We start from the raw sequence: 112,434 nt of genomic DNA on the forward strand, positions 1-112,434 counted from the left end.
CTCCGCGGTACGCGTCACCGTCACATTCGGACCGGTCTTCGAACCATCAGGCAGCGGGATGAAAGTATCCGCGCTCGCCGCACCAGTGGACATCAAACCGAGTGCAACAGCCGCAGCAGCACCCAGGCCTGCAATACGGGCGCCACGGCGCAGGCCGGACTTGCGGTTCTCGCTCATTCGTTCCCCTCATCAGGATTCATGCAGGTTCCCAGCCCCGACGATCGAAGCTGAGGAGTGGTCCATTTCGGGCCCAGCGCAGTATTCGGAGCAAAGGTGTCCGCAGCGTTAACTGCAGAAGTCCAGTTGCTCGAATTTCGGCACTAGAGACACACCTCACAAGGAGGCCGTCCGGGCGACGACGTGGCACCACGCCCCGCCCTCCATCTTCGTACTGACTCGTCAGGGACATTAACCTGAGCTAAGAACCTGAGCAACGTGATCAGCTCGTGACGCAATTGTGATGTGCCTCACAAAGTTGAAAACGAAACGTTACCTACGGGTAGCCCCGCTTCGGAGGCATGCGAATGAAATCGGTTTCACCAGTGGTTTTCCGAACGCGCGTTTTTCCGTTACCGATGACAACACTTAGATTCATTCAGATTTCAATCGAGTGGTCAGCCGTGATGAGGGGGAACCTGCCGCCGAATCCACTCCTCCGACTCGTTTCGCCCGTCCACATACTGAGATGCCTGATCCTGTCCGCGTTCGTCCGCGGTGGTATCGGGGAGGACGTCGCCGAAGATGCGCTCGAGCCGGGCCCTGTCGATCGGGGCCCGGCTCGGAACTACCTGCTCATCCGGCTCGCTGTGCGAGCCCGGTTCGTCGGAACGAGAAATCGTCTCAACCTTCCAGACCGGACAGTTCGGAGATCACGTGAGACGCGAGGGGCGTCAGGGTGGCCATGCCGTCGCGCACCGCCGCGCGCGACGAGGCGAGATTGACCACGAGGGTGCTGCCGGACACTCCGGCGAGGCCACGGGACAGCCCCGCGTCCAGCGACCCCGCGGCGAGCCCGGACGACCGCAGGGCCTCCGAGATTCCGGGAATCTCGCGGTCGAGGACCTCGGCGGTGACATCGGGGGTGACGTCGCGGGGCGACACGCCGGTGCCGCCGACCGAGACGACGAGGTCGACGCCGCCGATGACGGCGGTGTTGAGCGCGTTCCGGATCTCCACCTCGTCGGCCGCCACCGCGACGATGGCGTCGACGATGAAACCTGCCTCGTTCAGCAACTCTGTCACCAGGGGCCCGATGGAGTCCTTGCCGTCACCGTGTGCGGTGCGGTCGTCGACGATTACCACCAGCGCGCGGCCGGCCAGCGAGGCTTCGATGTCCATGGTCCCTACCGTAGTGGCCCCGTTCAGAACGGACTCGACCTGCCCGAGAATCCCGGCGTTCATCAGCGGCCACCCTGTTCGGCGGTGCCGAGCGTGACGTCGACGGTCTTGGAGTTGGAACCGTTCCCGTCGGTGTAGGTGATGGACACGTTGTCTCCCGGCGCATGGGAACGGATAGCGGCGATGAGCGCGTCACCACTGGTGATGACCCGGTCGTCCACCTTGGTGATCACCGACCCCTTCGGGATTCCCGCCTTCTCCGCCGGACTGCCCGACGTGACCTCGACGACGGTGGCACCGTTGGCGGCGTCCTGCGACGGGACCTGGATCCCGATGACGGCCTGGGTGGCCTTGCCGGTCTTGACCAGTTCGTCCGCGATGCGCCGGGCCTGATCCACCGGGATCGCGAATCCGAGTCCGATGGAGCCGCTCTGCTCGCCTGCACCGGAACCACCGATGCTCGCGATGGCCGTGTTGATGCCGATCAGCTGGCCGTCCATGTTGACCAGGGCGCCGCCGGAGTTGCCGGGGTTGATCGCCGCGTCGGTCTGGAGGGCGTCGATGACGGTGTTCTGATTACCCGACTCACCGCTGGTGGAGACCGGACGGTTGAGGGCCGAGATGATGCCCTCGGTGACGGTGCCCGCCAGGCCGAGGGGCGAACCGATGGCGACGACCTGCTGCCCCACCTGGACGTTGCCGGACGTTCCCAGCTCGATCGGAGTGAGGTTGGTCTTGCCGTCCACCTTGATGACCGCGAGATCGGACACCGGGTCGGCACCGACGAGCTTGGCGTCCGCCGTGCTGCCGTCGGAGAACGCGACCGTCAGCTTTCCGCCCTTCGCTGCCGCGCCCGCCACGTGATTGTTGGTGAGGATCATGCCGTCGGACGAGATGACGATGCCGGATCCCTCTCCTCCGGACCCGCCCGCAGTGGCCACCTCGATCTGGACGACGCTGGGGACGACCTTGTTCGCGACCGCCTGCACCGATCCTGCCGGTGCGTTCGCGGCCGGGGTCGCGGTGTTGTTCTTGGGCGCGTCGAGGGAATTGGTCACCGCGGCACCGCTGCCGTTCCGGTCCGTGGCGAGCGAACCCACCACCCCACCGATGCCGCCGCTCACCAGGGCGAGCGCTACCGCGCCCACGACGATGGCGGTCCGGGCGGGTCGCTTGGTCGCGGTCGCCGTCGAACCCTCCCCGACCTGTCCGGGACCCTGCAGACCGGGGTACGGGCCCTGAGGCGCACCGTGCTGCCCGGCCACGTGCTGCGGGCCGGGATGTCCAGGACCGCCGTGCTGGGGCTGTCCGTACTGCTGTGTGGGCTGCTGTGTGGGCTGCTGTGTGGGCTGCTGTGTGGGCTGCTGGGGCGCACCGTACGGGTTGCCCTGGGGGTAGCCGCCCACGCCGTACGGCTGCTGCTGCCCCATCGGGCCGGCCGGGTTGTGCGGAGTGGTCGGAAACGCCTCGGTCGGCTGGTGGCCCGGCTGGTCCGGGCGTGCGCCCTGGTCGCCGCCGGCGTTGTCACGGCTGCCGCCGTCGTGACTGTTTCGATCTTCGGTCATCGCACCACTTCCATCTCCCGCGACCGCCCGCAGGGGCAGTCGCACCGTCTCTGTCTACGAGAGTGCCCGGTGGGACTGAGAAGGTCCTGAGACCGGCCTTTGAGTTGGCCGAGACCTCGAGACTAGTCCGCTTCGGGTTCACCCGGTAGGACGATGCGGAGGAGAGCACCGCCGCGTTCGGAGACGTCCACGGCGATCGTGCCGCCGTGTTTGACCACCACCTGCCGGACGATCGCGAGCCCGAGCCCCGAACCCGGCATCGACCGTGACGCCGTCGACCGGTAGAAGCGGTCGAACACCAGCTCGCGGTCCTCCTCGGGAATGCCCGGGCCCGCGTCGTCGACGGTCAGTTCGAGGAGGCCGTCGCCTGCCGGTGTCATCGCCACCCGCACCTGCGCACCGGTGGGACTCCACTTCGCGGCGTTGTCGAGCACGTTGAGCACCGCGCGCGACAGTCCTGCGTGGTCGCCGTAGACGAACCACGGAACGGTGACGGCGGTGAAATCGATCTCGTTACGCCGGCGGCGCGCCCGCTCCAGGCTCCGGTCCACCACTTCGCTGAGATCGACTCTCTCGAAGACGGTTTCCGGTGCGTCCTCGCGGGCGAGGTCCACGAGGTCGCCCACCAACTGCGACAGCTCCTCGATCTGCGCCACCACGTCGGTGCGCAGCTCTGCCATGTCCTCGTCCGGAATGTGCGGCGCCCCAGGGCGACTCGACGCGATCAGCAACTCCATGTTGGTACGCAACGACGTCAGCGGCGTCCGCAGTTCGTGTCCGGCGTCCGCGACGAGCCGGCTCTGCCGCTCCCGCGATTCCGCGAGCGCCCTCAGCATGGTGTTGAAACTCTCGGTGAGCCGGGCGAGTTCGTCGTTGCCCGTCACCGGCATCGGCGTCAGGTCGTCGGTCCGGGCCACGCGTTCGGTGGCGGCGGTGAGCCGCGCGATGGGGCGCAGACCGGTGCGTCCCACCGTCGTTCCGGCCGCGGCGGCGAGGACCACACCGCACCCGCCGACGATGAACAGCACCCAAGCCAGGCGGTCGAGCACGGCCCCGGTCGGCGCCAGCCGCTGCGCGATCACCAGCGTGCTGCCGTCCTGGGTGCGCTGAGCGAGCACCCGTTGGTTCTCCGCGGTCCGCAGCGACGTGTCGCGCTCGCCGCGTGCCACGGACAGTTCGGGATCGCCGATGGGCACGCTCGACCCCGGCGGGGTGTACGTGTCGAGGTCCGGGAAGATCAGCGCCACACTGATGTCCGTCGTGTACAGCGTCGCGCCCGCGATGTAGCGGGGATCGAACGTGACGAGATTGCTGTCGATCAGCGCCGACGCGCGCGTGCGCAACTGGTTGTCGACATCGGCATACAGGGCGCGCGACACCACGGCGTACGCCGCGATCGCCATCACGGCCACCGCGATCGCCACCACCGACGCAGCGAGCAGCGTGACCCGCCACCGCAACGACACCGACCGGGTCAGCGGCATCGGGGGCCGCATCTCGGGAGGCAGCGGAATCGGGCCTGTGGAATGCCGGGAGGGGTGATGAGCGTCGAACTTCGCCGATCCCGACTTGCCGGCGGTCTTGTGGAACGGAACTGCCATCACGGAGGAGTCTCCCGCAGCACGTAGCCGACTCCGCGAACCGTGTGCAGCAGACGCGTCTCCCCGTCCGCCTCGGTCTTGCGTCGCAGGTAACCGACATAGACCTCCAGCGCGTTGCCGGACGTCGGGAAGTCGTAACCCCAGACCTCCTCGAGGATGCGGCCGCGGGTGAGCACCCGGCGCGGGTTGGCCATCAGCATCTCGAGGAGCGAGAACTCGGTACGCGTCAGACTGATGGACCGCTCACCCCGCGTCACCTCCCGGGTGACCGGATCGAGCGTGAGGTCCTCGAACGTCATCTTCTCCGAGTCGATGCCCGGCTCGGGCGCGGCGCGGCGCAACAGCGCGCGCAGCCGGGCCAGCAACTCCTCGAGGGCGAACGGTTTCGGCAGGTAGTCGTCGGCACCGGCGTCCAGGCCCGACACCCGCTCCGACACGGAGTCGCGTGCCGTGAGAACCAGAATCGGCAGGTCGTCGCCGGTGCTCCGCAGCCGGCGGCACACCTCGAGACCGTCGAGTCGCGGCATCATCACGTCGAGTACCAGCGCGTCGGGACGCGAGGTGGCCACCTTCTCCAGAGCATCGATACCGTCGACAGCCAGTTCCACCGAGTACCCGTTGAAGCTCAGAGAGCGCCGTAAGGACTCCCTCACGGCGCGATCGTCGTCGACCACCAAAATGCGCATACCCGACAGTTTGGCCTGATCAACTGAGATATGTCTGAGAAGGGGGTCATCCGGCGAGTGCCGGCGCAGGTCACTCGAAGACCCGCGGACCGGGCAGGCTCCAGTTCCGCCACAACGCGAGCAATCGGAGCAGGGACGCGAACACCGTGCCCACCACCATCGCGACGTCGGTCCCGGCACCCACCTCGCTCACCGCGACCACCAGGGCCGAACCGAGCAGCGCCGGCACCGCGTAGAGGTCCCGCTGCAGCAGCAACGGGACCTCGTTCACCAGCACGTCGCGCAGGATCCCACCGCCGATGGCCGCCGTGCCGCCGATGAAACACGACGCCAGCGGACTCGCCCCGTGATCGAGTGCGATCACCGCGCCCGTGCTCGCGAACAGGCCCATGCCCAGGGCGTCGAGCGCCAGGATCTCCCTGCGGAGTCGCCCGACCGCCGAATGCAGGAAGAACACCAGCAGCGACATGCCGAACGACGTGCCGAGGTTCGGCCAACTTCCCAGTGACGTCGGTGGGTGGATACCCAGGAGGACGTCGCGGACGATGCCGCCGCCGAGCGCGGTGAACACACCGACCACGCACACACCGAAGATGTCGAGGCGCTTCGTCACCCCCACCAGGGCGCCCGACGCCGCGAACACCGCGATGCCCACCAATTCCAGGATGTACAGCAACACCCGCCAAGGTTCGCACGCGATGCGTCCCGCCCGTGAGTACTTGTCAACCGCGGGCGGTTGACAAGTACTCACGGGCGGGCCTCATTCGTTTGCCTCTCTCGATTCGGTTTCCGCATAGGGTGATTCACTGCTCTCGCAGGGGTCGTGGTGAAACTGCCCGAACGGGTCGGGCCACGACTGCCAGCTGCCTTCGTCCGCGAGTTCGCCGTCGGTGACGAGCGCCCACTGCAGCGTGCGGTCGATCTCGGTGGGGTCGGCGGCATGCACCAGCACCACCATCGACGTGTGCCGGTCGCCGAAGTGCTCGTCCCAGCACAACGCGGCCATCGCCCGCCGCCCGACCGCGACCTGTTCCTGTTCTTCCGGGGTCATCGCGGCCAGCCAGCGGTCGGCGCTCGCCACCCGCAGTCCCCCACCGGCGGATTCGAGCCACAGCGCCTCGTCCGGCTGGGTCGCCAGCCATATTCGTCCGCGAGCCGTGACGACGCCCTCGAGCAGCACGTCGATCGCCTCGTGGAATCGCTCGGGGTGGAACGGCCGGGTGGCGGTGAACTCGACCAGCATCACCCCGCAGTCGGGGGACAGAGGCGGCTGCCCGCGCAGCAGTGGCGAGTGGGTGTGCACCGGTTCGCCGCGCCGCGCGTCGACGGGAATGCGCAGCAGCAGCCGCTCGATGTCGATCCGGTCGGCGTCCCAGACGATCGGCGCGCCGGGCGCGAGCCGGGCCAGGACGGCGTGGAGGCGGGCCTGCTGCCAGCCGTCGCCGGCGCTACCCGACACCACCAGTGCGTCGGCGAAGCAGACCTGCCCGACCGCGACCTGAGCGACGGTGCGGTCGTCGTCGAGCGCGTCGTCTCCGGTGGCGTCGGCCAGCCACGACTGCGCGTCGAGGCAGGTGACGACGCCGTCGATACGGACGTCCCGCGACGCCGGACCGTCGAGCTGCCCCACGACGCCGGACACCGACACGTGTTCGACGGCCCAGCAGACGGCCTCCGGTTCGAGCCTGCGGTCGAGGTGCAGCACGATGCGCTGCACCGAACTGCGGGCGTGCAGGCGACGCAGCAGCGGAAGGAGGTCCTCGCGCAGCGTGCACGAGATGCAGCCGTGCGCCAGTTCGCGGATCCCGAGCTGCTCGCGCGGCGCCCCGGACTCCAGCGTGGTGACGGTGCGGCGCACGACGCCTTCGTGGACGAGGTCGAGGTCGTGATGCACGACGACGGTGCCGTCGCGGAGCAGCGACCGCGCCGCGTCCTCGGTGCGGCCGTTCCACCCGGAGACCAGGATCAGCGGCGTCCGGCCGTCGGCTATCTCACTCACGAGCACCCTTTCGATAATGATTGTCATTAAGTTTGAAGAACGCTACAGTGAAATCGCACCGTTGTCGAAAATGATTATCATCTCCTCTTGTGGTGGTTCTGCGAGAGGGACGGAGAGGAACACCCATGTCGGCGCACTGCCAGGTGACCGGACGCCAGCCAGGATTCGGCAAGTCCGTGTCGCACTCCCACACACGCACCACCCGGCGCTGGGACCCGAACATCCAGAAGAAGACCTACCTCCTGCCGAGCGAGGGCAGGCGAATCACCCTGACGCTCTCCGCCAAGGGCATCAAGACCGTCGACCGGGACGGCATCGAGGCCGTGGTCGCCCGGATCCGCGCCCGCGGAGAGAAGATCTGATGGCCGCCCGCAACGAGATCCGCCCGATCGTGAAACTGAAGTCGACCGCGGGCACCGGGTACACGTACGTGACCCGCAAGAACCGCCGCAACGACCCCGACCGTCTGGTGACGAGGAAGTACGACCCGGTCGTGCGGAAGCACGTCGATTTCCGAGAAGAGAAGTAGAAGACACCGCACATGGCAAAGAAGTCGAAGATCGCGAAGAACGAGCAGCGCAAGATCGTCGTGGCCCGCTGGGCCGAGCGTCGCGCAGAGCTGAAGGAGACCCTCCGCCGCCCGTCGAGCAGCGAAGAGGCGCGCGCGGAGGCCCGGGCGGCACTGCAGCGTCTGCCCCGCGACGCGAGTCCGGTACGATTGCGCAATCGAGACGCTGCGGATGGACGTCCGCGCGGCCACCTGAGGAAGTTCGGGCTCTCTCGCGTGCGTGTTCGCGAGATGGCGCACCGCGGGGAGCTGCCAGGCGTCCACAAGTCGAGCTGGTAAAGGAAGAAGATGGCAGTCAAGAGAGCACCGTCGAAGAAGCCGCGTCCCGTCGAGGGCCGCAAGCCCAAGAAGAACCCGTTGTTCGCGGCCAAGATCGAGTACGTCGATTACAAGGACATCAACCTGCTCCGCACGTTCATCTCGGACCGCGGCAAGATCCGTAGCCGCCGCGTCACGGGCCTGACCCCGCAGCAGCAGCGTCAGGTTGCGGTCGCCGTCAAGAACGCTCGCGAGATGGCTCTGCTGCCCTTCACGAGCCGGTAACTCACGTAGGCACCGAAAAGGCCGCGTAATCCTCGGATTACGCGGCCTTTGCCGTATCGGTCAGCCGAGCAGGGCCTGCATCTCGGTGATCTCCTTCTGCTGGGCCGTCACGATGTCGGAGGCCATCTGCCTGGCCTCCGGATTCTCACCGTCGGCCAGTTCGGTGTTCGCCATGTCGATCGCGCCCCCGTGGTGCTCGATCATCATGGTCAGCCAATGCCGGTCGAACTCCGTGCCCGACAGCGCCGTCAAGGTGTCCATCTGGTCGGCCGACATCATCCCGTCGCCGCCGTGATGCATGCCGGACATGTCGGACACCGGAACCGGTTGCCCCAACTGCTGGAGCCAGGCGGTCATCCGGTCCATCTCCGGTTGCTGCGCCGCCTCGATCGCGGCGGCGAGAGCGACGACGTCGGCGTTGCCGGTGCGGCCTGCGACCATGCCGGCCATCTCGACGGCCTGGGCGTGATGGGGATACATGCCGTCCAGGAACGCGATGTCGGCGTCGTTGAACTGCACCTGGGATGCGGCCGCGGACGTGGAGACGCCGGACGGCGACGAGGTGTCCGCCGAGTCGGTGCCGCAGCCGGTCAGGACGAGCGCCGCGCCTGTCGCGGCGGCGATCAGGGCGGTCGTGGTGATGCGCATGAGGAACTCCTCGAAATCGACATTCGGAAAGTGACAGTCGGATCCGCCGGGGCACGCGGCCCCGGGCTCCCTGTCACACCCGCAGAATCGAGAGTTCCGCCAGCGTCAGCACCGTCCACGACGGTGGTCCGCGCCCCGACTGCACGCGGTGGGCGCTCACGCGTGACCGTCGAGCCGGGGGATCCATGGAATGCCACCACAGCGCCATCACCGCGGTCAGGGCGGCGATCACCACGATCACGCCGGCGCATTGGTGTCCGGTGAGGTGTGGTTGTTCGCAGTCGTCCCCGCCGCAACCGTGCCGGTGTTCGGCGTGGGAGGCGGTGCTCGACGACTGCTCGTGCGTCGCGGCGCTCGCGGTCGGCGCGATCAGGCTGTGCATGAGGAGCACACCGGCGGCGAGGGCGATCAGCAGCGCTGCGCGCGCGACCGGTGCGTGCCTCCGCCCTGCCGTCTCCACGCGACCACTGTAGCCGGACATACCCAGTGGGGGTACCACAGGTGAGTGGAAATGCGTGCCCGAGGACACTTTGTCACTCACCTGGAGGACGCCGGGCAGGTGAGTGGCAAAGTGTCCCGGGGCACGCTTTCGCACTCACATGGGGGTGTGGGCGAGGATCTCCAGACCCTGCTGCTCGAGTCCGCCGATGGTGTCGGTGAGGATGACGAGCCCGCGGTCGTTGGCGCGGTCGAGGACGACGGTGCACTGGAAACCGCCCGTCGCGCCACCGTGCAGCGTGTAGTCCCGACCTTCGAACGGGACGATCGACCACGTGAGGGCCCGGTAGTTGTCGCCGATCCACCGCGGGTCCATGGCCGTGCTGCCGGGGACCGTGCCGTCGAGGAGATCGCGGACGTACGTCGACATGTCGTTCGCCGTGGACCGCAACCCGCCGGCCGGGGCGTAGGCGTCCAGCGGCCACGGGTCCTGCGACCGGTGCAGGACGTCGAATCCGCGGGTCACGTTCGCGGGCAGGTCGGCAGCGGTGAGCGGCATCCACGACTGCGACAGTCCGAGCGGGACGAGCATGCGCTCGCGGAGCAGCGTCGGATAGTCGGTGTGCGCGGCCGCGGCCAGCGCCTGGCCGAGCAACGCGAAGCCGACGGTCGAGTACGAGTACGTGCCTCGGGTGGTGAGCGGCGCCGACTGCAGTTGCTGCAGCAGGGTGTCCTTGTCGTAGGTGAACGGGTTGGACGCGACCACCCAGTTCCCCACGGCCACCACGGTGTCGGCGCTCATCGGGAACTGCGCCAGCCCGGACGTGTGGGATGCCAGTTCGAGCAGCGTCACGTCGCCGACCGGTGCGCCCTGCAACGGCAGCAGGTCCCCGACCTTCGTGTCTTCCCGCACCTCGCCCCGCGCGACGGCGTCGGCGAAGAGTTCGGCGGTGAACGTCTTGGTGACGGAACCGATCTCGAAGTCGGTGTCCTCGGTGGCGCCGAAGTTCGCGAACCGGGTGCCGGATGCGTCGATGTACGCGACGCTCGCGTGCTCGCGGTAACTACGGCCGAGGACCTGCCCCGCGAGGGCGATCAGCGCCGGGTCTCCACTCGACGGCGGCGCCAGCGCCGACGCGACGGGCGCGGCTCCCCAGGCGAGGGTCCAGGCGCAGACCAGCGCGCAGAGAACGGTCGTTCGACGCGGCATTACGACTCCTCGAGCGCGACGGAACGCGCGTACAGACGATCTCCCCGACCGGAGGCAATTGTGACCCACCAGGACGCCGAGCACTAGACTTCGGAGGGTTTGCCGACACGAGGCATCCCTGTCGAGGAGGTGCCCCGCAGCGTGTCGGGAGTGGTTGCGGGTTTCACCGTCATTTTCGTGATCATCGCGATCGGCTACATTCTCGGCCGGCGCGGGACGCTGGGCGCGGAGGGCGAATCCGTTCTGGGCAGGCTGGTGTTCTTCGTCGCCACACCGGCGCTGCTGTTCGAGTCGCTCGCATCGTCCGACCTCTCCGTGATCTTCTCGCCCACTCTGGCCGTCGCCTCGGCCACAGCTTTGACGGTCGGCGCACTGTATATGGTGATCGCGAAGGTGTGGTTACGCAGGTCTCTTCCGGAGCTCACGATCGGCGCGCTGTCGTCGTCGTACGTGAACTCCGCGAACCTCGGTATTCCCATCGCCGTCTTCGTGCTCGGCGACGCGTCGTTCGTCGCACCGCTGCTGCTGTTCCAGATCATCGCCTACTCCCCCATCGCCCTCACCATCCTCGACGTCACGACGCTCCGGCGCGGCGCCTCGCGGCTCGAGACGGTGACCGCGCCGTTCAAGAACCCGATCGTGGTGGCGGGCGCCGCGGGACTGCTGATCGCGCTCGTCGGCTGGACGCCGCCCGAGGCGCTGATGCAGCCGTTCCGGCTCATGGGCGGCGCGTCGGTGCCGGGTGCGCTGCTGGCGTTCGGCATCTCCCTGTACGGGGTCCGGGTGCTGGAGAAGGGGACCAGTCCGCGGCGGGACGTCGCGCTGGCGTCGGTGCTCAAGATCGTCGTGCAGCCGGTGCTGGCCTACCTGATGGCGCGGTACCTGCTCGGCCTGGACGGACACGAGCTGTTCGCCATCGTGGTGGTGGCGACGCTGCCGACGGCACAGAACGTCTTCGTCTACGCCAGCCGGTACGGGGCGGGGGCGGTGCTGGCCCGCGACACGGCTTTCGTCACGACGTTGGCGGCGATTCCGGGGATTGCGCTGGTCTCCGGCCTGCTCGCCGGATGAGGTTACCGTGGCTTATGCGCGTACTCGCCCTCGCTGTGCTGGCCTGCCTCGCCCTCGCCGGATGCGGGTCCGGTTCGAGCACCGACGAACCGACGATTCCCCCCGAGATCGCGTCCGCAGTGGATCCCAGCCCCACCAATCCGTCGTCGGGGATGCCTATTCCATCCGAGGTGCCCGGCGACGAGTTCGGCACCGTCTTCGAATCGCGGCCCGACATCGTCCGGGCCAATCCGACGCCGTTCGAATCGTGGTCGCGCGCGGACGGCAACACGGTGGCGATCCACTTCGTCACCGGAACCCCGGAGTGTTACGGCGCCGACGCCACGGTCGCCGAGACGGACACCACCGTGACGATCTCGCTGCGCACCGGCAGCCTGCCGGAGGCGGCCGACAAGATGTGCATCCTCGTCGCCGTGTTCGGCACCCTCGACGTCCCGCTGCAGGCGCCGCTCGGCAATCGCCAGGTGATCAACGGATGACCTGGTGAAGCGCTGGTTCCTCAACCTCTGCATCGCCACCGCTCTCCTCCAGGCCGTCTATCACGCTGTCCGCGTTCTCGTTTCCTACCGCGTCCTCGCGCTCGGCGGCGACGCGGTCACGATCGGCATCGTCACCGCCTTGTTCTCGCTGGCGCCGCTCCTCGTCGCCGTCCGGATCGGGCGTGCCGTCGACCGGCGGCACGCCGCCGCGGTTCTGCGGGCCGGTGTGCTGCTGACCGCGGTGGGTGTCCTGGTGATCGCGGCGAGCGGCGACCTGATCGTCCTCGCGCTCGGGAACGTCGTCCTCGGATTCGGGCAGATCCTCGTGACCGTCGCCGGGCAGGGATTCATCACACTCCTCTCGCCGCCGGGTGAACTGGACCGCGGGTTCGCCGGATTGACGCTCGGCGTCTCGATCGGCCAGGCTGTCGGCGTCCCGCTGGTCGGGGTGATCGCGGCGGGCAACTCGGACGGCGGCGTCGTCCGGACCACCCTCGCTCTCACCGTGATGGGTGTGGTGTCGCTGGCCGCGATCCCGTTCGCCTGGCCGATTCGCGAACGCCCGCAGACCGCGGAGTCGCCGCCGCCCGGCGACCGGCAGTCCGTGTTCAGCATGATCTCGACGACCGGGATGCGGCCCGCGGTGTTCAGCAGCCTGATCGTGCTCGCCTCGATCGACGTCGTCGTCGCGTATCTCCCGGTACTCGGGCACGAGTTCGGTTTCAGCGTCCTCCTGGTGACGTTGCTGCTGACCGCGCGCACCGCGGCGTCGATCGTGTCGCGCGCGTTCCTGCCGTGGCTGCTCACCCTGGTGCCACGGAACCGACTGCTGATCTCCGCCACGCTGTGCTCGGCGCTGCCCACCGCCCTGCTGCCGTTCGTACCGAACCCGGTCGTGATGGCACTGCTCCTCGTCGTGGCCGGATTCTTCTGGGGCATCGGCCAACCACTGACCATGACGTGGGTGGCCGGGCTCGTCACCGCCGCGAACCGGGCCGCGGCACTGTCGCTGCGGTTGACCGGCAACCGGCTCGGGCAGGTCCTGATTCCGCTGGCCGCGGGCGCCGCGGCGGGGGTCGCGGGCACGTCGTCGATCTTCGTGATCACCGGCGGACTGCTGGGCACCGCAGCGGTGTCGACGTGGCGAGCTGTGAGTACTTGTTAACCGCCCGCGGTTAACAAGTACTCACAGCTCCGAAACGTCGCGTCCGCCGCCGGACGACGCTCCACTTCGTCGGATGTGGCGTGCGTCTCTCCTCGACACACTGGTCTCCAGTCACAGTTCGTCAGATCAGGGGTCAGGAGCCACACGATGAGCTTTACCGGTGTCATTCCGAGCACGACCGACACGCCCCGTCCACGCCCGGACGAGGACGCCGTGTCGAGCGCGGTCCTGGCGTCCGGAGGTACCACCCCGCGGTTGCGCTTCGTCGACTCCGCGGATGCACTGCCCGAGCCGGCCGCGGTCATGGTGTGGCCGGAGGACACCCCGCTGCTCGCCGAATTGGTCGCGCTGTTCGCCGACCTGGGGTTGCGGGTGGCGTCCCACGAGCAGCTGCCCGCCGGGGATCCCGGCACCCCGACCGTCCACCGGTTCGACTTCAGCACCGGCGACTTCGCCTGGGACGCCGAGACTCCGGGTCTGCTGTCCGACGCGTTCGAGGCCGCGGCCGCCGGACATCTGGAGGTCGACGGGTTCACCCGCCTCGTGGCCGCGGCGAACCTGCCGTGGACGGACACCGTCCTGGTGCGGGCCGCGTGCCGCTACCTCCGGCAGGTGGGGCTGGGACTGTCGGAACCCAACATCGTGGCGATCCTGCTGCAGCACAGCGACTTCGTGCGCGGGTTCCGCGACCTGTTCACCGCCCGCTTCGATCCTGCCGTCGGATCCGACCGCGAGGTCGCCGTCGCCGACGCCGAACGCGTGCTGCTCGCGGCGATCGACCGCACCGCGACCATGGACGAGGACCGTCTGCTCCGCGGCCTGCTGTCGTTCACATCGGCTGTGCTGCGCACCAACTGGTTTCGCCACGACCGCACGATCAGCCCCGCCCCGGCGGCGTTCAAGATCGACCCGTCGCTGTTGTCGCTGTCCGCGGCCGTGACCCCCTACCGGGAGATCTTCGTGCACTCGCCGATCGTCGAGGGCAGCCACGTCCGTAGCGGCCCGGTGTCGCGCGGCGGCCTGCGCTGGTCGGACCGCAAGGACGATTTCCGCACCGAGGTTCTGGGTCTGATGAAGACGCAGCACGTGAAGAATTCGCTGATCGTCCCGATGGGCGCGAAGGGCGCGTTCGTGGTGCGGACCGAGACGACGCCGGACGCGGCCCGGGCGGCGTACACGAGTTTCATCGACGGACTGCTCGACGTCACCGACGACATCGTCGACGGCGAGGTGGTCCACCCCCGCGACACGGTGATCCACGACGACGCCGACCCGTACCTGGTGGTGGCCGCGGACAAGGGCACCGCCCGCTTCTCGGATCTGGCCAACAGCATCGCGACGCGACGCGGGTTCTGGCTCGGCGACGCGTTCGCGTCCGGCGGTTCCGCCGGCTACGACCACAAGGCGATGGGCATCACGGCGCGCGGCGGATGGGTCTCCGTCCGCAGGCATTTCGCCGAGATGGGCAAGAACGTCGACACGGACGCGTTCACGGTGGTCGGCATCGGCGACATGTCGGGAGACGTGTTCGGCAACGGCATGCTGCTCAGCCGGGCGATCCGGCTGGTCGGCGCGTTCGACCACCGGCACATCTTCCTCGATCCCGAACCGGATTCCGAGGCCTCCTACCGCGAGCGCGAGCGCCTCGCGACCGTCCCGGGCAGCAGTTGGGACGATTACGACCGGGACCTCGTCTCGGTCGGCGGCGGCGTGTGGCCGCGGACGGCGAAGAAGATCCCGCTGTCCCCGCAGGTGCGGGAACGGCTCGGCGTCACCGCCGCCGAACTGCCCCCGCACGAGGTGGTGAAGGCGCTGCTGACCGCGGACGTCGACCTGCTGTGGAACGGGGGAATCGGCACGTACGTCAAGGCGTCGACGGAGGTGCACGCCGACGCCGCCGACCCAGCCAACGACGCCGTCCGGGTCGAGGCGGCCGACGTGCGCGCCGCCGTGATCGGCGAGGGCGGCAACCTCGGGCTCACGCAACGCGCCCGCATCGAGTACGCGCTGCACGGCGGCCGGATCAACGCCGACTTCATCGACAATGCCACCGGCGTCGCCACGTCGGACCGCGAGGTGAACCTGAAGGTCGCGCTGGACGCGGCCGTCGCGTCGGGTGAACTCCCGGCCGCGGAACGGAACACGCTGCTCGCCCGGGTCCAGGACGAGATCGGCGAATCGGTACTCGCCGACGCCGCCTCCCAGACTCTCGCCATCAGCCTCGCCGAGGTCCATGCACCGTTCCTCCTCGGCCGCCACCAGCGACTGATCGAGAACCTCGAGCGCGACGCCGGCATCAGCCGGGCCGCGGAGGTCCTGCCCTCGGCCGCGGAACTGTCGGCGCGGCACCGCGCCGGCCAGGGACTCGTCCGGCCGGAGATCGCGGTTCTGCTGGCGCAGTCGAAGAACCTCGTCGTCACCGAACTGCTCGCCTCCCCGGTGCTCGACTTCGCCGTGTTCGACGGGGTGCTCGCCGACTACTTCCCGGCGTCCATTCGCAATCGCATCCCCCAGCAGATCAGTGGCCACCGGCTCGCCCGGGAGATCGTCGCCGTGATCGTCGCCGGCGACATGATCGACCGGGTCGGACCGGGCCTGATCCACCGGCTCGAGGAGCGCCTCGGCGTCGGCACCCCCGAGATCACCGTCGCGTACGCGGTGGTGCGGCAGGTGTTCGACATCGACCGCCTGTGGAACGAGGTCCTCACCCTGCCCGGGGCGTCCCACCGGACCCGGCTGAACCTGCACTTCGGCATCCAGGATCTGATCGAGCGCACCACGTCGTGGCTGCTGCGGCACCGCGCCGCCGGCACCGATGCGCAGGCGCTCATCGAGCGTTTCGCGAAGCCGGTCCAGGAACTGGCCGCCGCCCTGCCCCACCTCACCGGTGCGCCGGCCCAGGACCTCGGGACACTGCGGATCCTCGCGCAGGCCTTCGCCCTGGAGACCACCGCGCAGTCGCTCGGCCTGCCGATCACGCAGGTGGCCGAGACGTACCGCGAATTCGGCCGCGTCGTCGGGCTCGACTGGCTGTCGGAACGGTTCTCGGTCGGCGAGACCGGGACCGCCTACTGGGAGGCGATGGCCGGCGCGGTCCTCGTCGACAACCTGCAGGAGCACTGGCACGGCCTGATCGGACTGGTGCTGCGCGACGCGTCGCCCACGACCTCCGCGGCCGACGCCGTCGCCGGCTGGCTGACCGATCACGGCACCGCCGCCGACCGCTTGGCCCGGATGCTGGGCGAACTGCGCAGCCACGACCGCGTGGACAATTCGAGTATCTGCGTGATCGACGCCGAGCTGTCTCTCGCACTCACCCGCCACTGAACCAGATCCACCGTTCATTCATCTCAAGCACTTCAACCAAAGGAGCTCGAAAGTGCCTACTCTCCAACGTGATGTCGCCATCGTCGGTGCCGGACCGTCCGGTCTGGCCGCGGCCACCGCGCTGCGCAAGGCGGGGCTGTCCGTCGCGGTCCTGGAGGCACGCGACCGCGTCGGGGGACGCACCTGGACCGACACCGTCGACGGCGCGGTCCTGGAGATCGGCGGCCAGTGGGTCTCCCCCGATCAGACGGCGCTGATCTCGCTGCTCGACGAACTGGGACTCGAGACGTTCGACCGGTACCGTGACGGCGAATCCGTCTACATCTCCGCCGCCGGTGAGCGCACCCGCTACACGGGCGAGTCCTTCCCCGTCGACGAGACGACCCGCAAGGAGATGGACCGGCTGGTCCAGATCCTCGACGACCTGGCCGCGCAGGTCGGGGCGGAGGAGCCGTGGGCGCATCCCCTGGCTCGCGAACTGGACACCATCTCGTTCAAGCACTGGCTGATCGAGCAGTCCGACGACGCCGAGGCCCGCGACAACATCGGCCTGTTCATCGCCGGCGGCATGCTGACCAAGCCGGCGCACTCGTTCTCGGCACTGCAGGCCGTCCTCATGGCCGCGTCCGCCGGATCGTTCTCGCACCTGGTGGACGAGGACTTCATCCTCGACAAGCGCGTCATCGGCGGCATGCAGCAGGTGTCGATCCGGATGGCGGCAGCCCTCGGCGACGACGTGTTCCTGAACGCCCCCGTCCGCACCGTCCGGTGGAGCGAGGAGGGCGCAGTCGTGTTCGCGGACGGCGACATCCGCGTGGAGGCGTCTCGCGTCGTGCTGGCCGTCCCGCCGAACCTGTACTCCCGCATCTCCTACGACCCGCCGCTGCCGCGCCGACAGCACCAGATGCACCAGCACCAGTCGCTGGGACTCGTGATCAAGGTGCACGCCGTGTACGAGACCCCGTTCTGGCGTGAAGACGGACTGTCCGGCACCGGATTCGGTGCCTCCGAGGTCGTCCAGGAGGTGTACGACAACACCAATCACGAGGACACCCGCGGCACCCTCGTCGCGTTCGTCTCGGACGAGAAGGCCGACGCGATGTTCGCGCTGAGCGAGGAGGAGCGTCGCGCCACCATTCTCGGCTCGCTCGCCCGCTACCTCGGACCGGAGGCCGCCGAACCGGTGGTGTACTACGAGTCCGACTGGGGCTCCGAGGAATGGACCCGGGGCGCGTACGCCGCGAGCTTCGACCTCGGTGGTCTGCACCGCTACGGCGCGGACACCCGCACGCCGGTCGGACCGTTCCACTTCTCCTGCTCGGACATCGCGGCCGAGGGTTACCAGCACGTGGACGGTGCCGTGCGGATGGGTCAGCGCACCGCAGCCGACATCGCCGCCCGCCTCGGAAAGTAGTTCCGTCCCATCATCGCCCGGCAGTCACGACTGCCGGGCGATGATGGCGAGCAGCAGTTCCGCGCGCACCCGCGCCACGTCCAGCCGGCAGTCGATCAGCGATTCGATCCGCGCCATGCGGCTGCGCAGGGTGTGCCGGTGCACGCCCATCGCCGCGGCGGCCGACTCCCAGTGGCCGTTCGCCTCCAGGAACGCCCGCAACGACCCCAGCAGTTCCGTCCCGTTGGTCCGGTCGTAGTCGTCGATCGGCGCGATCATCGTGTCCGCCAACGAGTTCAGCACCTCTCGCGTGGAGCTGAACGCGAGCAGCGCGCTTCCGGTGAGCGCCGCGAACTCGAGCGGATCGGCCCCCGACTCGGCGGCCGACGCGGCGAGCTGGGACTGCTCGATGGCCGCGACGAGTCCGGCCACCTCCCGCCGCCCGCTCAGCCCGGCACGAATCCCCTTCCGCGCCGGCGCTGGCAGTCCGCGCAGCATCGCCCGCGCGAAGTCGACGTCGTCGGTTCCCCGCAGCAGGACGGTGACCCGCGCATCCTGACGCCGGGCGAACAATTGCCGCCCTGCCTTGTTCATGGCCACCGCGACCGCGGTCTCCACCCGCTCCGCGAGCGCCGGCGTCTCGGCCACCACCGTGAGTCCGCGCACCATCCCGTCCGTGTCCGCGGCGTGCCGGATCTGCGACCAGGCGGGCGCGAGGTCGCGATCCTCCGTGAGCAACAGTCCGAGCGCATGCGAATTGAGCCGGTTCTGCGCGGTCCTGAGGCGAACCGGCTTCTCGAAATCCAACGCGAGCAACGAGTTCGCGTGACCGAGAAGGATCTGGTCGACGTGACTGAGCGCGCTGGGACTGATCACGGCGAGGTGGCCGTGCGGCGTGCTTCCGACGCTGATCTGCTGCACCGTGATCGACGCGCCCGACCGTGCGAGCGACACGCTGCTCGACGCTCCGCCGGTGCCTGCCGCGAGTACCTCGCGCAGTTCCCCGAGCACGTCGTCGGCGGGCTGCGCCGGATGCGACTCCAGCACCCGCCCCGACAGGTCGAGCAGCAAAACGGTGGCCGACGTGGCGACGGCCAGTTCGCGCACGGTGGCGCCGGTGCCGCCCTGGACGACGGCGCGCGTCATGCGCGGTTGCGCCCGCGATGCCCGCAGCACCGCCTCGTACTCCTGCTCCGCGAGTCGGTTCATGACCCTCTTGACCACGGCGGCGAAAGGGGTCGGCAGCGGCACCTCGAGGAGCGGCAGCCCGATCTCGTCGGCGACGGCCACCAGGTCGGCGGGTACCTCGGGATGGGAGAGCCCGGTGCCGAACCCGACCGCGGCCACACCGGCCTCGCCGAGTCCGCGCAGGTACCGGCCCCGGTCGGCGGCCGTCAGAGGAAGCCGGATACCGGTGGTGAGGAGCAGTTCTCCGCCGGAGAGCCAGCGGAACGGCTCCGGGAGTTCGGTGGTGTGGGCGAACGTGATCTCGTTGCCGAGACCGGCGGCGCCGCCCTTCAGTTCGAGAGCCAGGTCCGGCTGGGACAACATCCAGCGAACGGGGACGGTCATGTCGGCTCCTGCGCAGTTGCGGTCGGGTTCGTGTCACCCTGACCGGTCGAAATCGGAATGGCGCTGGACAAGTTGGCCAGCTGAACACGAACGACTACTCCATTGTGTCAGACGGCAACCTCCAGCAACGCCGAAATCCAACATTAACGAATTGAGTTCGTTTGCCCCCTTGCGTACGGGAGGACCCCTCCGCATACTTAACGAATCCTATTCGCTAAGTGACCCACGTCTCACGCGGGCCGCCACCCGAGACACGGAGTTGTCCTCGTGCCACCGCAGGAACCCCACGTGACCGCCGCCGTCCGCGTCCCCCTGACGCTCCGCCGCGGAATCGCGACGTTCAGCATCTTCGTCGTCGGCTACATCACGGCCAACCTCATCCCGCTCATGATCATCGCGATGGTCGACGATCTCGGCGTCACCCAGACCGTCGCAGGCGCCGTCCTCACCGGTTCCCTGCTGGCCACCGCACTCGTCTGCCTGGCGACCACCCGGTGGGCAGCCGGACGCTCCCGCCACCTGCTCGGCCGGATCAGCCTCGTCGTGATGGCGGCCGGGTTCGCCGTCGCCGGCACGATCCACTCGGCGCCGGTCGCGTGTGTCGCCATCATCGTCGGCGGGATCGGCGCCGGCGGCGCGGTGGCGGTCGGCGGCGCGGCACTGGCCGCGCTGACCAACCCGAACCGGGTGTCCGGGATCAACGGACTCGTCAACCGCACCGCCGTCACCGGCGTCCTCGCCCTGATTCCGATCCTCGGCACGCACATGACCAACGCCTTCGGAATCGTCGCGGTGCTCGCGCTGGCCACGGCGTTCACCATTCCCTGGTTGCCGGTCGCTCCGGCCGTCCACGACCACCGGCCGAGCACGGCGCACACCCGAAACCCGTTGCCCGAGGGCGTCACCGAGAAGAAGGTGGCCGTCGCCGGCGCCTCGCTCCTCGTGCTCTTCGCGATCTGGGCGATCGGCGAGGACTCGCTGTGGGCCGTGTCGGGCATCATGGGCGCCGAGCACGCCTCGCTGACCGAACAGCAGATGGGGCTCGCCCTCAGCCTGTCCACGGCAGGCGGCATCGGCGCCGCCCTCGTCCTCACCGCACTCGGTTCGCGGCTCGGGCGCACCGCCCCCACCGCCGTCCTCCTCGCCCTCGGAGCCGCCCTCAAGCTGGGCTCGTGCCTGGCCACCGACCCGACGGCGTACCTGGTGCTCATCATCGCGTGGAACACGGTGTACGCCGCGGCCTTCATCTACGTCGTGGCCATCGCGGCCGCACTCGATTCGTCCGGCCGCTGGTCGGCCCCGCTGCTCGGCACGTATCTGGTCGGATCGGCGTTCGCCCCGCTGTTCGGAACCCTCGTGACCGGCGCGGTCGGCTACGTCGCGTTCGGCTTCGTCCTGGCCGGCATCAGTCTCGTCCTGCTCGTGCCGATCGTCGCGATCGCCCGGCTGTCGACGCGTACCGAGCAGGCCTCCGCATCGCCCGGGCAGGATCCCGCTGCCCGGTACACCACCTCGACCGTCGCCTGAGGAAAGAGAGAACAGCATGAACACCGAGACGACCCACTACCGGGGCGGCCGGATCTTCACCGCGGCCGAACCCGCCTGGGCCGAGTCGATGATCGTCCGGGACGAGCGCCTGACGTTCGTCGGCGACACCGCGACGGCCGATTCGCTCGCGGGCGACGCCCGCGTCGTCGACCTCCGCGGGGCCTTCGTCCTGCCCGGTTTCATCGACGCGCACACACACCTGCTGATGATGGGGCAGGCCCTCCAGAAGGTGGACCTGCAGAGTGCCGCCGACCTCGGCGACATCCAGGATCGCATCCGGCGGTTCGCCGCCGGCAATCCGGACGCGCCGCGAATCCTGGGACGCAGCTGGCTGTTTCCCGCACTGGGCGGCCATGCGCCGACGCGGCAGATGATCGACGCGGCGGAATCAGAGCGCCCGGTGTACCTCGATTCCAACGACGTGCACTCGGCGTGGGTGAATACCGCCGCGCTGCGCGAACTCGGCATCGACGCGAACACGCCCGATCCGATCGGGGGCCGGATCGAGCGTGATCCCGTCACCGGCGAGGCCACCGGAATGCTGTTCGAGACGGCGGTGACCCAGATCCTATGGCCCACGCTCGCGAAGCTGATCAGCGACTCCGAACGGGACGTCGCCCTCGCGGCGGCGTTCGAGCAGTATCTCGCCGACGGCGTCACCGGCGCGGTCGACATGGCGCTCGGCGCCGACGAGGTAGAGGCGCTCGAACGCGCACTGGCCGCCGGCGAGGGCACGCTGCCGCTCCGGGTGGCCGGGCACTGGCTGATCGAACGAACCGACTCCGAGGAGGAGAACGTCCGTCAGGTGCACGAGGCGGTGGAGCACCAGCGGCGTCTGCAGGGCCCGTGGCTGCGGATGGCCGGGATCAAGATCATCATCGACGGGGTCATCGACAGCTGTACCGCCGCGATGAAGGAGCCGTACGCGGACGGCACCAACGCCGAACCGATCTGGGATCTCGCGTCGCTCGCACCGGTGGTCGCCGCGGCGGATGCCGCCGGCCTGCAGGTGGCCATGCACGCCATCGGTGACGAGGCGTCGGAGATCGCGCTCACCGCGCTCGAACAGGCCATCGACGCCAACGGGATTCGCCCGCGCCGGCACCGGATGGAGCACCTGGAGACGATCACGACGGACAACGTGCAGCGCCTCGCGCGCCTCGGTGTCGTCGCGTCGATGCAGCCGGTCCACGCCGACCCCGCGATCCAGGACAACTGGCGTGCCATGCTGGGCGACCATCGGGTCGAGCGGGCCTTCCCGTGGCCCGAGATGACGGCGGCGGGCGCCGTCCTCGCACTGGGGTCCGACGCCCCGACCGCGCCGCATCCCCCACTGCCCAACATGTACATCGCGACGACGCGTAAGTCCGCGATCGATCCGGCGCTCGCGCCCAACCTGCCCGAGTACGCGCTGCCGATGGCCGACGCGCTCGCGCACGCCACCCGCGACGCCGCCTACTCGTGCCACTGGGACGACCTCACAGGACAACTCGTCGCGGGCAAGGCCGCCGACTTCGTGGTCCTCGACGGCGATCCGTTCACGGCGGGCGCCGATTCGCTGCTCACCGCGCGGGTCCAGCTGACCGTGGTGGCCGGCTCGGTGCGGCACCAGGCGGAAGTGGCGGGCAGCTACCCCGCGTAACCGAATCGGTCAGTTCCGTTCGGCTGCGGCGTCTTTCGCGACACCGCAGCCGATCTGCTCGCAGAATCCCAGCATGGCCGCGCGCGCGACATCGACGGTGATGAGGCTGTTGCCTCCGACGATGTGCAGCCCGTAGGCATCCTCCAGGGCCACCAGGTTCATCGCCGCCTGGTCGATGTCGCCGCGCACGGCGAACTCCCCCGAACCGTGACCGTCGCCGAGGATGGCGCGGTACGTCGCGAGCTGTCGCAGATACATCTTCTGGACCAGTTCGTCATGCAGCGCCGAAGTGCCTGTCATGAAGTCGAATTCGTAGAGCAGCCGCATCAGGGTGTCGTCGGGGCCGCTCGGCAGCCCGGCATCGATCGCCGTGCGCAGCTTGGCGGCGTACGACGACTGTGCCGCCACCGCCTCGTCCCGCAGATCGCAGTAGCGCTCGGTGCCCGCCCGGTGCGCCTCGACGAGAAGCGAATCCAGATCGTCGAAATAGTAGAGCAGCGCGCCCCGCGTCAGACCCGCCCGTTTCGCGACGTCGGTCAGCGACAGCGACCTGAGCCCGTGCGCGGATCCCGCCTGCAGCGTGGCCTCGATGAGTTCGGAACGCCGCTGCTTCTGAGTGTTCGGTCGCGCCATGCCGTTGACACTAGCCGACGTGATCTGTGACACTCGGCCCAGTTGTTTGACGGACACGTCAAAAAACTCTTCGCTCCTCGTCCCCTCCCCGAACGGACACCCCATGGACCAGACCGCCCGGCCTCCCACCGTCGCTCCCACCACCCCGCCCGGCACCTACGAGGCCTCGCTCTCCCGCAGCATCGGCGTCGGCGGCAACATCCTCATCACCCTGTCGTCGATCTCGCCGGCGTCGAGTGTCTTCATCCTCGGCGGCTCGGCGCTCGCCCTGTTCGGCACCGGAGTGTTCTGGGCGTTCCTCGTCGCCGGCGTCGTCAGCATCCTCATCGCCTTCTGCTACGCCGAACTCGCCTCCGCGTATCCCGTTGCCGGCGGCGACTACTCGCTCGTGTCGCGGGCTCTCGGTCCGGCCTTCGGCGTCGCGACATTTTTCATCAGCCTCATCTCGCTGCCGCTGATCATCGCGGTTTTCGCCCTCGGGGTCGCCGACTACCTGGGCGTCGCGATCCACGGCCTGTCCCCGCAGCAGACCGCACTCGTCGTGGTCGTGATCACCACCGTGACCGCGTGTTTCGACATCCGGACGAACGCCTGGCTCACCGGGGTCTTCCTCGGCGTCGAGATGGCAGCGCTGGCCCTGCTCACCGTCCTCGGTTTCGTCCACATGGAACGTCCGCTGACCAGCCTCCTCAGCCCCGAGGTGCTCGACGCCGGCACCGGCCAACTCGCACCGCTGGCGATCTCCGGACTGATGCTGGCCATCACCCAGGGCATCTTCGCGTTCAACGGGTACGGCGGCGCCGTCTACTTCGCCGAAGAAACCAAGAATGCGGCTCGCTCGATCGCGAAGGCCGTCATCTGGAGCGCCGTCATCACCGTCGCCACCGAACTCGTCCCGCTGATCGCGATCCTGGTGGGCGCCCGCTCGCAGACCGAGCTGTTCGGTTCCAGCCTTCCCGTGGAGGCGTTCCTCACCGAACGCGCCGGCCACGCCGTCGCGATGGTGGTCCTGCTCTCGATCGCGCTCGCCGTGATCAACGCGATCATCGCCATCACGCTGCAAGCGGGACGGCTGCTCTACGCCGCCGCCCGCGACCGTGCCCTCCCCGAGACCGTCGCGGCGCCGCTGCAGACCGTCAGCCTCAAGGGCCGCGTCCCCGTGCTCGCGACCGTCGTGATGGGTGCCATCGCGTTCGCCGCGTGCTTCGTCCCGCTGGACGTCCTGCTCACCGCCACCGGGTCGACACTCACCTTCACCTATCTGTTCATCGCGCTGGCCGCGATCAACCACCGCCGCGGTGCGACCGTGCGCACGGGTTACCGCATGCCGCTGTGGCCCCTCGCGCCCGGCATCTGCATCGCGGCGCTCGGCCTGGTCTTCGTCGTCACCCTGCTCGATCCGGAGCAGTGGCTGAGCCTCGGCATCTCCGTCGGACTCGTCGCCGCCGGTTTCGTCTACTACGCCCGGTACCTGCGCCCGCGCAAGGACACCCACCTGCTGCTGCTGAACGCCGCGGAAGAGGAGACCTGCTGATGCTCGACCTGCTGCTGACCAACGGGGTCGTGCGCACGTTCGACGTCCCCGGCCGGGCCGAGGCGGTCGGCGTCGCGGACGGCCGGATCCGATACGTCGGGTCCGCCGAGGACGCTCCCGCCGCCCGGCGGACCATCGACCTGCGCGGCCGGCTGGTCACCCCCGGCATCATCGACAGCCACAACCATCTGCTCCTCGGTTTCGACCCCGACGCGGTGAGCCTCGAAGGGGCACAGGACCTCACGGAGGTCCGGCAGCGGATCGGCGCGCACGCGGCGGCCCGCCCCGACCTGGACTGGATCTGCGCCGAGAACGCCGTCTACTCCGTGGTGACCGGGCGCCGCCCGAACGCCGACGACCTCCGCGGACTCACCGACCGTCCGGTGTTCATCACCACCTACGACCAGCACTCGGTGTGGCTCAACGACGCCGCCCTCCGGGTCCTCGGCATCGACCGCGGCACCCGGATTCCCTGGGGACGTCCGGAATTCGACGCCCACTGCGCACCCACCGGCTGGGTCACCGACTTCTACACCAGCGCGATGACGCGCGCCGGTCTGGCCGGGCTGCAAAAAGACATCCCGATGTACTCCCCCGACCGCCGCTATCGGCGCATCACGTCCAGTCTCGAGATGGCGACGGCGTGCGGTATCACCACCGTCGTCGAACCGCAGGTCCCGTTGGCCGAGCTCGACCTGATGTACCGGGCACGCGCCGAGGGGCGAATGCAGTCGCGGGTGATCACCGCCCTGTTCCATCCCGTCGGCGCCGACGCAGCGTTCCGCAGGGACCTCCGCGAGGCCGTCGACGGCGCGCCCACCGACGACATGCTCCGGCTCGGGCCGGTCAAGTTGTACGCCGACGACGTCATCGAACCGCACACCGCCGCCATGCTGTCCGAGTACGCGAACCGGCCGGGCCACCGCGGCACCCCGAGCCTGCCCCCGCAGGAGTTCACGGCGATGCTCACCGAACTCGATCGACTCGGATTCCAGACGCACACCCATGCGACCGGCGACTGGGGTATCCGCCTGGCCCTCGACTCCATCGAGCACGCCGCCCGGGTCAACGGGACGGTCGACCGCAGGCACGGCGTCGTCCACGTCGAATGCCTCCACCCGGACGACCTTCCCCGGTTCCGGGACCTCGGCGTCGTCGCGGCGATGCAGCCGCGGCACTGCTCCCCCGACCTCGTCGCCGGAACGTGGATGGAGAACGTCGGGGAGGACCGCTGGGACCGGGCGTGGCGTTTCCGTTCGCTCGCCGAGTCGGGTGCGGCGCTGGCGTTCTCCAGCGACTGGCAGGTCGGGGAGATGGACCCGCTCGTCGGCCTGTACTCGGCTCTCACCCGCTCGGGTCTGGACGGCGGGACCGACTGGACTCCGCACGAGCGGATGGACCTCGATTCGGCGCTGCGCGCGTACACCCGCGGTGGCGCGTGGGCGTGGCACGCCGAGGACGAGCTCGGCGTGATCCGCCCGGGCGCCCGGGCCGATCTGGTCGTCTGGTCGTCGAACCTCTACGCGATCGAACCCACCCAGCTCCTCGGCGAACGGGCCGATCTCACCCTCGTCGGCGGGGTCGTCGTGCACGACGCCGACTCCGGGCACGGAACCGTCGGCGCGGACGTGCCGTTCGCCGGTTCCGGCGCGGCTGGACACACCTGCTCCCACGGGTGACTCCGGAGTGGACAACTCGGCGTGGCAGGGGCCGCGTCTTTCACCATTTTGTCAGCTGCCTCCAGCTTGTGAGACAGCGCACACTTGTTTTCAGATGTTTTACCCCCACGAGAGGAACCGGTACCGATGTCGATCGACGTACTCGAGAACTACATCAACGGTGAGTTCGTCGCCTCATCCGCGACGGAGACGCTGGACTTGATCAACCCCGTGGACGAGAGCGTCGTCGGACGGGCACCCGTCTCCACGAAGGCCGACGTGGACGCCGCCGTCGAGGCAGCCGAGCGGGCCTTCGTCTCGTGGGGCAAGACCACTCCGAGCGTGCGTCAGACCGCGTTGCTCAAGCTCGCCGACGCGATCGAGGCGCACAGCGACGAACTGGTCGAGGCCGAGTGCCGCAACACCGGGCAGCCGAAGCAGGTCATCGCCGACGAAGAGATCAAGGTGGGCGCCGATCAGCTCCGGTTCTTCGCCGGCGCGGCCCGCATGCTCGAAGGCAAGGCCGCCGGTGAGTACATGGACGGCTTCACGTCCTACGTGCGCCGCGAGCCGATCGGCGTCGTCGGCCAGGTCACCCCGTGGAACTACCCGTTCATGATGGCGCTGTGGAAGATCGGCCCCGCGCTCGCCGCCGGCAACACGATCGTCCTCAAGCCCAGCGACACCACCCCGAACAGCACCCTCGTGCTGGCCCGGCTGACCAAGGGCATCCTGCCGGACGGCGTCTTCAACGTCGTCCTCGGCAACGGCGAGACCGGTGCCACCCTCGTCGAGAACCCGGCGCTCGGACTCGTGTCGATCACCGGCTCGGTGCGGGCCGGCATCGCCGTGGCCGTCTCCGCCGCCCGCCAGCTCAAGCGCGCCCACCTCGAACTGGGCGGCAAGGCTCCGGCGATCGTGTTCGACGACGTCGACATCGAGAAGACCGCGAGCGGCATCGCCGAGGCCGCCTTCTTCAACGGCGGCCAGGACTGCACAGCCGCCACCCGCGTCCTCGTCCACGAGTCCGTCCACGACCAGCTCGTCGACGCGCTCGTCCGCAAGGCCGAGACCCTCAAGCCCGGTCTGCCGGACGACCCGGACACGTTCTACGGTCCGCTCAACAACATCAACCACTTCAACGCGGTCAGCTCCAAGATCGCCGCGCTCCCCGCCTCGGCGAAGATCGTCACCGGCGGAAAGCGTTCCGGTGAGCAGGGATTCTTCTTCGAACCCACCGTGATCACCGGGGTCGACCAGCGCGACGACATCGTGCAGGAGGAGACGTTCGGTCCCATCCTCACCGTGCAGAGCTTCTCCGACGAGAAGGAGGCCGTGACGCTGGCCAACGACGTCCGGTACGGTCTCGCGTCGAGCGTGTGGACCAACGATCACGGGGTCACGCAACGACTGTCGGCCGCACTCGATTTCGGTGCCGTCTGGATCAACTGCCACATCCCGCTGGTCGCCGAGATGCCGCACGGCGGATTCAAGTACTCCGGCTACGGCAAGGACCTCTCCGGCTACGGCGTCGAGGACTACACCCGCATCAAGCACGTCATGAGCTCCAACGACTGACGTCGCACCACCCCATATCCATCCACGTCACGACCCTGAGGACTGCACCAACATGAACGACATCCAGTACCGGCTGCCGCAGAAGCGCGCCCTGGTCACCGAGCTCCCCGGCCCGAAGTCGGCGGCCCTCACCGCTCGCCGCCGCGCCACCGTGGCCGCGGGCGTCGGCTCCAGCGTCCCCGTGTACGCGGCGGATGCCGACGGTGGTGTGGTCGTCGACGTCGACGGCAACTCCCTGATCGACCTCGGCGCAGGCATCGCCGTCACCAGCGTCGGCGCGTCCGATCCGGCTGTCGCCGAGGCGGTCCGGGAGCAGGTCGGGCACTTCACCCACACCTGTTTCATGGTCACCCCGTACGAGGGCTACGTCCGCGTCGCCGAAGAACTGGCCGCGCTCACCCCCGGCGACCACGAGAAGCGCACCGTGCTGTTCAACTCGGGCGCCGAGGCCGTCGAGAACGCGATCAAGGTGGCCCGCCTCGCCACCGGCCGCGACGCCGTCGTCGCGTTCGACCACGCCTACCACGGTCGCACCAACCTGACGATGGCCCTCACCGCCAAGTCGATGCCCTACAAGGCCCACTTCGGCCCGTTCGCGCCCGAGGTGTACCGGCTCCCGATGTCCTACCCGTACCGGGACCAGGACGGACTGACCGGCGAGCAGGCCGCGCAGCGCGCCATCACCCAGATGGAGAAGCAGATCGGCGCCGACTCGCTCGCGGCGATCATCATCGAGCCGATCCAGGGCGAGGGTGGATTCATCGTTCCCGCCGAGGGATTCCTGCCCACACTGGTGAAGTGGGCCCGCGCCAACGGTGTCGTCTTCATCGCCGACGAGGTGCAGACCGGGTTCTCCCGCACCGGCGCCTGGTTCGCGTGCGAGCACGAGGAGATCGTCCCGGACATCATCACGATGGCCAAGGGCATGGCGGGCGGCATGCCGCTGTCCGCGATCACGGGCCGCGCGGAACTCCTCGACAAGGTGCACCCCGGCGGACTGGGCGGCACGTACGGCGGCAATCCCGTCGCGTGCGCCGCTGCACTCGCCGCGATCGACAGCATGCGCAAGTTCGACCTGCCCGCCCGCGCACAGCGCATCGGCGAGCTCGTCCTGCCGCGGCTCGAGGCCCTGGCCGCGGACGTCGGCGTCATCGGTGACGTCCGCGGACGCGGCGCGATGCTCGCGATGGAGTTCGTCAAGCCCGGCACGAACGAGCCGGACGCCGAACTGACGAAGGCCATTGCGGCCCGCGCGCTCGAACAAGGTGTCATTCTGCTGACGTGCGGTACGTACGGAAACGTCATCCGGCTGCTTCCGCCGCTGGTCATCGGCGACGACCTGCTGGACGACGCCCTGACCGTCATCGAGCAGATCGTGCGCTCGCTCGTCTGACCCGTGCGCCTTTTCGGTAGCTACCACTACCGAAAAGGCGCACGAGCACGAAGTGCCCGCCCATCGACCAGAGGAGAGACACCATGACCCGGACCACCACCGGCACGTTCCATCCTCTGGACCCGTTGGGGGCGGACGAATTCACGCAGGCCGCGGCCGTCCTCGCCCGTGAACACGGTGTCGGCGACGGCTGGCGGTTCGCGTCGATCGAACTCGCCGAGCCGGCCAAGGCCGACGTGGCCGCCTTCGACACGTCCGGCACCGTCCCGGACCGCCGGGCGATCGTCGTGTGCTTCGACCGCCGCAAGAACGAAACCTACAAGGCGCTCGTCTCGCTCACCGGAGACAACGTGGTCTCCTGGCAGCACATCCCGGACGTCCAGGCGAACTTCACGGTGGACGAATGGGAGGAGGCGGACGCCTTCCTCCGAGGGCACCCGGACGTGATCGCGGCGCTCGCGAAGCGCGGCATCACCGACATGAGCTTGGTCTTCATGGACGTGTGGACGTACGGCGACGCGGTCACCCCGGACAAGTACAAGGGACGCCGGCTCGGCTGGTCGGACACCTGGGTCCGCGCGACCGCGGGCGCGAACCCGTACGCGGGACCGGTCAACGGTTTCCACTGCGTCATCGACGTGAACAGCATGGAACTGCTCGAGATCGAGGACACGTTCAGCGTCGAACGTCCCGAGGTCATGGGCGAGTACGTGCCCCGGCACATCCCGGAACGGATCCGGGCCTCCAGCACCCGGCCCCCGCTGAAGCCCCTGGACATCGTCCAGTCGGAGGGGCCGTCGTTCACTCTCGACGGCAACAAGCTCGAATGGCAGAACTGGTCGCTGCGGGTGGGGTTCAACTACCGCGAGGGCATGACCCTGCACGCCGTGACCTACAACGACCACGGCCGGGTACGGTCGATCGCGCACCGGATGTCGTTCGCGGAGATGGCGGTGCCGTACCGCGACACCAGTCCGGACCACTACCGCCGCACCGCCTTCGACATCGGTGAGTGGGGCATCGGGTTCATGACCACGTCGCTGACCCTGGGATGCGATTGCCTCGGCGAGATCCGGTATCTCGACGCGGTCCTCCACGACAGCAAGGGCGAGCCGTTCACGATCGAGAACGCGATCTGCATCCACGAGGAGGACAACGCCGTCCTCTGGAAGCACGTCGACCACGACGCCGGCGCCGAGGTGCGGCGCATGCGGCGGCTGACGGTGTCGACGCACGTGACGGTCGCGAATTACGAGTATCTCGTCTACTGGCGGTTCTACCAGGACGGCAACATCGAGTGCGAGGTCCGCGCCACCGGGATCATGGTGGTCAGCCACTTCCCCGAGGGCGGTGAGCACCCGAGTGGGACGCTGATCGACAACCGGACGTACGCGCCGTTCCACCAGCACTTCCTCGTGGCCCGCCTCGATCTCGACGTCGACGGCACCGACAACACGGTCTACGCGACCGAGACGGAGATCGTGCCGACCGGTCCGGACAACCCGTACGGGCTTGCGCTGCGGCAGAAGAACACTCCGCTGCGCACCGAACTGGAGGGCCGGCAGGACTTCGACTGGCAGAGCCAGCGCGCATGGAAGGTGGTCAACGACAACACGACCACCGGACTCGGCACCGCCCCCGCCTACAAACTCGTTCCCGGCGGCGCGATCCCGTCGATGTTCGACCCGGGGTCGCCGATCTTCCAGCGCACCGGCGCCATCGGGCACACCGTCTGGGTGACCCCGAACTCCCCCGACGAACGCTGGCCCGCCGGGGAATTCGTGAACCAGAGCAAGGTCGATCACGGACTGCCCGAGTGGACCGCGGCCGACCGGCCGATCGAGAACACCGACGTGGTGCTCTGGTACACATTCGGAATCCACCACATTCCCCGGCCGGAGGACTGGCCGATCATGCCCGCCGACACCGTGTCGTTCTGGCTGAAACCCGCCGGATTCTTCGACCGCAACCCCGCCCTCGACGTCGCCCCCACCCCGGAGGCGTGCGATCACCACCATTCCCACCACGAGGACTCCCATGACTGATTTCGAACGGCTCCGCGCCACCCTGCCCACCGGTCTGTGGATCGACGGCGCCCAGACCGACCCGATCGACGGCGGCACCTTCCCGGTCTACGACCCCGCCACGGGAACCCTCCTCGCAAACGTCGCGGACGCGGGCGGCAAGGACGCGATGCGCGCACTCGACTCCGCCGCCGCCGTCCAGGACGAATGGGCGGCCACCGCCCCGCGGCAGCGGTCGATCATCCTGCGGTCGGCGTGGGAGAAGGTCATCGAGCGCACCGACGACCTCGCACTGCTGATGACGATGGAGATGGGCAAGGCACTGCCGGAGAGCCGCGGCGAGGTGAACTACGGCGCCGAGTTCCTGCGCTGGTTCAGCGAGGAAGCCGTCCGCATCCAGGGCCGCTACACCACGTCACCGTCGGGCAACGGCCGGATCGTGGTGACCAAGGTCCCCGTCGGACCCACCCTGGCCGTCACGCCGTGGAACTTCCCGCTCGCGATGGGCACCCGCAAGATCGGACCCGCGCTCGCCGCCGGCTGCACGATCATCGTCAAGCCCGCCGAGGACACCCCGCTCACCATGCTGCTGCTCGCCGAAATCTTCGCCGAGGCCGGCCTGCCCGCCGGTGTGCTGTCGGTGCTGCCCGCGTCGAACGCCGCCGCCGTCACCGAACCGCTGCTCGCCGATCCGCGACTGCGGAAGGTGACGTTCACCGGATCCACCCGCGTCGGCAAGATCCTCATCGAGCAGTCCGCCCAGCAGGTTCTGCGCACGTCGATGGAACTCGGCGGCAACGCGCCGTTCGTGGTGTTCGACGACGCCGACATCGACGCCGCGGTCGAGGGCGCGATGGCCGCGAAGATGCGCAACGGCGGCGAGGCCTGCACCGCCGCCAACCGCCTGATCGTCGCCAACTCGGTGCGCGAGGAGTTCACCACCAAGCTCACCGAGCGGATCGCCGCGCTCCGGGTCGGACCCGGCAGCGAGGACGGCACCAACGTCGGTCCCCTCGTCAACGAGAAGCAGCGCCGCAACGTGGCGTCCCTCGTCGACGACGCCGTCGCCGCGGGCGCCCGGGTCCGCACCGGCGGCAAGTCCGTCGACGGTCCCGGCTACTTCTTCCAGCCCACCGTCCTCGACGAGGTGCCCGCGAACGCGCGCATCGTCCGCGAGGAAATCTTCGGACCCGTCGCCGCGATCACCGGATTCGACACCGAGGCCGAGGGCGTCGCCGCCGCCAACGACACCGAATACGGTCTCGCCGCGTACATCTACACGCAGAACGTGGATCGCGCGTTCCGCGTCGCCGACAGGCTCGAGAGCGGCATGGTCGGCGTCAACCGCGGTGTGATCTCCGACGTCGCCGCCCCGTTCGGCGGAGTCAAGCAGTCCGGCCTCGGCAGCGAGGGCGGCACCGAAGGCATCGAGGAGTACCTCGAGACCAAGTACGTCGGCTTCGCGTAAACCGCCCGCCCCGAGACAGAACGGAACCGTCACCATGCGTTTGGTCGTTGGATATCTCGCCACCCCCAGTGGGGAGGACGGTCTGGCCCTCGGGGCGCAGCTCGCCCGCAGTCTCGGCGCACAGCTCGACATCTGCATGGTTCTCCCGCCGGACCGGACGGTCCCGGCGCGAGTTCCGGCAGAGACCGGCTACGACGACATCCTCGCCTCCCGCGCCCGGCGCTGGCTGGACGACGCGAAGTCCTCGGTGCCCAGCGACATCGACGTCGAGGTGCACCTGAGTTTCCACGAATCGTTCGCGCAGGGCCTCCTCGACGAGGTGTCCCGGCTGGGGGCGCAGGCGATCGTCGTCGGCGCCGCCGGCGACGGCCTGCTGGGGCGGCACTCCGTCGGGTCGGTGTCGACGGAACTGCTGCACTCCGCGCACGTCCCGCTGGCCCTCGCGCCTCGCGGGGCGCGGCACTCGACCGCGAAGAAGATCCGCGAGGTGACTTGCGCGCTCGGCACCCGGACGGGAGCGGACGTGCTGCTGCGGACCGCCGTGCGCACGTGCGAGCGGATGCAGACCCCGCTCCGCCTCGTGTCCCTCGTCGAACTGGACCCTCACCACCACCTCCGCGACCATCGGGACACCTCCGAGAGCGTGCGCGAGAGCGCGGTCGCGCATGCACAGTCCACCCTCGACGAGGCGAAATCCGCCCTTCCCGAAGACTTTCCCGTGTCCGTCATGATCGCCGACGGATCGTCCGTGGAATCGGCCGTCCGCAAGCTCGAGTGGCAGGACGGCGACCTCATCATGGTCGGCTCCAGCCGACTCGCCCAACCCCGTCGACTGTTCCTGGGATCCACCGCGGCCAAGATGCTCCGCGTCCTGCCGGTGCCCATGGTCGTCGTCCCCAAGCAGGAGTTCCAGAACAGTGAGTAAACCGTCCGCGACACCCGCCCCGGATCCACGATTGTCCCCGACCGGAGGTTCAGACATGACGAACAGCGAAGGCGCGCCGGCGTCGGCCGACGTTGCCGTGAGCTCCAAGGGGCTGGCCACCGGTGCGGTCGGCACCTTCGCCGGGGCGATCCTCGGGATCTCCTCCGTGGCACCGGGTTACACGCTGACGGCCAGCATCGGACTGATCGTCGCGGCCGTCGGGTTGAAGATGCCCGCCATCTTCATCGCCGGCTTCATCCCCATGTTCCTCACGGCGTACGCCTACCGTGAGCTCAACTCCGAATCCCCCGACTGCGGTGCGTCCTTCACATGGTCGACGAAGGCGTTCGGACCGCACGTCGGCTGGATGTGCGGCTGGGGCATGGTGATCGCCACGATCATCGTGCTCTCGAACCTCGCGGCGATCGCGGTCCAGTTCTTCTATCTGTTCATCGCGAAACTGTTCGACGCCCCGAGCATCGCCGACCTCCCCGGCAACAAATTCGTGAATGTGGGCACCACCCTGCTCTTCATCGCGCTCGCCACGTGGATCGCCAGTCGCGGCATCACCACCAGCGAGAAGCTGCAGTTCGCGCTCGTCGGCTTCCAGATGGTCCTGCTCATCGCCTTCGCGGTGGTGGCACTGGTCCACGTCGGAAACGGGGACGCCCCCGCCGGGCTGTCGTTCGATCTGAGCTGGTTCAACCCGTTCACGGGACTGGCCATCGGCGCGTTCGTGATCGGCCTGACCGGTTCGATCTTCGCGTTCTGGGGCTGGGACACGTGCCTGACCCTGGGCGAGGAGTCGAAGAACCCGAAGAAGACCCCAGGTCGCGCCGGACTGCTGTGCGTGATCACGATTCTGCTGACCTACCTGCTCGTGTCGGTCGCCGCGATGATGTACGCCGGCGTCGGCGAGGACGGTCTCGGACTGGGCAACCCGGACAACTCGGAGAACGTCTTCGGCGCCCTCGCCGATCCGGTGCTCGGCAAGTGGGGAGGCATGCTGCTGTTCCTCGCGGTGTTCGTCTCCTCGGTCGCGAGCCTGCAGACCACGTTCCTGCCGGCCGCCCGGACCATGCTCGCCATGGGCGCGTACGGAGCCTTCCCCAAGAAACTCGCTGACGTGAGCCCCCGGTTCCTGGTCCCGTCGTATGCCACGGTCGTCGCCGGTGTCATCACCGCGGTGTTCTACACGGTGGTCACGTTCCTGTCCGAGCGCACGCTGCTCGACACGATCGCCGCTCTGGGAATCATGATCTGCTGGTACTACGGCATCACGGCGTTCGCGTGTGTGTGGTACTTCCGGGACAGCCTGTTCACGAGCTTCCGCAACATCGTCTTCCGGTTCGCGTTCCCGCTGCTCGGCGGGCTCATGCTGCTCGCCGTGTTCGTGATCTCGATCGACGAGAGCATGGATCCGGAGAACGCGAGCGGCGCGTCGATCGGCGGCATCGGGCTCGTCTTCTTCCTCGGCTTCGGCATCCTCCTGCTCGGCGCCGTGCTGATGATGATCATGCGCTTCCGCAGTCCTGCCTTCTTCCGCGGCGAGACCCTCAACCGCGACACGTCCGCGCTGCGGGACGAGGGCGATCTCACGGCTCGATCGGAGCCTGCGCCACCAAGCCCGCGATAAGGGTCCGCAGCCCGAACTCGAATGCTGCATCCGCCCGTCCGGGATTCGGCCCGGACGTGGCCAGGGCGGCCCGCATGGACTCGTTCGCCTCCGGCGCGGTCGCCCAGACCACCTCGGGGGCGGCGAGGTCCAGCGCCGATCCCAGCACGAAGCTGTCGACCGTCGTGATCGCGTGGAGAATCTCCTCGGGCGTGAAGCCACCGTCCGAGAATGCCTGCGCCAGAGCGTTGTACAGCGCGAAAGCCACACCGGACTGCACTGTGTGCGCGGTGAACAGAGGAATCAGCCGGGGATGCTCGGCGTAGTTGCGCCGATACTCGCGCGCCAGGCCGGCCACCGTCTCGCTCCACTTGCCGTCGGGGTCCGCCACCACGATGCCCGCCATCACGCGGGCACGCATCAATTCGATGATCTCCGCCCTCCCGGACACATGGTTGTACAGCGAGGAGGGCCGTACCTTCAGCCGTTCGGCGAGACCTGGCATCGTGAAATCACCGGTGAGGTCCACCATGCGAACGGCGGCTTCGGTGATGATCTCCGGCGACAGCAGTCGCTGCGATGGCCGTGGCATGGGTGCCCTCCTGGTCGGTGTCCGTCCTCGGCGACCAGGGCGGATACCGAAGGAATCGAAATCTTTCCCCTCGCACCCCTTGATCGCCGAGCATTCACCCACCATACTTAACGAATCCAATTCGTTTTAGGCGCTCGCCGAACCGAACATCCGAGGAACCACAATGTTGACGATTACCGCACTCACCCCTCCCGAGTCCCTGGCGCGGACCCGCGAGACGGGACGCACCCCGCTCCGCGTCGGACTCGTCCAGCATCGCTGGCACGAGAACGAGCAGGACCTGCGGGCCGAACTCGACGAGGGCATCGCAGAGGCCGCCGGTCTCGGCGCGCGCGTGGTGTTCCTTCCCGAGCTCACGCTGAGCCGGTACCCCGCCTTCGTCGAGGGCGGTGACAACCCCGGCCGGCAGGCCGAAGACCTGCTCACGGGGCCGACGTTCACATTCGCCGCGAAGGCCGCCGCGGAACACGGCGTCCTCGTCCACGCCTCGCTGTACGAGCGGAACGACTCCGAGAACGGCGAACACTACGAGGACGGGCTCGGGTTCAACACCGCCATCCTCGTCGCGCCGTCCGGCGAACTGCTGGCACGCACCCGCAAGCTGCACATCCCGGTCACCGCCGGCTACTACGAGGACACCTATTTCCGGGGCGGTCCCGCGGCCGACCCGTACCCCGTCCACGCCCCCGAAGCGCTCGGCGGCGTCAAGCTCGGGCTGCCGACGTGCTGGGACGAATGGTTCCCCGAGGTCGCCCGCGCCTACTCGCTCGGCGGCGCCGACATCCTGGTGTACCCCACCGCGATCGGTTCGGAGCCCGACCACCCGCAGTTCGACACCCAGCCGCTGTGGCAGCAGGTGATCGTCGGCAACGGCATCGCGAACGGCACGTTCATGGTGGTGCCCAACCGCCACGGCGGCGAGGGCCTCATCACGTTCTACGGCTCGTCGTTCATCTCCGACCCCTACGGCCGCATCCTCGCCCAGGCCCCGCGCGACGAGTCCGCCGTGCTCGTCGCGGATCTCGACCTCCAGCAGCGCGAGGACTGGCTGGCGTTGTTCCCGTTCCTGGCCACCCGCCGCCCCGACACCTACGGCGTCCTCACCGAGCCTGTCGATCACGCCGCCCCGTTCGGGAGGAACTGATGACCTGGCGCATGCCCGCGGAAGGCGAACCGCACGAACGCACCTGGATGGCCTACCCCAGTCAGGGCTACTCCCTGGGCGACACCCCCGAGGAGCACCACGAGGCCCGCACCACCTGGGCCGCGGTGGCACACGCGGTCGCCCGATTCGAACCCGTCACCGTCGTCGTCGACCCCGGCCAGGTGCCGGCGGCTCGGGAGTACCTCTCCGCCGACATCGACATCGTCGAGGCGCCGCTGAACGACGCCTGGATGCGCGACATCGGACCCACGTTCGTGCTGTCCGAGGACGGACGGCTCGGCGGCGTCGACTGGATCTTCAACGGCTGGGGCGGCCAGGACTGGGCGCAGTGGGACAAGGACTCGAAGATCGGTGCACTCGTGGTCGAGCGGTCGGGAGCCGAACTCGTCGATTCGCCGATCGTCAACGAAGGCGGCGGAATTCAGGTCGACGGACTCGGCACCGTCCTGGTGACCGAGACCGTGCAACTCGACCCCGGCCGCAACCCGGGACTGTCGAAGGCCGACGTGGAGGCGGAACTCGCCCGGACGATCGGCGCCACGAAGGTCATCTGGCTGCCGCGCGGACTGACCCGGGACCAGGACACGTACGGCACCCGCGGACACGTCGACATCGTGGCGGCCATCCCGTCGCCGGGTGTGGTCCTGGTGCACGACCAGCGCAACCCCGAGCACCCCGACTTCGAGGTCAGCAAGGCCGTCATCGACCTGCTGAAGCAGACCACGGACGCCCGCGGCGAGTCGTGGGAGATCGTCACCGTCCCCGCACCGCAGGTCCTGCGCGACGACGAGGGCTTCGTCGACTACAGCTACATCAACCATTTCGTCGTCAACGGCGGCGTCATCGCGTGCAGCTTCGACGATCCCGCGGACGAGGAGGCCGTCGCGATCCTGTCGGCGGCCTACCCCGGACGCACGGTCGTGCCGGTCGACGCCCGTCCGCTCTTCGCCCGCGGCGGCGGCATCCACTGCATCACCCAGCACCAGCCGTCGTGTGCTTCGCACCCGTGAGTACTTGTTAACCGCGGGCGGTTAACAAGTACTCACGGGCTTAGCGCCTGCGCCGCATGTAGTCGCTCACGACCGCGGCACCGAGACCGTCCAGCCCGGGCGCGACGACGCGTCCGCCGACCCGTTCGGCCATCCGGTCCACCACCCGCGCGAGACCGGGGTCGTCACCGAGTCGGAAGAACGTGACGTGGGCGCCGAGCCGGGCGAGGGTGTCGAGTTCCCGGACCGTCAGTCCCAGGGTCCGGGCGCTCGGCGGGTAGTCGAAATACGCGAAGCCGTCCGGCTCCAGGTGCGCGGTCGGCTCGCCGTCGGTCACGATCAGGACTACCGGTTGTGCGTTGGGGTGGCGGCGCAGGTGCCGGGCCGCCAGCAGCAGCGCGTGGTGCAGGTTGGTGCCCTGATCCCAGGCGCCGTCCAGTCCGGCGAGCTCCGACGGTGTCAGCACCTGAGCGTGCCTGCCGAACGAGATGAGCTGCAGTTCGTCACTGCGGAATCGGGTGCTCACCAAGTGGTTCAGCGCGAGGGCGGTGCGTTTCATCGGCACCCACCGACCCTCCATCACCATCGAGAACGACGTGTCGACCAGCAGCGCGACCGCCGCCTGCGACCGCTGCTCGGTTTCCATCACCTCCACGTCCGCCACGGACAACCGGACCGGGACGCGACCGCGTTCGGCCGGGTCGGACGCCGCCCGCAGCACGGCGTTGGTGATGGTGCGCGTGACGTCCCACGGCTCGGTGTCGCCGAACGCCCACTCGCGGGACGCCCCGGTCGGCTCCCCCATCGCCCCGGCGCGGCGCGTCTCCCGTTGCCCGCCACGCGAAGACAGTTGCTGCGCCACGTCCCGCAGGGCCGTCTGGCCGAGTTGACGCATCGCCTTGGGCGACAGGCGCCACTGACCGTCCGCCCCGCGGTCGAAGAATCCCTGGTCCCGCAGGGCCTTTTCGAGTTCGGCGAGCGTCCGCGCATCCGCGGCGGCCTCGTTGCCGAGCTGCCGGGCCAGGGCCTCGGCGTCGATGTCGTCGAGTTGCGCACCCGCATACTGCTGCGACAGTTGCTCGGCGAGCGACTCGAGTTCCGCGATGTCCTGCAACGCGCCGGTGCCTTCCCCCAGCCCCATGCCGTCATCGCCGCGGAACCGCTGCGCGCCCTGCCAGTCCTCGCCCGGACGCGCAGACTGCAGATGCTGGTCCAGACGGTCGAGCTGTCCGATCAGGGACGGATCGCCGAACGCCTGCTGTGCCAGCGCATCGAGTTCGTCGCGCTGCTCCTGCGACAGCGAGTTCCGCAGGCGCTGCGCCGCCGCCGCCCGTTGTGCCAGCGAGTCGAGGAGTTCCTCGACGTTGCGGGGGTTCTCGGGAAAGTACTCCCCGTGTTTGTCCATGAACTCGTCGAACTGCTCCTGGGTGTCCTCGCCGCGGGAGTGTTTGTCCAGCAGGTCGTTGAGGTCCTCCAGCATCTCGCGGATGGCCTGACGGTCCGCCTCGGTCGCACCCTCGAGGGCCTGCTTCATCCCGGCGAACCGCTGGTCCAGCATTTCGCGGCCCAGCAGGTCCCGGATCTTCTCGTAGTCCTCGCGCGCTTCGGAACTGCGCCAGTCGTAGTCGGCGAGTTCCTGGACGGCCTGCGCGGTGGACGGGGACAGTTCCTCGAGGCGCATCTCAGAGAAGCGGGCGTCGTCGTCGAGCGCGCGAGCCAGCGTCTTCCGTTCCTCGAGGACCGCGCGGTCGAGGAGTTCCCGGACCTCTTCGAGCGTGCCGTTCAGGTTGTTCCGCTTCAGCAGCTCACGTCGACGCCGATTGGCTTCGGCTGCAAGCTCGTCGAGGCCGCGCATGTCCCGGTTGCCGCGCCGGAGCATCTCGCGCAGCGCCTGCCGCGGCGAGCTTCCCGCGAACACGTCGTCGCCGATGGCGGCCAGGGCTTCGCGCAGGTCCACCGGCGGCGCCAGCGGATCACCGCCCTCGTATGGCCCGTACCGCGCGTTGTGCGATCCGCGCTCCGCCTTGCGGGACATTACGAATACACCGTCTGCCCGTTGATGTCCGGGTTCTTCGAGATCCGCCGGGCCAGGTACAGCCCTTCGAGGGCGAACTCGGCGGCCGCGGCCCGCTCGCCGTCGGATTCGGCACCGAGCCGCTCGGCGAGCACGTCGAGGACCTCGAGTTCGGGCAACTCGTTGAGCAGCGCCTTCGCCGTGATCCGTTCACCGGTCACCACCGGGTCGCCCTGTTCGACGGCCTCCACGAGTTCCGCCAGGTCGATGCCGCCGAGCCGGGTGCGGACCGTGTCGGCCGTGGCCCGGCGCAGCAGGTGCTCGAGAACCTCGATCTCGCGGCCCTCCTCACCGGATTCGAATTCCACCTTGCCCCGCAGGACGTCGACGACGGTCTCGAGGTCCACCGGCCGCGCGACCGGGTCGGCCTCGCCGAGGACCGCGCCGCGATGCACCGCCGCGGCACTGACGGTTTCGGCGCCGGCCACCGCGAAGCGGGCGGACACCCCCGACCGCTGATCGACCGATGTCGATTCGCGGAGCAGGCGGGTGAACCGGGCCAGGATCTCGAGGAGGTAGTCCGGCACCTCGGCGGTGAGGTGCGCCTCCTGCAGGATGACGGCGACCTCGTCGTCGAGCCGGGTCGGGTAGTGCGTCCGGATCTCGGCGCCGAACCGGTCCTTGAGCGGGGTGATGATGCGACCGCGGTTGGTGTAGTCCTCCGGGTTCGCGCTGGCCACCATCAGGACGTCCAGCGGGAGCCGGAGGGTGTACCCGCGGACCTGGATGTCGCGTTCCTCCATCACGTTGAGCAGCGACACCTGGATGCGCTCGGCGAGGTCGGGCAGCTCGTTGATGGCGACGATGCCCCGGTGGGCGCGGGGAACGAGCCCGAAGTGGATGGTTTCGGGGTCGCCGAGACTGCGGCCCTCGGCGACCTTGACGGGATCCACGTCGCCGACGAGATCCGCCACCGAGGTGTCCGGGGTCGCGAGCTTCTCCGAGTACCGCTCGCTGCGGTGCCGCCACGCGACGGGCAGGCTGTCGCCCAGTTCCTGCGATCGGCGGATCGACGCCGGCGTGATGGGCTCATAGGGATGCTCCCCGAGTTCGGAACCGGCGATCACCGGGGTCCATTCGTCGAGGAGCAGATTGAGGGTGCGGAGCAGGCGCGTTTTACCTTGACCACGTTCGCCGAGCAACACCACGTCGTGCCCCGCGATGAGTGCCCGTTCGAGCTGTGGTGACACCGTCTCCTCGAAACCGACGATGCCGGGCCACGGATCACGACCGTCGCGTAGGGCCGCGAGCAGGTTCTCGCGGATCTCTTCCTTGACGGTGCGTTGAACGTGGCCCGACTCGCGGAGCTCGCCGACGGTGGAAGGTCTGTGTTCCGATGACGTCACCACTCCACGCTACGAGGGTTCGAGCGAATCGGCACGCGGTTAATCGCGCGCCGATCCGACCGGGTCAGTCCTCACGGCGCAGCGGGAGCAGTTCGCGTACCCTCCGGTCGCGCAGGTACAGGCCCGCCCAGACCGCGATTCCGACGTACACCGCGAACAACACGGTGCTGAACAACGGCTTCTCGACGCGCCAGTTGGTGAGGACGGCCCCACCGAGGTAACCGGTCAGCAGCACCGCGCCCAGCGGGGCCGTTCGCGGCACCAGGTAGAGAACGGTGCAGAGGAGCAGCACTACTCCGATCGGCACGATGATGTGCAGCGGCAGGCCCAGTTCGGCCGCCGAATCCTCTACAGGTCCGAGCTTCAGGAGTTTGCCGACCGCGTCGAACAGGAGGAACGCGCCGACGAGGCCGCTGAGGACCCAGCCCACCTTGCGTGCGGTTCCCGACTCCGCCGCGACGGGAGTGACCGTGGCGCTCACGACTGGTGTCCCTGCGCCGCTGCGGGATCCATCCACACGACCTCCCACAGGTGACCGTCGGGGTCCTGGAAGCTGCGGCCGTACATGAATCCTTCGTCCATCGGTTCGTTGGAGAACGATCCGCCCGACGCGAGGGCCTTGTCGGCGAGCGCGTCGACGGCTTCGCGGCTCTCCGCGGAGAGCGCGACGATGGCTTCGGTGGTCGTGGTGGCGTCCGCGATGGCCTTCTTGGTGAAGGTGGAGAAGAACTTCTCCGTCAGCAGCATGACGTGAATCTGCTCGCTGATGACGATCGACGACGCGTTCTCGTCCGAGAACTGCGGGTTCCGCTGGTAACCGAGCGCCTCGTAGAAGGCCGTCGACTTGCCGAGGTCCTTCACGGGGAGGTTCACGAAGATCATGGTGGGCATCGAATTCTCTTTCCGTCGGTGATGTGGAGCCGATTCGGGTGAGGAGCCGTGCGACCTTGTGGATCAGATCACGTACTAATGTTGCAAAAAGAAACCTATTGCTGTCAATAGGCAACTCCGGTCTATAGTTGAAACCATGGCACGGCAGGCTTACGGGCAATATTGCGGACTCGCGCACGCCCTGGACATCGTGGGACAACGCTGGGCGATGCTCATCGTCCGGGATCTGCTGGTCGGGCCCAGGCGGTACACCGATCTCAAACACGGTTTGCCCGGCATACCGTCCAACATCCTGTCGGCCCGCCTGAAGGAACTCGAGGAAGCCGACGTGATCGCGCGCCGAGCCCTGCCCCGGCCGTCGAACGCCGTCGTCTACGAACTCACCGACTACGGCAACGCCCTGGAGGACGCCGTGACGTCGCTGGGGCGGTGGGGTGCGCGCACTCTCGGCGAACCCGGCCCCGACGACGTCGTGACCGTCGACTCGATGGTGATGGCCCTGCGGTCGACGTTCCACCCCGACGCCGCACGGGACGTCACCGTCACCTACGAATTGCGCCTCGGGCCGATCGTGCTGTCCGCCCACATAGAGCGCGGCGAACTCGAGGTCGTCGAGGGCGCAGCCGAGCGGCCCGATCTCGTGATCGAGACCGGGCCGGCGATCAAGGCGCTGATGGCGCGCGAGATCACCCCGGACGACGCCGTCGCCGCCGGCAGTGTGGCGGTCACCGGCGACCCGGAATTACTCGCCACGTTCGCCGACATCTTCGGCATTCCCTGAGGTCCGACTCAGGCGGCGACACCGCAGGAGACCGGCGCGTCCAGCTCGCACCAGGCGGCGTGGTAGCGCTCGAGGGTCGCCGGGTCAGCTTCCACCAGAAGGGAATCGAGAAGGAGCCGCGGCTCGGCACGCCACGCCCGGACCACGTCCGCGACCGCACGGTTGGCGAACAGACCCGACCCGGTGAGCGCCGACACCCACTCGTCGATCACTCCCCGGTGAATCCGCTCGACGGCCTCCCGGCGGAATCCGCCGTCGACGAAGTCGAGGGAGAACATGGCGGCGACGAAGTCACCGGTGGTCAATTGTACGACGTTCATGATGCGGCACCTTCCTGGAGTCGGGGGTTCGTCTCGGACGTAATCCGTTGGAACAACTGGTGATGCAGACGCTAATCACCGATTGTGTGAGTTCTGTGTTGCTTCTCTGAGATCTCGGCCGCGACGACCCGACCACGGGCGCGGCGACTTCGCACGTCGTGAACTGGTAGACAGGCTCCATGCCTGACACCGAGATCACGTTCGACAGCGGTGCCGTCACCTACTACGGCAGCCTCCGCACTCCCGACCACGCGAACAGTGCGGCGCCCGCCGCGCTCCTGCTCGCCGGCAGCGGTCCCACCGATCGCAACGGCGACAGTGCGCTGCTCCCCGGTGACATCGGAACCCTCCGCCACCTCGCCGACGTGCTCGAACAGCACGGCATCGCGAGCCTGCGCTACGACAAGATCGGTAGCGGCGAGACCGCCCTCGGCCCGTACGAGGTGGAGGAGGTCGGGGGTCTCGGCTTCACCACCTTCGTCGACGCCGCGTCCGCGGGCCTCGATTACCTGGCCGCCCAACCCGGAGTCGACCCGTCCCAGCTGATTGTCATCGGGCACAGCGACGGCGGTCTCGTCGCCCTCGCGCTCGCCACCGCGGAGAACGAGTCTCGCGTGCGCGCCGTCGGACTGCTCGAACCGCTCAGCGTCCGGCTCCTCGACCTGCTCACCACGCAGATCCACGGCCAGCTCGACGCCGTCGTCGGCGCCGGACAGCTGCCGGTGGAGCTGGCCGACGAACTGCGGCTCGCGCTGGCGGACACCGTCGAATCGCTCCGCACGTCGGGCACGATTCCCGACGACCTTCCGGAGCCCCTGCAGAACGCGGGGCTCGTCCACGCCAACGCCAAAGCGCTCGCCGAGGAGGACGCCCTCGACCCCCGCGCGCTGGCCGGCCGGCTGCCCGCGGGTTTCCCCGTCCTCACCAGCGGCTCCGCCAAGGACATCCAGGTGCAACTCGCGGACGTGGACGGCCTGAACGACGCCCTCGCGCACACCGCACTGACGTCGGTGCGGATGACGAATGCCAATCACGTCCTGAAGGACGTCGGCGATCGCCCCTCCACCGGTCCGGATTATGTGGAACCGCTGCCCTTTTCGGCAGAGTTCACCGAACCGTTCAGCCGATGGGTCGCCGGGCTCTGATCAGTTCCCGCCGCCGGCCCCGGTGAGTACGGCCATCAGCGTGCTCGCCAGATCCGACACCAACCCGAGGTTCTTGTCGTTGACGAGGTCCTGCAGTCCGTCGAGACCGTTCACCTCGAGCAGCGGCTCGAGCATCTTCATCAGCTCGGTGAACTGAGCCGAGTCCGGCGTCGTGGATTTCGGGTCGGTCGACTTCGGGCTCGCCTTCGGGGTTGTCGCCTTCGGCGTCGTGGTCGTCGCCGACGACGCGCTGTCCTCGCTCACCTCGGTGGTCGCGGTGTCGGCGGGGGCCGCGGCCAAGTCCTCCGACGGCGTCGATCCCGACCCGGTCAGCAGGTAGGTGACGATGCCCGTGGTGATGGTGATCGCGTGCTTTAGCTGGCCGTCGGAGCTCTCCAGCTGGGCGGCGTCCTCCTTGTTGGAACCGTTCCCCATCTCGACGAACACCAGCGGAACCTGCGTGAGCGCCGGCCCGGCCACGTCGGCGCGGGTCTGCAGGCCGTCGTTGACGCCGGCGTAGTTGGCGGGAACGAAGCCGTCGGACTTGTAGGCGTCGCGCATCATCTTCGACGCCTCGAGGCCGCCGCCGGACTGCGCCGCGTCCGCCTTCGCGTCCGGGATGGGCAGCGACGGGATGATCATGTGGAAACCGTGCTTGCTCGCGTCCTCGCCTTGCGCGGTCGAGTCCGCGTGGATGCTCACCGCCAGATCTGCGTTCGATTCACTTGCCGCACGGGCTCTCTCGTCGATGCACCCGCCCCAGCCGGTGTCGTCCTGACGGCTCTGGACGACCTTCGCGCCCAGACTCTCGAGGCTGCTCTTCACCAGCTGGGAGACGTTCCAGTTGATGGTGTGCTCGGGCACCCCGCCCAGCGACGTCATGCCGCTGGTCTGGCAGTCCTTGGTGTTGCCGCGGCCGTCGTTCACCTGCTGTGCGAGGTCGTGGCCCTCGCTCGAACCCTGGTGGCCGGGGTCGAGGAACACCGTCATCCCGGACAGCTCGTTGCCGGTGGCCGTTGCCGCGGGCTCCGCCGCAACCTGGGCAGGGAGGAGGACGGACGCACCGAGAACGCAGGCGCCGAGGCCGGCCGTGATCGCAAATCGGTTCATAACGGGGATGGGCGCACCGTCGCAGTCCGGGCGCCACTCTCCTTCCACAGGTGCCACTCGAGTCACATCAGCCCCGAGTGAATCAGCTGCACCGCACGTGCGTGCTGCTCGAGGCCAGATCGAGAGCAACCTGTGACCAAAGTGTGGGATTCGACAGACGCGGACCGATTGGTGAGATTCCCGGCGCAATTCCCGTGCATCCGACGAATCCCTACGCGGACGTGAACGGGGCGGCAACTCTGAGCCAAGAGTCGCTGCTCAACCCGGCATTCCCGGGCCGCGGCCGGATAATGGAGGTGCAAACCCTCAACCGGTGCTGTACGGTCATCTACCAACCAGCAACGACACGCAGAAAGGTACGGCCATGATGCAGCTTCACGCGCTCTTCGCGTCCGTACCCGCATGGCGTCGCTGCTCCGCCGGCAAGCACATCACCAAGTTCGGCCCACCCCGAGAATGTTGAGACTCAACCAAGTCGTTCTCGGGCACCCAGGGCAAACCCCTCGGGTGCCTTTTCTTTTACCTTTCACTTCCAGGAGCACCACATGAAACTTCGCATCAACCAACTGTCCACGTCTCCCCCGTATATCGATCTGCCGGACGACCTCACCGGGTACGCGGTCACCCTCGACCTCTCGCACTGCGATGCCGCCCACGAGGCGTCCCTCGGCGCGCTGATCAGTGAGGTCCGGAGCCGCGGCGCCGCCCGCGTGGTCATCACGGGTTCGCCCCGCGAGCTCGAAGGCACCGGCCGCACCCACGGGGCCGCAGCAGCCTGACCACGCAGAACGGGCCCCGGCAGCTGCCGAGACCCGTTCGTGCGGTACCGAGTTCTAGTGCGCGAAGTGCCGCGCGCCCGTCAGGTACATGGTGATCCCGGCCTCCTTGGCCGCATCGATCACCTCGTTGTCGCGGACGGAACCACCCGGCTGCACGACGGCCTTGACGCCGGCGTTGGCGAGCACCTGCAGTCCGTCGGGGAACGGGAAGAACGCGTCCGACGCGCCCACCGACCCGACCACCCGGTCACCGGCACGCTGCACCGCGAGGTGCGCGGAGTCGACGCGGTTGACCTGGCCCATGCCGACGCCCACCGACGCACCGTCGGCAGCGAGCAGGATGGCGTTGGATTTGACGGAACGGCACGCCCGCCACGCGAACTCGAGATCCTTCAGGGTCTGCTCGTCGGCGGCGTCGCCGACGGCCAGGGTCCAGTTGGCCGGGTCGTCGCCCTCGGCGTCGAGCACGTCCCGTTCCTGGAGAAGCGCCCCACCGGACACGGGACGCAGTTCGATCCCCGTCGCGGTGGGAGCCTCGGCGAGGAGGACGCGAACGTTCTTCTTGCGCTGCAGCACACCGAGCGCACCGTCTGCGTAGGACGGGGCGATGATCACCTCGGTGAAGATTTCGGCGACCTGCTCCGCCATCTCCACGGTGATCTCGCGGTTCGCGGCGATCACTCCGCCGTACGCGCTGACCGGGTCGCAGGCGTGGGCCTTGCGGTGCGCCTCCGCGATGTCGGATCCGACCGCGATGCCGCACGGGTTCGCGTGCTTGATGATCGCGACGGCCGGCTCGCTGAAGTCGAACGCCGCACGCCAGGCCGCGTCGCCGTCGGTGTAGTTGTTGTACGACATTTCCTTGCCGTGCAGCTGCTGCGCCTGGGCCAGACCCGCCGGGGCGGCGGGGTTCACGTACAGCGCGGCGGCCTGGTGCGGGTTCTCGCCGTACCGCAGGACGGCCGACCGATCCCAGGTGGCGCCTGCCCACTCGGGGAACTGCGAGTCACCGGGTTCGACGAGAGTGGACGTCATCCAGCTGGCGACCGCGACGTCGTACGACGCGGTGTGCTGGAACGCCTGCGCGGCGAGGGCGGTGCGCTCGGGCAGCGTGAAACCGCCGCCGGTGACCGCGGTGAGCACGTCGTCGTAGCGGGCGGGATCCACCACCACGGCCACCGACGGGTGGTTCTTCGCGGCGGCGCGCACCATGGACGGACCGCCGATGTCGATCTGCTCGACACACTCGTCGGGGGTCGCACCCGAGGCAACCGTCTGCGTGAATGGGTACAGGTTCACGACCACGAGCTGGAACGCCTCGATGCCGAGTTCCTCGAGCTGCGCGAGGTGCTCCGGCTTCCGGGTGTCCGCGAGGACGCCGGCGTGCACCCGCGGATGCAGGGTCTTGACCCGGCCCTCGAGGCATTCGGGGAAGCCGGTCAGCGCCTCGACGGGGGTGACCGGGATGCCGGCGTCGGCGATCTTCGCTGCCGTCGATCCTGTCGACACGAGCTCGACGCCTGCCTTGTGCAGGCCCGTAGCCAGTTCGACCAGACCGGTCTTGTCGTAGACGCTGACGAGCGCTCGGCGTACTGCCTTGCGTTCACTCACTGGGGATCACGGCCTTTCGTCCATCGGAAACAACTCCACGGGTGGCGACAGCGGCGATGACATCCGCCAACAACCGTCGCTCCACAGTCTTGATGCGCTCGTGCAGGGTCGACTCGTCGTCGCCGTCGAGCACCGGTACGGGTTCCTGCGCCAGGATCGGGCCGGTGTCCACACCCGCGTCCACGAGGTGGACGGTCGAACCCGACACCTTCACGCCGTACGCCAGCGCGTCGGGGACCGCGTGCGCGCCGGGAAAGGCGGGCAGCAACGCCGGATGCGTGTTGATGATGCGACCGCCGAAGCGGTCCAGGAAGGCGGGCCCGAGGATCTTCATGAACCCAGCGGACACGACGAGCGACGGCTGGTGCGCCGCCACGGCCTCGGTCAGGGCGACATCCCAGGCGGCGCGGTCGGCGTAGTCGCGGAGCCCGATCCGGAAATGGGTGATGCCTGCGGATTCGGCGTGCCGGATGGCGTCACAGTCGCGGTCGACGCCCACGGCGACGATCTCGGCGGGATACCCGTCGGCGTGACTTGCCTCGATCAGCGATCTCAGGAGAGTTCCCGCGCCGGATGCGAGTACGACGATCCGCGCGGGCTCGGACGTCACCGGCGAACCGGTCGTGGGCCTCAGGTGGTCACGCGGGGAAGTCAGCGCTCTACTCCTGAACAATCGAAAGGCCGGGTTGGATCGAAAGACGGGCGAAAACGGGGGCGGTCGCATCGTGGACCGACCAAGAGCCTAGTCGCTGGGGGTTGCGGGCCTTCGGGGCAGGTCTGATTCGGGCGACTCGCCGGCGTCGGCGGGACTGTCCGGCTCCTCCGTCGGCGCGTCTTCCTCGACCTCCGCGTCCACCACGACCTCCGCTTCGACGCCGGCGTCCTGCGGTGCGACGGGCGTTGCCGGCGCTGCGGTGTCGTCGACGAGCTCGGCCTCGATCACCCGACTCGGTGAGGCACCGGCGGGCGCCTCCGGCTCCTCGGCGGCCGGGGCGGCGATCGCCGGGACCTCCTCCGCGCCGGGGAGATGCGGCTCCTCGTCTTCCGCGTCGTCCTCGACCTCGTCCTCGGCGCCCCTGCTCCGGATCCAGGCCACGATCACGGCCGTCACCGCGCCGGCGAGCCCGAGCCACGCGAACGTGACCAGCCCGAACGCCCACCAGTTCAGCTCGACCGCCCCGAAGGCGCCGAGCCGGCCGCCGGACACGAAACCGAGCACCGCCGTCACGACTCCGGCACCCGCCGCGGCGGTCAGCACGGTGAACAGGGCTTCCTGCCCGGCAACCCGGCGCCCGCAGTCGCGTCCGAGCATCACCCCGATCAGCAGCGGAATCACCAGCAGGGCAGGCCACGCGCCACCCGCCACCCCATCCGGGACGGCGCCGAGCAGCGGCAACGGCGGCAGCGAACCACCGACGTTCCCGAAGACACTGACCGAGACGTCCCCGATCTGCGCGGTCCCTCCCATCACCGCGGCCGCGGCACCCACCACGACATTCGGCAGGTACAGCACCGACAGGATCGTCAGTCCGAGCGTTCCGACGACGCCGTCGCCGCGTTCGAGCAGCAGACCGACCGTCGACCACTCCATCACCAGCGAGATCGTGACCATGAGCGCGCCGGCCCCGAGAATCGCCGCCATCGCCCGCAGTCCCGGCCGCACCGCATCCCTGACCCACGACGGAACCGCCGCACCGAGCGTCGGCCACATCGCGACCGTCACGCCTATCGCCGCTGCGAGGAGATGCACGAACAGCACCCAGCCGAACGCGGCGAGGGTGTTCGGCGACGACAACGGGATCACCGCCGACGCATCCGCGATCACGGCGAGGGCAATGGCCGTCACGACCAGCGGACCCGCCACCGCGGCACCGATCACCCGGAGGGCGTGCCGCCGCGACGACGCCGGATCCACCACCGCAGCGCATCCGCGGGCCACCGCCCACATCATGCCCGCGGTCGGGATCAGCGGAAGGACACCGAGAGTCGTGCCGTCGATGGTCACCGGCACCTGGTGGATCGCCAGCCACGACGCGGCGATGGCACCGAACGTTCCGGTGAGGTCGCTGTTCGCCACCACCAGGGTGACGACGATCAGAGCGGACAGCAGGACGACGGTGACCCCCGCCGGCCGGAACGCCACCGCGAGGAGCGCACGCGCCTCGTCGGCGTCGGGCACGGGTCGCTGACGTGGAGCGCGCCGCTCGTCGCCACGGCCCGCCCGGCGCCCGTGGACACCGTCGCCGCGCCGCTCGTCGACACCGCCCGCCCGGCGGCGCGCACCACCCTGTGCGACGCGCTGCACACGATCAACCAAAGAACTCATCCCCTCGAGAGTGGCACTCCGACGCCGCGACAGCGGTCAGGCGCGCCGCACAGAAGTGGCCTCCGACCACGCTCGGTCGGAGGCCACCCGCTGGTTGGGCCGCTACTTGTCGTCCCTGTCGGCACGCGTGTCGAATGCCTGGGTCGGCGCGCTGTGCCCCTCCGATTCGGACTTCTCCGCCGATTCCGCCGGCTGCGCCTCGGTGGACGGCTGCTCGCCGTATTCCAGCGTGCGCTCCACCGGCGAGGACTCCGGCTGCGAGCCGTACGCCGGCGCCGCATGCTGCGCGGAGCCGTAGCTCGTCCCGGCCGGATACTGCGAGCCGGGGGTTCCCGTGGTCTGCGACGGTGTCGACGGCTGCGAGGGGGTCGACTGCTGCGAGTACCCCGGGTACTGCGGCTGCTGGTATGCGGTGGTCGGGGCGTCGTACGACGTGGACCCGGCGCTCGCGCCGGCCCCGTAACCCTGCTGGGGCTGCGACGGCTGGCCGTAACCCTGACCGTAACCCTGCTGGCCCTGCGACGGCTGCCCCTGCGGAGCCTGGCCGTAACCCTGCTGGCCGTACGGCTGATTCGGCTGACCGTAGCCGGGCTGCGCCTGACCCTGCTGCTGACCGTATCCCTGCGGAGCCTGACCGTAGCCGCCCTGCGGCTGCTGCCCGTACGACTGCGGCGGAGCCTGACCGTAACCCTGCGAGGCACTCTGCCCGTACCCCTGCGGAGCCTGTCCCGGCTGACCGAAGCCCGCGGTCGCGGCGGGCCGGGGCGCAGGCTGCTTGAGCACGCCGAGGTCGAACAGCACGGCCGCGACCGCCACCGCCGACTGGATGAACCCGAGAACGAGGATCGCGATTGCGCCCCAACCGGAATCCGCGTCGACGTTGAGGTAGACGAACAACGCGAGCACCCACCCCGCGACGGACGCCGCGGCTGCCGCGCCCGCGTAGGACTGCTTCGGAAGGAGGGACACCGCGGCGAGCAGACCGCCGAGGAACAGCAGTCCGAGACCGTCCGTGTTGGCTTCGAACGAGTTCACGGACTCGCGCGCCAAGGTGGCGTACGGCGCGAACCCGAGCAGCAGGTTGAGGACACCGAGGGCGGCGACACCGATCAGAAGGAAGAAGCCCAGGCCTTTCGAATCTCCCCCTGCAGTCGGTTGCGCGGGCGGCCCGTAATTCGGCCCTCCGGGCGTGAACGTCATGACTTCTCCTAGTCGACAAGTGGTCGTCTGCGTGCGCGCTTTCGACGCTAGCCTACGGATACCCGTCGGTCACTGCCCTGCGCCGCGGCCCGCGGCGCCGTGAACAGCGCAGGAGAGAATGGTCCGGTGCCGTTCACCCTCGCTCCCCGCACCGCCGATCTCACCCTCGAGACGGAGGTGAAGCACTCACGGTTCATCGCCGCCCTGCGTCGGGTCGAGAACACGGACGCGGCGCAGGCGTTCGTCGACGATCAGCGGCGCGCGTATCCCGATGCGCGACATCACTGTTCGGCGTACATCGTCGGCAACGGACCCAGCGATCGGGTCGAGCGCGCGAGCGATGACGGCGAACCCGGTGGTACCGCGGGCATTCCGATGCTGCAGGTGCTCAAGGCCCGGGACCTCGTCGACGTCGCGGTGGTCGTGACGCGGTATTTCGGGGGAATCAAACTGGGGGCGGGCGGTTTGGTGCGCGCCTACTCGGGCGCGGTGGCCGCAGCCCTGGATGCGGCTCCGCTCGTGCGTAGAGAGCGTCGCCACCTGCACACCCTCGCGGTGGGGCACGCGGACGCGGGGCGCGTCGAGGCGGAACTGCGTGGGCGGGGCGTCGTCGTGGTGGACACGGCGTACGGGGAATCCGCGGTCCTCACGCTCGCCGCGCGGGACTCGGCGGAACTGGCCGATCTGGTCGCTGCCGTCACGTCGGGGACGGGGACACTCGATCCGGCCGGGGAGATGTGGGTCGACGCCTGAACGACCCGTGCGCCTTTCTGGTAGCGGGAGCTACCAGAAAGGCGCACGGGCCCGAAGGGCCTAAGCCTGGACGGACAGGCTCTGCAGGATCTCGCGAGCGAGCGCAGCGGTCTCGGACGGCGTCTTGCCGACCTTCACGCCGGCAGCCTCGAGGGCGTCCTTCTTGGCCTGCGCGGTGCCCGAGGAGCCGGAGACGATGGCGCCTGCGTGGCCCATGGTCTTGCCCTCGGGGGCGGTGAAGCCCGCGACGTAGCCGACAACCGGCTTCGTGACGTTGGCCTTGATGTAGTCGGCGGCACGCTCTTCGGCGTCGCCGCCGATCTCGCCGATCATCACGATGACCTTGGTCTCGGGGTCCTTCTCGAACGCCTCGATGGCGTCGATGTGGGTGGTGCCGATAACCGGGTCGCCGCCGATGCCGATGGCGGTGGAGAAGCCGAAGTCACGCAGCTCGAACATCATCTGGTAGGTCAGCGTGCCCGACTTGGAGACGAGACCGATCGGGCCGGTGCCGGCGATGTTGGCCGGGGTGATGCCGACCAGCGACTCGCCCGGGGTGATGATGCCGGGGCAGTTGGGTCCGATGATGCGGGTCTTGTTGCCCTTGGAGACGTTGTACGCCCAGGCGTACGCCGAGTCCTGCACCGGGATGCCCTCGGTGATGACCACGAGCAGCGGGATCTCCGCGTCGATGGCCTCGACGATGGCGTCCTTCGCGAAGGCCGGGGGAACGAACGCGATGGAGACGTCCGCGCCGGTCTTCTCGATGGCCTCGGCGACGGTGCCGAAGACGGGCAGCTCGACGCCGCCGTCGTGGGTCACGGTGGTGCCGGCCTTACGGGCGTTGACACCGCCGACGACCTGGGTGCCGGCCTTGAGCATCAGCGCGGTGTGCTTCGTGCCCTCGCCGCCGGTGATGCCCTGGACGATGACCTTGGAGTCCTTGGTCAGGAAGATAGCCATGTTTTTTGAGTCCCTTTACTTTGCGGCGAAGGCCAGCTCGGCAGCCTTGTCGGCAGCCTCGTCCATGGTTCCGACGACCGTGACCAGCGGGTGGGCGGCCTCGGCGAGGATACGACGACCCTCTTCGACGTTGTTGCCGTCCAGGCGGACGACCAGCGGCTTGTTGGCCTCGTCACCCAGCGTCTTCAGGGCGCCGACGATGCCGTTGGCGACCGCGTCACACGCGGTGATGCCACCGAAAACGTTCACGAACACGCTCTTGACCTGCGCGTCGTTCAGGATGACGTCCAGGCCGTTCGCCATGACCTCTGCGGAGGCGCCGCCACCGATGTCGAGGAAGTTGGCCGGCTTCACGCCACCGTGCTTCTCACCTGCGTAGGCGACGACGTCCAGGGTGGACATGACCAGGCCGGCGCCGTTACCGATGATGCCGACCTCACCGTCGAGCTTGACGTAGTTGAGGTCGTTTTCCTTGGCCTTGAGCTCGAGCGGGTCGGTGGCGTCCCTGTCCTCGAACGCCTCGTGGCCGGGCTGACGGAACGCGGCGTTCTCGTCCAGCGTGACCTTGCCGTCGAGCGCGAGGATCTCGTCACCGGGCGTGCGGACGAGCGGGTTGACCTCGACGAGGAGAGCGTCTTCGTTGATGAAGACCTCCCACAGCTTCTGGATCGTCACGGCCGCTGCGTCGAGCACCTCGGCGGGCAGCTTTCCTGCCTCGGCGATGCTGCGCGCGAACGCGAGGTCGACGCCCTTGACGGCGTCCACGGGGATCTTCGCGAGTGCGTCGGGGTTCTCCTCGGCGGTGACCTCGATCTCGACGCCACCCTCGACCGAGCACATGGCCAGGTAGGTACGGTTGGTGCGGTCGAGCAGGAAGGAGATGTAGTACTCCTCGGCGATGTCACTCGCCTCTGCGACCAGCAGCTTCTTGACGACGTGACCCTTGATGTCGAGGCCCAGGATCGCCTCGGCGTTGGCCTGCGCTGCATCGACGTCGGCGGAGTACTTGACGCCACCGGCCTTGCCGCGGCCGCCGACCTTGACCTGCGCCTTGACCATCACGGGCTTGCCGATTTCTTCGGCAATCTCGCGTGCACCGGCGACCGTGTCGGTAACACGTCCAGCCGAAGTCGGCACCTCGTGCTTGGCGAAGAGTTCCTTCGCCTGGTATTCGAAGAGATCCATCTGCTCACCGTCTCGTCTGCGTTGACACCCGCTCGAGGGGTAGGAGCGGGTCTGTTTTGGACTTTAACCAGTTGCCGGGCCCGGTCTGCGCCCGCGTGTCTGCTATGTGGTCCACATCACGCGATATCACGCACTGAGGCGGGCCTCACCGCTGCACACGGGGCGGACCTCACCGATTTCTGCGGCGTGTCGTGAGGGCCGCGGCAGCCGCAATCAACACTATGCCCACCGTTGCCGGGACGACACCGGCCCCCATTGCGGGATTGGTCACCCTCGCGGCGGTGAGCGGCCACGACAGCAGGTATACCGCCAAGGCGACGGCCGAACCGAGCAGCAGGGCGACCGCCCGGGCGGGCCGCGACCGTGAGGCGACGATCACGGCGGCGACCACCGCGATGCCCAGCAGGACGCGCCCCCACACGTCGAGGTTCCAGGGGAACTCCGCGAACGACGCGGGGGCGTACTCGTCGCCGCGCGCGTCGGTCCCGTGGAAGAGCGGCAGTCCCAGTCCGACGACTGCGGCGACCGCGCCGAGACCGCCGACGGCGAGGACCGCGATCGACGTGGACGGTTCTTCGGAGGTGTCGATCTCCTCGCGTTCCGCCGAACCGGCGAACCACGTCAGCACCCCGGTGATCCCGGCCGTGACCGCCGCGCACCACAGCAGGACGGCGCCCACTCCGGCACCGATTCCCGGCACGTCGGTGGCGAGCACCACGGACTGCGACACCGCGGCGACGGAGAACGGGATCGTCACCCACAGCACCCCGACCGCGGGTCGGACGGCGGAGGCGAATTCCGACAGCAGCAGCCACACGCAGCCGACCACGAGGACGAGCGCGGCGACGAGCACGACCCGGGTGGCGTAGACGTCGGGGCGGGCGATGCCCGCGGGGGTGTCGAGGACGGGCAGCAGCGCGCCGGCAGCGGCGAGCGCGGCGGTGACGATTCCTGCGATGCCTGCGGCGACGTGCCATCGGGCGATGCGGGCGCGCGCCGCGGCGGCTTCGGCCCGCAGCGCCGCCTTGACGACGCCCTTTGCGGACGGCGTGACGGCGCCGGCCTTCCCCGGCGCGCCCTGTGCCGGAGCGGAGGGTGACGTGGCGGCGAGCGTCTTCGCGATCCTGCCGTCGCGAGCCCGGTCGATCATCGGGAGGCACAATCCGACCAGTACGAGGACGGCGGCGGCGGCGGTCCCCCACACCGCGCCGGGCCCGGGTTGGATCCGCTCACCGCCGGCCAGACCGGCGACCAGGCGGGTGCCGACCACACCGAGCGCGCACAGTCCTGCCCCGACGAGGGCGCCGGACGCGACGGGCGGCGAGATGGACGCCAACGCGGAGGCGACGACGATCAGGACGGCCGCCGCCAGGATTCCGGCGCCGGCGGACGCGGCGAGGTCCGATTCGACGACCGTCGGGACGAGGATGACGGGATCCTCGGACACGAAGGCGGGAGCGAACAGCGCACCGACGAGCACGACGGCCGCGGCCACCGCGACTGCGGACGGCAGGAAACCCACGCGGGCGCCCGTGGCCCGCCCCACCTGTTCGGAACTGCGGGCGTCGCCGTACCCGTCCGTCAGGGACATCCGGTGCACCGTGACCATGCCGAGCAGACCGGCGACGACGATCAGGACGTGCCCGGCGAGTGCCGCGTACGCACCCGACCCGGCGGCGAGTTCGGCCGCCGTCGACGGCCGGAAGAGCTCGAGCCGATTGGCGTCGATGGCGTCGGTCCACAGCTGTGTGTCGAGCACGGCGGCGCCGACGGAGACCGCACCGGCACCGGCCAGCACCGCGCCCGCCGCCGCGGTGCGCCGGGCGATTACGGCCAGGACGGCGACGACGGGCGCGGCGACGGCGAAGACGGCGGCGCACAGTGCGGCCGAGGCGATCCCGGACGGGGCGGCCGTTCCGTCCACGGATCGGACGGCCTGCAGAACGGGCGCCGACGCCACTTCCAGACCCCCGACGAGACCCAGGACGACCGCGACGACGCATCCCCGCCGAGCGCGTGCGGGATCGGGTTCCTCCAGAACCGCCGAGCCGGTGCCGCCGGACGAGGGAATGCGTTCGGGCTCGGCTCTACGCCCGTCCGGGGATCGAGTAGATGACGCCACAGAGCGACGCTAGCGCTTTTCCACCACCTCCCCCGCGATGTGACACGCGCTCGCGGCGTGCGAGATTGAACCGAGACGAAAGGCGGGTCCGACGTTTCCCCAGCTCAGTTTGTGATGCCCGTCACATGTAGCCGTTCCTCCGCGTTACAGGTTGCGCGCATCGCAACCGTTTCGTTACCGTCGCCAAGGTCTTAGTCACAGGCAGGTCACGAGCAGGAGGACGGACGGGCGTATGCACCATCGCAGCCAGTTCACGGCCAGCCGTTTTGTGAGTCACCACGATGACGAGTTGCGGGGTCACAAGGACGAAGTCACGCCCACGTATCCCCCAAGGTCGGTCGAGCGTTCTCCCGAGACCGACAGTTCTGAGATCTCGAGCATGTTCTTCCGCAATTCGCAGTCCCCCCGCTCCACCCCCGACAGCGTCGACGCCCCCAACGGCTTCGAGACCGTCGACACCGAGTCCGAGATCCCCGGCTTCACCCCCCGCAGCGGTTCCGAGTCCTTCGAGGGCGCACCCTCCCACTCCCGCCGCGGAGCCCACCGCATCCCGACTCCCCCCTCCGCTCTCAAAGGCCGTGCCGCAGTCCTCGCTGTCGCCGCGGGCGCCGTAGTCGCCGCCGGCCAGGCCGCATTCACCAACGGATCCTCCGGCTCCTCCGATCACTCCGAGGTCGCCCTCGCCAGTGACGAGTCGAGCGCCATCGGAACCACCGCCGAGCCGCAGGCCGCGCAGTTCTCCACGGTCGCCGACACCGCCGCGGCCGACTCCAGCGCGCCGCAGGTCCTCAACATCGCGAACCCGACCGACCTGTCGCAGTTCAGCAACCTCCTCGCCAAGGGACAGCGTTTCAGCGAAGAGCGCGCCGCCCGCGAAGCCGCTGCCCGTCGTCCGCTGTTCGTCCTTCCCGCGGTCGGAACGTTCACCTCCAACTTCGGAACCCGCTGGGGCACCCTGCACGCGGGCGTCGACATCGCCGCCCCCATCGGTACCCCCATCGTGGCCGTCGCCGACGGCGAGGTCATCGACTCGGGTCCGGCGTCCGGATTCGGCATGTGGGTCCGCCTCAAGCACGCCGACGGCACCATCACCGTCTACGGCCACATCAACACCTCCACCGTCACCGTCGGCCAGAAGGTCATGGCGGGCGACCAGATCGCGACCGTCGGCAACCGCGGCTTCTCCACCGGACCGCATCTGCATTTCGAGGTTCACCTCGCAGGCGAGAACAAGATCGATCCCCTGCCCTGGCTGGCCTCCCGCGGCATCAGCCTCGGCCCCGAGATGGACTGACCGGAACTCTCCCGGCATCACCCGGACAAATACGACTGCGGCGCATGCCATTGCATGCGCCGCAGTCGTTTTCGTGTCTCTACAGCTTGACCATCGGGACGCCACCGATCAGCATCAGCCGGACCTTGCCCGCGCTGCCGAAGTCGATCGTGACCGTCGCCGTCGGGCCTGCGCCCTTGGTCTCGAGAACCGTGCCGAGGCCGTACTTGTCGTGGCTGACCCGGTCGCCGACCGCGAGGACCAGGTTGTTGTTGCGGGAGCGCGCGGCACCGAAACTCGGGGTGCCGGCCGAACCGCCGCCGTACCCGGAGCCGCCGCCGAAGCCTTGACCGCCGTACCCCGATCCCCGCGCCCGGCCGCCGCCGATCGCGCCGCCCGAACCGATACGCGGTCCCGGGTCCTCACGACGCCAGTGCAGGAGGTCCGACGGAATCTCCTGCAGGAAACGCGACTCGGGGTTCTGGATGGGCTGCCCCCACGCCGACCGCATGACCGCGCGCGTCAGGTACAGCCGCTGCCGGGCGCGAGTGATGCCCACGTACGCGAGCCGCCGCTCCTCCGACAGCTCGGCGGGGTCGCCGAGCGCCCGCATGTGCGGGAACTGGCCGTCTTCCCACCCGGTGACGAAGACGACGGGAAACTCGAGCCCCTTTGCGGTGTGCAGGGTCATCAGGGTGACGACGCCCTCGTCGTTGTCCGGCAGCTGATCGGAGTCGGCGACCAGGGAGACCCGTTCGAGGAAGGCGGCGAGGGAACCGGGGTCGGGCTCGCCGTCGCGGGCGTCGACGTCGCCGTCCTCGGGCGGTTCGACGAGTCCGGCCGCATTCCGCGCATCGGAGCTGAACTCACGGGCCACGCTGACGAGTTCGTTGAGGTTGTCGAGTCGCGCCCCGTCCTGCGGGTCGCTGCTCGCCGCGAGCTCGGCGCGGTAGCCCGTCCGATCCAGGACGGCCTCGACGACGTCACCGATGTCGCCGAGCTGATCGGGCACGACGTCGTCGGCGGTCGTCTCGGGTGGCAGTAGGACCCGCAGTCCGTCCATGAGCTCGAGGAAGGCCGCGATGGCCTTCTGGGAGCGGGTGTTCAGCAGCGGCACCCGGCCCTCCCCACCGTCGCGCAGCGCCTCGGCGAAGCTGATGCCCCGCTGTTCGGAGTGCACGGCCACGCATGCCTCGGCGCGGTCTCCGATGCCGCGGCGCGGGGTGTTGAGGATCCGGCGGAGGCTGACGGTGTCGTCCTCGTTGGCGAGGACCCGGAGGTACGCGACGACGTCGCGTACCTCCTTGCGCTCGTAGAACCGCACGCCGCCGACGACCTTGTACGGCACGCCGAGCCGGATGAAGATCTCCTCCAGGGCGCGGGACGAGTTGTTGGTGCGGTAGAACACTGCGACGTCGGCGAACTTGGTGTCGCCGGAGTCGACGAGCTTGTCGATCTCGGATGCCACGAACGACGCCTCGTCGTGCTCGTTGTCCGCGACGTAGCCGGTGATGAGTTCGCCCTCGCCGGAGTCGGTCCACAGCCGCTTCTCGCGACGACCGGTGTTCTTCGAGATCACCGAGTTGGCCGCCGACAGGATGTTCTGGGTGGAGCGGTAGTTCTGCTCCAGCAGGATGGTCCGGGCGTCCGGGTAGTCGCGCTCGAACTCCTCGATGTTGCGGATCGTGGCACCGCGGAACGCGTAGATCGACTGATCCGCGTCGCCCACCACGCACAGCTCGGCGGGGGCGACCCGATGGTCCGCGTCCTCACCGTCCGCGGTTCCGCCGACCAGCTCACGTACCAGCATGTACTGGGCGTGGTTCGTGTCCTGGTACTCGTCGACGAGCACGTGGCGGAACCGGCGGCGGTAGTACTCGGCCACCTGCGGGAACGCCTGCAGCATCGCGACCGTCTCGCCGATCAGGTCGTCGAAGTCCAGTGCGTTCGCCGAACGCAGCCGCTGCTGGTAGTGCCCGTACACCTTGGCGATCAGTCTCGGCAGTTCCGCCGGATCCTTGTCGGCGTCGGCGCTCGCCTGCTCCGGATCGACGAGTTCGTTCTTGAGATTGGAGATGTGGGTGGCGAGCAGTCGCGCCGAGTAGCGCTTGGTGTCGATGTCCAGATCCTTGGCGATCATCGTCAGCAGGCGCCGCGAATCGTCCGCGTCGTAGATGGAGAAGTTCGAGTTGAGACCGGGCAGCAGCGCCGCCTGCGCCCGCAGGATCCGCACGCAGCTCGAGTGGAACGTGGACACCCACATGCTGTTGGCGCGCGGCCCGACGAGGTGGGCGACCCGCTCCCGCATCTCCGCCGCGGCCTTGTTGGTGAACGTGATGGCCAGGATCTGACCGGGCATCACCCCCCGCTCTGCCAGCAGATAGGCGATGCGCCGGGTGAGCACCGCCGTCTTGCCCGAGCCTGCACCCGCGACGATCAGCAGCGGAGAACCGGCGTGCACGACCGCTTCCCGCTGCTGTGGGTTGAGGCCCTGGAGGAGGTCGTCGGACCCTGCGCGGGCGGGAGTGGCGGCGCGCGGAGTGGTCTCGACGCTCGTGGGAGAAGCCGTGCCGGAGATAGTGTTCATCGCCTATCAAACTTACCGGCGTGTACCGACAGCGTCACAGTCGCTTGGCCTGCGCGGTACCGCCATGGCAAACTGGTACACATGTTCAGACCGTCGTCGCGCCCCCTGTGGCGATTTCTTTACGGGTACCGGCCTCCGGTGCCCGTGATCTGAACAGCTCACGAGCCCCGAGGTCCGCACCGGATCCGGGGCTTTTTTCGTCAAACGAGCCTGGATCGGTAACGACTCGAGCCTTAACAACGATCCAAGTATCTGACAAGAGGGAGACGAACCAATGAGCACTCAGACCGTCGCATCAGCCGCCAAGGACACCGCTGTTCCCACCAGCGAGGCCGAGATCGAGGTACTCCGCCAGGAGATCGACAAGCTCGACGCCGAGATTCTCGCCGCCATCAAGCGCCGCGCGGAGGTCTCACAGCTCATCGGCCGCACCCGGATGGCGTCCGGCGGTCCCCGCCTCGTCCACAGCCGTGAGATGAAGGTGCTCGAGCGGTTCAACGAGCTCGGCCAGGAAGGCCACACGCTCGCCATGCTGCTGCTGCGCCTCGGGCGCGGCCGCCTCGGTCACTGAGTTCGTCCTCGTTCACCGAGTTCGTCCTCGGGTCACCGAGTTGGCCCGCCCGTTCACCGACGGCGGTCGTTACGGCTCGAGTGCCACGTATTTGGTGTCCAGGTACTCCTCGATGCCTTCACTGCCCCCTTCGCGCCCGAAGCCTGATGCTTTGACGCCGCCGAAGGGGGCAGCGGTGTCAGAGATGACCCCGCGGTTGACGCCGACCATCCCCGACTCGATGGCGTCGGCGACGCGGAGGGCACGATCCAGATCTCTTGTGAAGATGTACGACGCCAGACCGAACTCGGTGTCGTTGGCCGCGGCGATTCCCTCCTCCTCGGTGTCGAAGCCGGCGATCGCGACCACCGGTCCGAACACTTCCTCTTTCAGGATCCGGGCCTGGGCGGGGATCTCGTCCAGCACCGTCGCCGGGTAGAAGTAGCCCGGACCTTCCGGTGCGACGCCGCCGAGCCGCACCCGGGCGCCCGCGCCGACGGCGTCCTGCACGAGTTCCCCGACCTTCTCGAGTTGATCCGCGTTGATCAGCGGGCCGAGCGTCGTGTCGGGGTCCGTGCCGGGGCCGAGTGTGTACGACGACAGCTTGTCGACGAGCTTGGCGGTGAATTCCTCGCGCACGCTGTTCGCGACGTGGAAACGGTTGGCCGCGGTGCAGGCCTCGCCGCCGTTGCGCATCTTCGCGAGGACGGCGCCCGCCACCGCCTTGTCGACGTCCGCGTCGTCGAACACGACGAAGGGCGCGTTTCCGCCGAGTTCCATGGAGGTGCGCAGCAGCCCCTTCGCCGACTTCTCGACGAGCATCCGTCCGACGCCGGTCGAGCCGGTGAACGTGAGCTTCCGCAGTCGCGGGTCGTCGAGGAGCGGACCGGTCACCTCCCCCGACTTCGACGTCGGCAGCACCGACAGCACGCCCTTCGGCAGTCCCGCGTCCGCCATGACGTCGGCGAGCAGCAGCATCGTCAGCGGGGTCTCGGAGGCGGGTTTGACGATCATCGTGCAGCCGGCAGCCAGAGCGGGCCCGATCTTGCGGGTGCCCATCGCGAGCGGGAAGTTCCACGGCGTGATCGCCAGACATGGCCCGACGGGTTGCTTGGTGACGAGAATGCGTCCGTTGCCCGCGGGAGCCGGTGTGTAGCGGCCGGCGATACGCACGGCTTCCTCGCTGAACCACCGGAAGAATTCGGCGCCGTATTTCACCTCCGCCGCGCTCTCCGGCAGCGCCTTGCCCATCTCCAGCGTCATCAGCAGGGCGAAGTCGTCGGCCCGCGCGGTGAGCTTCTCGAACACCGCGCGCAGCAGTTCGCCCCGCTCCCGCGCCGGAGTCGCCGCCCACTCGCCCGCTGCCGCGACCGCGGCGTCGAGCGCTTTCATCGCGTCGGCAGGGCTTGCGTCGGAGACCTCGGTGAGGGCGTCACCGGTGGCCGGGTCGAAAACGGTGAACGTGGCGCCGTTCTCGGCCTCGCACTTCTCGCCGCCGAGGAAGAGGGTGGTGGGGACGGTTCGTATGAGTTCGACAGCATCCATGACGTCCATCATGCGCCGCACCGAAGTTCACACGGAAGTTTCGACGCGCGGGCATTAAGCTCAAATCTCGTGAGCTCAGACATCACCGGAACCGCTGCCTGGCAGAAATTGCGTGATCATCACGCTCAAATTCAGTCGGTCCATCTTCGAGAACTCTTCGAGAAGGACCCGGCGCGCGGCCAGGAACTCACCGTCTCCGCCGGCGATCTGTACATCGACTACAGCAAGCACCGCCTCGACCGCGACGCCCTCGGATTGCTCCTCGAACTGGCGCGCACCGCGGACGTGGAGGCACGCCGCGACGCGATGTTCGCGGGCGAGCACATCAACACGTCGGAAGACCGCGCTGTCCTCCACACCGCGCTGAGGCTGCCCGCCGACGCGTCCCTGGTGGTCGACGGGCAGGGCGTGGTGGCGGACGTCCACGACGTCCTCGATCGCATGGGCGACTTCACTGATCGCGTGCGTTCCGGCGAATGGCGCGGCGCCACGGGCGAGCGAATCAAGACCGTCGTCAACATCGGCATCGGCGGCTCGGACCTGGGACCGGTCATGGTGTACCGCGCGCTGCGGCACTACGCCGACGCCGGTATCAGCGTCCGGTTCATCTCCAACGTCGACCCCTCCGACCTGGTGCGCAGCTTGCAGGGCCTCGACCCGGCCACCACCCTGTTCATCGTGGCGTCCAAGACGTTCTCGACGCTCGAGACGCTCACCAACGCGACCGCCGCGCGGCGGTGGCTGCTCGCCGGTCTCGGCCTCGGAAACGAAGCCGTCGCAAAGCATTTCGTCGCCGTCTCGACGCACGCGGATCGGGTGGCGGAGTTCGGCATCGACACCGCCAACATGTTCGGGTTCTGGGATTGGGTGGGCGGCCGGTACTCGGTCGATTCCGCCATCGGACTGTCGGTGATGGCGGCCATCGGCCGGGAGCGGTTCGCGGAGTTCCTCGCCGGGTTCCATGCCGTGGACGAGCATTTCCGGACCGCGCCGCTCGAGGAGAACGCGCCGGTCCTGCTCGGGCTGATCGGGCTGTGGTACTCGAACTTCTTCGGCGCCGAATCCCGTGCGGTACTACCGTATTCCAACGACCTGGTGCGATTCCCGGCATACCTGCAGCAGCTGACGATGGAGTCGAACGGAAAGTCGGTACGCGCCGACGGCTCCCCCGTCCCCACGTCCACGGGTGAGATCTTCTGGGGCGAACCGGGAACCAACGGCCAGCACGCCTTCTACCAACTCCTGCACCAGGGCACCCGGCTCGTCCCCTCCGACTTCATCGGTTTCGGCGAGCCCACCGACGACCTGCCCACCGCCGACGGCACGGGCAGCATGCACGATCTGCTGATGAGCAACTTCTTCGCCCAGACGAAGGTCCTGGCGTTCGGGAAGACGGCCGAGGAGATCGCCGCCGAGGGCACACCCGAGCATCTGGTGCCGCACAAGGTGATGCCCGGCAACCGGCCGTCCACCACGATCCTCGCGCCCAAGCTCACGCCGTCGGTGATCGGACAGCTGATCGCCCTGTACGAGCACCAGGTGTTCGTCGAGGGCGTGGTGTGGGGCATCGACTCGTTCGACCAGTGGGGCGTGGAGCTCGGCAAGACCCAGGCCGTCGAGCTGCAGCCGGTACTGACCGCAGCGGATGAACCCGCCGCGCAGAGCGATTCGTCGACGGACAGTCTGGTGCGCTGGTACCGCCGTCAGCGCGGACGGGCCTGATTCACCAGCTCTCGGTGGTGTAGACCCGGCCCGAACGATCCACCAGCCGGGCACGCAGTTCGTGCTGCTCGATCCACCGGATCGCACCGATCCCCCGGGACAGGGCGGCGATGCTGGCCGCGTACGCCCAGAGCGCGTCGTCGGCGATCACCGTCACCGTCTCCCATTCGGTGACGGTGGGCGGTTCGGTGAGCGGCGGCCCGAACGCCGTCGCCATCGCGGTCCCGTTCACCAACTCCACCTCGCCGTCGCCGGGCACCGGGATCTGCCAACCGCCCGCCGGGCAGTGGCCTGCCGTCGCGACGACGTCGCCGATACGCACGGCGGCCCCGCACTCGAGTTGCCGGGCCACCAGTTCCGCCGCCCGATCCACGGTGTCGGCCTTCGCGGTGTCGGTGATGTCGAACGACGCACCCCACGGCGCGAACACGACGTCGTCGTCGATCTGGACGTCGAGGAAACTGGGCGCCGGATGCACGGTGGGGATCAGGTCCTCGTCGGCGGATTCGGTGGCGAGCGGATTCACCACACCGTCCGTCATCCGCGCGGCCCACAGTGCCGAACGCAGCAGTGCCGACATTCGCCTGCTGACCTTCACCGGGGCGCCCTGCGAAAGGTTGACCGCATGGATCTCGGCGTCGCCGCGGTGGATGTCGCAGACCGATTCGGCCTCGTCGATGACGGCCGCGATCAACGCCGCGGCCTCCGGAAGGGCGGCGCCCTCGGTGACGTCGACCTCCACGACGGAACCCCACACCTTCCATTTCTCGACGCTAACCATGGTGTTCTCCGTGTGCGGTCCGAACAGCGCTGCAGTTCCAGTATGCGCTGGTTGTCCAGAGGCCGGCGTGCCGCGACGGTCCCGCCCGGTCGTACACTTCGCTGGTGAGCGCCCGATTGAGCGTCGTCGACGAGATGTTCCTGCGCACCCACCGGGGGTTCGGAACGCCGATCGTGATGCAGGGACTGTGGCGCACCGACGGCCGGGTGGCGGCCGCGGCCCTCGACGAGCTGACCGCGGAACTCGCCCGTGGGCCACTGGGCCGGCGGGTGGTGCGTCCGCGGATCCCCGGCGCGCGGCCCAGGTTCGAGCCCAGTTCCGACGCCTTTCCCGTCGAATATTCCGAGATCGAGGGCCGGGCGGTTCTCGCATGGGCGGACGAGCAGGGTGCGCTGCGGGTGGACCCCGAGCGTGGTCCCGGCTGGCGTCTGGCCTGCGCACGACCGGCGGACGGCGGCACGGTGCTGTCGCTGGTGTGTTCGCATGTGATCGCGGACGCGCGGGGTCTGGCGGCGGCCATCGAAGCTGCGCTGCAGGGCGGGCAACCGCCGGATCCCGGAGGTGGCGCCGGAACCGTCGCGGACATGTGGGACGCGACCCGGCTCGCCCGCCGCGTGACGGAGGGGACGGCGCGTGCGGTCGCCGGTCTCGCGGTGAGCGGGAGCCGCCGCGCCGAACTGCGCCGCTTCCTGCACGTGAGTGGGAATGCGTCCCCCGGCACACATTGCCACTCACCTGTGTCGGCGGTGCTGGACGTGGACGCAGACCGGTGGGACGCCGCCGCCGATCGGGCAGGCGGCACCCCCAACAGCCTGTTCCTGGCCGTGGTGGCCGAGGTGGCGCGGCGAGACGGCGAATCCCGGCCGCTCACCATCAGCGTGCCGATGGATCTCCGCGGCCGCGACCACGCGCCGGGCACCGCCAACTCCGTCGCGATGGTCGAGGTGGACGTGTCCCCGCGGGACACGGTCGCCGACGTGCGGGCGGCGAGCCGGGCGGCGTTCGCCGCACCCACGATGACCAGTCCCGCCGGCTTCCCGGAGGAAATGCTGCAACTGGTCCCCGACCGGGTGGCGCACGCTCTGACCGGCAACCCCGGCGAGCGCGACGTGTTGTGTTCCAACGTCGGGCCGCTCCCCGAAGCGCTCGCGTCGGTGGGCGGTCACCGGGCCACCGGAATCGTCACCCGCGCCGTGCACCCGGGTGTCGTGACCAGCCGCACCCGGCTGTCCGCCTACCTCAGTGTCTTCGGAGGCCGCTACACGCTCGCGCTGGAGTCCCTGGACAGTCCGGGACGCGCGGCGCTCCGCGAGCGGGCGGAGAACGTCCTCGCCGGGTACGGGCTCACCGCGCGGGGCTGGTGAGGGCTACGACCCTGACGTGAGATCGGTGTACGGCTGCCGCGCCGACTCCGGATCCCCGTAGGTGATGGCCCGCTCCCGGCGAGTCTTCGACGCCAGCGTGACGCCCCAGTTGAGCAGGGTGCCGAACCGGTTGCGGTACCCGGCGAGGAACGCGATGTGGATAGCACCCCAGAACACCCAGCCCAGGAACCCGGACATCCGGATCGGACCGGCCTGGAGCAGCGCATGCCTGCGGGCGATGTAGGCCGCGCTCCCCAGGTCGCGGTATTTGAAGGGTTTGCGGTCGGTCATCCCACCGGTGACGATGCGGGCGATGCACCCTGCGGCGTGCCTGCCGCCCTGCATCGCGACCTCGGCCACGCCGGGGAGCTCGTTCAGCGACATCAGGTCGCCGACCACCCACACATTGGGGTGACCGGGCACGGTCAGATCGGCTTCGACGGCGATGCGCCCACTCTGAACCTGCTTCACGCCCAACGCATCCGCGAGAACCGCGGCGAACGGCACGGCCTCGACGCCCGCGGTCCACAGGATCGTGCGGGCCCCGTACCGCTTCTTGGTGTGGGCCGCGTTCTTGGCCGTCGTCTCGATGCTGGTCTCGCAGACGTCGGTGACGTGCACACCGAGGTGCGTTTCGACGCCGACCTTGTCGAGGGTGCGCTGCGCGGCCGCCGACAGCTTCCGGTTGAACGACGGAAGGACGCGATCGCCGCCGTGGAACAGCAGCACCCGCGCCTCGCAGGGGTCGATGGACTGGAATTCGTTGGCGAGGGCGTGCATCGCGAGTTCCCGGATCTGGCCCGCCAATTCGACTCCGGTCGGCCCGCCGCCGGCAACGGCGAACGTCAGCCACGGTCGGCGCTCCTCCGCGGTGGGCAGCGATTCGGCCATCTCGAAGGCGGAGATCAGTTTTCGCCGGATGGCGAGCGCGTCGTCGAGGGTCTTCATTCCCGGCGCCCACTGGATGTACTCGTCGTGCCCGTGGTACGACTGCCGCATGCCCGCCGCGACGATCAGGTAGTCGTAGGGGAGGTCGAACGTGGACCCGTCGAATCGGCTGGCGGTCAGGACCCGACGGTGGGCGTCGATCGCGCGCGCCTCGCCGAGGGCGACGTGGACATTGTGGTTGCCGCGGAGCAGGTGGCGCAGCGGACTGCTGATCTCCCCCTCGGACAGCAAACCCGTCGCGCATTGGTAGAGCAGCGGCTGGAAGACGTGGCTGGTACCCCGATCGAGCAGGGTGACGTCGACGTCCGTGTCGCGAAACCGCCGGGCCGCGTAGATACCACCGAATCCTCCGCCGATGATGACGACGCGTGGTCGTGAACGCTGCAGGCCGAGGGACGAGGATTCCTGGGCGGTCGTCATAGGTCAGTCCTACACGAAGCGGGAGGTCCATGCATGAGGAAGGAACCGCAATGCGAGGTCGATTCCTCGCCACCGGATGCCTGGGAGCGCGGCGCGGTTCGTCTCCTTCTCGATGGCCGCGACCATCGCGTCGACGCCCTCGTCCAGGGTTGCCGTCAACGTGGCGCTGTCGCCGGCCCGGCCCGACATGTCGGTGGCGATGTACCCGGGCAGCAGGGTGGTCACCGCGACCGGACTCTTCACGAGTTCCGCGGTCAGCGCCTCGCCGAGGGCCGACACTCCCGCCTTGCTCGCGGAATACGCCGCCTTCGGTCCGGGCAGTCCCCGATCGGCGCTGATCGAGGACACCAGCACGAGGTGGCCGGAGTTCTGTTCGCGGAAGATCGCGAGGGCGGCCTCGCACTGGGACAGCGCACCGACGAAGTTGGTGCGCGCGGTGGCGAGATTGGCGTCGGCCCGGCCCGTACCGATCTTGGCGCCCTTGCCGAGTCCGGCGTTGACGATCACGCGGTCGAGTCCGTTCAGTTCGTCGCGCAGTGCACCGAAGACCCGGACGACGGCGTCGTGGTCGGTGACGTCGAGTTCGCGGACGGCGACGACGATTCCAGGGTGCGCCGCCTGCAATTCGTCTCTCAGCGATTCGAGCCGGTCGAGGCGCCGCGCACACAGCGCGAGGTCCCGTCCCTGGGCCGCGAACCGACGCGCCATCTCCTCACCGAGCCCCGAGCTGGCGCCGGTGATCAGGATCTTCCGACGTGTCATTCCGCCACAGTATCTACCCGCGGGTAACAACGCGAGGGGCACGCCGGAAGCTCTGACATCCGGCACCCGACCGGCTTACCGTTACAGGCATGACTGACTCGGGGAGCAGCGCGGAAGAGTTCGATGTCATCGTGATCGGGGGCGGCCCTGCGGGTGAGAACGCGGCGAGTTACGCGATCGCCGGCAGCGACCGGACCGTGGCGCTGATCGAACACGAACTCGTCGGCGGCGAATGCTCCTACTGGGCCTGCATGCCCAGCAAGGCGCTGCTGCGACCCGGCGAGGTCCTCGGTGCGGCGCGCAACATGCCCGGGGTGTCCGCCGGCGCACTCGACGTCGATGCCGTGCTGGCACGGCGCGACTCGTTCACCAACAACCACGACGACTCGTCTCAGGTGATGTGGGCCGACTCCCAGGGCATCGACGTCATCCGCGGTTCCGCGCGCATCACCGGCGAGCGCTCGGTGACGGTCGGCGGAACCCGGGAACTGCATGCCCGGCACGCGGTCGTCGTCGCGACCGGAACGACAGCGGCGGTCCCCGGCACCCCCGGCCTGCGCGCGGCGTTGCCGTGGATCTCGCGGGACGCCACCAATCTGAGGGAGATCCCGCGCCGTGCCGTGGTGATCGGCGGCGGCGTGGTGGCGTGCGAGAGCGCGACGTGGCTGCTGGACCTCGGCGTGGAGGAACTGACGATGGTGGTGCGCGGCCGCGCGCTGCTCCCGAAGAATGAACCGTTCGCCGGCGAACTGGTGGCCCGGTCACTGGAGAAGAAGGGTGCGCGGATCCTGTTCGGGGCGGATCTCCGCGGGGTCGAACGGCCCGATGCGCGGGACACCGGCATCGGCCGCATTCACGGCGGACCGGTGACCCTGGACGTGGCGGGCCGGGATCCCCTCGTCGCCGACGAGATCGTCGTGGCCACCGGGCGCACCCCCGCGACCGCCGCACTCGGGCTCGATGAGCGACTGCTGAACTCCCACGGATACCTCGAGACCGACGACCATCTCACGACGGCGGACGGGTGGTTGTACGCCGTCGGAGACGCCAACGGTCGCGCACTGCTCACCCACATGGGCAAGTACCAGGGCCGCGTCTGCGGCGACGTGATCGCCGCCCGCGCCGAGGGCAGACCGCTCGACGGGTCCCGGTTCCGCGCGACGGCCGACCACGGACAGGTTCCGCAGGTGGTGTTCGCCGACCCGGAGGTCTCGGCCGTCGGGATCACCGAGCAGGAGGCGCGCGACGCGGGCGTGGATGTCGAGACCCTGGAGGTCGACATCGCCGTCGCCGGTTCGTCGCTGGCCCGCGACGATTTCAGCGGACACGCCAAGCTGGTGATCGACCGGGCCACCGACACCCTGGTCGGGGCGACGTTCGCGGGCACCGATGTGGGCGAACTCATCCACGCGGCCACCGTCGCGCTGGTCGGGAAGGTGCCGCTCGACGCACTGTGGCACGCGGTCCCGTCGTACCCGACGGTGAGCGAGGTGTGGCTGCGACTGCTCGAGGCGAGGCGCTGACCGGGCGGAAGGGGCGCCCGCTCGTCCGGTCTCCGTATAGTCGCCGACATGGCGTCTGACACTCTCACGACCGACACACTGGTGAGGACGGCCGACGGGGCGGTCCGCGGCCGGCGTATCGGCGACCTGATCGCGTGGCGGGGAATTCCGTACGCGGCTCCCCCGGTCGGCCCGCTGCGGTTGCGCGCACCCCAGCCGGTCGCGCCGTGGTCCGATGAGCTCGACGCCACCGAGTTCGGTGACGCCGCAGTCCAGCACAAGAAGTTCACCGCGCTGCGGCCGGGCAAATATCAGCCGAGCAGCGAGAACTGCCTGACGCTCAACGTGCTGGCCACCCCCGGCACGTCCGGGGCGCGGCCGGTGATGGTGTTCATCCACGGCGGCGCGTACACGCTCGGGATGTCGGCGACCGCCCTGTACGGGGGCGAGTCTCTCGTGCGGCGCGGCGACGTGGTGTACGTGTCGATCAACTACCGCCTCGGGTCGCTGGGCTACCTCGACTTCACCCAGTTCTCCACCCCCGAACGGCCTTTCGACTCCAACCTCGGTCTCCGCGATCAGGTCGCGGCACTCGGATGGGTGCAACGCAACATCGCCGAATTCGGCGGCGACCCCGACAACGTCACCCTCTTCGGCGAATCCGCGGGCGCCAACGCCGTCACCACCCTGATGACCACCCCCGCCGCGAAGGGCCTGTTCGCGCGGGCCATCTCAGAGAGTTCCGCCCCCGGACTGGTCACCACGGCGGAGCGGGCGGCCCGCTGGGCGTCCGACTACATCACGCTGCTCGGGGCCGAATCCGGCACTGCCGCAGACGCACTCGGTTCGTCACCCGTCGGCGCGCTGGGCCGGGCCGGTAACCGCCTCGCCGCCAAGGTGCTGTCGGAGACGCCGGGACTGCACCCGTTCGGACCCGTCATCGACGGCGACTTCCTGCCCGAACCGCCGCTCGACGCGTTCGCCGACGGCTCGGCGCACCGGGTTCCGCTGATCATCGGCACCAACGCCCGGGAGGGCACCCTGTTCCCGAAGGTGCTGGACGCCCTGCCGACCGACCCCGACCGGATCGGACGGATGTTCGCGCTCACCGACCCGGCCGCCGAGGCCCGCGTCACCGCGGCGTACCCGGGCTATCCGGCACCGGACGCGGCGGTCGATCTGGGCGGCGACCTGACGTTCTGGAAGCCGTCGATCGAACTGGCCCAGGCGCATTCCGTGTATGCCCCCACCTACAGTTACCGTTTCGACTTCGCGCCGCGCGCGATGAAGTGGCTCGGCCTCGACGCCACGCACGGTTTCGAGTTGTTCGCCGTGTTCGACATCGCGGACAGCCTGATCGGCCGCGGCCTCACCCTCCCGGGTGGGCGACGCGGACTGAGGGACGTGACGGATACCGTGCAGCGCCACTGGCTGCACTTCGCTTCGCAGGGAGCACCGTTGGCGTCGTGGCCCCTGTACGACACAGACCGGAGGGCAACACTCGTGTTCGACACCGTCACCACCGTCCAGGACGACCCGCGCCGCGAGCGCAGGCTGGCCTGGGAGGGGTACGAAGGCTATTACGGGCAGGGCCTGTGAGCCGTCTCGAGATCGACACCGAGGCCGGCGCCGTCGGAGGGCGCCGGATCGACGACCTGATCGCGTGGCGGGGCATCCCCTACGCCGCTCCCCCCGTCGGGCCTCTGCGGTTGCGGGCCCCGCAACCGGTCGAGCCGTGGTCGGATGTCCGGCGGACGTTCCATTTCGGACCGCCCGCGCCGCAGCCGAGTGGGGATTCCCACGAGGATTGTCTGACCCTCAACGTGCTCGCTCCGGCGTCGGAATCGGCAGCACCGCGACCGGTGATGGTGTTCATCCACGGCGGCGCCTACTCCGGGGGCAGCGCGTCCTCGTCGCTGTACGGCGGCCACAGCCTGGTCCGCGGCGGCGACATCGTGTACGTGTCCATCAATTACCGCCTCGGGTCGCTGGGCTACCTCGACTTCACCCAGTTCTCCACCCCCGAACGGCCTTTCGACTCCAACCTCGGTCTCCGCGATCAGGTCGCGGCACTCGGATGGGTGCAACGCAACATCGCCGAATTCGGCGGCGACCCCGACAACGTCACCCTCTTCGGCGAATCCGCGGGCGCCAACGCCGTCACCACCCTGATGACCACCCCCGCCGCGAAGGGCCTGTTCGCGCGCGCCATCGCCGAGAGCCCACCCGTCGCGTCCGCGTATCACCCGGAGCGGGCCGCGCGCTGGTCGCGCGAGTTCCTCGAGATCGCCGCGGTGCCGGTGTCCGAGGCCGCGGCCTGGCTCGAGTCCGCGGATCCCGCGGAGTTCGTCGAGGCGGGCGCCACCCTGGCGCGCCGGGGCGCCGACGAGGAACCGGGAACCCGCGCGTTCGCGCCCGTCGTCGACGGATTCTTCCTGCCCACCCATCCGCTGGATTGTTTCGAGTCCGGTTCCGGACATCCGATTCCCCTGATCATCGGCACGAACAGCCACGAGGGCCGGGTCTTTCCCCGGTTTCTGAACATCCTGCCTACGGATCCGCCGCGTATCGACAAGATGTTCTCGCACGTGGATCCGTCCGTGAAGGAACGGGCCATCGCCGCGTACCCCGGCTATCCCGGTCGCCGGGCGGCCGCGGACCTCGGCGGCGACGTGACGTTCTGGGAACCGTCCGTTCTCTGTGCGCAGGGCCACACGACGGTCGCACCGACCTACAGCTACCGGTACGACTTCGCACCCCGGTTGCTGCGGGTCCTCGGACTGGGCGCCACCCACGCGACGGAGCTGTACGCGGTGTTCGGGTTGACCGGACCGTGGGCGCGGGCACTGACCGCGCTCGGTGGCCGCCGCGGGTTGCGGGCGGTCATCGACACCGTTCAGACGCACTGGTTGCATTTCGCCCGGTACGGGACGCCCGCACCGGGTTGGCCTCGCTATTCGCCCGAGCGCCGGGAGACGCTCATCATCGACGACACGAGCCGGGTCGAGAACGACCCACGGGGTGAGCGCCGCCGGGCCTGGCTGGGCTACGAGCACCGGCGCTGAGGCGGACGGGCGGGGTCCGCGGTGCTGCCTTGCCGGTTTCGGTTCCTCGGCCCCCGCCCCCGCTGTTCGTTCCACGGTGCCGCCCTCCGGATTGCCCTACTCTCGGAAGACCTGCATTTCGGGAGGCGAGCATGACCGAACCGAACGATCTCGCAGGCCGCACCATGGTGGTCACCGGTGCCACTGCGGGGCTCGGCCTGGAGACCTGCCGCCAACTCGCACGCCGCGGGGCCACCGTCGTCCTCGTCGGCCGGGACCAGGACAGGATCGACGCCGCGATCGCCGATCTGTCCGAGAGCACCGATCGCGACAGGCTGTGCTCGGCGCTCGCGGACCTGTCCTCACTCGACCGGGTCCGCAAGCTGTCCGGGGAACTGCTGCATCGGTTTCCGCGGATCGACGTGTTGATCAACAATGCCGGGGTCGACAGGGGGCACCGTCAGCTGACGGTCGACGGCATCGAAACGACGTTCGCGGTCAACTACCTCGCGCCGTTCGTGCTGGCGACGGCGCTGGCTCCGGCGATGGCGCAGGCGTCGACCGCCGACGCGGCCGGGTACCGGCATCCGGCGCGCATCGTCGACATCAGCTCGTCCGGGCACCGCGGCGGGCACCTCGTCCTCGACGACCTGGACGGCGCCAAGGACACGTTCCACGGCCAGCGGGCGTACAACAATTCCAAACTCGCCCTGACGCTGTTCACCCGCTCGTTGGCGCACCGGTCCGATCCCGCCCGGCTCGTCGTCAATTGCGCCGACCCGGGATCGGTGCGCGGCACCACCCTCGGGAGGGATCGGCCGTTCGGTCACCAGGTGGTCGGGACGCTCCTGACTCCGTTCACCGCCGAGGTCGCGAAGGGCGCCGAGACGGCGGTCTGGACCGCCACCGCCACGGAGTCCGGCAAATTCACCGGCCGATACGTCAAGGGCTGCAAGGTTGTTCAGCCCAGCAGGGATGCCCGCGACGAAAAACTCGCCGCACGGTTGTGGGACGCGACCGAGGCCCTGCTGGCCGATCGCGGCTGACGCTCGTCAGTTCGGGTCCTGGAACAACGACAGCACGTTGCCGTGCGGATCCCGGAACCACGCGACGCGGATGCCGTCCGGCGCCCGCCAGGCCGCGTGCTCGTCCTGATCCATCCCGGGATACTCGGTGAACTCGATGCCCTTGGTGCGCAGCGACTCGACGACCCCGTTCAGGTCGGCGACCTTCCACCCCAGCACCGTGTACCCGGTGTCGGCCTTCGCCTGCACGAGCGTGACCCGGAGCAGTGCCCCGTTGCAATCGAGCGCCAACGCGAACTCGTCGCGCGAGACGCGCGTCAGCCCCAGGGTCTCCACATAGAACATCTCCGAGACGTCCAGGTCGGTGCTGGCCACAAAACTCACGAGCTCACCCTGAAGACTCATGGATCAACTGTGCCCCGCGCACCTGCGCGCAGGCAAGAGCGCGGGGTCACCCACACCGGTATCCCGTGACCCGGGGCACACGGACGGAGGAGCGCAAGTTAACGTCGATTCGACAGGTCGTCTCGCACCGGAATGAGGAACTCGCGTGTCTGCTCCAATGTCAGAGAAGAAGGGCCCCCTCGCGGGCATTCGCGTCGTCGAATTCGCAGGCCTCGGACCGGGCCCGCACGCCGCCGCCCTCCTGGCCGATCTCGGCGCCGACGTCGTCTGCGTCCAGCGTCCGGGCGTGATTCCGCCGGAGGGTCCGTACGACCAGATCCAGCGCGGCCGCCGCGTCGTCGAGGCCAACCTGAAGGACCCCGAGCAGGTCGAGAAGGTGCTCGGACTGATCGAGCGGGCCGACGTCGTGATCGAGGGATTCCGCCCCGGCGTCACCGAGCGCATGGGCCTGGGGCCCGACGTGTGCCTGGAGCGCAACGAGCGACTCGTGTACGGACGGATGACGGGCTGGGGCCAGGAGGGTCCGCTGGCCAGCGCCGCCGGCCACGACATCAACTACATCTCGCTGACCGGTGTCCTGCACGCCGTCGGGCGCAAGGGTGAGCGTCCCGTGCCGCCGCTCAACATGGTCGGCGACTTCGGCGGCGGTTCGATGTTCCTGATCTTCGGCATCCTGTCGGCGCTGGTCGAGCGCCAGTCGTCCGGCAAGGGCCAGGTCGTGGACGCGGCGATGGTCGACGGTGCGCTGGCCCTGTCCCACATGATGTGGGCGTTCCGCGGCCGCGGCGTCTGGTCCGACGAGCGCGGCGTCAACCTGCTCGACACCGGTGCGCCGTTCTACGACACCTACGAGACGTCCGACGGCAAGTACATGGCCGTCGGTGCGATCGAGCCGCAGTTCTACGCCCTGCTGCTCCAGGGCCTCGAACTCGACCCCGCCGAACTGCCGCAGCAGATGGACATGGCGTCGTGGCCGCAGATGAAGAAGGTCTTCGCGGAGAAGTTCCTGTCGAAGACCCGCGACGAGTGGGCTGCCGTCTTCCTCGGCACCGACGCCTGCGTCTCCCCCGTGCTGACGTTCGCGGAGGCGCCGTCCAACGAGCACATCGCCGCCCGCGGGTCGCTGATCGACCTCGACGGCGTCACCCAGCACGCCCCGGCGCCGCGGTTCTCCCGCACCCCCGCAGGCGCACCCACCCCGCCGGCCCGTGAGGGCGTCGACATCGACACCGTCTGGACCTGACAGGTGAGTGGCGAAGTGTGCCCCGGCACGCTTCGCCACGCACCTGATCAGACGACGAGGGACGGTTCCGCGAGCTCCCGGTCGACGGCCAGCGTCGCGTACGCCGCCGCGATACCGTCGACGCCGCGGCGCAACTCGTCCGACGTCCGCGCGTAGGGGAGCCGGACGAACCGCTCGAATGCACCCTCCACACCGAAGCGCGGTCCCGCCGCCAGCAGCACCCCGAAGTTGGGGGCCGTCGCTGCCAGCGCCGTCGACACCGGCGCGGGCATCCGCAGCCACAGCGACATCCCTCCCGAACCGATGGTCGGGATCCAGTCCGGGAGACGGTCGGCGAGTGCGTCGAGCATCGCGCTCCGCTGTTCGCGCAACTCCGCCCGGCGACGCGCGAGAACGAGTTCGTCGTCGGAGAGCAGATGCGCCGCCGCGAGCTGGTCCATCACCGGCGTACCCAGATCCACCGCGGCCCGCGCCCCGGCGAGCCGGGTGATCAGCGCCGGATCGGCCCGGATCCACCCGACGCGCAGCCCACCCCAGAACGATTTGGCAGCCGACCCGATCGTCACGACCTCCGACTTCGCCGCTCCCCTGCCGTGCGCCGCGACCGGGCCCGGCGACGGTTCGTCGAGCCACAGGTCGACCATCGTCTCGTCCACCACCAGCGTCATGCGGGTATCGCGCGCGATCCGCGCCAGCTCGGCCCGCCCCGGCGCATCGAGGCACAGTCCCGTGGGGTTGTGGAAATCCGGGATCAGGTACGCCATCCGGGCCGCCGTCTGCCGGGCCGCGCTCCGGATGCCGTCCAGATCCCACGCCCCGGACGCACCCCCCTCGGGGCGGACGGGAACCGGTACCGGACGCGCACCGACCCTGCGGATCGCCTCCAGCGCGTTAGGGTACGTGGGGTGATCGACCAGCACCCGTTCCCCGGGCGCCGTGAGCACGTTGAGGAGCAGCCGCAGCGCGTGCTGGGCACCCGACGTGACCATGATCTGCTCGGGTGAGGTCTCGAGACCCCGTGCCCGGTACCGGGCCGCGATCACGTCCCGCAGCGCGCCGATCCCGACCGGCTCCATGCCGTGAGTCGTGAGGAACTGTGGAAGTGATTGCAACGCATACGCGTACGCATGCTCGACTGCCTCGGCCGGCGCCGCCATCGCCGCGTAGCTGAGGTCGACCACCGCACTGTCCGAGCCCGGCTGGTGCGCCCGGAACATCAATCCGTTCTGCCGCGCCCCCAGCGGCAGCGCCACCGTGCTGCGCGACCCCTGACGGCTGAGGAGATAGCCCTCGTCCCGGAGCACCGAGTACGACGACGTGATCGTGGTCCGGCTCAATTCCAGCACCGACGCCAGTTCGCGCTCGCTCGGCAACGCGACACCCAGCGGGATGCGGCCGTCGTGCACGAGCAGGCGGATCCCGTCCGCGAGTGCCCGGTAGGCCGGCCGCGCCGCCGAGCGGCGACCGCTGTCGTCCTGCCAGTTACCGAGGTCCCTGGCCAGTGAGCGGGCTCCGAGCACACGAGTCATCATGCGGTCCAGTATCAACCACTTGGCTATTCATCTCCAAGCCAGTTGCGACGAAGCTCGGATCCATGACGACAGTGATCACCCTCGCGTGCATGGTCCTTCTGGCCGCGGCCGTGGCGCATTACGGCCCCAAAGAGGAAGGTAAAGGGCCTTTTCGCCTGGAGCAGTTCCGGGTCGGCGCCCCGCTCGGCGGGATCTTCCCCGACGAGCCGAGCAGTCCAGATTCTGCGGACTGGACCTCCCGCACGTGAGTGCGAAAGTGTGACCGGGGACGCCGCGGCACTCACGTCGGGGTCAGCGCGGCATCGGCACTCACGTCGGGGTCAGGGCGGCGGCGGCAGGACCCGAGTGAACAGCACCGCCCCGGCCGCGTCGAGGAGGTCCACCCGCAACTCCGACGTCTGCCCGTCGATGAACACCTCGCCGAAGTGCTGGTATCCGTCGAGCGGCGACGAGTTGGGTGCCGGCGGTGCGTGCACGAACACTGCCTCGGGGCCGAACGTGGCGTCGAGATCGTTGGGACCGAACCCGCCCGCGTTGAGCGGCCCGGACACGAACTCCCAGAACTCGTCGAAATCCTGGTACGCGGCACGCTCGGGCGAGTAGCGGTGCGCGGCGGTGTAGTGCACGTCCGCCGTGAGCCAGACGGTCCCGGTGATCCGGCCCGCCTTGATCGCCGACAGGACCTGGGCGATCTCCGATTCCCGCCCGGAGGGCCGACCCGGTTCCCGGTTCGCGACACCCTCGAACGCCGTGTCGCCGTCCGGGACCACCACGCCGAGTGGAAGGTCGTTGGCGATGATCTTCCATGTCGCCGTCGACACACCGAGTTCACGGATCAGCCAGTCCTTTTGCGCCGCACCGAGAATCTGACCGACCGCACCCGTGTTGGTCCCGTTCGCGTCCTTGTAGGTGCGCATGTCGAGGACGAAGACGTCGAGCAGTGGCCCGTAGCCCATCTTGCGGTACACCCGACCGTCGACCGCCTCGGCCGGCTCGATCGGCAGCCACTCGTGGTACGCCTGGAATGCCCTCTGCGCCAGCACGTCCACGTTCTTCTCCGTGTACGCATCGAGGTCGAGCACCTCACCGGGGTACCAGTTGTTCACGGTCTCGTGGTCGTCCCACTGAACAATCTGCGCCACAGACGAATTGAACCTGCGGTAGTTGTCGTCGGTGAGGTTGTACGCGTACTGGCCGCGGTATTGGTCCAGCGTCTGCGCGACCGCGGCCTTCGCCTCGCTGACCGTGTTCCGCCACACGCGTCCATCCGGCAACGTGACCGACTCCTTCAGCGGGCCGTCCGCGTAGACGACGTCGCCTGAGTGCAGGAACAGGTGCGGGTCCCGCGACGCCATCGTGTCGAAGATCCGCATTCCCCCGACGTCCGGGTTGATCCCGTATCCCTGACCCGCCGTGTCTCCCGACCACTGCAACCGAATGTCGCCGGGTGCGCTCGGAGCGGTGCGGAAGACGCCCGTCACCCCTTCCGACGTCGCGCCGTCGTCGCCTTCGAGGGTCACACGGTAGTGCACCTGCTGCCCGGCGGGTAGTCCGGTCAGCCGCAGCCGGCCGGTGCCGTCCGTGTCCGGGGTGAGCAGCCCGCCCTCGTGACGCACCGGGTCGGTGAACGACTCGGTGGCGGAGGTCTCCACGATCATCGTCGCTGGACGGTCGGATCGCGCCCAGACGAGTGCGCCGTCGGCTCGCACGTCCCCGGCCGCGACACCGTGCGTCAGGCTCGGCCGGTCGCGGACCAGCGCCGGGCCCGAACCGCCGGAGCACGCCGCCGCAGGAACGGCGAGCAATCCGAGCGCGGTGGAGCGGAGCAGGGTACGGCGGGACAAATACACGGAACATCTCCTCGGTCGGCGAACCTCGAGGATGTCCAACCGCGGTCAACGGAAGGTGAACGTCGGATGTGGCAGGCATACTGGATTGGTGACCACAGGAATCGCCCTGTTCGACACTGCTCTCGGCACCTGCGCCATCGCCTGGCGGGCCGCCGGGATCGTGGGCGTGCAACTGCCGGAAGGCTCGCCCGAGGCCACCTGGCAGCGTCTCGAACGCTGCTTCCCGGATGCGGTCGAGCACCAGCCGCCGGCCCCGGTCCAGCAGGCCCTCGACGGGATACGCGACCACCTCGGCGGCGCTCTCGACGATCTGCGGTGGATCGACCTCGACTTCGAGGGTGTCCCCGAATTCGACTGCGCCGTATACGACATCACCCGCGGCATCGACCCGGGCAACACCCTCACCTACGGCGACATCGCGGCCGAACTCGGCAAGCCCCATGCCGCGCAGGCCGTCGGCCAGGCCCTCGGCCGCAATCCGTTGCCGATCGTGATCCCCTGCCATCGCGTCCTCGCCGCCGGTGGACAGGTGGGCGGCTTCTCCGCGGGAGCGGGCACACTCACCAAACGCGAACTGCTCGCGCTCGAGCACACCCCGGGTTTCGACGACCCGGTGCTGTTCTGACCGGATGCGGCAGAGCCCTGCCCGGCCGCGGTACGGCGCTGCTCGGCCTCGGTGTGTCGCTGCTCGGCCTCGGTGGGTCGCCGAATGTCACCGTGGTTCAGTTCGACTGAACCGCGGTGTCATCGGGCGGTGAGCGTCCGTCGACGGGTCGGCGAGTTCGCGCGCCATCGCGCTCGCCGCCGCCATCCGGTCGCCGTCGGGAACCCGGAGCGTCCGGACCACCGGCTGATCCAGTCCGGTGGCGTGGGCACAGCCGAGCACGAACGCCTGCCCACCGGCGACGATCGCCCGTTCCACGGCGTGGACGAACGCGTCGACCGTCGACCTCCGGTCACCCTCGAAGACCGAGACACCGAGATCCGTCGAGACCACTGCCATACACCTGCCTGCGTCCGACGGGTCGCGACGAGAACCGAATGTCTCCAGCACGGCGGCCGCGGCGTGGAAGCTGTCGTACCACCCGCCGACGGGTGCACGAGTGGTCGCTTCGACAGTCCTGATCATCGGTTCGAATGTATCTCGACTCGTCGAATGTCGCATCGGTGCAGTTCAACTGGACCGATGCGACATTCGGCGAAGGACGAGCGGGCTACCGCACCACGTCGCGGCGGACGATGGTCTCGTCGCGGCCGGGGCCGACGCCGATGCAGGAGATGTACGCGCCCGACAGCTCCTCCAGACGCAGAACGTAGTTCTGTGCGTTCTTCGGCAGTTCCTCGAAGGTCCGGGCGTGGGAGATGTCTTCCCACCAGCCGGGCATTTCTTCGTAGATCGGCTTCGCGTGATGAACGTCGGACTGCGACATAGGCATCTCGTCGTACCGGACACCGTCGACGTCGTAGCCGACGCAGATCGGGATGGTGTCGAGGCTGCTCAGCACGTCGAGCTTGGTGAGGAAGTAGTCGGTGATGCCGTTGACACGCGTTGCGTAACGGGCGATCACGGCGTCGAACCAGCCGGTGCGACGGGCACGGCCGGTGGTGACACCCACCTCGCCGCCGGTCTTGGCCAGGTATTCACCGTTCTGGTCGAACAGTTCGGTCGGGAACGGGCCCGACCCCACCCGCGTGGTGTACGCCTTGAGGATGCCCAGCACCGTGGTGATCCTGGTCGGTCCGATGCCCGAACCGACCGCTGCGCCACCGGACGTCGGGTTGGACGAGGTCACGTAGGGATAGGTGCCGTGATCGACGTCGAGGAGCGTGCCCTGTGAGCCCTCCAGCAACACCGTCTCGCCGCGCTCGAGAGCCTGGTTGAGCTGCAGTCGCGTGTCGGCGATGCGGTGCTTGAAACCCTCGGCCTGCTCGAGCACCTCGTCGACGACCTGCTGCGGGTCGAGGGCCTTGCGGTTGTAGATCTTGACGAGCACCTGGTTCTTGAACTCGAGCGCCGCCTCGACCTTCTGGGTGAGGATCTTCTCGTCCAGGACGTCCTGCACGCGAACGCCGACACGGGCGATCTTGTCCTGGTAGCAGGGCCCGATACCGCGTCCGGTGGTGCCGATCTTCTTGGCCCCGAGGAAGCGTTCGGTGACCTTGTCGATGGCGACGTGGTACGGCATGATCAGGTGCGCGTCGGCCGAGAGCAGCAGGCGGCTGGTATCCACGCCCCGCTCGTCGAGTCCGGCGAGTTCGGTGAGCAGCACTCCCGGGTCCACCACGACGCCGTTGCCGATGACGTTCGTGACGCCCGGCGTGAGGATTCCGGACGGAATCAGATGCAGCGCGAACTTGTCGCCGTTGGGAAGAACCACGGTGTGTCCGGCGTTGTTACCGCCCTGGTAGCGCACCACCCACTGCAGGCGTCCGCCCAGTAGATCGGTAGCTTTGCCCTTGCCCTCGTCGCCCCACTGGGCGCCGATCAGGACGATTGCCGGCATGACGTTGTCTCCTACGGTCGACGTACAGTCGTATCCGACTGCGTGGTCCTGCCGTTCGTAGGCAGTGGCCGGGGGAACAGTCTAGCCGAGGGCCCGGAGAACAGACCCCACAGTCCGGCAGCGGAGGCCAACTGGGGCGTGCCACTAGGATGATCCGAAAGGGAAGCTGCGGAAATCGCGGCGGGACATCCGGGCGAGGAGTGGCGTTGACCCCCGTAGTGCTCATTTGCGGCGACGTGCCGCTTCCCCTGCCTCTGGGATCCATTTCGGCCTCGAGCGCACCCACCGTTCCGGACAAGGACGACTTCGACGAGGTCTTCTCCAAACTGCAGGTGGTCACGGAACCGCGACTGATCGTGGTGGGCAGCGACGCCGCCCTCGCCGCCACCCTGACCCGATTGATGCGCACCGAACGCCTGCACATCGAACTGGCCTACGTCGCCGAGCATCGTTCGGACGCCACCGACGCCTACCACCTGTCCGCCGGCGCCCGCGGAGCCCGCACCGCGCTGAAGGGGACGGCCAAGCCGGTCCCACTCGTCCGCGACGACGCGGGGATCGCGCTCGTCGGACGCGCCACCGTCACGGGCCCCGGCGCCGAACCGCTCGTCGGCGAGTCCTACGTCGACGACACCCGGTTGTTCTCCGGCACGACGACGAGCATGACCGTCACCCCGACCCCTCGGATGCCCGGCCTGCGCGCGTCGGTCGAACCACGCCGGCGCTGGCTACCGCGCCGCTGGGTGGAAGGTCGCGCGGTGCAACTCGGCTCACCCGCCGCGGCAGTCACCCGTGACGGCGTCCCCAACCCCCGCGACGTCAAACGGTCGACGTTCTACCGCCACGACCAAGAGTGGTTGCTGGTGCGATGAACCTGCCCAGGGCGCGGACCACCGCGGTCCGTCCCAGCCCGGTCTTCCTCCTGGTCGTCGCTGTCGCAGTCGCCGGCGGTGTTCTCGCCTGGCGGGCCGGACTGCAGTCGGTTCTCGGACACGTCGGGGTGTTCCTGCTGGTGGTCGCGGGATGGGTGGTGACCCTCTGCCTGCACGAGTTCGCGCACGCGTACACCGCGTGGCGGCACGGCGACACCGACGTCGAGGTCCGCGGCTACCTCACCCTCAACCCGGTGAAATACAGCCACCCACTGCTGTCGATCGGCCTGCCGGTGCTGTTCATCGCACTCGGCGGGATCGGGTTGCCCGGCGGTGCGGTGTACCTGCGTACCGGGTTGTTTCCACCGAAGGTCCAGGCACGGGTGTCGCTGGCCGGGCCCGCGGTGAACCTGGTGTCGGCGATCGTCCTGCTCGCCGTGATCCGCTCGTTCGGTCTGGACGGCCACCACACCGTGTTCTGGGCGGGACTGAGCTTTCTCGCGTTCCTGCAGGTGATGGCCACGGTGCTCAACCTCCTGCCGGTCCCGGGACTCGACGGCTACGCCGCACTCGAGCCGTTCCTTCCGCCCCGCACCCGCAGGTCCGTCGACCAGTACAAGCCGTACGGACTGCTGATCCTCGTGGCGCTGCTGTTCGTGCCGTCGGTCAACGTGGTGTTCTTCGACGTCATCTACCGACTGTTCGAACTGTCCGGGGTGCCGGAGATCTACGCGCAGTACGGCAACCGACTGATGCGCTTCTGGCTCTGACCCGTGAGTACTTATTAACCGCCCGCGGTTAATAAGTACTCACAGGTGGGGCCGGCGCGCCTCCTCCTCGGTGAAGTTGGGCGTCAGCCGCAGGTCCCGCAACGGCACCTCCCGGTCCGGACTGCGGACCTCGACGCGCACGGGGTCACCGGTCGCGTCGTCACTCAGTCCGAGGGGCGGCCCGTACTCGGACTGAAGGTACTTGTCGCCCCACTGCATCAGCGCGAGGACGGCGGGCAGGAGGTCGCGTCCCTTCTCGGTAAGCACGTACTCGTACCGGGTGCGCTGCCCGGGCTCCTTGTACGGACTCCGCTCGAACAGGCCCTCCGTCGTCAATTCGCGCAGTCGTGCCGCCGCCACCGCCTCCGTGATGCCGACACGTTGCGCGAAGTCGTCGAATCGCGTGGTGCCGTAATACGCCTCCCGCAGGATCAGGACGGCCGAACGCGTGCCGACGACGTCCATCGCCTTGGCGATGGAGCAGTGCGTCGCCCGCCAGGTGTCGCGATCTGCGAGAAAGCCGTCCAGTCGTGCCGCATCCATGCCCTCATCGTAGCTGACTTGCTAATCGCATAGCCAGGTGTACAGTTCTGACTATGGCAAACAAAAGCCAGCACCCGTGAGTACTTGTCAACCGCGGGCGGTTGACAAGTACTCACAGCACCGAAAGGAATCTCATGAGAGACGCCGTCATCGTCGAGGCCGTCCGTACGCCGATCGGCAAGGGCAAGCCCTCGGGCGCCCTGCACGGAGCGCATCCCGTCGACCTCCTCGCCCACAGCCTGTCGGCCCTCGTCGAGCGCACGGGAATCGATCCCGCACTGATCGACGACGTCATCGGTGGCACCGTCACCCAGGTCGGCGACCAGAGCCAGAACATCACGCGCAGTGCACTTCTCGCCGCGGGGTATCCCGAATCCGTACCCGGCACGACCGTCGACCGTCAGTGCGGCAGCAGCCAGCAGGCCGTCCACTTCGCCGCGCAGGGCGTGATGTCCGGCGCCTACGACATCGTCGTCGCCGCCGGCGTCGAATCGATGGGCCGGGTTCCGATGGGGTCCAGTGCCGTCGGCCGCGAATCGATGGGTGCAGGTTTCGAACGCCGCTACCCCGACGGGCTCGTCCCGCAGGGCATCAGCGCCGAACTCATCGCCGCCCGGTGGGGTCTCTCACGCACCCGGCTCGACGAGTTCGCCGCGCACAGCCACCAGAAGGCCGCGGCGGCAACGAGCGCCGGAAACTTCGCGAAGGAACTCGCCGTCCTTCCCGAGTTGAGCGTCGACGAGGCCATCCGCCCGGACACGACCCTGGATGCACTCGCCGGCCTGCAACCCGCGTTCCGCAGCGACACCTACTCCACGAGGTTCCCTCAGATCGAGTGGTCGATTACCGCGGGCAACAGCAGTCCCCTGTCGGACGGCAGCGCGGCGCTCATGATCACCACGAGCGAGATCGCGGCACGCCTGGGACTGCGACCCCTGGCCCGGCTCCACAGCTTTGCCGTCGTCGGTGACGACCCGCTGATGATGCTCACCGCCGTCGTTCCCGCGACGCGCAAGGTGCTCCAGCGCAGCGGCCTCGACATCTCGGACATCGACCTGTTCGAGGTCAACGAGGCCTTCGCGTCGGTGGTCCTGGCCTGGGCGGCCGACACGGGGGCAGACCTGGATCGGGTCAACGTGCACGGCGGCGCCCTCGCGCTCGGACATCCCCTCGGGGCCAGCGGCGCGCGGCTCATGACCACGCTGGTGAACGTCATGGAACAGCGCGGGGCCCGGTTCGGTCTGCAGACCATGTGCGAGGCCGGCGGACTCGCCAACGCCACGGTGCTCGAACGCCTCTGACGAAGCCCGGACGGCCGGCTCAGCCGTTTCGGCTTGTGATCGCCTCTCCCACCGCACGGAGCGATGTCCGCAGCGAGTGCGGTTGGAGCACCTCGACTCCCCCGCCGAGAGCGGTCAGCTGGTCGAGTGCCACGTCCTCGGCCTCGAGCACCAGGTCGACGGTCACCCAGCCGTCGTCGTCCGGCGGACCGGGTTCGACGCGCGCGGCCTCCACTCCGACGACCCGGTGCAGCCGGCGCCACGACGCGGGTGACAGCCGCACTCGGCATCCGAATCTCAGGAGAGCGCGATCGAATTCGGCCGTCGAGGCCGTCCACCACGCGCCGAGGTCGAAGTGTTCGGGCCGCGTCGCCGACTGCTCGAGCACGGCGACGGCACCGATTCGCGACACCCGGTACGACAGCGTCCGTCCGCGGTGCTGCGCGACGAGATACCAGACGCCGGCCTTCGCGACTAGGCCCAGCGGGTCGAGTGTCCTTGCCGCCGAACGGCTTCCTTTGCGATAGCGAATGGCGAGACGTCGCCCCTCGAGCACCGCGGACGCGACCACCGGAAGGTGACCGTGGTCGCGCGGCGCGTCGAACCAGCCGGGAGCGTCGACGTACAGCCGATCCCGCCACAGCCGGGCCCCGGCACGCAGCGGAACCGGCAACGCCCCCAACAGCTTCGACTGCGCCGCCGCGGTGACGTCGCGCAGGCCGAGGTCGTCGGCGATCGACGGGACACCCAGCAGCATCAGCGCGGACGTCTCCTCCCCCGTCATCCCGCCGAGTTTCGACTGCCAGCCGTCGAGCAACCGGATTCCGCCGCCGGGGCCGCTCTCCGTCCACAACGGGACCCCGGCCACCGACAACGCCGTGACGTCGCGATACACCGTGCGGACGGAGACGCCGAGTTCGTCCGCCAATTGCTGGGCGGTGGCGCCGCGACTGCCCTCCAAGCGGAGCATCACCTCGACGAGCCGACTCGAACGCATACCTCGAGTCTAGAGATAATCCCTGACAGTAGATGTCAGGGATAGGAGCGCACACTGGTCGGCATGACCAATTGGACGCAGTTCGAAACCGAAGCACCCGACCTCGCCAAGGCCGTCGCCGCACGCTTCGACGCCCACAAGCACCACGTGCTGGCGACACTCCGCAGGGACGGCTCACCGAGGGTGAGCGGCACGGAGGTCGAGTTCTACGAAGGCGCGCTGCTGCTCGGTTCGATGGTCGGCGCACGCAAAGTGCGGGACCTGCAACGCGATCCGCGGTTCTCTCTGCACGCCAACCCCGGTCACCACACGATGGAGGGTGGCGACGCCAAGATCAGTGGCCGCGCAACGGAGATCCTCGGGGAGCGCAAGCAGCAGATCGTCGACCACTACCCGGACGAGATCCCCGAGGCGGACGTCTTCGAGCTCGGCCTCGACGAGGTAGTGCTCACCACCGTCGACGGCGACCACCTGTACGTCGACCTGTGGCGGCCGGGCGCCGGAGTCACCCGCTTCACGAAATGACGGTCACTGCAAGACGGCGAATCCGAAGCCGAGGGTGCACGCTTCCGCAGGCCCCGCCGGACCGTCCGGATCGTAGGTTCCGCCGGGGACGAGGTGGGCGGTCAAACCGGGCAGTTCCTTACTCGACGCCATTGCCGTCCGCCAACGGCCCGGACGTGCCGATCGTCGGGCGCCTGGCCGATGTTCAGGTACGTCACCTGGGCGTCGGGCATGAACGGCGCGGCCGAGGCGGCGGCCGGTGCTGCGAAGAGGGCGGCAACGGCGACGGGTCGTGTGAACGCTGCGAGAGTGGACATGATGTTCCCTTCCGTAAGTCGTCCCACGGCGATTGCCCGTCGCGATTCCGGACGAAACGGACAGGGACCCTACCAGGTGACGTTCTCGGCGCAGTGTCGCCCGTTGGCGGTGGATTCGACCTGGACCGTCGCGTGCGACAGTTGATGACTCTCCAGGATCGTCCGCGCGGATTCGAGGACCGCGGACGAGTCGGCATCGGTCGTGAGATGGACGGTGGCGACGTCCATTCCCGTGGTGAGCGTCCACACGTGGAGATCGTGCACGCCGGTGACGCCGGGCAGCGCTTCGAGGTCGGCCTGCACGCCCTCGACGTCGACGTCGGCCGGGGAGGCCTGGGTGAGGATGCGCAGTGATGCGGCGGCCAGTTTCATCGCCCGCGGTACCACCCACAGCGAGATCAGGACACCGACGATGATGTCGGCGTAGGTCCAGTTGAACAACAGCACGAGGGCGCCGGCGATGAGCACGCCGACACTGCCGACCGCGTCCGCGAGCACCTCGAGGTACGCGCCGCGGACTGCGAGGCTGTCCTTGGAATCGGCGCGCAGCATCAGCATCACCACGAGATTCGCGGCGAGACCGGCGGCGGCGGTGAGGATGAGCGCCAATCCGGGAAGTTCGGGTGCGTCGCCGATGCGCGAGATCGCCTCGTAGAACACCCAGATCGCGACGGCGAGCAGCATCGCGGCGTTGGCCATGGCGGTGAGCACTTCGGCGCGGTGCCAGCCGAACGTCCGGGCCGCGGTGGCACTGCCCTTGCGGGCCAGGAGGAGTGCGACGAGCCCCATCGACATGCCGACGACGTCGGTGAGCATGTGCCCGGCGTCGGCGAGCAGCGACAGCGAGTTGACGGCCAGACCGACACCGGCCTCGAGGAACAGGAACGCGATGAGAATGACGAGGGCCACCGCCATGCGACGGATCCGCGCGCGAGACGGCCCTACCTCACCGCCGCCTTGCGTGTGGCCGTGTGAATGGCCGTGTCCGACTCCCATGCCTGAGCCTCCTCCCGAGTTGTGCCGATCATATGCGTACATGCGCATATGCTCAACAGAGCGCGCGGCGGGTCAGAGTTCGGGACGGTACGCGGGCTTCTCCACGGTCGGCGGCAGGGTGGCGATGGCCGAGATCCGCTTCAGGCCCGCCACCTGCAGGAGGTCGACGGTCAGCGACCGGATCTGCGCGAACACGACGGTGGCCGACAACCCCGCATTCTCGACCAGTTCCGGTTTCAACCCGGACGCGACCGAACGCAGCACCCGCGCCGCCTCGGCCTGATCGGGTTGCTGCCCCGGATCGGCGAGCGCCATCAGCCGCAGGGTCTCCAGGGCGTGGGCGAGTTTCTCCACCTGGTCGACGAGCCGCGGGTTGAGGATCTCGTCGTCGCGCACCAACGAGAGTGAACGCCGCGCCAGCACCCGGATGTTGCGAAGTGCGTTGTCGAGTGGGTCCGCGGCGGCGGTCAACCGTTCGAGTCGGCCGCGGGTGTTCCAGTACAACGGCGAGATGCGGCTGATCTCCCGGCCGCCGGCAAGGTGGGTCCGCAGGGTGTCGATGGACGCCTGCGTGGCCCGCGCCTTCTTCAGCGCCTCCTCGATGGGTTTGTCGTCGTTGGCCACCAACCCGTCGGCCACCAACTGCATCACCTCGGACGAGGTTCCGAGGATGTTGGCGGCATACTTTCGGGCCCGGCCCACGGGGTGCGTGGGAATCAGCGCGACCACGGCGATGCCCACCAGACCACCGGTCAGGGCGTCCACCATCCGGTTGATGCCCGCGGCGCCCCCGGGCGGCAGGAGCGTCGCCACGAGCACCGCGGAGTTGCCCGCCTGCATCGAGAAGATCGGGCCGCTGTTCAGCAACACCGCCGCCGACATCGCCAGCACCACGACGAGCGTGATCTGCCAGGCGCCGCTCCCGATGAAGGAGACGATGAGGTCACCGACCCCGATCCCGATCGTGACCCCGGCCACCAGCTCGACGGAACGCCGCAGGCGGGCACCGAGGGACAAACCCAGCGACACCACCGCCGCGATCGGCGCGAAGAACGGCGTCGGGTGACCGATCACCACCGTCGCCACCCACCACGCGGCGCCGGCCGCCACCGCACACTGCACGATGGGCAGCGCCGACACCCGCAGCCGCTGGGCCGAGGTCCTCAGTCCGTCGCGGCTGCGGAGTTTCGCCGAGCTGAGGGCGTTACCCGACGCCAAGCGCTTCGGCAGCTCGGGGATCGCAGTCCTCGAGGAGGTCGAGGCAGCGCGCGTACTCGTCCGTCTCGCCGATCGCCTTCGCCGCCTTCGCCAGGACGGCGACGCAGCGGAGGAATCCCCGGTTGGGTTCGTGGCCGTAGGGCACCGGGCCGAAACCCTTCCAGCCGTTGCGACGCAGCTGGTCGAGACCACGGTGGTACCCGGTGCGTGCGTACGCGTAGGCGGCGATGGTCTCGTCCGCGTTGAAGGCCGCCTCGGCCAGGTACGCCCACGCGATCGATGCAGTGGGATGGGCGGCTGCCACAGAAGCAGGATCCTCGTGGTTCAACAGGGCCGACTCGGCCTCGTCGTCCCCGGGAAGCAGCGTGGGCTGTGGTCCGAGAAGGTCACCGAAAGACGTCATGCGCCCATTGTGCCCCCGACGCGGCGCCGTCACTGCGTCGGCCCGCGTCCGCGACGCGGCCTCTCGCGGTCTCCGGCGACGCAGGTAGTCGATAGGCTGCCCCCAACGTTCATTTCTCTGCAGACCGAGGGGCAGCGCGTGCAGGACCCGAAGAAAGACGAATCGACTCAGAAGCCGGCGTCGGACACACCGTCCGCCGCGGCCGAGACACCCGCGAAGTCGGCGGGGGGCACCGAGCCCACCGCACCCACGCCGAAGTCGCCGGAGCCGAAGCCCCCGCAGAAGAAGGTTCCCGAGAAGGCAGTCGGGCCGAAACCCGAGGAACCGCTCCCGCCGCTGCCCAAGCCTCCGTCACCGCGCCCGCAGGCGGCGAAACCTGACGATAAGACGTCCGAGGCCGCCACGACGGCGATCCCCATGCAGAAGGGCTCGCCCGCGTCGGCCGACGCCGCGACCACGAAGATGCACCGCGCGCCGACCGCGCAGAACCCGCAGGCGCAGAGGCAATCGAAGCCTGCGTCCGACGCGGAGACGGTCGCGATCCCCGTGACGAAGCCCGCGGTCCCGGCGACGCCTCCGCCGCCCCGGCCCGCCGCCGCCCAAGCGAGCCGGCCCCAGCCCCAGCAGCCGCAGAGCGCGCGGCCCGTACCGCCGCCACCCGCGCCCCCGAAGGCCGCCCCGCAGCGGGTGCTGCCACCTCAGCAGAGCGCACCGCAGCGTGTCGCCGCGGCCGAGAAGCCGCAAAAGAAGCACGGGAAGGCGTGGCTGTTCGCCGCGATCGCCGCCGGCGTGATCGTCGTCGCCGCCATCGCCGTCGCCGGTGTGGTGGTCTACAACAACAACCGGGCCGAGAACTCCCCCGAGGCCCAGGTGCAGGGCACGATCGACACGTTCGTCGCGGCACTCACCCAGGGCGATCTGGCGACGCTGCGCACCAGCACCTGCGGCAGCCTCGCCGAGTACTACCAGGGCCTTTCCGATCAGGACTTCGCCGAGGTCCACCAGGTTGCCGTCACGCAGCAGAACATTCCGGTGGTCGGCGGCGTCGACGCCGTGCAGATCACCGGCGACACCGCCATCGCCCAGGTGAAGGCCCACACGGCCGCCAACCCCGGCGAGCAGTCGTGGCGCACGTTCAACCTCGAAAAGGTCGACGGCACCTGGAAGATCTGCGACCCACGATAGAAACGCCTGTGCGCCTTTCCGGTAGCGGGAACTACCAGAAAGGCGCACGAGCGCGAAGCGCCTATCCGGAGACGGAGCGTCCCGCGGACTTGAGGTCGTTGCAGGCCTCGATGACGCGGGCCGTCATGCCGGCCTCGGCCTTCTTCAGGTAGCTGCGGGGGTCGTAGACCTTCTTGTTGCCGACCTCGCCGTCGACCTTCAGGACACCGTCGTAGTTGCCGAACATGTGGCCGACGATCGGACGGGTGAACGCGTACTGGGTGTCGGTGTCGACGTTCATCTTGACGACGCCGTAGTTCAGCGCAGCCTCGATCTCCGACTTCAGCGAACCCGAGCCGCCGTGGAAGACGAAGTCGAACGGCTGCGAGGTGTCGGACAGACCCAGCTTGGCGGCGGCGACCTTCTGGCCGGTCTCGAGCACCTCGGGGCGCAGCTTCACGTTGCCCGGCTTGTAGACGCCGTGCACGTTGCCGAACGTGGCGGCCAGCAGGTACTTGCCGTTCTCGCCGGTGCCGAGCGCGTCGACGGTCTTCTCGAAGTCCTCGGGCGAGGTGTACAGCTTGTCGTTGATCTCGGCTTCCACACCGTCCTCTTCACCACCGACGACGCCGATCTCGACCTCGAGGATGATGTTCGCGGCCTTGGCCTTCGCGAGGAGTTCCTGGGCGATCTTCAGGTTCTCGTCGATCGGCACGGCCGAGCCGTCCCACATGTGGGACTGGAACAGCGGGTTGCGGCCGGCCTCGACGCGCTGGCGGGAGATCTCCAGCAGCGGCCGGACGAACGTGTCGAGCTTGTCCTTCGGGCAGTGATCTGTGTGCAGGGCGATCGTGACGTCGTACTTCGCGGCGATCACGTGAGCGAACTCGGCGAGTGCGACCGCGCCGGTCACCATGTCCTTGACGCCCAGGCCCGAACCGAACTCGGCGCCACCCGTCGAGAACTGGATGATGCCGTCGCTGCCGGCATCCGCGAAGCCCTTGATGGCGGCGTTGATGGTTTCGGAAGAAGTGCAGTTGATGGCGGGGAAGGCAAAGGAGTGCTCCTTGGCCCGACCAAGCATCTCGGCGTAGACCTCGGGAGTCGCGATAGGCACGGCGGCAGTCCTCCATAAAGTGTCGATTTCGGCGCGCGCGATCAGCGCAGCGCGCGATGTGGTCCTAGCAGTATGGCAATACCGGTAGCGTACGTCTCCCGGTGGCTGTCGCGGCACCTTCGTTTCGGCGCGTCCGCGACACGACGGAAACTCCATGACCTGCAGTATTCCGACAGACGGGGAATACGCCGGTACGCTGAGGGCCGTGATTGTGCAGGCAGCATCGGATTCCGTGACCAACCTCGCGTTGTTGCCGGGATTCCTCGACCCGGTGAACCTCCTCAACTCCTTCGGCACCTGGGTGCTCGTCGGACTCCTCGCGGTCGTCTTCATCGAGTCGGGATTGTTGTTCCCCCTGCTCCCCGGCGACTCGCTCCTCTTCACCGCCGGTCTCATCGCGGCGTCGAAGTCGACGGAGATCGAACCGTTCGCCCCCATCGGGGTGCTGCTGGTCCTGATCCCGATCGCCGCCATCCTCGGCGACCAGGTGGGCTTCTTCATCGGCAGCAAGGGCGGCACCGCCCTGTTCAAGAGCAACGACGCACGCTTCTTCAAGAAGAAGTACATCGACGAGTCGCACGCCTTCTTCGAGAAGCACGGCCCGATCACGATCATCCTGGCCCGGTTCGTTCCGATCGTGCGCACGTTCGCGCCGGTCGTCGCGGGTGCGTCGCGGATGAAGTACTCGCTGTTCCTCACGTACAACATCGTCGGCGGCATCCTGTGGGGAGCCGGCGTGACGATGCTGGGCTACCTGCTCGGGCAGATCGAGTTCATCCGCGACCACGTCGACGTCATCTTCCTGCTGATCGTCCTCGTGTCCGTTCTCCCGATCGTCATCGAGGTGGGCAAGCGCATCCTGAAGGCCCGCCGGAGCGGTGACGACGCCCCGGCGGAGAACGCGCAGCCCGTCACCACCCCCACCGATCCCACCTCCTGAAACCGATCGGGGTAACGCACCGACGATGGTTATCACGGCATCAGGGAGCTTCGGGCCTCTCGTCTCGGCCGGTCCAGCGCTGGTCTGGGTCGTCGTCCTCGCGTTCGTGTTCATCGAATGCGCCGTGATCCTGGGGCTGTTCCTGCCCGGCGACTCCATGCTGATCACCGCCGGAATCGTGCTGGCCAACCACGCGACCGGCGCCGGCCACGTGTGGGCGCTGTCGGTCGGGGCGATGATCGCCGCCATCTGCGGTAACCAGGTGGGGTATGTCATCGGTCACCGCACCGGCAACCGCATCCACGCCCGCAAGGGCGGGAAGTATCTCAACTACACCAACCTGCACAAGGTCAACGTCCTGCTGGAGAAGCACGGATTCTGGGCGGTGCTCGTCGCCCGCTGGATTCCGTGGATCCGCACCCTGTGCCCGCTGGTCGCCGGTGCGGCCAAGATGAACCACACCAAGTACACGATCGCCAGCACCATCGGCGCCGTCTTCTGGGCGCCCGTCCTGCTGCTCATCGGCTTCTACTTCGGCTCGTTCCTCGACCGGGTGTCGTGGCTGATGCCGGCCGTGCTCGCCGGGATGATCGCGCTGCTCGTGATCGGCACCGCCCTCGGGGTGTGGCACTACCGGCAGGAGATGGCGCGGCCACCCGAAGACGTGGCCGTCGAGGAAGTCCTCGACTAGCACCGGGCACTCCCCCCGGCATGCGCCGGGTGCGCCCACGCCGGCGCCCGATGTCACATCCGTCTACTCGAACGGAACGAATGCGACATCGGGCGCGAAAAATACACCGCTACTGCGCGACGGCGCCCGGCACCTCCGCGTACTGACTCTCGGGACGCGGCAGTCCGAAATGATCGCGCAGGGTGGTGCCCGAGTACTCGGTGCGGAACAGTCCGCGCTCCTGCAGAATCGGGACCACTTTCGCCGCGAACACCTCGAGCCCGCCCGGGTAGTACGGCGGCATGACGTTGAAACCGTCGGCGGCGCCCTGGGTGAACCACTCCTCGATGGTGTCGGCAACCTGCACCGGCGTCCCGACGACCACCCGGTGCCCGCGCGCACCGGCCAGACGATGCAGCAGTCCGCGCAGGGTCGGGTTCTCCCGCTCGACGATCCCGGCGATCACCTGCAGGCGGCTCTGCTGGTTGTCCGTGACGTCACCGGCGTCCCCGAACAGTCCGGCAGGCACGGGGACGTCGAGATCGAGGTGCCGCACGCTCGAACCCGTGAGGCTCTCGAGTTGGGCGAGCCCGTACTCGGGTGACGTGAGTTCGTTGAACTCCCGCTCCAGTTCGCGGGCCTCGGCCTCGGTGTCGCCGAGGAACGGGCTGATGCCGGGCAGGACCTTCACGTGCTCCGGGTTGCGGCCGTACTGCGTTGCGCGTGCCTTGACGTCCGCGTAGAACGCCTGCCCGTCCGACAGTCGCTGGTGCGCGGTGAAGATGGCCTCCGCGTACTGGCCCGCGAATGCGCGCCCCTCGTTGGACGCACCCGCCTGCACCAGTACCGGATGTCCCTGCGGTGAGCGGGGTGCGTTGAACGGTCCGCGCACCCGCAGGTGCCGGCCGACGTAGTTGATCTCGTGGATCTTGGACGGATCCGCGTAGATTCCTGCGGCCTTGTCGATCAGGACGGCGTCGTCTTCCCAGCTGTCCCACAGCTTGACCGTCGCGTCGACGAATTCCCGCGCCCGCGCGTAGCGGTCGGCGTGATCGGGGTGGCTGGGCAGTCCGAAATTGGCCGCCGCCAGGTCGGTGCCGGTGGTCACGATGTTCCAGCCGGCCCGGCCGCGGGAGATGTGGTCGAGGGAGGCGAAGAGCCGCGCCAGGTTGTAGGGCTCGAAATACGTCGTGGACGCGGTCGCGATCAGCCCGATCCGCTCGGTGGCGGTCGCGATGGCGGTCAGCAGGGTGATGGGCTCGAGCGCTCCGGCGGCACCGTGTTCGACGTCGCTGCGCAGGGCCGGTCCGTCGGCGAAGAAGATCGCGTCCAGCTTCGCGGCCTCCGCGGTCCGCGCGATGTCCTGGAAGTAGGTGACGTCATACAGCCGTTCGGGCGTGGTGAGCGGGTGACGCCACGCCGATTCGTGGTGCCCGGCCGGGTAGATGAACGCATTGAGACTCAGCTGCCGCTGTTGATCTGACATGACGATCTGTCTAACAGCGGCGGCACCGCGCGGATACGGTTAAGTTTCGCGTGATTCGAACGGTCGCCTACCGGCGCGGATACCCCGCAGCCGACACCATGTGCGCGGCCTCCATCAGCATCCAGCCACCGAGCTGGACGGACAGGTCGCGTTCCGGGATGCCCGACGACCGGACGGTGCCGCCGGTGAACGTCGCGATGCCGCCGTTCAGCCCGGGCAGTTGTGCCTGCTCGGTCCAGTCGTGTCCGAACAGCGGCTGCCCCTCGATCTGCAGCCGGTTCGCCCACGCCGCCTCCGCTGACGACAGCACGAGCTGGGCGGCGATCTCCCGCGCCCGGATGTCGGACGGCGATTCCCACGGCAGCATCACCGCGGTCAGCGCCAGATACCGCGCGAGGATCCCGTTGAACAGTCCGCCGTCTCCCCCACCGCCGCCGTCGATGATCCCGTGGGGTGCGAGGTGCTCGTCGATGGCGTCGACGAGCCGGTGGGTCCGGTTGCGGTGCCGCGGCGAACCGAGGCGGACGGCGAGTTCGGTCTCGAGTCCGAGGACGACGCCCTGGCAGTACGAGTAGATGTTGGTCTCGATTTCACCGCCGGGGTGGATGCCGTCGACGATCAGATTGGTGCGCACGTCACGCAGTGTGTCGTCGATCCAGTCCGCCGTGGCCTGGGCGCGCCACAACTTTCCGGTGCGCGCCAGCATGATTCCCGCGGGTCCGTTGGCCGGGGCGTTGTAGAAGTCCGAACCCTTGCGCCACGGGATACCGCCGCCTGCCTCGGGCGCCCAGGCGTCGAACAGCTGCGATTCCAGCGCCTGCACCGCATTTCTGTTGTCTATGAAGTGCATCCGCTGGGCGCGCTCGAGCGCGATCCCCAGCCAGGCCATGTCGTCGTAGTAGTTGTTGGTCCAGCCCGACAGGTTCCGCACGCGGTGGCTGCGCGCCAGTTTCACGATGCGACGCCGACGCCGCGGCGTCGGGTCCCGTTCGAGCGCGTCGACGGCGCAGTCGAGCAGGTGCGCCTGCCACCAGTAGTGCCAGCTGAAGAACAGCCGCTCGCGCCGCACCGGCGGCCAGGCGACGACGCCGAGGGTCGTGCCCGGGAGGGCCCACAACCGGCGAAGATGCCTGGTCACCACCGCTTCTTCAGCGGCGTCCGCGCGCGCCGACCACGTGTCCTGCATAAGAGTTGATCTTGCCTATTCGCCGGGGGTTCCGCTACCAGGCGCGGTCGAGGTCGGCGTGCTGACGCACCCACGCATGCATGGCGATTCCCGCGGCGACGCCCGCATTGATGCTGCGGGTGGAACCGAACTGGGCGATCGACACCGTCATGGCCGCAACCTCTTTCGCGTGATCGGTGACTCCCGGCCCCTCCTGCCCGAACAGGAGTACACAGTCGCGCGGCAGCCGCGCCGTCTCCAGCGGCACCGACCCGGGCGTGTTGTCGACGGCCACGATGGTGAGACCCCGCTCGCGCGCGAATTCGACGAGACCCTCGACGTCCGGGTGGTGGAGAACATGCTGGTACCGATCGGTGACCATGGCGCCGCGCCGGTTCCAGCGGCGGCGTCCCACGATGTGGACGGAAGCGGCGGCAAACGCGTTGGCGGTGCGCACCACGGTGCCGATGTTGGCGTCGTGACCGAAGTTCTCGATGGCCACGTGCAGCGGATGCCGGCGGCGGTCGATGTCCGCGACGATCGCCTCCCGCGTCCAGTACCGGTAGGCGTCGACGACGTTGCGGCGATCACCCCCGGCCAGCAGTTCGGGGTCGTACCGCGGGTCGGTGGGGACAGGGGCGTCGTGTTCGTCGGACCACGGTCCGACGCCGTTCGGGTTCTCGCCCCATTCGGTGGGACCCGACTCGTCCTGCCCGACCTGCGCCGGCTCCACCGGACCTGCCTCGACTCCGCTCACGACGTCAGAACGTCGTGTTCGAATCGGGAGCGACGGTGAACCCGTGGGAGGTCTCGTCGTTGGTGCAGGTGACGGCCGTGGCGGTGGTGCTGCACGTGTAGCCGAGCTTCGTCAGTTTCGCCCCGGCGGGCAACGCCGCGTCGGGGTCGTCGCCGCCCGAGGTGTAGACGAGTCCGCCGGCGCACATGAACGAGGCCTCACCGTCGTTCTCGACGCGGATGCCGTGGCCCCAGTCGACCATGCAGTCCGCCGGTCGCGGCGGCACCGGGCTCGTCGAGCCCTGGCACCCGGCCTCGGTGCGGTTCGGCAGCTTGATGATGCCGCACTGGAATCCGCCGTCCGGGGACGTGAAGAAGTACGACTCGTTGTGCTCGTACGGGACGTCGACGAGCGTCGTGGTCGGCGCTTCCGTCGTCGTGGTCGGCGGCGCGATCGTGGTGGTCGTGGTGGTCGGCGGAACCGTGGTCGTGGTGGTGGTCACAGGGGCGGCCACGGTGGTCGTCGCGGACGTAGGCGGAGCCACCGCGTCCGAGGACCCACCACACCCTGCGAGCATCATGGCCGAGCCAATGCTCAGACACACCAACGACACCCGACGCCACGCCATACGGCCACCTCCACACACGCTTACCTGCTGCCGACACTGCACTCTAACGGCAGTGCGCCGACGGGGCCGCTTCGGCGAGGTCGGGACGGGTTAACCTGGAGGTGGAGGCACTCGTGAATCATCAGCGCATCGTGCGGACGGTCTGCTTCATCACGGTCGGCTACGTCATCGTCCTCGCCGTCTGGCTGGGATGGTTGATCGAGCACACCCCGCCGGCCACCATCCCGTACCAGATCATGGGATTGGTCGCCGCCTTCGGTTCGGCGCTGGGGTTCGGCATGATGGCCGCCGAGCGCCCGTCCCGAGCCGATCGCAAACTCGAACGGCACGGGCTCGAGGGCTGGGCCCGCATCGAGCACGTCACCCCGATCCGTCCCACTCCCGGCAACGGGGAGCTCACCGAGCTGGACCTCCGGTTGACGGTTCCCGGTTCGGAGAGCTACGTCGGGCGCGTGGTCTACGAGGTGCGGCGCGAGAACGCCACGCGTTTCGTGCCCGGCGAAACCATCACCATCCTCGTGGACCCGAAGGACCGGGACCACATCATGCTCTGCCCGTGACCCGGCGGCGCCCGAGGGCGAGCATCCCCTCGACGAGCAACAGCTGAGCCGCCGCATAGGTGGCGAGAACCACCCCTTCGGCCGCGGCCCGGCCCCGATCGCCGCGGATGAACAAGCGCCGCACCACGATCAGGCCGTCCGAGGCGGTGAACAGCAGGCCGCCCACGCCGAGCCAGCTGCGCCGGTCATGTCCCGGCACCGGCACGTTCGCGACGACGTGCGCGCCGGGCGCGAGGGACGGGTCGGCGGACAGCGTCGACGTGGTACCGAGCAGCGCCCCGTACGCGGTCAGCGGTGTGGCGACGTCCGTCGCCCGGCTGCGGAGCAGGCCCGCGGCACTCGCCCAACCCGCGAGCCGGGAAAGCAACGCGGGCGCGGTGGACCGGGCGCCTCGGCGCAGCAGCAGCGCGGAATACCCGACCTGCATGACGGCGAAGGCGGATGCGCCGCGCACGAGGCGGGCGTCGTCGTCCGGGTCGATCATGAAGACGTCACCCACGGTCGCGGCTGCCAGAGCGCCGAGCAGCAGCGCGGCGTCGGCGGGGTGCGTGTCCGACCGCCGCCGCAGCACCCGCGCGGCGAGCGCGGGCGCGATCACGGGCTTCGCGATCCGCTGCACCCGTTCGCGCCCGGTGACCGCTCCGACGACGGTTGCCAGGGTCGCCCCGGCGAACACCGCGTGCTCGACACCCCAGTTGTACTTCGACATCACGTCTTCCTCCCACACTCGCCGACGTGCCGAGGTTACCGGCACGAACAGTGGTTGACTGGAGAGTGAACGCGACGGACAATGCGCGATTGTGAGGCACAGGTGATGGCAAAGCAGGCGCGCGCGGCAGCCACCCGCCATCAGGTGCTCGAGGGCGCGGCACTGAGCTTCGAGAAGCTCGGGTACGGCGGTGCGAGCCTGAGCGGGATCCTCTCCTATGCCGATGTCACGAAGGGCGCCTTGTACTTTCACTTCGAGTCCAAGGAAGCGCTGGCCTGGGCGGTGATCAAGGAGCAGCACGCCATGGCGATGCTGGCGGCGCAGCGGGTGCTCGCGACGGCGCAGTCACCGATGGAGGCGATCCTGTTGTGCGCCAAGGAGATGGCGCGCCAGTTGCTGACCGAGCCCATCGTGCGCGCCGGGGTGCGGCTCACCCTGGAACTCGGCACGTCCCGCGGCCCGGCCACCGACCCCTACATCGACTGGACCGATGCCCTCGTCGCGCTGGCGGGCAAGGCGAGGGAGGCGGGCGAACTGCGCGAGTCCGTCGATCCCGCGGCGCTGGCCCGGTTCCTGGTCAGTTCGTTCACGGGAATGCAATTGGTGTCCGAGGCACTGAGCGGGCGCGCCGACCTGTACGAGCGCCTGGCCGAGATGTGGACGCTGCTGCTGCCGTCGATCGCGTCGTCCGACATGCTGCCCCGCCTGCTCGAACTCGCCGCATTCCGCGACGACGTCGCCTCCTGATCCGCTCTCAGACTCCGGGCGGGGTCGGATCCGGGGACTCGGGCGCAGCCTGCGGGAGGTCGAGCGGTTGCGACTGTGTCGGCGTCGTCTGGACGACGGCGATGCGCGGAACCTCCGGCGGCGCGTTCACCGAGCAGACCGTTCCGAAGATGCCGAGGCCGCCGAACAACGCCAGCAGTCCGTAGGCCAGGTACGTCGACGTCCGTTCGACCGCCGATTTGGATTCACCTTCCGGCACCGTGGTGGCGCGGCGCACATAGACGGTCCGGGTTTCGCGGGGCATTCGAGTGAGTTCAACCATGTGGCTCTTCTTCGCCTGATTCGTCGTTGCGGATGATGTGGGGCCGACGCTTCGAGTGTGTCGTGGCGGCGCCCGGGTGTCCGTACCCCCAAGGGATGGAAACCGCGCCACCCAGGGGTTCGGCGGCCCGCGGTGGAACCGCGGGGCGAGCGTGGTTATGATCCGGACCACACAACGATGTACGCAATGCGATATTTTTGTCCGCTTTGCGTACATCGTGAGAATTACCGGAGCAGGAAGGCCTCATGACGACCACCGAGGATCCGACTCGCAGCGAAGACGTGCACGCCCGTACCGCTCGCTTCGAACGACCGCCGTGGCCGCCCGCCGGCCCGCGCCGCCTGATCGGCGACCTCGGCGGCACCTCCGTCGCCAACGGGCTGATCGGGTTGATCTTCTCCGCGACGGGCCCCGTGGCCGTGATCCTGGCCGCCGGTTCCGCGGGCGGACTGTCACCCGCACAGATGGCGTCGTGGATCTTCGGCGTCTTCTTCCTCAACGGCATCCTCACCGCACTCGCCAGCTGGCTGTACCGCCAGCCGCTCGCGTTCTTCTGGACGATTCCCGGCACGATCATCGTCGGCGGTTCCCTCACCCACTTGTCGTGGCCGGAGGTGCTCGGCGCGTTCGTCGTCAGCGGACTTCTCATCGTCGCCCTCGGCCTGACCGGGCGGGTGCGGCAGGTGATGGCGATGCTCCCGATGCCGATCGTCATGGCCATGGTGGCCGGAGTCTTCCTGAAGTTCGGCACCGACCTGGTCCGCGCCGTCGGAACCGATGCGGTCGTGGCCGTTCCGATGGTCGTCGCGTTCGTGGTCCTCGGATCCCGGGCCGCGTTCGGGCGGTGGATGCCGCCGATCCTCGGGGCCCTGCTCGCCGGCGCGGCGGCGATCGCGGTGACCGGCCGATTCCGCCTCGACGGTGCGAATGCGCACTGGATCGCGGCACCGATGATCCAGGCCCCGCAATTCACCTGGCAGGCGATCACCGAACTGGTGATCCCCCTGACGATCACCGTCATCGTCGTGCAGAACGGCCAGGGCACCGCCGTGCTGAAGTCGGCGGGTCACGCGGCACCGATGAACGTCGCCACCGTCGCATGCGGGATCTGGTCCCTCGCCGCCTCCGCTGTCGGAGCCGTCTCGACGTGCCTGACGGGACCGACCAACGCCCTGCTGGTCGCGTCGGGGCAGCGCACCCGGCACTACACGGCAGGTGTCGTCTGCGGGCTGCTCGCCATGGTCGTCGGTCTGTTCGCACCGCTGTTCGTGCAGCTGATGCTGGCCACCCCGGTCGCTTTCGTCGCGACGCTCGGCGGTGTGGCAATGCTCAGGGCACTGCAGGGTTCGTTCGTCGCCGCGTTCAGCTCCCGCTACACGCTCGGCGCACTCGTCACCTTCCTCGTGACCGTCTCCAACGTGCAGTTCCTGAACATCGGGGCCGCATTCTGGGGGCTCCTCGCCGGACTGCTCGTGTCCCGGGTGATGGAATCGGGCGACTTCCGGAAAGACTGAGCCGTCACCGTTTCCGCCGCCACCACCTACCGGCCCGGGGCGGATCCGGATCCGGATCCGGGCGCTCTGCTACCGACCGCGTCCGTACCGACCTGTTCTGCTGGCGCCAGGTCGCGACGACGTCGTCCGCGTCGACCGGGCTCACCGGGATCCGGGGACCGGAGGGCGCCCGCACCCAGTCGACGATCTGCAGGTTGAGCTGGGCGACCACGTCCCGCACCGACTGCTCGGACGGCAACCCCCGGACCGTCTCGGGCAATCGCTCGATCTCCTTGCGCAACTGCAACGGGGTGGGGAGCAGCGAGTCGGTGGGCAGATTCTCGCGGCGGAGGTAGTTCTTCACCCACCACAGTTCGTCGTCGACGTCGCCGGCGGGAATCGGTTTGCCCGCGCCGGGCAGGTCGTCGAAGTCGCCGCGCTCCTGAGCCAGCCGGATCTGCTTGTCGATCCAGCTCTCGAAGCTCACCCCGGGAGGTTTGCGCTCGGTCACGGACACCATTCTTCCAGGGCGCGCATCGGTTGCCGCCCCCTTGCCATCGCGCGACGTTAATTTTACTGTGACACAGCGTCTCGGTTACATCCGCCGAGCCGACGGCCCCACAGCCACCCCAGGGAAGAAGCCATGATCGAGATCCATCACTCTGCCATCGCCGGCGCACCGGTCGAGGTCGCATTCGACTACGTCGACGACTACCACCACGTTCCGTCCTGGCTGTTCGGGATCACCCGGTTCGATCCGATCGGCGAACCCGACCGCGGACTCGGAGCCGTGTACGACGCCGCCATGAAGATCGGGCCCAAGACCCTCGGCTCCGTCGTGAAGGTCACCGGGTGGGAGCGGAATGCGCTGATCGAACTGGAATCCGTCGACGGCCTCTACACGCAGTCGCGGTGGCAGTTCGAGGCCGTCGGCGCGGCCGAGACCCGCCTGACGGTCGATTTCCTGTACGACCTTCCCGGCGGCCTCGCGGGCAAGGCACTCGGCAGGATCATCGAGCCGTTCGTCGCGCAGGCGATCCGCCACACCGAGGCCACCCTGCGGCGTCAGATGGAGGAAGGCGCGGGCCGGTCGGCCTGACCCGCGTCCCGGCTGTTCGATTCTTGTTGTGATTACCGGAACAGCCGGCAACCCTATACATAGTTAGTTAGCCTATGTAATATCTTTGGCATGGACGACGACACCCGGCTGCAGAGCCTGCTCGTCGACCTGGTCACGAATTCTCACCGATTCACCAGGCTCGCGAGCTCCTTCGGATCCGAGGACCACCCCCGGCCCTGGACACGCGCCCTCGCCCTGCTCGACGACCACGGCGAACTCCGCATCAGCGAATTCGCCCGCATCGACCGATGCTCGCAGCCGTCCGCCACCGCCCTGCTCCAGAAGCTGGCCGACCGCGGCTACGTGGCCCGCCGGCCCGACCCGGACGACGCCCGGGCAGTCCGGGTATCCATCACCGACTCGGGACGCGACTGGCTGACCGTGGCCCGCCACGAGATCGCGGGAGCACTCGCCCCGCACTTCGCGGACCTCGAAGCCGAGCAACTCGAACGACTGACGCAAGGCCTGTCGGAACTGCGGTCGATCGTCCGGTCGTCCGACCGCACCTGAAAACCACACCACACCACCGCACGACGTATCCCGAAGGAGGTGGCCGTGAGCACCACGACCGTCACGAACAGCACATCCAGCGAGGCACCGCCCAGCCTCCTCCACCAGCCGAAATCGGTGTGGGCAGTCGCGTTCGCGAGCGTCATCGCCTTCATGGGCATCGGCCTCGTCGACCCCATCCTCAAGCCCATCGGCGAGCAACTGGACGCCACGCCGTCGCAGGTGTCGCTGCTGTTCACCAGCTACATGCTGGTCACCGGGGTCGCGATGCTCATCACCGGAGTGGTGTCGAGCCGGATCGGCGCCAAGAAGACGCTCCTCACCGGTCTCGCCGTCATCGTCGTGTTCGCGGCACTGGCCGGCAGCTCCGGCACCATCGGCCAGATCGTCGGCTTCCGCGCCGGGTGGGGACTGGGTAACGCCCTCTTCATCGCCACCGCGCTCGCCGCCATCGTCGGTGCGGCCAGCGGCGGCGTCGCCCGGGCCATCATCCTGTACGAGGCCGCACTGGGGATCGGCATCGCCGTCGGCCCGCTGGTCGGCGGGGTCCTCGGCAACATCAGCTGGCGCGCACCGTTCTTCGGCGTCGCCGCCCTCATGGCCGTCGCGTTCATCCTCATCGTCGTGATGCTGCCGTCCGCGCCCAAGCCGGAACACCGCACGTCGATCGCCGCACCGTTCCTCGCCCTGCGCCACCGCGGCCTGCTCACCGTCGCGATCACCGCACTGCTCTACAACTACGGATTCTTCACACTGCTCGCGTACACGCCGTTCCCGCTCGACATGGGCACGTACTCGATCGGATTCATCTTCTTCGGATGGGGTCTCGCACTGGCCCTCGCGTCGGTGTTCCTCGCCCCGCGACTGCAGCGGCGCTTCGGCACGCTGCCGATGATGATGGTGGCCCTGGCCCTGTTCGCCCTCGACCTCGCCATGATGGCCGCCTTCACCGACAACAAGACCGTACTGATCGTCGGGGTCGTGCTCGCCGGACTCTTCCTCGGTGTCAACAACACCCTCATCACGGAAACCGTGATGATCTCCGCACCTGTCGAGCGGTCGACGGCGTCCGCGGCCTACAGCTTCGTCCGCTTCGTCGGCGGCGCCGCCGCACCGTGGGTCGCGGGCAAGCTCGGGGAGAGCAACATCCACCTGCCGTTCTGGGTCGGCGCCGCCTGCACCGCCGCCGCGATCGTCGTGCTGGCAACGGGACGCACGGTCCTCGCACACGTCGACGACCACGATCCCGAACCGCACAGCATCGAGGAGGCCCTGGCCGTCACGGCCGGCGACGCCGACTGACAACCCCAGGTGAGTGGCAAAGCGTGCCCCGGGACGCTTTGCCACTCACCTGTGCGGTCAGAGGTTCAGGTCGGGAAGGCCGAGAAGCGAACGGTACTCGAGACCCTCGGCCGCGATCACCTCGCCGGCCCCGGTCGCCCGGTCCACGACGGTGGCGACACCGACGACGATGGCCCCGACGTCGCGCAGCGCCTTCACCGCGGTGAGCGGGGAATTGCCCGTGGTGGTCGTGTCCTCGACCACCAGCACACGCTTGCCGACGACGTCCGGGCCCTCGATCTGCCGCTGCATACCATGCGCCTTGGCCGCCTTGCGCACCACGAACGAATCGATCGGCCTGCCCGGTGCGTGCATCACGGCCATCGCCACCGGGTCGGCACCCATCGTCAGCCCGCCGACGGCGTCGAAGTCCCAGTCCGACACCAGTTCACGCAGCAGCTTCCCGATCAGCGGGCCGGCCTCGTGATGCAGTGTGGCGCGGCGCAGATCCACGTAGTAGTCGGCTTCCTTGCCCGAAGACAACGTCACCTTGCCGTGTACAACAGCCAGCTCACGCACCAACGCGGCCAGATCCTCGCGATCACTCATGCCCGAAACCCTACCCAGTCCTACGTGCGGGCACGCCCCCGGCCGAAGACGTTCGTCAACCTCCGGACCAGACTCTTCGGGACGAGCCGACCGACGGTCGTGAGCACCTTGTACTGAAGTCCGGGAATGCTGACGACCTTGCCGTTCTCCAGATCCGCCAGCGACGCCGCGACCACCTGGTCGACACTCAGCCACATGGGCTTCGGGATCGAGCTCATCTCGATTCCCGCGCGCTCGTGGAACTCGGTACGGATGAATCCCGGGCACAGCGCCTGGATCCGCACCCCCGTGCCGCCCAGCCCGTTCGCCAATCCCTCGGAGAACGAGATGACGTACGCCTTGCTCGCCGAATAGGTCGATCCCCGCCCGGACAGCAGGCCGGCGACACTGGCCACGTTGAGCACGGTGCCGTTGGCGGCCGCGATCATGGCGGGCAGCGCGGCGCGGGTCAACTGCATGACGGCGGTGACATTGACGTCCAACTGCGACTGCAACAGTTCCGGCGTCGCGGTCCAGAATTCACCCGAGGTGCCGAATCCTGCGTTGTTGACGAGTACCTCGACGCCCTTGCCGAGACGCTGCGCCACCTCCTCGCGTCCGGCCGCGGTCGCGAGATCGGCTTGCAGGACCTCGGATTCGGTGTCGAACAACGCCTTCATCTCGTCGGCGAGGTCGCGGAGCCGGGTCTCGTCACGGGCGACGAGGACGAGGTCGTAACCGAGAGACGCGAACTTCCTCGCGAAACCGGCACCCAGCCCCGAAGTCGGGCCGGTGACGAGGGCAACAGGTCGGGCGGAACTGGAGGGCGTCGACATACCGGTGACGGTAGCAAGGCGCTGCGCGCTCGTGCGCGGTTGACGATTCTCCGGACCCGTCAGTCACTCACGGGCGCGGAGCGCCCGGGCGCGGCCGGCTCGGGTCGTGGTGCCCGCGGTCGAGTCCGCCCGGCTCCGTGACCGGAGGCAGGACGTGCAGGATGCCGGACAGCCTGGCGACGGCCTCGATGGCCGAATCCCACTCCCGGCCGCTGCTGCCGATGGGTAGCGAACCGAGGGTCCATTCGCGTTCGCTCCACAGCATGTTCACGTGCGGCGGCACCGACTCGGTGAACGCCACCATGCGCTGATCGCAGACCCTGCGGGCGATCTCGAGGTCGGTGGCGAACACGACGCGCGGTCCGATGGCACCGAGGAGTTCGAGGTCCGAATCTTTCGGCGGCGGGGTCGACTTGAGACGCAGGTCGATGTCGACGTCCGAACCCACCCGGCGACGCACCGCGACGATGGTCGCGGTCTCCTCGAGGTCGAACAGGATGAACTCCTCGCCCCGGCGTTCGCCCTTCACTACGTCGATGGCACTGAGGTACTCCTGCTTGGCCAGTGCGGCGCGGTGGAACTGGGCGGGCAGCCGGTCTTCGACGTTGTCGTACGTGTAGCCCTGGGCCTTGGCCCAGATCTGCCGCACCCGACCCGTCTGGTCACGACGCGACCGATCGAAATAGAGCAGCGCGCACGCGCCTGCGAGTGCGATCAACGCCAGCAAAAACCACATTCCGGTCATCGGTGTTCAGCCTAGCGAGTCAACGGCGTAACGAGGGTAAGCGGTACCCGGACACCCCGTGTCGGTTTTCGCCGGACTCATGATCGTCAGTTACCACCGAGCTTGGGGAGCTCCGTGCTGATGATCGTCTCGGCCGTCATCGTGCCGTTCTCGACCTTCGTTCCCTGCACCATGACGGTGAAACCGGGCTTCAGGTCGGCGACCGTGGCCCCGTCGAGGGCGATCACATTCGTCTGCGCATTCGTCTCGACCCTCACCTGGGAACCGCCGATGACGTCGAGGGTCAGCGTGGAGCCGTCGTTGGCGCTGATCGTTCCGAACGCGGCGCCCGCCGCGCCGATGGCCTCACCGATGCCGCCGGGAAGTTGGTCGAGCGGCGACTCCGACGTGGTCGACGGCGGCGGTGTCGTCGTCTTCGGCGGCGCGGTCGTGGCGGGCGGACGGGACGTGGTGGGACCCGCCGCGGTCGTGCTCGAGGAGTTGTTCGGCGCCGTCGTGAACAGGGCGACGCCGAAGCCGATGACCGCGATCAGCAGCAGCGCAGCAGCGGCGGCCGCGATCCACGTGCCGATGCGGCGGGGCTTCTTCTCCTCGGCGGTCTCGGCGGCCGGCTGATTCTGGTAGCCGGGGTTCTGGGCGTTCGGATATTGCCCCGTCGCATAGCCGCCCGGGTACTGCTGGGCGCCGTACGTCGGGTACGCCTGCGTGGCGTTCGGCGGCGGAGCCTGCTGGTCGTACCGCGGGTCGTAGGTCGGGTAGGCCTGCGTCGGGTGCGGCTGGTTCTGCCCGTACGCCGCGGTCGGGTCGGACGTGTAGAACTGCTGGGTGCGCTCGTCGGCCGGGCCCATGTGCTCGGTGCGCTGCTCGGGCGACCCGAGGTGCTCGGTCCGCTGGTCCTGCCTCGACCAGGCCTGGGTGGCGGGATCCGGCTGCGTGCCGTCGGGCGTCCACGACTCGGTACCGTCGGGTGTCCACGGCTCGGTGCCGTCGTACGCGCGTTCCTGCGGGGTGCGCGGGTCGTCGGGGTTCGTCATGATCGGCCCCTCCCTCGGGTTCGTGTGGCCGGTGTCCAGCGGTTACGGACGGTCCAGGGTAACGGCGAAACTTAAGACATCGCTGTGAAAACCCAGGTGAGTGGCACGGTGTGCGGGGCACACCGTGCCACTCACCTGGGGGTCAGCCGAGGACGAGCGCGTCCCCGGTCTCCGACACCTTCACCGGAACGGTGTCGCCGTCCTGGACGTCACCGGCGAGCAGCAGCTTCGCGAGCTGGTCGCCGATGGCCTGCTGGATCAGCCGGCGCAACGGCCGGGCCCCGTACATGGGGTCGTAGCCGCGCACTGCCAGCCAGAAGCGGGCCGAGTCGGACACGTCCAGCGTCAACCGCCGCGCCTCCAGCCGCTTCGACAGCTGCGCGAGCTGGATGTCCACGATCGACTCGAGCTGCTCCTCCGACAGCGGTTCGAAGATCACGACGTCGTCGAGCCGGTTGATGAACTCCGGCTTGAACGCGTGCCGCACCGCGTCCATCACCTGCTCACGCGAACCACCCGCACCGAGGTTGGACGTGAGGATCAGGATCGTATTGCGGAAGTCGACGGTGCGTCCCTGCCCGTCCGTCAGGCGACCCTCGTCGAGGACGGCGAGCAGGATGTCGAACACGTCGGGGTGTGCCTTCTCCACCTCGTCGAACAGCACCACGGTGTACGGACGCCGCCGCACGGCCTCGGTGAGCTGACCGCCCGCCTCGTATCCGACGTATCCGGGCGGGGCACCGACGAGCCGGGCCACCGAGTGCTTCTCGCTGTACTCGGACATGTCGATGCGGACCATGGCGCGTTCGTCGTCGAACAGGAAGTCCGCGAGGGACTTCGCGAGCTCCGTCTTACCGACGCCGGTGGGTCCGAGGAACAGGAACGAACCGGTGGGCCGGTTGGGGTCGGCGACTCCGGCGCGGGCGCGGCGGACCGCATCCGACACCGCGACGACGGCCTCTTCCTGACCGACGACCCGCTTGCCGAGCTCGGACTCCATCCGCAGCAGTTTGGCCGTCTCGCCTTCCATCATGCGGCCGGCGGGAATGCCGGTCCACGCCGCGACCACGTCGGCGACGTCGTCGGGACCCACTTCCTCCTTGAGCATGACGTCGCCGTCGGCGGCGGCACCGGACTCGCGGGCGGCCTGCTCGAGTTCCTTCTCGAGCTGCGGGATCCGCCCGTAGCGCAGCTCCGCGGCCCGGCCGAGGTCGCCGTCGCGTTCGGCGCGTTCCTCCTCGCCCCGCAGCGTCTCGAGCTGTTCCTTGACCCCGCGGACGGAGTCGATGGCCTGCTTCTCGTTCTGCCAGCGGGTGGTCAGCTGATTGAGCTTCTCCCGCTCGTCGGCGAGTTCCTGACGCAGCTTCTCGAGCCGGTCCTTCGACGCCGCGTCGGATTCCTTCTGCAGCGCCATCTCCTCGATCTCGAGGCGGCGGACGATGCGTTCGACGGTGTCGATCTCCTCGGGTCGCGAGTCGATCTCCATCCGCAGCCGGGACGCGGCCTCGTCCACGAGGTCGATCGCCTTGTCCGGCAGGAACCGGGACGTGATGTAGCGGTCGCTGAGCGCGGCGGCCGCGACGAGCGCGGAGTCGGTGATGCGCACACCGTGATGCACCTCGTACCGTTCCTTGAGCCCGCGCAGGATGCCGACCGTGTCCTCGACCGAGGGTTCGCCCACCAGCACCTGCTGGAATCGGCGTTCGAGGGCAGCGTCCTTCTCGATGTACTTGCGGTACTCCTCGAGCGTGGTCGCGCCGACGAGCCGCAGCTCACCGCGGGCGAGCATCGGCTTGATCATGTTGCCGGCGTCCATCGCGGACTCACCGGTGGCACCCGCACCGACGATGGTGTGGAGTTCGTCGATGAACGTGATGACCTGGCCGGCCGAGTTCTTGATGTCGTCGAGGACGGCCTTGAGCCTCTCCTCGAACTCGCCGCGGTACTTGGCGCCCGCGACCATCGAACCGAGGTCGAGGGAGATCACCGACTTGCCGCGCAGCGATTCGGGGACGTCGCCCGCGACGATGCGCTGAGCGAGCCCCTCGACGATCGCGGTCTTGCCGACGCCCGGCTCACCGATGAGCACCGGGTTGTTCTTGGTCCGGCGGCTGAGAACCTGCACGACGCGGCGGATCTCGTTGTCGCGGCCGATCACCGGGTCCAGCTTGCCGTTGCGGGCCGCCGCCGTGAGATCGGTGGAGTACTTCTCGAGGGCCTGGTAAGTCCCCTCGGGATCCGGGCTGGTGACGCGCGCGCTGCCGCGGACAGTGGTGAACGCGTCACGCAGCGCCTCGGGGGTGGCGCCGTGCCGCCGCAGGAGCCCGGCGACGTCCGACTCCCCCGTCGCCAACCCGACCATGAGGTGTTCGGTCGACACGTATTCGTCGTCGAGTTCGGTGGCGAGATGCTGCGCGGTCGTGAGCGCGGCGAGCGCCTCGCGGCCGAGTTGTGGTGTCGTCGTGGCGCCGGTCGTCTTGGGCAGCCGGTCGACGAGATTCTGCGCTTCACGATGCACCTCGGCGGGATCGACGCCGACCGCCTTGAGGAGCGGGGCGGCGATGCCGTCGGTCTGGTCGAGCAGGGCCACGAGCAGATGTGCGGGCCTGATGTCGGGATTACCGGCCGACGACGCCGACTGGAGCGCAGCGGTCATCGCGGCCTGGGTTTTGGTGGTCGGATTGAACGAGTCCACTGGTCACCTCTTCTGGCGTTGTAGAGCGGTTCGCCGCCGGGGCCGTGAGGCACGTGGCGACGCTGTCATCTTCTTAACGCGCGAAGGGTTGAGTCTGTTCCGCTCAACTTTGAAAACTTTTCGCCATCCCATCATCCCGCCCCACGGTGGTCCGCGGGGCGAGAAGTCAGGCGTCGATCGCGGCCGCCATCATCGGCCACGACGTGGAGAGGTCGTCCCGCCAGTACCCCCACGAGTGCGTGCCGACCGGCCGGAGGTCGACCGTTGCGGGAATGTCCAGGGCGCGGAGTTTCTCCGCGAGCCGCATCGTGCAGTCGTTGGTGACGGCCTCGATGACACCGCCCACCACGACCTGTGTCGCGAGAGCCCGGCGGTCGCCGCCGACGGTCGAGGCGCCGAGGGTGTCGTACGGTCCCGGCAGTCCGCTGCCGTTGGAGATGTAGAGGGTGGTCCCCCGCAGCTTGTCGGCGTTCACGTACGGATCGTTCGCCGCCCACAGCGGGTCGTCGGCCGCACCCCACATGTTCTCGGGGTTCCCACCGAAGTCCGACACCGTGATCTCGACGAACCGGCGCGCCACCGGGTCGCTCGTCATCGCGCAGCCGCTGTACGCCCCGACGCTCTGATACAGCCCGGGCCGCGAGATCGCGAGGTTGAGCACACTGGTGGCCGACATGGACAGCCCGGCGATGGCGTTCTTCCCGCTCGTCTCCAGCGCCGAGTCGACGATGGGCGGCAGTTCCTCGGTCAGGAACGTCTGCCACTTGTTCCGCCCCAGCTTCGGATCGTCGCGCTGCCAGTCGGCGTAGTAACTGGACTGCCCGCCGAACGGGATGACCACGTTCACGTTCTTGCCGGAGAAGAACTTCTCGACGTCCGCCTTCTGCTCCCAGCCGTACTGTTCGGAGTTGCCCTCGACGCCACCCAGCATGTAGACGGTCGGGCGCTTCTGCGACGTGGCCCGGATGACGCGGACGGTGACGTCCTTGTCCATCGCGGTCGAGTGGACGGTGAGGTTCATCTGAGTGTCGCCGACCGCGGCGACCCCGACCAGCCGCGAGCCGTCGGGCGCCGCGTCGGCGGTGATCGATTCGATCGTCGCCCGGGGTTCCGCCGACGCGACCGTTCCGAGACCAGGCGACATCAGGGCGCCCGCTACGGTCACGACGGCGGCAACCCGGCGAACCGATACTGCGCTGCGTATCCCCCCACGAAACCGACCTCGATCCCGCGCAACGCCAACTCTCATCGAGCCCCCCTCGGTAACACGGTCCGATTCTCGATGCACATCGTGCCCTGCCGGTGGTCACCGCCCGAGAGCGACCCACCGAAATGCGCGAGGAAGCCCCCGAACCGGCCGTTGCCGTAACCCGAAGTCCCCGCGAGAGACGGCTAGAATGCGGGTGTTCGCATCACCACGCACGCCAACAGGGGACGGCTTGACACGAGATTGCCTCGATCCGCTCGTGATTTCGCGTCTGCGCGCCAGCTTTTCGTCGATCGTGTCCACCGATCAGGGGCACAGTCGGCTCACGACGACGTTCTATTCCACCCTTTTCGCCGAGCACCCCCACTTCCGGGCGCTCTTCCCGGCCGCCCTGGATCAGCAGGGTCACCGCCTGTTCCAGGCACTGCAGTTCGTGATCGACAACCTCGAGGACGCCGATCGCGTTCTCGGTTTCCTCAGCCAGCTCGGCCGTGACCACAGGAAGTACGGCGTCGAGGGCAGGCACTACTTTCTGTCCGGCAACGCGCTGCTCGTCGCGGTGCGGACTTCCTTCACGCAGGCCATCTGGACGCCGTCGCTGACCGCGGCCTGGACGGAGCTTCTCGACGTCCTCCTGCACACGATGGCCGACGCGGCTGACAACGACGACCTGCCTGCCGCGTGGGGCGCCACCGTCGTCGATCACGAACGCCGCCTCGACGACCTCGCCATCGTCCGGCTCGAGACCGACTCCCCCATCCCCTACGGTGCG

General features: G+C 68.7%; 105 protein-coding genes and 1 pseudogene (1 of these 106 only partly in view). 50 read left to right on the top strand and 56 right to left on the bottom strand.

From position 1 onward, the window contains the following. The 7 genes and pseudogenes from ACFTWF_RS19885 to mrf all read right to left on the bottom strand — a co-directional run. Positions 1-177, bottom strand: a pseudogene (locus ACFTWF_RS19885) (mspA family protein); the annotation flags it as partial. Positions 178-840: 663 nt separating this feature from the next. Beyond that, a complete protein-coding gene (locus tag ACFTWF_RS19890; RefSeq protein WP_185728325.1) occupies positions 841-1,401 on the bottom strand; it encodes a molybdenum cofactor biosynthesis protein B in 561 nt (186 codons plus the stop codon). Next, complete coding sequence (locus ACFTWF_RS19895) at positions 1,401-2,903, bottom strand: S1C family serine protease (protein ID WP_378462905.1); 1,503 nt, start codon at positions 2,901-2,903, stop codon at positions 1,401-1,403. The genes ACFTWF_RS19890 and ACFTWF_RS19895 overlap by 1 nt, the downstream gene beginning before the upstream one ends. Before the next feature lie 122 nt (positions 2,904-3,025). After that, a complete protein-coding gene (locus ACFTWF_RS19900) occupies positions 3,026-4,504 on the bottom strand; it encodes an ATP-binding protein (protein ID WP_378462906.1) in 1,479 nt (492 codons plus the stop codon). Further along, on the bottom strand, positions 4,504-5,190 hold the full coding sequence (locus ACFTWF_RS19905) for a response regulator transcription factor (protein WP_378462907.1): 687 nt from the start codon (positions 5,188-5,190) through the stop codon (positions 4,504-4,506). Before ACFTWF_RS19905 ends, ACFTWF_RS19900 begins: the two co-directional genes overlap by 1 nt. Before the next feature lie 70 nt (positions 5,191-5,260). After that, complete coding sequence (locus tag ACFTWF_RS19910; RefSeq protein WP_378463105.1) at positions 5,261-5,869, bottom strand: trimeric intracellular cation channel family protein; 609 nt, start codon at positions 5,867-5,869, stop codon at positions 5,261-5,263. Positions 5,870-5,950: 81 nt separating this feature from the next. Further along, a complete protein-coding gene (gene mrf, locus ACFTWF_RS19915; RefSeq protein ID WP_378462908.1) occupies positions 5,951-7,216 on the bottom strand; it encodes a ribosome hibernation factor-recruiting GTPase MRF in 1,266 nt (421 codons plus the stop codon). Between the two features lie 98 nt (positions 7,217-7,314). On the opposite strand from mrf, the gene rpmB reads away from it, so the two are divergent. From rpmB to rpsR, 4 genes are read left to right on the top strand one after another with little or no spacing between them, the layout of a single operon-like run. Beyond that, positions 7,315-7,551: a 50S ribosomal protein L28 gene (gene rpmB / locus ACFTWF_RS19920; protein ID WP_378462909.1), complete on the top strand. Its 237-nt coding sequence runs from the start codon at positions 7,315-7,317 to the stop codon at positions 7,549-7,551. Further along, the gene (gene rpmG / locus ACFTWF_RS19925; RefSeq protein WP_378462910.1) at positions 7,551-7,718 is read left to right on the top strand and encodes a 50S ribosomal protein L33; all 168 of its coding nucleotides are present in this window, start codon (positions 7,551-7,553) and stop codon (positions 7,716-7,718) included. The genes rpmB and rpmG overlap by 1 nt, the downstream gene beginning before the upstream one ends. Before the next feature lie 12 nt (positions 7,719-7,730). After that, a complete protein-coding gene (rpsN, locus tag ACFTWF_RS19930; RefSeq protein ID WP_378462911.1) occupies positions 7,731-8,036 on the top strand; it encodes a 30S ribosomal protein S14 in 306 nt (101 codons plus the stop codon). Positions 8,037-8,045: 9 nt separating this feature from the next. Then, entirely contained in the window at positions 8,046-8,300 is a 255-nt protein-coding gene (rpsR, locus tag ACFTWF_RS19935) for a 30S ribosomal protein S18 (RefSeq protein WP_005238639.1), read from the top strand. A gap of 60 nt (positions 8,301-8,360) precedes the next feature. On the opposite strand, the gene ACFTWF_RS19940 is transcribed toward rpsR, so the two are convergent. The 3 genes from ACFTWF_RS19940 to ACFTWF_RS19950 form a co-directional block, all read right to left on the bottom strand. Next, entirely contained in the window at positions 8,361-8,948 is a 588-nt protein-coding gene (locus ACFTWF_RS19940) for a DUF305 domain-containing protein (RefSeq protein WP_378462912.1), read from the bottom strand. A gap of 73 nt (positions 8,949-9,021) precedes the next feature. After that, positions 9,022-9,429 (bottom strand): DUF6153 family protein, encoded by a 408-nt coding sequence (locus ACFTWF_RS19945; protein ID WP_378462913.1) that lies wholly within the window; start codon positions 9,427-9,429, stop codon positions 9,022-9,024. A 114-nt stretch (positions 9,430-9,543) separates the two neighbouring features. Then, positions 9,544-10,596 (bottom strand): serine hydrolase domain-containing protein, encoded by a 1,053-nt coding sequence (locus tag ACFTWF_RS19950; RefSeq protein ID WP_378462914.1) that lies wholly within the window; start codon positions 10,594-10,596, stop codon positions 9,544-9,546. 141 nt (positions 10,597-10,737) lie between these two features. Here ACFTWF_RS19950 and ACFTWF_RS19955 point away from each other — a divergent pair, with 141 nt between their 5' ends. The 5 genes from ACFTWF_RS19955 (at position 10,738) to ACFTWF_RS19975 (ending at position 18,052) form a co-directional block, all read left to right on the top strand. Further along, a complete protein-coding gene (locus ACFTWF_RS19955; protein ID WP_378462915.1) occupies positions 10,738-11,667 on the top strand; it encodes an AEC family transporter in 930 nt (309 codons plus the stop codon). Positions 11,668-11,681: 14 nt separating this feature from the next. Then, positions 11,682-12,146 (top strand): hypothetical protein, encoded by a 465-nt coding sequence (locus tag ACFTWF_RS19960; protein ID WP_378462916.1) that lies wholly within the window; start codon positions 11,682-11,684, stop codon positions 12,144-12,146. Position 12,147: 1 nt separating this feature from the next. Then, positions 12,148-13,311 (top strand): MFS transporter, encoded by a 1,164-nt coding sequence (locus ACFTWF_RS19965; protein WP_378463106.1) that lies wholly within the window; start codon positions 12,148-12,150, stop codon positions 13,309-13,311. Positions 13,312-13,458: 147 nt separating this feature from the next. Further along, complete coding sequence (locus ACFTWF_RS19970) at positions 13,459-16,638, top strand: NAD-glutamate dehydrogenase domain-containing protein (RefSeq protein ID WP_378462917.1); 3,180 nt, start codon at positions 13,459-13,461, stop codon at positions 16,636-16,638. A 52-nt stretch (positions 16,639-16,690) separates the two neighbouring features. Continuing rightward, the gene (locus tag ACFTWF_RS19975; protein ID WP_378462918.1) at positions 16,691-18,052 is read left to right on the top strand and encodes a flavin monoamine oxidase family protein; all 1,362 of its coding nucleotides are present in this window, start codon (positions 16,691-16,693) and stop codon (positions 18,050-18,052) included. Between the two features lie 24 nt (positions 18,053-18,076). Here ACFTWF_RS19975 and ACFTWF_RS19980 read toward each other — a convergent pair whose 3' ends face one another. Further along, the gene (locus ACFTWF_RS19980; RefSeq protein ID WP_378462919.1) at positions 18,077-19,603 is read right to left on the bottom strand and encodes a PucR family transcriptional regulator; all 1,527 of its coding nucleotides are present in this window, start codon (positions 19,601-19,603) and stop codon (positions 18,077-18,079) included. A 288-nt stretch (positions 19,604-19,891) separates the two neighbouring features. On the opposite strand from ACFTWF_RS19980, the gene ACFTWF_RS19985 reads away from it, so the two are divergent. Then, positions 19,892-21,130 (top strand): MFS transporter, encoded by a 1,239-nt coding sequence (locus ACFTWF_RS19985; RefSeq protein WP_378462920.1) that lies wholly within the window; start codon positions 19,892-19,894, stop codon positions 21,128-21,130. Between the two features lie 16 nt (positions 21,131-21,146). Continuing rightward, a complete protein-coding gene (locus tag ACFTWF_RS19990) occupies positions 21,147-22,793 on the top strand; it encodes an amidohydrolase (RefSeq protein ID WP_378462921.1) in 1,647 nt (548 codons plus the stop codon). Positions 22,794-22,802: 9 nt separating this feature from the next. Here ACFTWF_RS19990 and ACFTWF_RS19995 read toward each other — a convergent pair whose 3' ends face one another. Continuing rightward, the gene (locus tag ACFTWF_RS19995) at positions 22,803-23,459 is read right to left on the bottom strand and encodes a TetR/AcrR family transcriptional regulator (protein ID WP_378463107.1); all 657 of its coding nucleotides are present in this window, start codon (positions 23,457-23,459) and stop codon (positions 22,803-22,805) included. A gap of 70 nt (positions 23,460-23,529) precedes the next feature. Here ACFTWF_RS19995 and ACFTWF_RS20000 point away from each other — a divergent pair, with 70 nt between their 5' ends. The 8 genes from ACFTWF_RS20000 (at position 23,530) to ACFTWF_RS20035 (ending at position 35,642) form a co-directional block, all read left to right on the top strand. Next, positions 23,530-24,960: an APC family permease gene (locus tag ACFTWF_RS20000; protein WP_378462922.1), complete on the top strand. Its 1,431-nt coding sequence runs from the start codon at positions 23,530-23,532 to the stop codon at positions 24,958-24,960. Continuing rightward, entirely contained in the window at positions 24,960-26,639 is a 1,680-nt protein-coding gene (locus ACFTWF_RS20005; protein WP_378462923.1) for an amidohydrolase, read from the top strand. The genes ACFTWF_RS20000 and ACFTWF_RS20005 overlap by 1 nt, the downstream gene beginning before the upstream one ends. Positions 26,640-26,765: 126 nt before the next feature. Next, the gene (locus tag ACFTWF_RS20010) at positions 26,766-28,196 is read left to right on the top strand and encodes a gamma-aminobutyraldehyde dehydrogenase (RefSeq protein ID WP_185728307.1); all 1,431 of its coding nucleotides are present in this window, start codon (positions 26,766-26,768) and stop codon (positions 28,194-28,196) included. Positions 28,197-28,248: 52 nt separating this feature from the next. Further along, positions 28,249-29,589, top strand: coding sequence for a 4-aminobutyrate--2-oxoglutarate transaminase (gene gabT / locus ACFTWF_RS20015; protein ID WP_378462924.1), 1,341 nt, complete (start codon positions 28,249-28,251; stop codon positions 29,587-29,589). A gap of 83 nt (positions 29,590-29,672) precedes the next feature. After that, positions 29,673-31,634 carry a primary-amine oxidase gene (locus ACFTWF_RS20020; protein WP_378462925.1) on the top strand — a complete coding sequence of 654 codons (1,962 nt, stop codon included), beginning with the start codon at positions 29,673-29,675 and terminating at the stop codon, positions 31,632-31,634. Further along, positions 31,627-33,081: an NAD-dependent succinate-semialdehyde dehydrogenase gene (locus ACFTWF_RS20025; protein ID WP_378462926.1), complete on the top strand. Its 1,455-nt coding sequence runs from the start codon at positions 31,627-31,629 to the stop codon at positions 33,079-33,081. Before ACFTWF_RS20020 ends, ACFTWF_RS20025 begins: the two co-directional genes overlap by 8 nt. Positions 33,082-33,115: 34 nt before the next feature. Beyond that, complete coding sequence (locus tag ACFTWF_RS20030; protein WP_378462927.1) at positions 33,116-34,006, top strand: universal stress protein; 891 nt, start codon at positions 33,116-33,118, stop codon at positions 34,004-34,006. A 55-nt stretch (positions 34,007-34,061) separates the two neighbouring features. Then, positions 34,062-35,642 carry an APC family permease gene (locus tag ACFTWF_RS20035; RefSeq protein ID WP_378462928.1) on the top strand — a complete coding sequence of 527 codons (1,581 nt, stop codon included), beginning with the start codon at positions 34,062-34,064 and terminating at the stop codon, positions 35,640-35,642. Here the strand turns inward: ACFTWF_RS20035 and ACFTWF_RS20040 are convergent. Then, positions 35,602-36,213 (bottom strand): TetR/AcrR family transcriptional regulator, encoded by a 612-nt coding sequence (locus ACFTWF_RS20040; protein WP_185728301.1) that lies wholly within the window; start codon positions 36,211-36,213, stop codon positions 35,602-35,604. The two genes, ACFTWF_RS20035 and ACFTWF_RS20040, sit on opposite strands and share 41 nt — an antisense overlap. Positions 36,214-36,376: 163 nt before the next feature. Here ACFTWF_RS20040 and ACFTWF_RS20045 point away from each other — a divergent pair, with 163 nt between their 5' ends. Both ACFTWF_RS20045 and ACFTWF_RS20050 read left to right on the top strand, forming a co-directional pair. Continuing rightward, on the top strand, positions 36,377-37,357 hold the full coding sequence (locus tag ACFTWF_RS20045; RefSeq protein ID WP_378462929.1) for a nitrilase-related carbon-nitrogen hydrolase: 981 nt from the start codon (positions 36,377-36,379) through the stop codon (positions 37,355-37,357). Beyond that, complete coding sequence (locus tag ACFTWF_RS20050; RefSeq protein WP_378462930.1) at positions 37,357-38,388, top strand: agmatine/peptidylarginine deiminase; 1,032 nt, start codon at positions 37,357-37,359, stop codon at positions 38,386-38,388. Before ACFTWF_RS20045 ends, ACFTWF_RS20050 begins: the two co-directional genes overlap by 1 nt. 40 nt (positions 38,389-38,428) lie before the next feature. Here the strand turns inward: ACFTWF_RS20050 and ACFTWF_RS20055 are convergent, their stop codons facing one another. From ACFTWF_RS20055 to ACFTWF_RS20070, 4 genes are all read right to left on the bottom strand, one after another. After that, the gene (locus tag ACFTWF_RS20055) at positions 38,429-40,402 is read right to left on the bottom strand and encodes a VWA domain-containing protein (protein ID WP_378462931.1); all 1,974 of its coding nucleotides are present in this window, start codon (positions 40,400-40,402) and stop codon (positions 38,429-38,431) included. Then, positions 40,402-41,787, bottom strand: coding sequence for a sigma 54-interacting transcriptional regulator (locus tag ACFTWF_RS20060; protein ID WP_378462932.1), 1,386 nt, complete (start codon positions 41,785-41,787; stop codon positions 40,402-40,404). Before ACFTWF_RS20060 ends, ACFTWF_RS20055 begins: the two co-directional genes overlap by 1 nt. A gap of 64 nt (positions 41,788-41,851) precedes the next feature. Further along, entirely contained in the window at positions 41,852-42,268 is a 417-nt protein-coding gene (locus tag ACFTWF_RS20065) for a DoxX family protein (RefSeq protein ID WP_378462933.1), read from the bottom strand. After that, positions 42,265-42,678: a VOC family protein gene (locus ACFTWF_RS20070; protein WP_378462934.1), complete on the bottom strand. Its 414-nt coding sequence runs from the start codon at positions 42,676-42,678 to the stop codon at positions 42,265-42,267. The genes ACFTWF_RS20065 and ACFTWF_RS20070 overlap by 4 nt, the downstream gene beginning before the upstream one ends. 136 nt (positions 42,679-42,814) lie before the next feature. On the opposite strand from ACFTWF_RS20070, the gene ACFTWF_RS20075 reads away from it, so the two are divergent. Beyond that, positions 42,815-43,459, top strand: a complete 645-nt coding sequence (locus ACFTWF_RS20075) for a winged helix-turn-helix transcriptional regulator (RefSeq protein WP_378462935.1) — start codon at positions 42,815-42,817, stop codon at positions 43,457-43,459. 8 nt (positions 43,460-43,467) lie between these two features. Here the strand turns inward: ACFTWF_RS20075 and ACFTWF_RS20080 are convergent, their stop codons facing one another. Next, positions 43,468-43,779, bottom strand: coding sequence for a hypothetical protein (locus ACFTWF_RS20080; RefSeq protein ID WP_378462936.1), 312 nt, complete (start codon positions 43,777-43,779; stop codon positions 43,468-43,470). Positions 43,780-43,958: 179 nt separating this feature from the next. On the opposite strand from ACFTWF_RS20080, the gene ACFTWF_RS20085 reads away from it, so the two are divergent. Next, the gene (locus tag ACFTWF_RS20085; RefSeq protein WP_378462937.1) at positions 43,959-44,924 is read left to right on the top strand and encodes an alpha/beta hydrolase; all 966 of its coding nucleotides are present in this window, start codon (positions 43,959-43,961) and stop codon (positions 44,922-44,924) included. On the opposite strand, the gene ACFTWF_RS20090 is transcribed toward ACFTWF_RS20085, so the two are convergent. Next, positions 44,925-46,034 carry an N-acetylmuramoyl-L-alanine amidase gene (locus ACFTWF_RS20090; RefSeq protein ID WP_378463108.1) on the bottom strand — a complete coding sequence of 370 codons (1,110 nt, stop codon included), beginning with the start codon at positions 46,032-46,034 and terminating at the stop codon, positions 44,925-44,927. It abuts the gene before it with no gap. A gap of 545 nt (positions 46,035-46,579) precedes the next feature. On the opposite strand from ACFTWF_RS20090, the gene ACFTWF_RS20095 reads away from it, so the two are divergent. Further along, on the top strand, positions 46,580-46,813 hold the full coding sequence (locus tag ACFTWF_RS20095; RefSeq protein WP_185728290.1) for a hypothetical protein: 234 nt from the start codon (positions 46,580-46,582) through the stop codon (positions 46,811-46,813). Positions 46,814-46,867: 54 nt separating this feature from the next. On the opposite strand, the gene purH is transcribed toward ACFTWF_RS20095, so the two are convergent. The 4 genes from purH to ACFTWF_RS20115 all read right to left on the bottom strand — a co-directional run bounded on the left by purH (position 46,868) and on the right by ACFTWF_RS20115 (position 51,950). Continuing rightward, a complete protein-coding gene (purH, locus tag ACFTWF_RS20100; RefSeq protein ID WP_378462938.1) occupies positions 46,868-48,424 on the bottom strand; it encodes a bifunctional phosphoribosylaminoimidazolecarboxamide formyltransferase/IMP cyclohydrolase in 1,557 nt (518 codons plus the stop codon). Next, positions 48,417-49,097 carry a phosphoribosylglycinamide formyltransferase gene (purN, locus tag ACFTWF_RS20105; RefSeq protein ID WP_378462939.1) on the bottom strand — a complete coding sequence of 227 codons (681 nt, stop codon included), beginning with the start codon at positions 49,095-49,097 and terminating at the stop codon, positions 48,417-48,419. The genes purH and purN overlap by 8 nt, the downstream gene beginning before the upstream one ends. Before the next feature lie 69 nt (positions 49,098-49,166). Continuing rightward, positions 49,167-50,741: a DUF6350 family protein gene (locus tag ACFTWF_RS20110; protein WP_378463109.1), complete on the bottom strand. Its 1,575-nt coding sequence runs from the start codon at positions 50,739-50,741 to the stop codon at positions 49,167-49,169. Between the two features lie 111 nt (positions 50,742-50,852). Beyond that, positions 50,853-51,950, bottom strand: coding sequence for a DUF5336 domain-containing protein (locus ACFTWF_RS20115; RefSeq protein WP_378462940.1), 1,098 nt, complete (start codon positions 51,948-51,950; stop codon positions 50,853-50,855). A 126-nt stretch (positions 51,951-52,076) separates the two neighbouring features. Between ACFTWF_RS20115 and ACFTWF_RS20120 the strand changes: the two genes are divergently transcribed. Then, complete coding sequence (locus tag ACFTWF_RS20120) at positions 52,077-52,703, top strand: IMPACT family protein (RefSeq protein WP_378462941.1); 627 nt, start codon at positions 52,077-52,079, stop codon at positions 52,701-52,703. A gap of 60 nt (positions 52,704-52,763) precedes the next feature. Here the strand turns inward: ACFTWF_RS20120 and sucD are convergent, their stop codons facing one another. The 3 genes from sucD to ACFTWF_RS20135 all read right to left on the bottom strand — a co-directional run bounded on the left by sucD (position 52,764) and on the right by ACFTWF_RS20135 (position 56,973). Next, a complete protein-coding gene (gene sucD / locus ACFTWF_RS20125; protein ID WP_185728286.1) occupies positions 52,764-53,666 on the bottom strand; it encodes a succinate--CoA ligase subunit alpha in 903 nt (300 codons plus the stop codon). 15 nt (positions 53,667-53,681) lie between these two features. Beyond that, positions 53,682-54,851 carry an ADP-forming succinate--CoA ligase subunit beta gene (gene sucC, locus ACFTWF_RS20130; RefSeq protein ID WP_072937326.1) on the bottom strand — a complete coding sequence of 390 codons (1,170 nt, stop codon included), beginning with the start codon at positions 54,849-54,851 and terminating at the stop codon, positions 53,682-53,684. A 169-nt stretch (positions 54,852-55,020) separates the two neighbouring features. Then, complete coding sequence (locus ACFTWF_RS20135) at positions 55,021-56,973, bottom strand: hypothetical protein (protein WP_378462942.1); 1,953 nt, start codon at positions 56,971-56,973, stop codon at positions 55,021-55,023. Positions 56,974-57,205: 232 nt separating this feature from the next. Between ACFTWF_RS20135 and ACFTWF_RS20140 the strand changes: the two genes are divergently transcribed. After that, positions 57,206-58,267 (top strand): M23 family metallopeptidase, encoded by a 1,062-nt coding sequence (locus ACFTWF_RS20140; protein WP_378462943.1) that lies wholly within the window; start codon positions 57,206-57,208, stop codon positions 58,265-58,267. A gap of 79 nt (positions 58,268-58,346) precedes the next feature. Here ACFTWF_RS20140 and pcrA read toward each other — a convergent pair whose 3' ends face one another. Further along, positions 58,347-60,833, bottom strand: a complete 2,487-nt coding sequence (gene pcrA, locus ACFTWF_RS20145; RefSeq protein WP_378462944.1) for a DNA helicase PcrA — start codon at positions 60,831-60,833, stop codon at positions 58,347-58,349. Between the two features lie 274 nt (positions 60,834-61,107). On the opposite strand from pcrA, the gene ACFTWF_RS20150 reads away from it, so the two are divergent. Further along, complete coding sequence (locus ACFTWF_RS20150; protein ID WP_185728282.1) at positions 61,108-61,404, top strand: chorismate mutase; 297 nt, start codon at positions 61,108-61,110, stop codon at positions 61,402-61,404. Between the two features lie 69 nt (positions 61,405-61,473). Here ACFTWF_RS20150 and ACFTWF_RS20155 read toward each other — a convergent pair whose 3' ends face one another. After that, positions 61,474-62,928: an NAD-dependent succinate-semialdehyde dehydrogenase gene (locus ACFTWF_RS20155; protein ID WP_378462945.1), complete on the bottom strand. Its 1,455-nt coding sequence runs from the start codon at positions 62,926-62,928 to the stop codon at positions 61,474-61,476. Positions 62,929-62,997: 69 nt separating this feature from the next. On the opposite strand from ACFTWF_RS20155, the gene pgi reads away from it, so the two are divergent. Next, the gene (gene pgi / locus ACFTWF_RS20160) at positions 62,998-64,650 is read left to right on the top strand and encodes a glucose-6-phosphate isomerase (protein ID WP_378462946.1); all 1,653 of its coding nucleotides are present in this window, start codon (positions 62,998-63,000) and stop codon (positions 64,648-64,650) included. A 1-nt stretch (position 64,651) separates the two neighbouring features. Here pgi and ACFTWF_RS20165 read toward each other — a convergent pair whose 3' ends face one another. Beyond that, complete coding sequence (locus ACFTWF_RS20165) at positions 64,652-65,431, bottom strand: FAD:protein FMN transferase (protein ID WP_378462947.1); 780 nt, start codon at positions 65,429-65,431, stop codon at positions 64,652-64,654. A 104-nt stretch (positions 65,432-65,535) separates the two neighbouring features. Between ACFTWF_RS20165 and ACFTWF_RS20170 the strand changes: the two genes are divergently transcribed. After that, entirely contained in the window at positions 65,536-66,795 is a 1,260-nt protein-coding gene (locus tag ACFTWF_RS20170; RefSeq protein WP_378462948.1) for a hypothetical protein, read from the top strand. Between the two features lie 3 nt (positions 66,796-66,798). On the opposite strand, the gene ACFTWF_RS20175 is transcribed toward ACFTWF_RS20170, so the two are convergent. Beyond that, a complete protein-coding gene (locus ACFTWF_RS20175) occupies positions 66,799-68,163 on the bottom strand; it encodes an NAD(P)/FAD-dependent oxidoreductase (RefSeq protein ID WP_378462949.1) in 1,365 nt (454 codons plus the stop codon). Positions 68,164-68,172: 9 nt separating this feature from the next. Beyond that, on the bottom strand, positions 68,173-68,925 hold the full coding sequence (locus ACFTWF_RS20180; protein WP_378462950.1) for an SDR family oxidoreductase: 753 nt from the start codon (positions 68,923-68,925) through the stop codon (positions 68,173-68,175). Between the two features lie 89 nt (positions 68,926-69,014). Here ACFTWF_RS20180 and ACFTWF_RS20185 point away from each other — a divergent pair, with 89 nt between their 5' ends. From ACFTWF_RS20185 to ACFTWF_RS20200, 4 genes are all read left to right on the top strand, one after another. Further along, on the top strand, positions 69,015-70,448 hold the full coding sequence (locus tag ACFTWF_RS20185) for a dihydrolipoyl dehydrogenase family protein (RefSeq protein ID WP_378462951.1): 1,434 nt from the start codon (positions 69,015-69,017) through the stop codon (positions 70,446-70,448). Between the two features lie 48 nt (positions 70,449-70,496). After that, a complete protein-coding gene (locus ACFTWF_RS20190) occupies positions 70,497-72,026 on the top strand; it encodes a carboxylesterase/lipase family protein (RefSeq protein WP_378462952.1) in 1,530 nt (509 codons plus the stop codon). After that, positions 72,023-73,492 carry a carboxylesterase/lipase family protein gene (locus ACFTWF_RS20195; protein ID WP_378462953.1) on the top strand — a complete coding sequence of 490 codons (1,470 nt, stop codon included), beginning with the start codon at positions 72,023-72,025 and terminating at the stop codon, positions 73,490-73,492. The genes ACFTWF_RS20190 and ACFTWF_RS20195 overlap by 4 nt, the downstream gene beginning before the upstream one ends. 131 nt (positions 73,493-73,623) lie before the next feature. Continuing rightward, on the top strand, positions 73,624-74,517 hold the full coding sequence (locus ACFTWF_RS20200) for an SDR family NAD(P)-dependent oxidoreductase (protein ID WP_378462954.1): 894 nt from the start codon (positions 73,624-73,626) through the stop codon (positions 74,515-74,517). A gap of 6 nt (positions 74,518-74,523) precedes the next feature. On the opposite strand, the gene ACFTWF_RS20205 is transcribed toward ACFTWF_RS20200, so the two are convergent. Beyond that, complete coding sequence (locus ACFTWF_RS20205) at positions 74,524-74,901, bottom strand: VOC family protein (protein ID WP_378462955.1); 378 nt, start codon at positions 74,899-74,901, stop codon at positions 74,524-74,526. A 145-nt stretch (positions 74,902-75,046) separates the two neighbouring features. Here ACFTWF_RS20205 and ACFTWF_RS20210 point away from each other — a divergent pair, with 145 nt between their 5' ends. Then, positions 75,047-76,144, top strand: coding sequence for a CaiB/BaiF CoA transferase family protein (locus ACFTWF_RS20210; RefSeq protein ID WP_378462956.1), 1,098 nt, complete (start codon positions 75,047-75,049; stop codon positions 76,142-76,144). A gap of 47 nt (positions 76,145-76,191) precedes the next feature. Here the strand turns inward: ACFTWF_RS20210 and ACFTWF_RS20215 are convergent, their stop codons facing one another. Next, on the bottom strand, positions 76,192-77,676 hold the full coding sequence (locus ACFTWF_RS20215) for a PLP-dependent aminotransferase family protein (protein WP_378462957.1): 1,485 nt from the start codon (positions 77,674-77,676) through the stop codon (positions 76,192-76,194). A gap of 62 nt (positions 77,677-77,738) precedes the next feature. Here ACFTWF_RS20215 and ACFTWF_RS20220 point away from each other — a divergent pair, with 62 nt between their 5' ends. Further along, positions 77,739-77,924: a hypothetical protein gene (locus ACFTWF_RS20220; RefSeq protein ID WP_378462958.1), complete on the top strand. Its 186-nt coding sequence runs from the start codon at positions 77,739-77,741 to the stop codon at positions 77,922-77,924. Positions 77,925-77,996: 72 nt separating this feature from the next. Here ACFTWF_RS20220 and ACFTWF_RS20225 read toward each other — a convergent pair whose 3' ends face one another. Continuing rightward, the gene (locus ACFTWF_RS20225; RefSeq protein WP_378462959.1) at positions 77,997-79,526 is read right to left on the bottom strand and encodes an alkaline phosphatase D family protein; all 1,530 of its coding nucleotides are present in this window, start codon (positions 79,524-79,526) and stop codon (positions 77,997-77,999) included. A gap of 31 nt (positions 79,527-79,557) precedes the next feature. On the opposite strand from ACFTWF_RS20225, the gene ACFTWF_RS20230 reads away from it, so the two are divergent. Further along, entirely contained in the window at positions 79,558-80,151 is a 594-nt protein-coding gene (locus ACFTWF_RS20230) for a methylated-DNA--[protein]-cysteine S-methyltransferase (protein ID WP_378462960.1), read from the top strand. 87 nt (positions 80,152-80,238) lie between these two features. Here ACFTWF_RS20230 and ACFTWF_RS20235 read toward each other — a convergent pair whose 3' ends face one another. Together ACFTWF_RS20235 and ACFTWF_RS20240 are read right to left on the bottom strand one after the other, a co-directional pair. Further along, positions 80,239-80,655, bottom strand: coding sequence for a racemase (locus ACFTWF_RS20235; protein WP_378462961.1), 417 nt, complete (start codon positions 80,653-80,655; stop codon positions 80,239-80,241). Positions 80,656-80,740: 85 nt separating this feature from the next. Further along, a complete protein-coding gene (locus ACFTWF_RS20240; protein ID WP_378462962.1) occupies positions 80,741-82,030 on the bottom strand; it encodes an adenylosuccinate synthase in 1,290 nt (429 codons plus the stop codon). A gap of 218 nt (positions 82,031-82,248) precedes the next feature. Between ACFTWF_RS20240 and ACFTWF_RS20245 the strand changes: the two genes are divergently transcribed. Together ACFTWF_RS20245 and ACFTWF_RS20250 are read left to right on the top strand one after the other, a co-directional pair. Continuing rightward, positions 82,249-82,902, top strand: coding sequence for a hypothetical protein (locus ACFTWF_RS20245; protein WP_378463110.1), 654 nt, complete (start codon positions 82,249-82,251; stop codon positions 82,900-82,902). Further along, positions 82,899-83,672 (top strand): site-2 protease family protein, encoded by a 774-nt coding sequence (locus tag ACFTWF_RS20250; RefSeq protein WP_378462963.1) that lies wholly within the window; start codon positions 82,899-82,901, stop codon positions 83,670-83,672. The genes ACFTWF_RS20245 and ACFTWF_RS20250 overlap by 4 nt, the downstream gene beginning before the upstream one ends. A 39-nt stretch (positions 83,673-83,711) precedes the next feature. On the opposite strand, the gene ACFTWF_RS20255 is transcribed toward ACFTWF_RS20250, so the two are convergent. Beyond that, positions 83,712-84,215 carry a winged helix-turn-helix transcriptional regulator gene (locus ACFTWF_RS20255; protein WP_378462964.1) on the bottom strand — a complete coding sequence of 168 codons (504 nt, stop codon included), beginning with the start codon at positions 84,213-84,215 and terminating at the stop codon, positions 83,712-83,714. Positions 84,216-84,349: 134 nt separating this feature from the next. On the opposite strand from ACFTWF_RS20255, the gene ACFTWF_RS20260 reads away from it, so the two are divergent. Beyond that, positions 84,350-85,516 carry a thiolase family protein gene (locus tag ACFTWF_RS20260; protein WP_378462965.1) on the top strand — a complete coding sequence of 389 codons (1,167 nt, stop codon included), beginning with the start codon at positions 84,350-84,352 and terminating at the stop codon, positions 85,514-85,516. Positions 85,517-85,535: 19 nt separating this feature from the next. Here the strand turns inward: ACFTWF_RS20260 and ACFTWF_RS20265 are convergent, their stop codons facing one another. After that, the gene (locus ACFTWF_RS20265) at positions 85,536-86,492 is read right to left on the bottom strand and encodes a helix-turn-helix transcriptional regulator (protein ID WP_378462966.1); all 957 of its coding nucleotides are present in this window, start codon (positions 86,490-86,492) and stop codon (positions 85,536-85,538) included. Between the two features lie 63 nt (positions 86,493-86,555). On the opposite strand from ACFTWF_RS20265, the gene ACFTWF_RS20270 reads away from it, so the two are divergent. Next, a complete protein-coding gene (locus ACFTWF_RS20270; RefSeq protein ID WP_378462967.1) occupies positions 86,556-87,017 on the top strand; it encodes a pyridoxamine 5'-phosphate oxidase family protein in 462 nt (153 codons plus the stop codon). A 101-nt stretch (positions 87,018-87,118) separates the two neighbouring features. On the opposite strand, the gene ACFTWF_RS20275 is transcribed toward ACFTWF_RS20270, so the two are convergent. From ACFTWF_RS20275 to ACFTWF_RS20290, 4 genes are all read right to left on the bottom strand, one after another. Then, the gene (locus tag ACFTWF_RS20275; protein WP_378462968.1) at positions 87,119-87,313 is read right to left on the bottom strand and encodes a hypothetical protein; all 195 of its coding nucleotides are present in this window, start codon (positions 87,311-87,313) and stop codon (positions 87,119-87,121) included. Between the two features lie 69 nt (positions 87,314-87,382). Next, on the bottom strand, positions 87,383-88,309 hold the full coding sequence (locus ACFTWF_RS20280; RefSeq protein ID WP_378462969.1) for a cation diffusion facilitator family transporter: 927 nt from the start codon (positions 88,307-88,309) through the stop codon (positions 87,383-87,385). A 72-nt stretch (positions 88,310-88,381) separates the two neighbouring features. Then, positions 88,382-89,449 carry an aromatic acid exporter family protein gene (locus ACFTWF_RS20285; RefSeq protein ID WP_378463111.1) on the bottom strand — a complete coding sequence of 356 codons (1,068 nt, stop codon included), beginning with the start codon at positions 89,447-89,449 and terminating at the stop codon, positions 88,382-88,384. Positions 89,450-89,513: 64 nt separating this feature from the next. Next, positions 89,514-89,930 (bottom strand): DUF3151 domain-containing protein, encoded by a 417-nt coding sequence (locus ACFTWF_RS20290; protein ID WP_378462970.1) that lies wholly within the window; start codon positions 89,928-89,930, stop codon positions 89,514-89,516. A gap of 138 nt (positions 89,931-90,068) precedes the next feature. Here ACFTWF_RS20290 and ACFTWF_RS20295 point away from each other — a divergent pair, with 138 nt between their 5' ends. Further along, positions 90,069-91,115, top strand: coding sequence for a transcriptional regulator (locus tag ACFTWF_RS20295; protein ID WP_378462971.1), 1,047 nt, complete (start codon positions 90,069-90,071; stop codon positions 91,113-91,115). Between the two features lie 61 nt (positions 91,116-91,176). Here ACFTWF_RS20295 and fbaA read toward each other — a convergent pair whose 3' ends face one another. After that, positions 91,177-92,211 (bottom strand): class II fructose-bisphosphate aldolase, encoded by a 1,035-nt coding sequence (gene fbaA / locus ACFTWF_RS20300; protein WP_378462972.1) that lies wholly within the window; start codon positions 92,209-92,211, stop codon positions 91,177-91,179. Between the two features lie 154 nt (positions 92,212-92,365). Here fbaA and ACFTWF_RS20305 point away from each other — a divergent pair, with 154 nt between their 5' ends. Both ACFTWF_RS20305 and ACFTWF_RS20310 read left to right on the top strand, forming a co-directional pair. Beyond that, the gene (locus tag ACFTWF_RS20305) at positions 92,366-93,151 is read left to right on the top strand and encodes a VTT domain-containing protein (protein WP_378462973.1); all 786 of its coding nucleotides are present in this window, start codon (positions 92,366-92,368) and stop codon (positions 93,149-93,151) included. A 25-nt stretch (positions 93,152-93,176) separates the two neighbouring features. Then, positions 93,177-93,842, top strand: a complete 666-nt coding sequence (locus tag ACFTWF_RS20310) for a DedA family protein (protein WP_378462974.1) — start codon at positions 93,177-93,179, stop codon at positions 93,840-93,842. A 109-nt stretch (positions 93,843-93,951) separates the two neighbouring features. Here ACFTWF_RS20310 and ACFTWF_RS20315 read toward each other — a convergent pair whose 3' ends face one another. The 4 genes from ACFTWF_RS20315 to ACFTWF_RS20330 form a co-directional block, all read right to left on the bottom strand. After that, positions 93,952-95,307 (bottom strand): LLM class flavin-dependent oxidoreductase, encoded by a 1,356-nt coding sequence (locus ACFTWF_RS20315; RefSeq protein WP_378462975.1) that lies wholly within the window; start codon positions 95,305-95,307, stop codon positions 93,952-93,954. 67 nt (positions 95,308-95,374) lie between these two features. Beyond that, entirely contained in the window at positions 95,375-96,493 is a 1,119-nt protein-coding gene (locus ACFTWF_RS20320; RefSeq protein WP_378462976.1) for a glycoside hydrolase family 76 protein, read from the bottom strand. Positions 96,494-96,527: 34 nt separating this feature from the next. Next, positions 96,528-97,229, bottom strand: a complete 702-nt coding sequence (locus ACFTWF_RS20325) for a TrmH family RNA methyltransferase (RefSeq protein ID WP_378462977.1) — start codon at positions 97,227-97,229, stop codon at positions 96,528-96,530. Positions 97,230-97,233: 4 nt separating this feature from the next. Beyond that, positions 97,234-97,836 carry a hypothetical protein gene (locus ACFTWF_RS20330; RefSeq protein ID WP_378462978.1) on the bottom strand — a complete coding sequence of 201 codons (603 nt, stop codon included), beginning with the start codon at positions 97,834-97,836 and terminating at the stop codon, positions 97,234-97,236. Positions 97,837-97,949: 113 nt separating this feature from the next. Here ACFTWF_RS20330 and ACFTWF_RS20335 point away from each other — a divergent pair, with 113 nt between their 5' ends. Beyond that, positions 97,950-98,396, top strand: a complete 447-nt coding sequence (locus ACFTWF_RS20335) for a hypothetical protein (protein WP_378462979.1) — start codon at positions 97,950-97,952, stop codon at positions 98,394-98,396. Here the strand turns inward: ACFTWF_RS20335 and ACFTWF_RS20340 are convergent. Further along, positions 98,380-99,105 (bottom strand): lysoplasmalogenase family protein, encoded by a 726-nt coding sequence (locus tag ACFTWF_RS20340; RefSeq protein WP_378462980.1) that lies wholly within the window; start codon positions 99,103-99,105, stop codon positions 98,380-98,382. The two genes, ACFTWF_RS20335 and ACFTWF_RS20340, sit on opposite strands and share 17 nt — an antisense overlap. Positions 99,106-99,210: 105 nt before the next feature. On the opposite strand from ACFTWF_RS20340, the gene ACFTWF_RS20345 reads away from it, so the two are divergent. Further along, positions 99,211-99,852, top strand: coding sequence for a ScbR family autoregulator-binding transcription factor (locus ACFTWF_RS20345; protein ID WP_378462981.1), 642 nt, complete (start codon positions 99,211-99,213; stop codon positions 99,850-99,852). Between the two features lie 7 nt (positions 99,853-99,859). On the opposite strand, the gene ACFTWF_RS20350 is transcribed toward ACFTWF_RS20345, so the two are convergent. Next, positions 99,860-100,153, bottom strand: coding sequence for a hypothetical protein (locus ACFTWF_RS20350; protein ID WP_378462982.1), 294 nt, complete (start codon positions 100,151-100,153; stop codon positions 99,860-99,862). A gap of 245 nt (positions 100,154-100,398) precedes the next feature. On the opposite strand from ACFTWF_RS20350, the gene ACFTWF_RS20355 reads away from it, so the two are divergent. Next, the gene (locus tag ACFTWF_RS20355; protein ID WP_378462983.1) at positions 100,399-101,667 is read left to right on the top strand and encodes a benzoate/H(+) symporter BenE family transporter; all 1,269 of its coding nucleotides are present in this window, start codon (positions 100,399-100,401) and stop codon (positions 101,665-101,667) included. A gap of 4 nt (positions 101,668-101,671) precedes the next feature. On the opposite strand, the gene ACFTWF_RS20360 is transcribed toward ACFTWF_RS20355, so the two are convergent. Beyond that, positions 101,672-102,166 carry a DUF1992 domain-containing protein gene (locus tag ACFTWF_RS20360; protein WP_378462984.1) on the bottom strand — a complete coding sequence of 165 codons (495 nt, stop codon included), beginning with the start codon at positions 102,164-102,166 and terminating at the stop codon, positions 101,672-101,674. Positions 102,167-102,289: 123 nt separating this feature from the next. Between ACFTWF_RS20360 and ACFTWF_RS20365 the strand changes: the two genes are divergently transcribed. The 3 genes from ACFTWF_RS20365 (at position 102,290) to ACFTWF_RS20375 (ending at position 104,578) form a co-directional block, all read left to right on the top strand. Next, on the top strand, positions 102,290-102,745 hold the full coding sequence (locus ACFTWF_RS20365) for an SRPBCC family protein (protein WP_378462985.1): 456 nt from the start codon (positions 102,290-102,292) through the stop codon (positions 102,743-102,745). A gap of 90 nt (positions 102,746-102,835) precedes the next feature. Then, positions 102,836-103,276, top strand: coding sequence for a MarR family winged helix-turn-helix transcriptional regulator (locus tag ACFTWF_RS20370; RefSeq protein ID WP_378462986.1), 441 nt, complete (start codon positions 102,836-102,838; stop codon positions 103,274-103,276). A 39-nt stretch (positions 103,277-103,315) separates the two neighbouring features. After that, the gene (locus ACFTWF_RS20375; RefSeq protein ID WP_378462987.1) at positions 103,316-104,578 is read left to right on the top strand and encodes an MFS transporter; all 1,263 of its coding nucleotides are present in this window, start codon (positions 103,316-103,318) and stop codon (positions 104,576-104,578) included. 57 nt (positions 104,579-104,635) lie between these two features. On the opposite strand, the gene pyrE is transcribed toward ACFTWF_RS20375, so the two are convergent. The 6 genes from pyrE to ACFTWF_RS20405 form a co-directional block, all read right to left on the bottom strand. Then, entirely contained in the window at positions 104,636-105,166 is a 531-nt protein-coding gene (gene pyrE, locus ACFTWF_RS20380) for an orotate phosphoribosyltransferase (protein WP_378462988.1), read from the bottom strand. Positions 105,167-105,186: 20 nt separating this feature from the next. Next, a complete protein-coding gene (locus tag ACFTWF_RS20385; protein ID WP_378462989.1) occupies positions 105,187-105,981 on the bottom strand; it encodes an SDR family NAD(P)-dependent oxidoreductase in 795 nt (264 codons plus the stop codon). A gap of 67 nt (positions 105,982-106,048) precedes the next feature. Further along, positions 106,049-106,717 (bottom strand): hypothetical protein, encoded by a 669-nt coding sequence (locus ACFTWF_RS20390; protein WP_252190228.1) that lies wholly within the window; start codon positions 106,715-106,717, stop codon positions 106,049-106,051. Positions 106,718-106,812: 95 nt separating this feature from the next. Next, positions 106,813-107,760 (bottom strand): hypothetical protein, encoded by a 948-nt coding sequence (locus tag ACFTWF_RS20395; protein ID WP_378462990.1) that lies wholly within the window; start codon positions 107,758-107,760, stop codon positions 106,813-106,815. Between the two features lie 142 nt (positions 107,761-107,902). Then, a complete protein-coding gene (clpB, locus tag ACFTWF_RS20400; RefSeq protein ID WP_378462991.1) occupies positions 107,903-110,455 on the bottom strand; it encodes an ATP-dependent chaperone ClpB in 2,553 nt (850 codons plus the stop codon). Positions 110,456-110,621: 166 nt separating this feature from the next. Further along, entirely contained in the window at positions 110,622-111,704 is a 1,083-nt protein-coding gene (locus ACFTWF_RS20405; protein WP_378462992.1) for an alpha/beta hydrolase, read from the bottom strand. A gap of 148 nt (positions 111,705-111,852) precedes the next feature. Between ACFTWF_RS20405 and ACFTWF_RS20410 the strand changes: the two genes are divergently transcribed. Continuing rightward, on the top strand, positions 111,853-112,434 hold the beginning of the coding sequence (locus ACFTWF_RS20410; RefSeq protein ID WP_378462993.1) for a globin domain-containing protein. The gene runs 639 nt beyond the window's last position; the window shows 582 of its 1,221 coding nt (coding positions 1-582); the start codon lies at positions 111,853-111,855; its stop codon lies beyond the right edge, outside the window.

It is taken from the genome of Rhodococcus sp. NPDC056960, from assembly GCF_042674125.1.
In the GTDB taxonomy this organism is placed as follows: Bacteria; Actinomycetota; Actinomycetes; order Mycobacteriales; family Mycobacteriaceae; genus Rhodococcus_F.

Bases quoted from the DNA above. Each gene is read 5' to 3' on its own strand.
- ACFTWF_RS19890 (WP_185728325.1), bottom strand. From the start codon at position 1,401: ATGAACGCCGGGATTCTCGGGCAGGTCGAGTCCGTTCTGAACGGGGCC.
- ACFTWF_RS19895 (WP_378462905.1), bottom strand. From the start codon at position 2,903: ATGACCGAAGATCGAAACAGTCACGACGGCGGCAGCCGTGACAACGCC.
- ACFTWF_RS19900 (WP_378462906.1), bottom strand. From the start codon at position 4,504: ATGGCAGTTCCGTTCCACAAGACCGCCGGCAAGTCGGGATCGGCGAAG.
- ACFTWF_RS19905 (WP_378462907.1), bottom strand. From the start codon at position 5,190: ATGCGCATTTTGGTGGTCGACGACGATCGCGCCGTGAGGGAGTCCTTA.
- mrf (WP_378462908.1), bottom strand. From the start codon at position 7,216: ATGACAATCATTATCGAAAGGGTGCTCGTGAGTGAGATAGCCGACGGC.
- rpmB (WP_378462909.1), top strand. From the start codon at position 7,315: ATGTCGGCGCACTGCCAGGTGACCGGACGCCAGCCAGGATTCGGCAAG.
- rpmG (WP_378462910.1), top strand. From the start codon at position 7,551: ATGGCCGCCCGCAACGAGATCCGCCCGATCGTGAAACTGAAGTCGACC.
- rpsN (WP_378462911.1), top strand. From the start codon at position 7,731: ATGGCAAAGAAGTCGAAGATCGCGAAGAACGAGCAGCGCAAGATCGTC.
- rpsR (WP_005238639.1), top strand. From the start codon at position 8,046: ATGGCAGTCAAGAGAGCACCGTCGAAGAAGCCGCGTCCCGTCGAGGGC.
- ACFTWF_RS19940 (WP_378462912.1), bottom strand. From the start codon at position 8,948: ATGCGCATCACCACGACCGCCCTGATCGCCGCCGCGACAGGCGCGGCG.
- ACFTWF_RS19945 (WP_378462913.1), bottom strand. From the start codon at position 9,429: ATGTCCGGCTACAGTGGTCGCGTGGAGACGGCAGGGCGGAGGCACGCA.
- ACFTWF_RS19950 (WP_378462914.1), bottom strand. From the start codon at position 10,596: ATGCCGCGTCGAACGACCGTTCTCTGCGCGCTGGTCTGCGCCTGGACC.
- ACFTWF_RS19960 (WP_378462916.1), top strand. From the start codon at position 11,682: ATGCGCGTACTCGCCCTCGCTGTGCTGGCCTGCCTCGCCCTCGCCGGA.
- ACFTWF_RS19970 (WP_378462917.1), top strand. From the start codon at position 13,459: ATGAGCTTTACCGGTGTCATTCCGAGCACGACCGACACGCCCCGTCCA.
- ACFTWF_RS19980 (WP_378462919.1), bottom strand. From the start codon at position 19,603: ATGACCGTCCCCGTTCGCTGGATGTTGTCCCAGCCGGACCTGGCTCTC.
- ACFTWF_RS19990 (WP_378462921.1), top strand. From the start codon at position 21,147: ATGAACACCGAGACGACCCACTACCGGGGCGGCCGGATCTTCACCGCG.
- ACFTWF_RS20000 (WP_378462922.1), top strand. From the start codon at position 23,530: ATGGACCAGACCGCCCGGCCTCCCACCGTCGCTCCCACCACCCCGCCC.
- ACFTWF_RS20005 (WP_378462923.1), top strand. From the start codon at position 24,960: ATGCTCGACCTGCTGCTGACCAACGGGGTCGTGCGCACGTTCGACGTC.
- ACFTWF_RS20010 (WP_185728307.1), top strand. From the start codon at position 26,766: ATGTCGATCGACGTACTCGAGAACTACATCAACGGTGAGTTCGTCGCC.
- gabT (WP_378462924.1), top strand. From the start codon at position 28,249: ATGAACGACATCCAGTACCGGCTGCCGCAGAAGCGCGCCCTGGTCACC.
- ACFTWF_RS20020 (WP_378462925.1), top strand. From the start codon at position 29,673: ATGACCCGGACCACCACCGGCACGTTCCATCCTCTGGACCCGTTGGGG.
- ACFTWF_RS20025 (WP_378462926.1), top strand. From the start codon at position 31,627: ATGACTGATTTCGAACGGCTCCGCGCCACCCTGCCCACCGGTCTGTGG.
- ACFTWF_RS20030 (WP_378462927.1), top strand. From the start codon at position 33,116: ATGCGTTTGGTCGTTGGATATCTCGCCACCCCCAGTGGGGAGGACGGT.
- ACFTWF_RS20035 (WP_378462928.1), top strand. From the start codon at position 34,062: ATGACGAACAGCGAAGGCGCGCCGGCGTCGGCCGACGTTGCCGTGAGC.
- ACFTWF_RS20040 (WP_185728301.1), bottom strand. From the start codon at position 36,213: ATGCCACGGCCATCGCAGCGACTGCTGTCGCCGGAGATCATCACCGAA.
- ACFTWF_RS20045 (WP_378462929.1), top strand. From the start codon at position 36,377: ATGTTGACGATTACCGCACTCACCCCTCCCGAGTCCCTGGCGCGGACC.
- ACFTWF_RS20050 (WP_378462930.1), top strand. From the start codon at position 37,357: ATGACCTGGCGCATGCCCGCGGAAGGCGAACCGCACGAACGCACCTGG.
- ACFTWF_RS20055 (WP_378462931.1), bottom strand. From the start codon at position 40,402: ATGTCCCGCAAGGCGGAGCGCGGATCGCACAACGCGCGGTACGGGCCA.
- ACFTWF_RS20070 (WP_378462934.1), bottom strand. From the start codon at position 42,678: ATGCCCACCATGATCTTCGTGAACCTCCCCGTGAAGGACCTCGGCAAG.
- ACFTWF_RS20075 (WP_378462935.1), top strand. From the start codon at position 42,815: ATGGCACGGCAGGCTTACGGGCAATATTGCGGACTCGCGCACGCCCTG.
- ACFTWF_RS20080 (WP_378462936.1), bottom strand. From the start codon at position 43,779: ATGAACGTCGTACAATTGACCACCGGTGACTTCGTCGCCGCCATGTTC.
- ACFTWF_RS20085 (WP_378462937.1), top strand. From the start codon at position 43,959: ATGCCTGACACCGAGATCACGTTCGACAGCGGTGCCGTCACCTACTAC.
- ACFTWF_RS20090 (WP_378463108.1), bottom strand. From the start codon at position 46,034: ATGAACCGATTTGCGATCACGGCCGGCCTCGGCGCCTGCGTTCTCGGT.
- ACFTWF_RS20095 (WP_185728290.1), top strand. From the start codon at position 46,580: ATGAAACTTCGCATCAACCAACTGTCCACGTCTCCCCCGTATATCGAT.
- ACFTWF_RS20115 (WP_378462940.1), bottom strand. From the start codon at position 51,950: ATGACGTTCACGCCCGGAGGGCCGAATTACGGGCCGCCCGCGCAACCG.
- sucD (WP_185728286.1), bottom strand. From the start codon at position 53,666: ATGGCTATCTTCCTGACCAAGGACTCCAAGGTCATCGTCCAGGGCATC.
- sucC (WP_072937326.1), bottom strand. From the start codon at position 54,851: ATGGATCTCTTCGAATACCAGGCGAAGGAACTCTTCGCCAAGCACGAG.
- ACFTWF_RS20140 (WP_378462943.1), top strand. From the start codon at position 57,206: ATGCACCATCGCAGCCAGTTCACGGCCAGCCGTTTTGTGAGTCACCAC.
- pcrA (WP_378462944.1), bottom strand. From the start codon at position 60,833: ATGAACACTATCTCCGGCACGGCTTCTCCCACGAGCGTCGAGACCACT.
- ACFTWF_RS20150 (WP_185728282.1), top strand. From the start codon at position 61,108: ATGAGCACTCAGACCGTCGCATCAGCCGCCAAGGACACCGCTGTTCCC.
- ACFTWF_RS20155 (WP_378462945.1), bottom strand. From the start codon at position 62,928: ATGGATGCTGTCGAACTCATACGAACCGTCCCCACCACCCTCTTCCTC.
- ACFTWF_RS20165 (WP_378462947.1), bottom strand. From the start codon at position 65,431: ATGGTTAGCGTCGAGAAATGGAAGGTGTGGGGTTCCGTCGTGGAGGTC.
- ACFTWF_RS20175 (WP_378462949.1), bottom strand. From the start codon at position 68,163: ATGACGACCGCCCAGGAATCCTCGTCCCTCGGCCTGCAGCGTTCACGA.
- ACFTWF_RS20180 (WP_378462950.1), bottom strand. From the start codon at position 68,925: ATGACACGTCGGAAGATCCTGATCACCGGCGCCAGCTCGGGGCTCGGT.
- ACFTWF_RS20185 (WP_378462951.1), top strand. From the start codon at position 69,015: ATGACTGACTCGGGGAGCAGCGCGGAAGAGTTCGATGTCATCGTGATC.
- ACFTWF_RS20190 (WP_378462952.1), top strand. From the start codon at position 70,497: ATGGCGTCTGACACTCTCACGACCGACACACTGGTGAGGACGGCCGAC.
- ACFTWF_RS20200 (WP_378462954.1), top strand. From the start codon at position 73,624: ATGACCGAACCGAACGATCTCGCAGGCCGCACCATGGTGGTCACCGGT.
- ACFTWF_RS20205 (WP_378462955.1), bottom strand. From the start codon at position 74,901: ATGAGTCTTCAGGGTGAGCTCGTGAGTTTTGTGGCCAGCACCGACCTG.
- ACFTWF_RS20215 (WP_378462957.1), bottom strand. From the start codon at position 77,676: ATGATGACTCGTGTGCTCGGAGCCCGCTCACTGGCCAGGGACCTCGGT.
- ACFTWF_RS20220 (WP_378462958.1), top strand. From the start codon at position 77,739: ATGACGACAGTGATCACCCTCGCGTGCATGGTCCTTCTGGCCGCGGCC.
- ACFTWF_RS20230 (WP_378462960.1), top strand. From the start codon at position 79,558: ATGTCCAACCGCGGTCAACGGAAGGTGAACGTCGGATGTGGCAGGCAT.
- ACFTWF_RS20235 (WP_378462961.1), bottom strand. From the start codon at position 80,655: ATGATCAGGACTGTCGAAGCGACCACTCGTGCACCCGTCGGCGGGTGG.
- ACFTWF_RS20240 (WP_378462962.1), bottom strand. From the start codon at position 82,030: ATGCCGGCAATCGTCCTGATCGGCGCCCAGTGGGGCGACGAGGGCAAG.
- ACFTWF_RS20250 (WP_378462963.1), top strand. From the start codon at position 82,899: ATGAACCTGCCCAGGGCGCGGACCACCGCGGTCCGTCCCAGCCCGGTC.
- ACFTWF_RS20255 (WP_378462964.1), bottom strand. From the start codon at position 84,215: ATGGATGCGGCACGACTGGACGGCTTTCTCGCAGATCGCGACACCTGG.
- ACFTWF_RS20260 (WP_378462965.1), top strand. From the start codon at position 84,350: ATGAGAGACGCCGTCATCGTCGAGGCCGTCCGTACGCCGATCGGCAAG.
- ACFTWF_RS20265 (WP_378462966.1), bottom strand. From the start codon at position 86,492: ATGCGTTCGAGTCGGCTCGTCGAGGTGATGCTCCGCTTGGAGGGCAGT.
- ACFTWF_RS20270 (WP_378462967.1), top strand. From the start codon at position 86,556: ATGACCAATTGGACGCAGTTCGAAACCGAAGCACCCGACCTCGCCAAG.
- ACFTWF_RS20275 (WP_378462968.1), bottom strand. From the start codon at position 87,313: ATGTCCACTCTCGCAGCGTTCACACGACCCGTCGCCGTTGCCGCCCTC.
- ACFTWF_RS20280 (WP_378462969.1), bottom strand. From the start codon at position 88,309: ATGGGAGTCGGACACGGCCATTCACACGGCCACACGCAAGGCGGCGGT.
- ACFTWF_RS20290 (WP_378462970.1), bottom strand. From the start codon at position 89,930: ATGACGTCTTTCGGTGACCTTCTCGGACCACAGCCCACGCTGCTTCCC.
- ACFTWF_RS20305 (WP_378462973.1), top strand. From the start codon at position 92,366: ATGACCTGCAGTATTCCGACAGACGGGGAATACGCCGGTACGCTGAGG.
- ACFTWF_RS20310 (WP_378462974.1), top strand. From the start codon at position 93,177: ATGGTTATCACGGCATCAGGGAGCTTCGGGCCTCTCGTCTCGGCCGGT.
- ACFTWF_RS20315 (WP_378462975.1), bottom strand. From the start codon at position 95,307: ATGTCAGATCAACAGCGGCAGCTGAGTCTCAATGCGTTCATCTACCCG.
- ACFTWF_RS20320 (WP_378462976.1), bottom strand. From the start codon at position 96,493: ATGCAGGACACGTGGTCGGCGCGCGCGGACGCCGCTGAAGAAGCGGTG.
- ACFTWF_RS20330 (WP_378462978.1), bottom strand. From the start codon at position 97,836: ATGGCGTGGCGTCGGGTGTCGTTGGTGTGTCTGAGCATTGGCTCGGCC.
- ACFTWF_RS20340 (WP_378462980.1), bottom strand. From the start codon at position 99,105: ATGTCGAAGTACAACTGGGGTGTCGAGCACGCGGTGTTCGCCGGGGCG.
- ACFTWF_RS20345 (WP_378462981.1), top strand. From the start codon at position 99,211: ATGGCAAAGCAGGCGCGCGCGGCAGCCACCCGCCATCAGGTGCTCGAG.
- ACFTWF_RS20350 (WP_378462982.1), bottom strand. From the start codon at position 100,153: ATGGTTGAACTCACTCGAATGCCCCGCGAAACCCGGACCGTCTATGTG.
- ACFTWF_RS20355 (WP_378462983.1), top strand. From the start codon at position 100,399: ATGACGACCACCGAGGATCCGACTCGCAGCGAAGACGTGCACGCCCGT.
- ACFTWF_RS20360 (WP_378462984.1), bottom strand. From the start codon at position 102,166: ATGGTGTCCGTGACCGAGCGCAAACCTCCCGGGGTGAGCTTCGAGAGC.
- ACFTWF_RS20365 (WP_378462985.1), top strand. From the start codon at position 102,290: ATGATCGAGATCCATCACTCTGCCATCGCCGGCGCACCGGTCGAGGTC.
- ACFTWF_RS20370 (WP_378462986.1), top strand. From the start codon at position 102,836: ATGGACGACGACACCCGGCTGCAGAGCCTGCTCGTCGACCTGGTCACG.
- pyrE (WP_378462988.1), bottom strand. From the start codon at position 105,166: ATGAGTGATCGCGAGGATCTGGCCGCGTTGGTGCGTGAGCTGGCTGTT.
- ACFTWF_RS20385 (WP_378462989.1), bottom strand. From the start codon at position 105,981: ATGTCGACGCCCTCCAGTTCCGCCCGACCTGTTGCCCTCGTCACCGGC.
- ACFTWF_RS20390 (WP_252190228.1), bottom strand. From the start codon at position 106,717: ATGTGGTTTTTGCTGGCGTTGATCGCACTCGCAGGCGCGTGCGCGCTG.
- ACFTWF_RS20395 (WP_378462990.1), bottom strand. From the start codon at position 107,760: ATGACGAACCCCGACGACCCGCGCACCCCGCAGGAACGCGCGTACGAC.
- ACFTWF_RS20405 (WP_378462992.1), bottom strand. From the start codon at position 111,704: ATGAGAGTTGGCGTTGCGCGGGATCGAGGTCGGTTTCGTGGGGGGATA.